The organism is Micromonospora polyrhachis (assembly GCF_014203835.1).
Classification (GTDB): Bacteria; Actinomycetota; Actinomycetes; order Mycobacteriales; family Micromonosporaceae; genus Micromonospora_H; species Micromonospora_H polyrhachis.
In genome coordinates, this window is sequence record NZ_JACHJW010000001.1 from 2,802,501 (window position 1) to 2,917,843 (window position 115,343).

The 115,343-nt window shown below is 69.5% G+C and carries 108 protein-coding genes, 3 tRNA genes and 2 pseudogenes (2 of these 113 cut by a window edge); 57 read left to right on the top strand and 56 right to left on the bottom strand.

The features are described 5' to 3' along the window. On the bottom strand, positions 1 to 792 hold the 5' portion of the coding sequence (locus tag FHR38_RS11980) for a prepilin peptidase (protein WP_246446459.1). Its footprint begins 9 nt before the window's first position; 792 of the gene's 801 nt are visible here — the first part of the coding sequence; it begins with the start codon at positions 790 to 792; its stop codon lies beyond the left edge, outside the window. Between the two features lie 671 nt (positions 793 to 1,463). On the opposite strand from FHR38_RS11980, the gene FHR38_RS11985 reads away from it, so the two are divergent. The 12 genes from FHR38_RS11985 to FHR38_RS12040 all read left to right on the top strand — a co-directional run bounded on the left by FHR38_RS11985 (position 1,464) and on the right by FHR38_RS12040 (position 10,658). Then, complete coding sequence (locus FHR38_RS11985) at positions 1,464 to 2,030, top strand: hypothetical protein (protein WP_184534744.1); 567 nt, start codon at positions 1,464 to 1,466, stop codon at positions 2,028 to 2,030. After that, a complete protein-coding gene (locus FHR38_RS11990) occupies positions 2,024 to 3,031 on the top strand; it encodes a hypothetical protein (protein ID WP_246446461.1) in 1,008 nt (335 codons plus the stop codon). Before FHR38_RS11985 ends, FHR38_RS11990 begins: the two co-directional genes overlap by 7 nt. Before the next feature lie 2 nt (positions 3,032 to 3,033). Beyond that, positions 3,034 to 3,684 carry an SAF domain-containing protein gene (locus FHR38_RS11995; protein ID WP_376771477.1) on the top strand — a complete coding sequence of 217 codons (651 nt, stop codon included), beginning with the start codon at positions 3,034 to 3,036 and terminating at the stop codon, positions 3,682 to 3,684. 2 nt (positions 3,685 to 3,686) lie between these two features. Next, on the top strand, positions 3,687 to 4,487 hold the full coding sequence (locus FHR38_RS12000; RefSeq protein WP_184534746.1) for a CpaE/TadZ family protein: 801 nt from the start codon (positions 3,687 to 3,689) through the stop codon (positions 4,485 to 4,487). After that, a complete protein-coding gene (locus tag FHR38_RS12005; RefSeq protein ID WP_184534747.1) occupies positions 4,477 to 6,030 on the top strand; it encodes a TadA family conjugal transfer-associated ATPase in 1,554 nt (517 codons plus the stop codon). The genes FHR38_RS12000 and FHR38_RS12005 overlap by 11 nt, the downstream gene beginning before the upstream one ends. 40 nt (positions 6,031 to 6,070) lie before the next feature. After that, positions 6,071 to 6,973: a type II secretion system F family protein gene (locus FHR38_RS12010; RefSeq protein WP_184539561.1), complete on the top strand. Its 903-nt coding sequence runs from the start codon at positions 6,071 to 6,073 to the stop codon at positions 6,971 to 6,973. Further along, entirely contained in the window at positions 6,973 to 7,836 is an 864-nt protein-coding gene (locus FHR38_RS12015) for a type II secretion system F family protein (protein ID WP_184539563.1), read from the top strand. The genes FHR38_RS12010 and FHR38_RS12015 overlap by 1 nt, the downstream gene beginning before the upstream one ends. 84 nt (positions 7,837 to 7,920) lie before the next feature. Further along, the gene (locus tag FHR38_RS12020) at positions 7,921 to 8,124 is read left to right on the top strand and encodes a hypothetical protein (RefSeq protein WP_184534748.1); all 204 of its coding nucleotides are present in this window, start codon (positions 7,921 to 7,923) and stop codon (positions 8,122 to 8,124) included. Between the two features lie 157 nt (positions 8,125 to 8,281). Next, on the top strand, positions 8,282 to 8,629 hold the full coding sequence (locus tag FHR38_RS12025; RefSeq protein ID WP_221448997.1) for a TadE family protein: 348 nt from the start codon (positions 8,282 to 8,284) through the stop codon (positions 8,627 to 8,629). Next, positions 8,626 to 9,126, top strand: coding sequence for a TadE family protein (locus tag FHR38_RS12030; RefSeq protein ID WP_184534750.1), 501 nt, complete (start codon positions 8,626 to 8,628; stop codon positions 9,124 to 9,126). Before FHR38_RS12025 ends, FHR38_RS12030 begins: the two co-directional genes overlap by 4 nt. Before the next feature lie 26 nt (positions 9,127 to 9,152). After that, the gene (locus FHR38_RS12035; RefSeq protein ID WP_184539565.1) at positions 9,153 to 9,587 is read left to right on the top strand and encodes a pilus assembly protein TadG-related protein; all 435 of its coding nucleotides are present in this window, start codon (positions 9,153 to 9,155) and stop codon (positions 9,585 to 9,587) included. A 12-nt stretch (positions 9,588 to 9,599) separates the two neighbouring features. Next, positions 9,600 to 10,658 (top strand): LysM peptidoglycan-binding domain-containing protein, encoded by a 1,059-nt coding sequence (locus tag FHR38_RS12040; protein ID WP_184534751.1) that lies wholly within the window; start codon positions 9,600 to 9,602, stop codon positions 10,656 to 10,658. A gap of 37 nt (positions 10,659 to 10,695) precedes the next feature. Here the strand turns inward: FHR38_RS12040 and FHR38_RS12045 are convergent, their stop codons facing one another. Next, on the bottom strand, positions 10,696 to 11,547 hold the full coding sequence (locus FHR38_RS12045; RefSeq protein WP_184539567.1) for a Rieske (2Fe-2S) protein: 852 nt from the start codon (positions 11,545 to 11,547) through the stop codon (positions 10,696 to 10,698). 280 nt (positions 11,548 to 11,827) lie between these two features. Between FHR38_RS12045 and FHR38_RS12050 the strand changes: the two genes are divergently transcribed. Then, on the top strand, positions 11,828 to 12,574 hold the full coding sequence (locus FHR38_RS12050; RefSeq protein WP_184534752.1) for a crotonase/enoyl-CoA hydratase family protein: 747 nt from the start codon (positions 11,828 to 11,830) through the stop codon (positions 12,572 to 12,574). On the opposite strand, the gene FHR38_RS12055 is transcribed toward FHR38_RS12050, so the two are convergent. After that, a complete protein-coding gene (locus tag FHR38_RS12055) occupies positions 12,558 to 13,178 on the bottom strand; it encodes a TetR/AcrR family transcriptional regulator (protein WP_184534753.1) in 621 nt (206 codons plus the stop codon). The two genes, FHR38_RS12050 and FHR38_RS12055, sit on opposite strands and share 17 nt — an antisense overlap. Before the next feature lie 87 nt (positions 13,179 to 13,265). Between FHR38_RS12055 and FHR38_RS12060 the strand changes: the two genes are divergently transcribed. Next, a complete protein-coding gene (locus FHR38_RS12060; protein WP_184534754.1) occupies positions 13,266 to 14,246 on the top strand; it encodes an SDR family NAD(P)-dependent oxidoreductase in 981 nt (326 codons plus the stop codon). 66 nt (positions 14,247 to 14,312) lie between these two features. On the opposite strand, the gene FHR38_RS12065 is transcribed toward FHR38_RS12060, so the two are convergent. Continuing rightward, positions 14,313 to 15,776 carry a dihydrolipoyl dehydrogenase family protein gene (locus FHR38_RS12065; RefSeq protein ID WP_184539569.1) on the bottom strand — a complete coding sequence of 488 codons (1,464 nt, stop codon included), beginning with the start codon at positions 15,774 to 15,776 and terminating at the stop codon, positions 14,313 to 14,315. 118 nt (positions 15,777 to 15,894) lie between these two features. Then, positions 15,895 to 16,773 (bottom strand): phytoene/squalene synthase family protein, encoded by an 879-nt coding sequence (locus tag FHR38_RS12070; RefSeq protein ID WP_184534755.1) that lies wholly within the window; start codon positions 16,771 to 16,773, stop codon positions 15,895 to 15,897. Positions 16,774 to 16,938: 165 nt separating this feature from the next. Here FHR38_RS12070 and crtI point away from each other — a divergent pair, with 165 nt between their 5' ends. The 7 genes from crtI to FHR38_RS12105 all read left to right on the top strand — a co-directional run bounded on the left by crtI (position 16,939) and on the right by FHR38_RS12105 (position 21,482). Next, the gene (crtI, locus tag FHR38_RS12075) at positions 16,939 to 18,498 is read left to right on the top strand and encodes a phytoene desaturase family protein (RefSeq protein ID WP_184534756.1); all 1,560 of its coding nucleotides are present in this window, start codon (positions 16,939 to 16,941) and stop codon (positions 18,496 to 18,498) included. Next, complete coding sequence (gene idi / locus FHR38_RS12080) at positions 18,495 to 19,058, top strand: isopentenyl-diphosphate Delta-isomerase (protein ID WP_184534757.1); 564 nt, start codon at positions 18,495 to 18,497, stop codon at positions 19,056 to 19,058. Before crtI ends, idi begins: the two co-directional genes overlap by 4 nt. Then, positions 19,048 to 19,998, top strand: a complete 951-nt coding sequence (locus FHR38_RS12085) for a MerR family transcriptional regulator (protein WP_184534758.1) — start codon at positions 19,048 to 19,050, stop codon at positions 19,996 to 19,998. Before idi ends, FHR38_RS12085 begins: the two co-directional genes overlap by 11 nt. A 132-nt stretch (positions 19,999 to 20,130) precedes the next feature. Next, positions 20,131 to 20,964: a polysaccharide deacetylase family protein gene (locus tag FHR38_RS12090; protein WP_184534759.1), complete on the top strand. Its 834-nt coding sequence runs from the start codon at positions 20,131 to 20,133 to the stop codon at positions 20,962 to 20,964. Between the two features lie 163 nt (positions 20,965 to 21,127). Beyond that, positions 21,128 to 21,200 (top strand) — tRNA-Glu (locus FHR38_RS12095). 26 nt (positions 21,201 to 21,226) lie between these two features. Continuing rightward, positions 21,227 to 21,303, top strand: a tRNA-Asp gene (locus tag FHR38_RS12100). A 105-nt stretch (positions 21,304 to 21,408) separates the two neighbouring features. Continuing rightward, a tRNA-Phe gene (locus tag FHR38_RS12105) sits at positions 21,409 to 21,482 on the top strand. 377 nt (positions 21,483 to 21,859) lie between these two features. Here FHR38_RS12105 and FHR38_RS32835 read toward each other — a convergent pair. After that, positions 21,860 to 23,734 (bottom strand): S8 family peptidase, encoded by a 1,875-nt coding sequence (locus tag FHR38_RS32835; RefSeq protein ID WP_184534760.1) that lies wholly within the window; start codon positions 23,732 to 23,734, stop codon positions 21,860 to 21,862. A gap of 322 nt (positions 23,735 to 24,056) precedes the next feature. Here FHR38_RS32835 and FHR38_RS12115 point away from each other — a divergent pair, with 322 nt between their 5' ends. Beyond that, positions 24,057 to 24,575 (top strand): SRPBCC family protein, encoded by a 519-nt coding sequence (locus tag FHR38_RS12115; RefSeq protein ID WP_184534761.1) that lies wholly within the window; start codon positions 24,057 to 24,059, stop codon positions 24,573 to 24,575. On the opposite strand, the gene FHR38_RS12120 is transcribed toward FHR38_RS12115, so the two are convergent. Further along, entirely contained in the window at positions 24,572 to 25,276 is a 705-nt protein-coding gene (locus FHR38_RS12120) for a DUF2786 domain-containing protein (RefSeq protein WP_184534762.1), read from the bottom strand. The two genes, FHR38_RS12115 and FHR38_RS12120, sit on opposite strands and share 4 nt — an antisense overlap. A gap of 130 nt (positions 25,277 to 25,406) precedes the next feature. Continuing rightward, positions 25,407 to 25,796 carry a hypothetical protein gene (locus tag FHR38_RS12125; RefSeq protein WP_184534763.1) on the bottom strand — a complete coding sequence of 130 codons (390 nt, stop codon included), beginning with the start codon at positions 25,794 to 25,796 and terminating at the stop codon, positions 25,407 to 25,409. Positions 25,797 to 25,974: 178 nt separating this feature from the next. On the opposite strand from FHR38_RS12125, the gene FHR38_RS32160 reads away from it, so the two are divergent. Then, the gene (locus FHR38_RS32160) at positions 25,975 to 26,535 is read left to right on the top strand and encodes a hypothetical protein (protein WP_184534764.1); all 561 of its coding nucleotides are present in this window, start codon (positions 25,975 to 25,977) and stop codon (positions 26,533 to 26,535) included. A 75-nt stretch (positions 26,536 to 26,610) separates the two neighbouring features. Here FHR38_RS32160 and FHR38_RS12135 read toward each other — a convergent pair whose 3' ends face one another. Further along, complete coding sequence (locus FHR38_RS12135) at positions 26,611 to 27,369, bottom strand: enoyl-CoA hydratase/isomerase family protein (RefSeq protein WP_184539571.1); 759 nt, start codon at positions 27,367 to 27,369, stop codon at positions 26,611 to 26,613. Then, positions 27,345 to 28,202, bottom strand: coding sequence for a 3-hydroxyacyl-CoA dehydrogenase family protein (locus tag FHR38_RS12140; protein WP_184534765.1), 858 nt, complete (start codon positions 28,200 to 28,202; stop codon positions 27,345 to 27,347). Before FHR38_RS12140 ends, FHR38_RS12135 begins: the two co-directional genes overlap by 25 nt. A 145-nt stretch (positions 28,203 to 28,347) precedes the next feature. Here FHR38_RS12140 and FHR38_RS12145 point away from each other — a divergent pair, with 145 nt between their 5' ends. Next, positions 28,348 to 28,602, top strand: a complete 255-nt coding sequence (locus FHR38_RS12145) for a hypothetical protein (RefSeq protein ID WP_184534766.1) — start codon at positions 28,348 to 28,350, stop codon at positions 28,600 to 28,602. An 81-nt stretch (positions 28,603 to 28,683) separates the two neighbouring features. Here the strand turns inward: FHR38_RS12145 and FHR38_RS12150 are convergent, their stop codons facing one another. After that, positions 28,684 to 28,893, bottom strand: a complete 210-nt coding sequence (locus tag FHR38_RS12150) for a BldC family transcriptional regulator (protein ID WP_007073996.1) — start codon at positions 28,891 to 28,893, stop codon at positions 28,684 to 28,686. Positions 28,894 to 29,256: 363 nt separating this feature from the next. Continuing rightward, entirely contained in the window at positions 29,257 to 30,096 is an 840-nt protein-coding gene (locus FHR38_RS12155; protein ID WP_184534767.1) for a DUF8083 family protein, read from the bottom strand. Positions 30,097 to 30,356: 260 nt separating this feature from the next. On the opposite strand from FHR38_RS12155, the gene FHR38_RS12160 reads away from it, so the two are divergent. Together FHR38_RS12160 and FHR38_RS12165 are read left to right on the top strand one after the other, a co-directional pair. Beyond that, positions 30,357 to 31,442, top strand: coding sequence for a Glu/Leu/Phe/Val family dehydrogenase (locus FHR38_RS12160; RefSeq protein WP_184534768.1), 1,086 nt, complete (start codon positions 30,357 to 30,359; stop codon positions 31,440 to 31,442). Between the two features lie 474 nt (positions 31,443 to 31,916). Continuing rightward, positions 31,917 to 32,135, top strand: a complete 219-nt coding sequence (locus FHR38_RS12165) for a DUF3073 domain-containing protein (RefSeq protein WP_184534769.1) — start codon at positions 31,917 to 31,919, stop codon at positions 32,133 to 32,135. A 226-nt stretch (positions 32,136 to 32,361) separates the two neighbouring features. Here the strand turns inward: FHR38_RS12165 and amcA are convergent, their stop codons facing one another. The 5 genes from amcA to FHR38_RS12190 all read right to left on the bottom strand — a co-directional run bounded on the left by amcA (position 32,362) and on the right by FHR38_RS12190 (position 37,225). Then, complete coding sequence (gene amcA / locus FHR38_RS12170) at positions 32,362 to 32,595, bottom strand: multiple cyclophane-containing RiPP AmcA (RefSeq protein ID WP_184534770.1); 234 nt, start codon at positions 32,593 to 32,595, stop codon at positions 32,362 to 32,364. Further along, the gene (gene amcB, locus FHR38_RS12175; protein WP_312882542.1) at positions 32,564 to 33,667 is read right to left on the bottom strand and encodes a cyclophane-forming radical SAM peptide maturase AmcB; all 1,104 of its coding nucleotides are present in this window, start codon (positions 33,665 to 33,667) and stop codon (positions 32,564 to 32,566) included. The genes amcA and amcB overlap by 32 nt, the downstream gene beginning before the upstream one ends. Positions 33,668 to 33,843: 176 nt before the next feature. Then, positions 33,844 to 35,013: a phosphoribosylformylglycinamidine cyclo-ligase gene (gene purM, locus FHR38_RS12180; protein WP_184534772.1), complete on the bottom strand. Its 1,170-nt coding sequence runs from the start codon at positions 35,011 to 35,013 to the stop codon at positions 33,844 to 33,846. 140 nt (positions 35,014 to 35,153) lie between these two features. After that, the gene (purF, locus tag FHR38_RS12185; RefSeq protein ID WP_184534773.1) at positions 35,154 to 36,722 is read right to left on the bottom strand and encodes an amidophosphoribosyltransferase; all 1,569 of its coding nucleotides are present in this window, start codon (positions 36,720 to 36,722) and stop codon (positions 35,154 to 35,156) included. A 122-nt stretch (positions 36,723 to 36,844) separates the two neighbouring features. Then, the gene (locus FHR38_RS12190) at positions 36,845 to 37,225 is read right to left on the bottom strand and encodes a sterol carrier family protein (RefSeq protein ID WP_184534774.1); all 381 of its coding nucleotides are present in this window, start codon (positions 37,223 to 37,225) and stop codon (positions 36,845 to 36,847) included. A 155-nt stretch (positions 37,226 to 37,380) separates the two neighbouring features. On the opposite strand from FHR38_RS12190, the gene FHR38_RS12195 reads away from it, so the two are divergent. Continuing rightward, positions 37,381 to 39,345, top strand: coding sequence for a carboxypeptidase-like regulatory domain-containing protein (locus FHR38_RS12195; RefSeq protein WP_184534775.1), 1,965 nt, complete (start codon positions 37,381 to 37,383; stop codon positions 39,343 to 39,345). Positions 39,346 to 39,519: 174 nt separating this feature from the next. Here the strand turns inward: FHR38_RS12195 and FHR38_RS12200 are convergent, their stop codons facing one another. Genes FHR38_RS12200 through purS form a run of 4 tightly spaced genes read right to left on the bottom strand, consistent with a single transcriptional unit; the run spans position 39,520 to position 43,859 of the window. Next, the gene (locus FHR38_RS12200; protein ID WP_184534776.1) at positions 39,520 to 40,293 is read right to left on the bottom strand and encodes a 2-phosphosulfolactate phosphatase; all 774 of its coding nucleotides are present in this window, start codon (positions 40,291 to 40,293) and stop codon (positions 39,520 to 39,522) included. 4 nt (positions 40,294 to 40,297) lie between these two features. Continuing rightward, positions 40,298 to 42,868, bottom strand: coding sequence for a phosphoribosylformylglycinamidine synthase subunit PurL (purL, locus tag FHR38_RS12205; RefSeq protein WP_184539573.1), 2,571 nt, complete (start codon positions 42,866 to 42,868; stop codon positions 40,298 to 40,300). 47 nt (positions 42,869 to 42,915) lie between these two features. Continuing rightward, positions 42,916 to 43,599, bottom strand: a complete 684-nt coding sequence (gene purQ, locus FHR38_RS12210; RefSeq protein WP_184534777.1) for a phosphoribosylformylglycinamidine synthase subunit PurQ — start codon at positions 43,597 to 43,599, stop codon at positions 42,916 to 42,918. Then, a complete protein-coding gene (gene purS, locus FHR38_RS12215) occupies positions 43,596 to 43,859 on the bottom strand; it encodes a phosphoribosylformylglycinamidine synthase subunit PurS (protein ID WP_184534778.1) in 264 nt (87 codons plus the stop codon). The genes purQ and purS overlap by 4 nt, the downstream gene beginning before the upstream one ends. 526 nt (positions 43,860 to 44,385) lie before the next feature. Here purS and FHR38_RS12220 point away from each other — a divergent pair. Further along, positions 44,386 to 45,060 carry a S1 family peptidase gene (locus tag FHR38_RS12220; RefSeq protein WP_184534779.1) on the top strand — a complete coding sequence of 225 codons (675 nt, stop codon included), beginning with the start codon at positions 44,386 to 44,388 and terminating at the stop codon, positions 45,058 to 45,060. A 129-nt stretch (positions 45,061 to 45,189) separates the two neighbouring features. After that, positions 45,190 to 45,642 (top strand): YbjQ family protein, encoded by a 453-nt coding sequence (locus tag FHR38_RS12225; RefSeq protein ID WP_376771399.1) that lies wholly within the window; start codon positions 45,190 to 45,192, stop codon positions 45,640 to 45,642. Between the two features lie 71 nt (positions 45,643 to 45,713). On the opposite strand, the gene purB is transcribed toward FHR38_RS12225, so the two are convergent. From purB to FHR38_RS12250, 5 genes are all read right to left on the bottom strand, one after another. Next, positions 45,714 to 47,138: an adenylosuccinate lyase gene (purB, locus tag FHR38_RS12230; RefSeq protein ID WP_184534780.1), complete on the bottom strand. Its 1,425-nt coding sequence runs from the start codon at positions 47,136 to 47,138 to the stop codon at positions 45,714 to 45,716. Between the two features lie 75 nt (positions 47,139 to 47,213). Next, positions 47,214 to 48,995 carry a sugar ABC transporter permease gene (locus FHR38_RS12235; RefSeq protein WP_184534781.1) on the bottom strand — a complete coding sequence of 594 codons (1,782 nt, stop codon included), beginning with the start codon at positions 48,993 to 48,995 and terminating at the stop codon, positions 47,214 to 47,216. A gap of 73 nt (positions 48,996 to 49,068) precedes the next feature. Then, positions 49,069 to 50,382 carry an MFS transporter gene (locus FHR38_RS12240; RefSeq protein ID WP_246446466.1) on the bottom strand — a complete coding sequence of 438 codons (1,314 nt, stop codon included), beginning with the start codon at positions 50,380 to 50,382 and terminating at the stop codon, positions 49,069 to 49,071. A gap of 1 nt (position 50,383) precedes the next feature. Then, positions 50,384 to 50,938 (bottom strand): ArsR/SmtB family transcription factor, encoded by a 555-nt coding sequence (locus tag FHR38_RS12245; protein ID WP_184534782.1) that lies wholly within the window; start codon positions 50,936 to 50,938, stop codon positions 50,384 to 50,386. Between the two features lie 649 nt (positions 50,939 to 51,587). Beyond that, entirely contained in the window at positions 51,588 to 52,880 is a 1,293-nt protein-coding gene (locus tag FHR38_RS12250; RefSeq protein ID WP_184534783.1) for an acetyl-CoA C-acetyltransferase, read from the bottom strand. Between the two features lie 56 nt (positions 52,881 to 52,936). Between FHR38_RS12250 and FHR38_RS12255 the strand changes: the two genes are divergently transcribed. The 7 genes from FHR38_RS12255 (at position 52,937) to rph (ending at position 62,638) form a co-directional block, all read left to right on the top strand. Then, positions 52,937 to 54,430, top strand: coding sequence for a 3-oxoacyl-ACP reductase (locus FHR38_RS12255; RefSeq protein ID WP_184534784.1), 1,494 nt, complete (start codon positions 52,937 to 52,939; stop codon positions 54,428 to 54,430). Positions 54,431 to 54,564: 134 nt separating this feature from the next. Further along, positions 54,565 to 55,479, top strand: a complete 915-nt coding sequence (locus FHR38_RS12260) for a MaoC/PaaZ C-terminal domain-containing protein (RefSeq protein ID WP_184539579.1) — start codon at positions 54,565 to 54,567, stop codon at positions 55,477 to 55,479. A 161-nt stretch (positions 55,480 to 55,640) separates the two neighbouring features. Beyond that, positions 55,641 to 56,393 (top strand): NUDIX hydrolase, encoded by a 753-nt coding sequence (locus FHR38_RS12265; protein ID WP_184534785.1) that lies wholly within the window; start codon positions 55,641 to 55,643, stop codon positions 56,391 to 56,393. Next, positions 56,390 to 57,379, top strand: a complete 990-nt coding sequence (locus tag FHR38_RS12270) for a protein kinase family protein (RefSeq protein WP_184534786.1) — start codon at positions 56,390 to 56,392, stop codon at positions 57,377 to 57,379. Before FHR38_RS12265 ends, FHR38_RS12270 begins: the two co-directional genes overlap by 4 nt. A gap of 56 nt (positions 57,380 to 57,435) precedes the next feature. Further along, entirely contained in the window at positions 57,436 to 58,398 is a 963-nt protein-coding gene (locus FHR38_RS12275) for a hypothetical protein (protein WP_184534787.1), read from the top strand. Beyond that, on the top strand, positions 58,395 to 59,654 hold the full coding sequence (locus tag FHR38_RS12280; RefSeq protein ID WP_184534788.1) for an adenylosuccinate synthetase: 1,260 nt from the start codon (positions 58,395 to 58,397) through the stop codon (positions 59,652 to 59,654). Before FHR38_RS12275 ends, FHR38_RS12280 begins: the two co-directional genes overlap by 4 nt. A gap of 389 nt (positions 59,655 to 60,043) precedes the next feature. Next, positions 60,044 to 62,638 (top strand): rifamycin-inactivating phosphotransferase, encoded by a 2,595-nt coding sequence (gene rph, locus FHR38_RS12285; protein ID WP_184534789.1) that lies wholly within the window; start codon positions 60,044 to 60,046, stop codon positions 62,636 to 62,638. A gap of 242 nt (positions 62,639 to 62,880) precedes the next feature. Here rph and FHR38_RS12290 read toward each other — a convergent pair whose 3' ends face one another. Then, a complete protein-coding gene (locus FHR38_RS12290) occupies positions 62,881 to 63,522 on the bottom strand; it encodes a TetR/AcrR family transcriptional regulator (protein WP_184534790.1) in 642 nt (213 codons plus the stop codon). 73 nt (positions 63,523 to 63,595) lie between these two features. Here FHR38_RS12290 and FHR38_RS12295 point away from each other — a divergent pair, with 73 nt between their 5' ends. Next, entirely contained in the window at positions 63,596 to 64,048 is a 453-nt protein-coding gene (locus FHR38_RS12295) for an SCP2 sterol-binding domain-containing protein (protein ID WP_184534791.1), read from the top strand. Position 64,049: 1 nt separating this feature from the next. Then, complete coding sequence (locus FHR38_RS12300; RefSeq protein WP_184534792.1) at positions 64,050 to 65,252, top strand: acyl-CoA dehydrogenase family protein; 1,203 nt, start codon at positions 64,050 to 64,052, stop codon at positions 65,250 to 65,252. Between the two features lie 482 nt (positions 65,253 to 65,734). Here the strand turns inward: FHR38_RS12300 and soxR are convergent, their stop codons facing one another. Beyond that, positions 65,735 to 66,226 (bottom strand): redox-sensitive transcriptional activator SoxR, encoded by a 492-nt coding sequence (gene soxR / locus FHR38_RS12305; RefSeq protein WP_184534793.1) that lies wholly within the window; start codon positions 66,224 to 66,226, stop codon positions 65,735 to 65,737. Positions 66,227 to 66,330: 104 nt separating this feature from the next. On the opposite strand from soxR, the gene FHR38_RS12310 reads away from it, so the two are divergent. The 4 genes from FHR38_RS12310 to FHR38_RS12325 all read left to right on the top strand — a co-directional run bounded on the left by FHR38_RS12310 (position 66,331) and on the right by FHR38_RS12325 (position 70,402). Further along, entirely contained in the window at positions 66,331 to 66,924 is a 594-nt protein-coding gene (locus FHR38_RS12310) for an NADPH-dependent FMN reductase (RefSeq protein WP_184534794.1), read from the top strand. Positions 66,925 to 66,974: 50 nt separating this feature from the next. Further along, the gene (locus tag FHR38_RS12315) at positions 66,975 to 67,637 is read left to right on the top strand and encodes a putative quinol monooxygenase (protein ID WP_184534795.1); all 663 of its coding nucleotides are present in this window, start codon (positions 66,975 to 66,977) and stop codon (positions 67,635 to 67,637) included. Between the two features lie 47 nt (positions 67,638 to 67,684). Beyond that, positions 67,685 to 68,800, top strand: a complete 1,116-nt coding sequence (locus tag FHR38_RS12320) for an NADH:flavin oxidoreductase (RefSeq protein ID WP_184534796.1) — start codon at positions 67,685 to 67,687, stop codon at positions 68,798 to 68,800. A 255-nt stretch (positions 68,801 to 69,055) separates the two neighbouring features. Then, positions 69,056 to 70,402, top strand: coding sequence for an MFS transporter (locus tag FHR38_RS12325; RefSeq protein WP_184534797.1), 1,347 nt, complete (start codon positions 69,056 to 69,058; stop codon positions 70,400 to 70,402). A gap of 101 nt (positions 70,403 to 70,503) precedes the next feature. Here FHR38_RS12325 and FHR38_RS12330 read toward each other — a convergent pair whose 3' ends face one another. Further along, the gene (locus FHR38_RS12330; protein WP_184534798.1) at positions 70,504 to 70,938 is read right to left on the bottom strand and encodes a hypothetical protein; all 435 of its coding nucleotides are present in this window, start codon (positions 70,936 to 70,938) and stop codon (positions 70,504 to 70,506) included. A 312-nt stretch (positions 70,939 to 71,250) separates the two neighbouring features. On the opposite strand from FHR38_RS12330, the gene FHR38_RS12335 reads away from it, so the two are divergent. Then, the gene (locus FHR38_RS12335; protein WP_184534799.1) at positions 71,251 to 71,613 is read left to right on the top strand and encodes a hypothetical protein; all 363 of its coding nucleotides are present in this window, start codon (positions 71,251 to 71,253) and stop codon (positions 71,611 to 71,613) included. Here FHR38_RS12335 and purD read toward each other — a convergent pair. Together purD and FHR38_RS12345 are read right to left on the bottom strand one after the other, a co-directional pair. Beyond that, positions 71,597 to 72,847: a phosphoribosylamine--glycine ligase gene (gene purD / locus FHR38_RS12340; RefSeq protein ID WP_184534800.1), complete on the bottom strand. Its 1,251-nt coding sequence runs from the start codon at positions 72,845 to 72,847 to the stop codon at positions 71,597 to 71,599. The genes FHR38_RS12335 and purD overlap by 17 nt on opposite strands. A 165-nt stretch (positions 72,848 to 73,012) precedes the next feature. After that, positions 73,013 to 74,302 (bottom strand): adenylosuccinate synthase, encoded by a 1,290-nt coding sequence (locus FHR38_RS12345; protein ID WP_184534801.1) that lies wholly within the window; start codon positions 74,300 to 74,302, stop codon positions 73,013 to 73,015. A gap of 126 nt (positions 74,303 to 74,428) precedes the next feature. On the opposite strand from FHR38_RS12345, the gene FHR38_RS12350 reads away from it, so the two are divergent. After that, complete coding sequence (locus FHR38_RS12350) at positions 74,429 to 75,415, top strand: diacylglycerol kinase family protein (protein ID WP_184534802.1); 987 nt, start codon at positions 74,429 to 74,431, stop codon at positions 75,413 to 75,415. 124 nt (positions 75,416 to 75,539) lie between these two features. Here the strand turns inward: FHR38_RS12350 and FHR38_RS32165 are convergent, their stop codons facing one another. Both FHR38_RS32165 and FHR38_RS32170 read right to left on the bottom strand, forming a co-directional pair. Continuing rightward, positions 75,540 to 75,878, bottom strand: coding sequence for a hypothetical protein (locus FHR38_RS32165; RefSeq protein WP_246446468.1), 339 nt, complete (start codon positions 75,876 to 75,878; stop codon positions 75,540 to 75,542). 108 nt (positions 75,879 to 75,986) lie between these two features. Further along, positions 75,987 to 76,280 (bottom strand): hypothetical protein, encoded by a 294-nt coding sequence (locus FHR38_RS32170; protein ID WP_246448073.1) that lies wholly within the window; start codon positions 76,278 to 76,280, stop codon positions 75,987 to 75,989. A gap of 346 nt (positions 76,281 to 76,626) precedes the next feature. On the opposite strand from FHR38_RS32170, the pseudogene FHR38_RS12355 reads away from it, so the two are divergent. Next, positions 76,627 to 78,201 (top strand): annotated as a pseudogene (locus FHR38_RS12355) (MinD/ParA family ATP-binding protein); the annotation flags it as partial. 117 nt (positions 78,202 to 78,318) lie between these two features. On the opposite strand, the gene FHR38_RS12360 reads toward FHR38_RS12355, so the two are convergent. The 3 genes from FHR38_RS12360 to FHR38_RS12370 form a co-directional block, all read right to left on the bottom strand. Then, positions 78,319 to 78,747: a DUF3151 domain-containing protein gene (locus FHR38_RS12360; protein ID WP_184534804.1), complete on the bottom strand. Its 429-nt coding sequence runs from the start codon at positions 78,745 to 78,747 to the stop codon at positions 78,319 to 78,321. Positions 78,748 to 78,894: 147 nt separating this feature from the next. Beyond that, a complete protein-coding gene (gene fbaA / locus FHR38_RS12365) occupies positions 78,895 to 79,920 on the bottom strand; it encodes a class II fructose-bisphosphate aldolase (protein ID WP_184534805.1) in 1,026 nt (341 codons plus the stop codon). Positions 79,921 to 80,048: 128 nt separating this feature from the next. Further along, positions 80,049 to 80,432, bottom strand: a complete 384-nt coding sequence (locus FHR38_RS12370) for a phage holin family protein (RefSeq protein ID WP_184534806.1) — start codon at positions 80,430 to 80,432, stop codon at positions 80,049 to 80,051. A gap of 222 nt (positions 80,433 to 80,654) precedes the next feature. On the opposite strand from FHR38_RS12370, the gene FHR38_RS12375 reads away from it, so the two are divergent. Next, entirely contained in the window at positions 80,655 to 80,864 is a 210-nt protein-coding gene (locus tag FHR38_RS12375) for a hypothetical protein (RefSeq protein ID WP_184534807.1), read from the top strand. Positions 80,865 to 80,894: 30 nt separating this feature from the next. Here FHR38_RS12375 and FHR38_RS12380 read toward each other — a convergent pair whose 3' ends face one another. From FHR38_RS12380 to FHR38_RS12390, 3 genes are all read right to left on the bottom strand, one after another. Then, complete coding sequence (locus tag FHR38_RS12380) at positions 80,895 to 81,974, bottom strand: LCP family protein (protein WP_184534808.1); 1,080 nt, start codon at positions 81,972 to 81,974, stop codon at positions 80,895 to 80,897. Continuing rightward, positions 81,974 to 82,456, bottom strand: a complete 483-nt coding sequence (locus FHR38_RS12385; protein WP_184534809.1) for a SigE family RNA polymerase sigma factor — start codon at positions 82,454 to 82,456, stop codon at positions 81,974 to 81,976. Before FHR38_RS12385 ends, FHR38_RS12380 begins: the two co-directional genes overlap by 1 nt. Positions 82,457 to 82,941: 485 nt before the next feature. Next, positions 82,942 to 83,088 carry a hypothetical protein gene (locus FHR38_RS12390; RefSeq protein WP_184534810.1) on the bottom strand — a complete coding sequence of 49 codons (147 nt, stop codon included), beginning with the start codon at positions 83,086 to 83,088 and terminating at the stop codon, positions 82,942 to 82,944. 109 nt (positions 83,089 to 83,197) lie between these two features. Between FHR38_RS12390 and FHR38_RS12395 the strand changes: the two genes are divergently transcribed. The 4 genes and pseudogenes from FHR38_RS12395 to FHR38_RS31575 form a co-directional block, all read left to right on the top strand. Beyond that, positions 83,198 to 83,917 carry a hypothetical protein gene (locus FHR38_RS12395; protein ID WP_184534811.1) on the top strand — a complete coding sequence of 240 codons (720 nt, stop codon included), beginning with the start codon at positions 83,198 to 83,200 and terminating at the stop codon, positions 83,915 to 83,917. Between the two features lie 151 nt (positions 83,918 to 84,068). Further along, positions 84,069 to 85,640: a 3' terminal RNA ribose 2'-O-methyltransferase Hen1 gene (locus tag FHR38_RS12400; RefSeq protein WP_184534812.1), complete on the top strand. Its 1,572-nt coding sequence runs from the start codon at positions 84,069 to 84,071 to the stop codon at positions 85,638 to 85,640. Further along, positions 85,637 to 88,183 (top strand): polynucleotide kinase-phosphatase, encoded by a 2,547-nt coding sequence (locus FHR38_RS12405; RefSeq protein WP_184534813.1) that lies wholly within the window; start codon positions 85,637 to 85,639, stop codon positions 88,181 to 88,183. The genes FHR38_RS12400 and FHR38_RS12405 overlap by 4 nt, the downstream gene beginning before the upstream one ends. A 146-nt stretch (positions 88,184 to 88,329) precedes the next feature. After that, positions 88,330 to 89,031 (top strand): annotated as a pseudogene (locus FHR38_RS31575) (DedA family protein); the annotation flags it as partial. A gap of 752 nt (positions 89,032 to 89,783) precedes the next feature. On the opposite strand, the gene FHR38_RS12415 reads toward FHR38_RS31575, so the two are convergent. The 13 genes from FHR38_RS12415 to FHR38_RS12475 form a co-directional block, all read right to left on the bottom strand. After that, positions 89,784 to 90,161, bottom strand: coding sequence for an ArsR/SmtB family transcription factor (locus FHR38_RS12415; protein WP_007454255.1), 378 nt, complete (start codon positions 90,159 to 90,161; stop codon positions 89,784 to 89,786). 57 nt (positions 90,162 to 90,218) lie between these two features. Further along, complete coding sequence (gene pyrE, locus FHR38_RS12420; protein ID WP_184534815.1) at positions 90,219 to 90,758, bottom strand: orotate phosphoribosyltransferase; 540 nt, start codon at positions 90,756 to 90,758, stop codon at positions 90,219 to 90,221. A gap of 189 nt (positions 90,759 to 90,947) precedes the next feature. Further along, on the bottom strand, positions 90,948 to 91,799 hold the full coding sequence (locus FHR38_RS12425; RefSeq protein WP_184534816.1) for an SDR family NAD(P)-dependent oxidoreductase: 852 nt from the start codon (positions 91,797 to 91,799) through the stop codon (positions 90,948 to 90,950). A 111-nt stretch (positions 91,800 to 91,910) separates the two neighbouring features. Beyond that, positions 91,911 to 92,696: a hypothetical protein gene (locus FHR38_RS12430; protein WP_312882072.1), complete on the bottom strand. Its 786-nt coding sequence runs from the start codon at positions 92,694 to 92,696 to the stop codon at positions 91,911 to 91,913. A gap of 138 nt (positions 92,697 to 92,834) precedes the next feature. Further along, positions 92,835 to 94,415 (bottom strand): polyamine aminopropyltransferase, encoded by a 1,581-nt coding sequence (locus FHR38_RS12435; protein WP_184534817.1) that lies wholly within the window; start codon positions 94,413 to 94,415, stop codon positions 92,835 to 92,837. Continuing rightward, positions 94,412 to 95,221, bottom strand: a complete 810-nt coding sequence (locus FHR38_RS12440; protein ID WP_184534818.1) for a hypothetical protein — start codon at positions 95,219 to 95,221, stop codon at positions 94,412 to 94,414. Before FHR38_RS12440 ends, FHR38_RS12435 begins: the two co-directional genes overlap by 4 nt. Next, positions 95,221 to 95,643 carry a DUF350 domain-containing protein gene (locus FHR38_RS12445; protein WP_184534819.1) on the bottom strand — a complete coding sequence of 141 codons (423 nt, stop codon included), beginning with the start codon at positions 95,641 to 95,643 and terminating at the stop codon, positions 95,221 to 95,223. The genes FHR38_RS12440 and FHR38_RS12445 overlap by 1 nt, the downstream gene beginning before the upstream one ends. Before the next feature lie 52 nt (positions 95,644 to 95,695). Continuing rightward, complete coding sequence (locus FHR38_RS12450) at positions 95,696 to 96,124, bottom strand: DUF4247 domain-containing protein (protein WP_184534820.1); 429 nt, start codon at positions 96,122 to 96,124, stop codon at positions 95,696 to 95,698. Beyond that, a complete protein-coding gene (locus FHR38_RS12455) occupies positions 96,121 to 96,639 on the bottom strand; it encodes a DUF2617 family protein (RefSeq protein WP_184534821.1) in 519 nt (172 codons plus the stop codon). The genes FHR38_RS12450 and FHR38_RS12455 overlap by 4 nt, the downstream gene beginning before the upstream one ends. A 2-nt stretch (positions 96,640 to 96,641) precedes the next feature. Continuing rightward, on the bottom strand, positions 96,642 to 97,298 hold the full coding sequence (locus FHR38_RS12460) for a DUF4178 domain-containing protein (RefSeq protein ID WP_184534822.1): 657 nt from the start codon (positions 97,296 to 97,298) through the stop codon (positions 96,642 to 96,644). Between the two features lie 81 nt (positions 97,299 to 97,379). After that, a complete protein-coding gene (locus FHR38_RS12465) occupies positions 97,380 to 98,339 on the bottom strand; it encodes a hypothetical protein (RefSeq protein WP_184534823.1) in 960 nt (319 codons plus the stop codon). Between the two features lie 162 nt (positions 98,340 to 98,501). Beyond that, entirely contained in the window at positions 98,502 to 101,093 is a 2,592-nt protein-coding gene (gene clpB, locus FHR38_RS12470; RefSeq protein ID WP_184534824.1) for an ATP-dependent chaperone ClpB, read from the bottom strand. Between the two features lie 83 nt (positions 101,094 to 101,176). Then, positions 101,177 to 102,325, bottom strand: coding sequence for a beta propeller repeat protein (locus FHR38_RS12475; protein WP_184534825.1), 1,149 nt, complete (start codon positions 102,323 to 102,325; stop codon positions 101,177 to 101,179). A 160-nt stretch (positions 102,326 to 102,485) separates the two neighbouring features. Between FHR38_RS12475 and FHR38_RS12480 the strand changes: the two genes are divergently transcribed. The 5 genes from FHR38_RS12480 to FHR38_RS12500 all read left to right on the top strand — a co-directional run bounded on the left by FHR38_RS12480 (position 102,486) and on the right by FHR38_RS12500 (position 106,499). After that, the gene (locus FHR38_RS12480; RefSeq protein WP_184534826.1) at positions 102,486 to 102,806 is read left to right on the top strand and encodes a DUF6176 family protein; all 321 of its coding nucleotides are present in this window, start codon (positions 102,486 to 102,488) and stop codon (positions 102,804 to 102,806) included. Positions 102,807 to 102,916: 110 nt separating this feature from the next. Further along, positions 102,917 to 103,417: a cation:proton antiporter regulatory subunit gene (locus FHR38_RS12485; protein WP_184534827.1), complete on the top strand. Its 501-nt coding sequence runs from the start codon at positions 102,917 to 102,919 to the stop codon at positions 103,415 to 103,417. 4 nt (positions 103,418 to 103,421) lie between these two features. Further along, positions 103,422 to 104,627, top strand: a complete 1,206-nt coding sequence (locus tag FHR38_RS12490) for a cation:proton antiporter (protein ID WP_184534828.1) — start codon at positions 103,422 to 103,424, stop codon at positions 104,625 to 104,627. A gap of 187 nt (positions 104,628 to 104,814) precedes the next feature. Next, the gene (locus FHR38_RS12495; RefSeq protein ID WP_184534829.1) at positions 104,815 to 105,246 is read left to right on the top strand and encodes a hypothetical protein; all 432 of its coding nucleotides are present in this window, start codon (positions 104,815 to 104,817) and stop codon (positions 105,244 to 105,246) included. A gap of 164 nt (positions 105,247 to 105,410) precedes the next feature. Further along, positions 105,411 to 106,499, top strand: a complete 1,089-nt coding sequence (locus tag FHR38_RS12500) for a S66 peptidase family protein (RefSeq protein WP_312882074.1) — start codon at positions 105,411 to 105,413, stop codon at positions 106,497 to 106,499. A 261-nt stretch (positions 106,500 to 106,760) separates the two neighbouring features. On the opposite strand, the gene FHR38_RS12505 is transcribed toward FHR38_RS12500, so the two are convergent. The 4 genes from FHR38_RS12505 to dnaK all read right to left on the bottom strand — a co-directional run bounded on the left by FHR38_RS12505 (position 106,761) and on the right by dnaK (position 111,551). Next, positions 106,761 to 107,150, bottom strand: coding sequence for a heat shock protein transcriptional repressor HspR (locus FHR38_RS12505; protein WP_246447243.1), 390 nt, complete (start codon positions 107,148 to 107,150; stop codon positions 106,761 to 106,763). Between the two features lie 83 nt (positions 107,151 to 107,233). Next, positions 107,234 to 108,421: a molecular chaperone DnaJ gene (gene dnaJ, locus FHR38_RS12510; protein WP_184534831.1), complete on the bottom strand. Its 1,188-nt coding sequence runs from the start codon at positions 108,419 to 108,421 to the stop codon at positions 107,234 to 107,236. Between the two features lie 93 nt (positions 108,422 to 108,514). Beyond that, positions 108,515 to 109,435, bottom strand: a complete 921-nt coding sequence (locus tag FHR38_RS12515; protein WP_446685685.1) for a nucleotide exchange factor GrpE — start codon at positions 109,433 to 109,435, stop codon at positions 108,515 to 108,517. A 217-nt stretch (positions 109,436 to 109,652) separates the two neighbouring features. Next, the gene (gene dnaK / locus FHR38_RS12520; protein ID WP_184534832.1) at positions 109,653 to 111,551 is read right to left on the bottom strand and encodes a molecular chaperone DnaK; all 1,899 of its coding nucleotides are present in this window, start codon (positions 111,549 to 111,551) and stop codon (positions 109,653 to 109,655) included. 304 nt (positions 111,552 to 111,855) lie between these two features. Between dnaK and FHR38_RS12525 the strand changes: the two genes are divergently transcribed. Together FHR38_RS12525 and FHR38_RS12530 are read left to right on the top strand one after the other, a co-directional pair. Continuing rightward, positions 111,856 to 113,730 (top strand): GTPase domain-containing protein, encoded by a 1,875-nt coding sequence (locus tag FHR38_RS12525; RefSeq protein ID WP_184534833.1) that lies wholly within the window; start codon positions 111,856 to 111,858, stop codon positions 113,728 to 113,730. Positions 113,731 to 113,756: 26 nt separating this feature from the next. Continuing rightward, on the top strand, positions 113,757 to 115,343 hold the 5' portion of the coding sequence (locus FHR38_RS12530) for a GTPase (RefSeq protein WP_184539587.1). Its footprint extends 153 nt past the window's final position; 1,587 of the gene's 1,740 nt are visible here — the first part of the coding sequence; its start codon is at positions 113,757 to 113,759; its stop codon lies beyond the right edge, outside the window.

Genomic DNA, 115,343 nt, shown 5'->3' on the forward strand with positions numbered 1-115,343 from the left:
CGGCAACGCGAGCGCGACCCCGGTGCCCAGAACGAGGAACGGCCCGAACGGGAGGTGGTCGGTCCACCGGATCCGGCGGGCCATCAACAGGAGCAGGGCGTACGCCGCCGAGCTCCCGAAGGCGACCATCAGCCCGAACACCACGCTGCCCCAGCCCGACCAGGCAAGGAGAGCACCCCCGCTCAGGGTCAGTTTGGCGTCGCCCAGGCCGAAACCCCGCCGACCGAGCAACAGGGTCGACGCGGCGAACAGCAGGGCCAGCCCGAGCCCACCGCAGACGGCTCGGATCCAGGATCCGCCGTGTCCGTCGACGACAGCGGCGATGCCGAGCGACGCCCAGGTCCCCGCCGCAGCCGGGTAGGTGAGTCGGTCAGGTAACCGGTGTACCGCGATGTCGATGTAGACCAGCGGAACGGCACAGGCCGCCCACCAGGCGATGGCAGCCGACTCGACGATCGGGCGGTCCCCGAGGAGGAGCACCACCCCGACGGCGAGTACGGCGAGTTCCAGGGTGCCCGGGGGCGCACCGACCCGGCTACCACAGCCGGCGCACCGGGCGATCGGAGAGATTGCGCGTAGCGGACCGGTCAGACCGATCGGTATACGGCAGGTGGCGCAGTCCCTCCGAGGTGGGGACCCCGGTGGTACTGACTGCGCCACGACGAGCCACCGGAGCAGGGGCGTGCCGGCTAGTACGGCGAGGGCACGTACCGGCCAGGGTGGGGGTGAGGTCGGCCGACGGACGGGTTCGGTCCGGTCGCCGACGGTGCTCCGTGGTTCGGTCATCGCCATCGGACACTCCCCTCCGTCGCGGCGTCCAGTGGCCGGACGGGTCGAACGAACGACCGACATGTCGACACTCTCGGTAACTTCATGATCACGGTAGCCCTATCGGATGTCGACCATGGCAAGCCGAGCCGCCCGAATCACGACGATGCCGCCACCGGGGCGGCACCGCCGCCCCCCGGGACCGGATCGTCGGAATCGCCGGGGCAGGGAATCGGCCAGATCGCCGCTATCCACCGTATTTCGCGGCACGGCAGGGGCGGGGAACCCGGTATCACCAGCCGCCCTGACCCCCGACTTCCGATCATTACCGGACAACACTCTGCACGATGACACGAGCACCCCTAACCGCGATCAACAAATAAAGATCGTGACGGTACGTATTCCTTTTACATTCCCTCTGTCGCATTGCCAATCATGAGCTTATGCTCGCCCCTTGAGCGCAGAACAGCCGCCAGGAATATCCAACGGCTGACGACAAGAGAGCCGATCAGCACAACGGTAGATCAATTAATTGAATACCCCACGACGGGTAGCTTTCGGTGCCGCCCGAACGCCGTCGCCGGCTGCCCGTCATGCCCAAGGGGCCAGGACCGACACCTCACACCTGGCCGGGAACTGGGCGAAGGTCCACTCACCCCCGGTCCAGCGAGGGTGGTGGAAAGGAGGGCGCAGCGTTGCGAACAAAGCATCCCGGCAGGATTCCGGACGCCTTCATCGCGATCATCGCCCTCGGCTGCCTGGTCGCCTGCTCGAATGGGGAACCGTCAGGAATTCGTCCAGACGCGGGCCGGGCGGCCCGTTCTTCGCCCAGCCCGGATCTTCGTACGGCGACGGCAGTCGAGGCCGCGCTGGCCGCGTACGCGGGCTATCTCACCGCCATCCGGGAAGCCGAACGGTCAGCAAATCCACAACATCCCGAGCTTGAGAAATATCTTGCCGATCCGTTGCTCACCCGGGTCGGGCTTGCCATTCGCGATGCTAAGGAGCACGGTGCGATGCGTACCGGAACGTTGATCTCCGATCCGAGGGTGGCGTCGGTCAGCTTGGATACCGTCCCGGCGACCGTCTCGATCCAGGACTGCCTCGACACGACCAACTACCAGCTGGTCTACATCAAGGACAGATCGGTGGTACCAGGCTCGGCCAGTGGTCGGTACGTCGCCACCGCGACGGCCACCCGGTACGCCGACGGCCGCTGGCTGATCAATGCTGGCACCGCCCATCGGGACCAACCATGCTGACCCGGCTGCTGCCGGTGAAGGCGCCCGGCGTACTGGTTCTGGCCGCCGGTACCACGGCGGCGCTGGTGTTGTCCGCCCTTCCCGCCTCGGCCGCTCTTCCCGCCTCGGCCGCCCTTCCCGCCTCGGTCGGCATCACCACCAAGGCCGGGGTCGCAACCAGCGACCGGATCGTCGCGGTCCAGCGGGCCGCTCCGGGGGCGGAGTGTCCGCCGGGACAGGACGACTGCACCGTGTGGGACGACGAACCGGGCCGGCCGGGTCGACCCGGTAAGCCCGGCGGTGGAGGTGGCGGTGGTAGCCGCACCTGCCAACGCGACGGCACGACGGTGCCCTGCTACGACCCGTTGCTCGGCTGGTTCAACAACTCCGACGGCTGCTACTACAAGCTCGCCCAGCCGCAACCGCCGGGCGGTCCGGCCGGTAAGAAGCTCTACCTGCGCAGCTGTACCGGCGGGCCCGCCTCGCAGGAACCGGTCTGGCTGGACGCACCACCCGACGGTTTCGGCACCCCGCCCGACCCGGCCGAGTTGGCCCGCCGGGCCCTGGCCAGCATCACACTGCGCCAGCCCACCGTCGGTATCGCCCCGAACAAGGGGCCTGGGCTGGTCGGCCTGCCGGTCTGGCTGTGGACCGACCCCGGCCCGCAGACCTGGGGACCACAGCGCGCGTCAGCGCGCGCACCGGGATTGACCGTCCGTATCGAGGCCCGAGTGGTGAAGATCGTCTGGACCATGGGCGACGGCAGCAGACCGATCACCTGCGACAACCCGGGAGTCGCGTACGACCCCGCCCGGCACCGGGACACCCTCCCGAAATGCGGCTATGCCGGTTATCCACGATCCAGCCGGAGCCAGCCGGGCGGGACGTACCAGGTCACCGCCACCACGACCTGGCAGGTCACCTGGACCGGCGGTAGCCGGCGGGGCACCCTCCCGCTGCAGATCCGGACCAGCGACCCCAGAGAGATCCGGATCGACGAACTCCAGGTGGTGACCGAGTGACCGTGGCCACCACCGCCGAGACGTCCGGGCCGATCGACGCACCGATCGCCCCGCCCCGGGTCGTCCGGCAGCGCCGGATGCGCCCCGGCCTGCTCGGTCTCGCGGTCCTGCTGGTCGCGCTCGGCGGCCTCGGCGCGGCGTTCGCCGTCACCTCGGTCCGGGCCACCGGCAGCTATCTCGCCGTCGCTCGGGCCGTACCGGTCGGCACCGTGCTCGCCGCCGACGACCTCTTCGTCGTCCAGGTGGCCGGCGGGCAGGGTCTGGCCCCGATCCCCGCCGACCGGGTCGACGAGGTGATCGGCAAGCGGGCCGCCGTGGCCCTGGCCCCGGGCACCCTGGTGGCCTGGGAACAGCTCACCGACCAGCCGTTGATCGGTCCCGGCCAGCAGCAGCTCTCGCTGGGGCTCAAGGCCAGCGAGGTGCCGGCCCGACAACTCCACCCGGGCGACAAGCTCCTACTGATCGGCCGTCCCGCCCGGGACGCCGAGGGGGGCGGCACGAGCACCCGGTTCGAGGCGACGGTGATCGACACGGCGACCCCGGAGGACGGCGAACTGGTGCTCTATCTGGCGCTGGCCGAGCGGGACGTGCCGGCGGTGGTCGTACTGGCCGGCGAGAGCCGGATCGCCGTCGTCCTGAAGACGGCAGCCTGACCATGGCCATCATCGCCCTGGTCTCCGCCAAGGGCTCCCCGGGAGTCACCACCACTGCCCTGGCCTGCACCCTGTCCTGGCACCACCGGATGGTGCTCGCCGAGTGCGATCCGGCGGGCGGTTCAGTGCTCGCCGGCTACCTGGGCGGCGTACTCGACGGGGCCCGGGGCATCGGGGAGCTGGCCGTCGGCGAACTACGCGACGGAAACCTCGAAGCGGTGTTCTGGTCGCAGCTCGTCGACCTCGACGCGCCACACCGGGAGCGGCTGCTGCTGCCCGGAGTGGTCGATCCGGTGCAGGCGGGCAGCGTCAACCCGCTGTGGCAACGCTTCGCCGACGTCTTCACCGGATTGGATCGGGGCCGCCCCGGCTACGACGTGATCGCCGACTGTGGACGGTTGCAGGCGGTTGGTCCCCCCTGGCCGATCCTGCGCGCCGCTGCGGTCGTACTGGTCGTCACCGCGGCACACCTGCCCGACCTGTCCAGCGCGCGAGCGACGGTCCGGGCCATCCAACGGGACTTCGCCGAGCACCGGGTGCCGGCCGGCTCACTGCGGCTGCTGTTGGTGGGTGCCGGGCACAGCCGCATCGAGGTGAGCCGGGCACTGCAACTGCCGGTGATCGCCCAACTGCCGCACGATGCCCGTACCGCGAAGGTGCTCAGCCACGGTGGCACCGTCCGCGCCGGACGGCCGCTGATGCGCGCGGCCGGCGCGTTGGAGGTGCCGGTCCGGACGTTGCTCGACCGACGTCGGGCCCGGCTCACCTGGTCCGCCCGCAGGGAGGTGCCAGATGCGGTTTGAGCCGGTCCAGCACGATCCCCGGGTACGCACCAACGGCGCCACGTCGACTGTTCCACCGCTGTCGGGGCCGGCGCCACTGCCGGTCGACGGGCACCGTCCGCACCCACCGACCGCTGTCCCGCCGGGCGGTGTCCCCCCGTCCCCGCCACCGCCCCGACCCCGGGTCGACTTCGCGGTGGTCCGGGAGTTGCGCCGTGAACTCAGCGAACGACTCACCCTGTGGCAGCGGGGACGGGAGTTCACCACCGACGAGGAGGACGCCGAGCGGACCCGGCTCGCGGCGGCCGTGGTGGCCGAGTACGCCGACGCGACCCGCCGCGCCGGTACCCCGATGCCTGCCACCGAGGAGCGTGCGCTGCTCGACCAGGTCACCGCCGAGCTGGTCGGGTTGGGCCGGCTGCAGAGCCTGCTGGTCGACGACTCGATCGAGGAGGTGCACATCCTCGGCTGCGACCTGGTCCGCATCACCCGACACGGCGGCGGGGTCGACTGGGGCGAACCAATCGCCGACAGCGACGAGGAGATGGTGGAGATCCTCCAGGCCGCCGCCCGGCGGGCCGGTGCCACCGAACGTAGCCTCTCCACCTCGAAGCCGACACTGGACCTGCAACTGCCCGACGGTAGCCGGCTCGCCGCGGTCTACCTGGTCAGCCGCCGGCCGTACGCGGTGATCCGTAAACACAACACGCTGGACGTGACCCTGGACGACCTCGCGGGTGGCCGACCCGACCTGGACGAGATGGTCGACGTGCTGGTCCGGGACTTCCTCCGGGCGGCGATGGCGGCCGGGCTCAACATCATGGTCGCCGGGCTGGCCGGGGCCGGTAAGACCACGGTCATCCGGGCGCTGATGGACGAGATCCCCGCCGACGAGCCGTACGTGCTGTTGGAGGAGAGCCGGGAACTGCTGCCGACCCGGCAACGACTCCGGCACCGGGCGGTGATGAGCTTCGAGTCCCGGGAGGGCCACGGCGAGCGGGGCCTGGACGGGCGGCCGGCCGGCGAGGTCACCATCGCCGACCTGATCCCGGTGGCGCTGCGGATGGGGGTACTTCGGATCATCGTCGGCGAGGTCCGCTCCCGGGAGATCGTTCCGATGTTGCAGGCGATGACCACCAGCCGGGGTTCGATGTGCACCATCCACGCCCGTACCCCGGGCGGGGTCGGCGAGCGGATCGTCGAGTTGGCGCTGTCACACGGCCGGGAGATGACCGTCGAGCAGGCCCGCCGGATGGCCGGCAACGCGCTCGATCTGATCGTCTACGTGACCGTCGAGGACGAGACCGCGATCGGCGGCCGGAAGTACCGATTCGTGTCGCACGTCGAAGAGGTGATCGGGGCGGGGGACAACAACCGGATCACCACGACCACGGTGTTCGGGCCGGGGGTGGACGGTCGAGCCGTACCCCGGCATCTGCCCGAGCGGATCCGCGAGCAGCTGCTGCGGGTCGGTTACGACCCGCGCGTGCTGTCCCGCTACATCGAGGCCGGTACCGGGGCCTGGCGACGTCCCCGGCACAGCCAACTACGGCGGCGGGCATGAGTACGCCGGGAGTCGGCCGGAGCGGGGTGGAGAGGTGAACCTGCCGGCCGGCATCGAGCTGATCGCCGTCCTGTCCGGGGCGGCCAGCGTCGCCGGGCTGGTCCTCGCGGTGGTGGCGCTGGTCGGCACCAACCGGCCACCAAGGCCACCATCGTCCTCCGGTCAGTTCCTCCACCGGCTCTGGTCCGGGTCGGGCAGCGGCGTCCGGGATCGGCGCCGGCACCGGGCACTGCTGGTCACCGCCCTGCTGGCCGGCGCGCTGGCCTTCCTGCTCAGCGGACTGCCGGTGGTCGGGCTGCTGGTCGCCGTCGCGGTGCCCGGCACGCCGTGGCTGTTCTCGGTCGGGCGGGCCGAGCAACGCGCCATCGCCCGGATCGAGGCGGTGGGTGAGTGGACCCGCCGACTCAAGGACGTATCCGGCACCGGGCAGGGGTTACAGCAGGCCATCATCCACACGGTGGCCACCGCGCCGGAGGAGATCGAAGACGAGGTACGGCTGCTCGCCGCCCGGTTGCAGGCCGGCTGGCTGGGCCGGTCCGCTCTGCTCGCCTTCGCCGACGAGATCGGTGATCCGGTCTGCGACCAGGTGGTGGCGGCGCTGATCCTGCACCTGACCGACCGGGGCGAGCGGCTCGGCGACGTACTCGGGTCGATCGCGGCAGCGGCGGCGGCCGAGGTCGCCACCCGGCGCGAGGTGGAGGCCAAACGTACCCAGCCCCGGTTCGCGGTGCGCTTCCTGACCGGGATGACCCTGCTGATCCTGGCCTACGGGCTGATCAACCCGGCGTACATGCGCCCGTACGGCACCCCCACCGGGCAGATCGTGATGGTGTTCCTCGGCGGGTGCTTCGTCGCGCTGCTGGCCTGGGTACGGGCAATGAGCCTGCCACCCCGACCCGCCCGGTTCCTCACCCCACCCGACCCGGACGAGGTGGTCGCGTGATCCTCAACTGGCAGTTGACGATCGGGATCGTCGGCGGTGCCGTCGTCGGCCTCGGCCTGTTCCTACTGCTCCGGGAGGCGCTGCCGGCCACCCCGGCGCTCGGGCCGGCGCTGCGGCGACTACACCAGCCAGCCGGGACGGTCCGGTCCGCTGCCGGTGGGGGCCTGGACTGGCTCACCGGCCTGACCCGGGCGCTGCGCCCGCCGCATCGGCAACTGGCCCTGATCGGCCGCACCCCGGAGCAGTACGCCCTCTCCCTGCTGCTCTCCGCGATGCTCGGCCTGGCGATGCCGGCCCTGTCCATGGTCCTGCTCTTCCTGCTCGGGGTACGGCCACCGGTCGTCGTTCCCACCGTCGCCGGGCTGGGGATGGCGTTCACCGCGGTCGTACTGGCGCACCGCTCGGTGCTGGTGAAGGCGGAGAAGGCCCGGCGCGAGTTCAGCCAGGCGGTCTGCGCCTATCTCGACCTGGTCGCCCTGCAACTGTCGGCGGCACACGGGCCGGTGCAGGCGTTGGAACGGGCGGCCGGTGTCTGCGACGGCTGGGTCTTCGAACGAATCCGCGAGGCGCTACGGATGGCCCAGCTCCAGATGCACTCGCCCTGGGACGAGCTGCGGGAGCTGGCCGAGAAGATCGGCGTACCGGAGCTGGGTGACGTCGGTTCGATCATGCAGTCGTCCGGCACCGAAGGCGCCCAGGTGCACGAGACGCTGCGCAGCCGCGCCGACTCGCTGCGCGACCAGATCCGTACCGACAACCTGGCCCGGGCCGAGGCGGTCACGAGTCGCCTGGACATCCCGGGTGCCCTGCTCGTCTTCGTCCTCGTCGGCTTCGTCATCTATCCGTTCATGTCCCGCATCTGATCCGCCGCTCCACCTGAAGATCGCAACGCCGCCCCATCGCAACGCCGCCCCATCCCAACGCCACCCTCCGGAAAGGAGCAGGAAATGACCCTCATCGCCTACCTGCACACGTTCCTCGCCGTACGCCTCGCCGAGCTGCGCCGCGACGGCGAACGGGGGGACAGCCCGGTGCCGACCGCAGTGATCATCATGGGGCTGGTGGTCGTGGCCACCGTGGTGACCGCCGGCGCCCTGGCCGCCGCGAAGGGCTGGCTGGACAAGATCCCCGCTCCGGGCGACGTGAAGTAGTCCCGTGTCGTCCAGCACCCGGACGAGTCGACGACGAGGAGTTCGCCGAGGCCGGGACCGGCAGGCTCGCCGAGACCGGAACCGGAACCGGGAGGCTCGCCGAGACCGGAACCGGAACCGGGAGGCTCGCCGGGACCGGGGAGCAAACCCGGTCGAGTTGGCCGTCGTACTCCCCGCCATCCTGGTGCTGCTCTTCGCCTCCGTACAGGCCGCCGCCTGGTTCCTGGCTCGGGCCACGGCGCTCAACGCGGCCCAGGAGGCGGTGAGCGCGCAGCGCGTCTACCGGGCCGCTGACGGTGTCGGCCAGCGGCGGGCCGAGGAGTTCATCCATCGGGCCGGCGACTGGTTGACCGGGTCGAAGGTCACCGTCCAGCCGGGCGGGGATCGGGTTTCCGCGACCGTGACCGGCCAGCCGCTGCGGATCGTGCCGCTGATCCCACTGCCGGCGGTCAGCGAGACCGCCAGCGGCACCGTGGAACGGGTCACCCCGGAGCCGCCGCCATGACGGCCGGAATGCCCCGCACCGGTACGCCTGCCCGACCCGGTACGCGCGGTTCGGTCTCGGTGGAGGTGGCCGTCCTCATCCCGGCCTTCCTGGCGCTGGTCGTGGTCGCCGGGGTGAGTGGCCGGACCGCGCTGGCGTACGAGGCGATCGAGGTGGCCGCGCACGACGGTGCCCGGGCCGCATCGATCTCCCGTACCGCCGGTTCGGCCCGGGAGGCGGCTCGGATCGCGGCCCGCGATCGGCTCGACTGGGAAGGGTTCTCCTGCACGAGCCCGCCCCGGCTCGACTTCGCCGGTACGGTGGCCGGCCGCCCCGCCACCTTCGACGCGGCGTTTCGTAGCCCCGTCGGGCAGGACGCCTCGGTCTCGGTGACAGTCTCCTGCCGGGTGTCCTTCCAGAACCTGCGGATGTCGATCCTGCCGGGAATGCCTACCGAGAAGCTGGTCAGCGCCACCTTTGTGTCCCCGTTGGACCGTTATCGAGGTCGGAGCGCCTGATGTCCGGCCGGCGGCACAGCATCGACATGCTCGGCGAGCACCGTTGGTGGGGCGAGCACCGCGACGCCGGCCGGGTCAGCCTGTTCCTGGCGGTCGCGCTCACCGGCGTACTGGTGATCATCGGGCTCGCCTTCGACGGAACCGGCCAACTCCGGTCCATGCAACGGGCCGACAACCTCGCCGCGGAGGCGGCCAGGACCGGTGGCCAGGCCATCGATCGGGCCTCGGCAATCGCCGGCCGCCCGAAGGTCGTCGACGAGGAGCAGGCCCGCGCCGCGATCCGCAACTATCTGGCCGGGCTGGCGGGGGTACGCGACTGGAGCGTCCGCTTCGACAGCGGGCAGCAACTCACCGTCACCGTCGACGTGGAGTACGACACCTACCTGCTCGACCTCTTCGGTTTCAAGGACAAGATCCTGGTCCGTGGCGAGGCCACCGCCCACCTGCGGACCGACCCATAGGGAGGAAAGCTGATGCCCACCGCACACGTGTCAGCCGTACGACCAACCGTGGCCCGCCGATTCGGACAGATCGTCACCGGGCTCGCCGCACTGGTCGTCCTACTCGGACTCCTGGTGGGAGCACCGGTGGCGCTGGCCGCGCTCGCCGGAAACCCACTCCCCGACCACCTGCCCGGGTTGGACGAAATCACCGCCACGCTGACCAGCCGGGACGACGGGCAACTCTTCCTCCGGGCGCTGGCGATCGTCGGCTGGGCAGGGTGGGCCAGCTTCGCGCTCTCCGTACTGGTGGAACTGCCGGCCCGGATCCGCCGCAGGCCGGCCCCCCGGTTGCCCGGATTGAGTCGGCAGCAGCGAGCGGCGGCGGCGCTGGTCGGGTCAATCGCGCTGATCGCGGTGGCCAGCCCGGCGGCGGCCGCAGCCGCACCGGCCACTGTGGTGGCGACCGCCGCTGTTCCAGCAGGCCCCGCATCGAGGACGGTTCCGGCCGGCGGCGCAGTGCACCGTCTGGCCGTCACGTCTCAGGTGCCGCACTCGGAGCCGGTCTACCGGGTGGAGGAGGACGACTACCTCGGCCACATCTCCGGTCGTTACCTTGGCAACTTCGATCGCTACCGCGAACTCGCCAAACTCAACAAGATCCGCGACCCGAACCGGATCCGGCCGGGTCAACTCCTCCGCCTGCCCACCGACGCGGCCGATCGGGGGGTACGGGCACACGCCACCGGGCTGGTCGCCGTCCCGCCACCACCCGGTACCCGGCCGACCGGGCCGAAGCCGGGAGCACCGGGAGCGCCGGTAGCCGGCCCGGGCGCATCGCCGACTGGTTCCCCCTCGACCGGGGAGACCCCCGGTCGGCAGCGACCGGAAGAGGCCACCCTGGCCATCGGTGCCGCCCGGCCCGGACAGGTCGATCAGCTCAACCGGCCCCTGGCGGTGTCCGCGGTCCTCACGGTGGCCAGCATCGTCGGTGCGCAGATCGGCGCGGTGCTCGGGCTACGCCGTCGCCCAGCTGACCGCCGACCGGCGAACACCCGGGCCGTCTCGACCGGCCGGCACCGGCGGGACTGAGCCACCGGCCCGGCCGTTCGGTCGATCTGCGGATCAGTCAGGGCAGCCGGGTCTGTAGCACCCCGCTGACCACCCGGGTCGGCAACACCTGCTGGTCGGTGCCGGCCGGGCCGCGTACGACCTCGCCGCCGTTGAGCATGAAGGTGCTTCCGTGCCAGGGGCAGACCACGCAGGTACGACCGTCGACCCGGGTGACCCGCCCCTCGCCGAGCGGGCCACTCTGGTGGGCACACCGCTCCAGCATCACCGTGATCTCGTCACCGTCCCGGAAGACCACGACCGGTACGTCATCGACCTGCCGGGTCAGCAATGTGGACTCGGGCAGGGTGGCCACCTCCGCGATCGGATGCCAGCCGTCCTCGATCCGGTGCAGTTCATGCACACCCTGGTTGACTCCGGCCGCCTGCTTGTAGGCCAGATGCCCGCCCAGGTAGGCCCCGCTGCTGGCCGCCGCCAGACCGGAAAACCCGAGCAGTCGACCGACGTTGTGCCGTCCGCTCAGTCGTGCGGCCAGCGATCCGGCGTACAGGGCCATCCCGACGGTGTTGGCCATCGCGTGGACCAGGCCGACCCGGCGCTGTTCGCGGGAGAGTGAAGCCCAGTCGTTGGCCCCGGCCAACGCGGCCGGGACCGCACTGGCGGTTCCCACCGCGACGAGTACTGTCGCGGCCCGGCGTTGGCCCGGCAGCAGGTCCAGGATCGCACCACTGACCCAGGCACCGACCGGCAACTGCACCAGCGCCGGGTGCAGTGGATGGCCGAGCCAGACCCCGTGTAGGAAGTCCCGAACCCGCTGCCCGCGCAGTACGGCGAAGACGCCGCTCTGGATCCGGTCACCGACCCGGTCCAGCCCCGACGCCCGCTCCAGTTTCGTCAACATCGATCGCACCATCATCGTCCGCACGCTGAACGACTTCCCGGTGGCGCCGTCGGCAAACCAGCAAGCTGCCTGCCTGACAGGTGAGAGGTGCGGGACGTCCAGGAGTTGACGAATTTCTTCGAGCAGCGGGTGCCGGCGTCTGGGCGAGTCGCCCCCGCACCGGGCGACGCACTCGGGGCCTCGCTCGGGGCCACCTGATTCGTGGTGATCGCCTGAGCACGACCCCTCGTCCAGGTTCTCGTCCAGGTTGAGGCTGTACGGCTACCCGATCGACGGGCATCCTGTTGCCGTGGGCATTCGGGTGGAGCGCGACGGTCCGGTGACGACGGTGATCCTGGACCGGCCGGAGTCGCGCAACTCGGTCGACGGGGCCACCGCCCGAGCGCTCGCCGACGCGTTCCGGGCCTTCGACGCCGACCAGCGCGCCGCCGTCGCCGTACTGTGGGGTGCTGGTGGCACGTTCTGCTCGGGTGCCGACCTGACGGCCATCGGTGCGCCGCGCGGTAACCGGGTCGAACCCGAGGGTGACGGGCCGATGGGTCCGACCCGGCTGCGGCTGAGCAAGCCGGTGATCGCGGCCATCTCCGGGTACGCCGTCGCGGGTGGCCTGGAGTTGGCGCTCTGGTGCGATCTGCGCGTCGCCGAGTCTGATGCGACGCTGGGCGTGTTCTGTCGCCGCCTCGGGGTGCCGCTGATCGATGGTGGCACGGTACGGCTGCCGAGGCTTATCGGTCAGAGCCGGGCGATGGACCTGATCCTGACGGGGCGGGCGGTGCCGGCCGTCGAGGCGTACGAGATGGGGTTGGTCAACCGCCTCGCCCCGCCGGGCGGCGCGCGGGTGGCGGCCGAGCGGCTGGCGGCGGAGATCGCCCGGCTACCGCAGACCTGCCTGCGTAACGACCGGTTGGCGGTGCTGGCCGGTGCTGGGCGTCCCGAGGCCGAGGCGATGGTGACGGAGTTCGCCTACGGGATGGCGTCGCTGGCCGCGTACCCGACCGAGGGGGTCGACCTGAAGCAGGTCAGGTCGCGGGGTTAGCGACCTCGAAGCCACGTACGGCGAGGTCGGCGGCGCGCCGCATCGCGGCCCGTACGGTCTCGGCCGTGTCCCCCTGCCGGATGCTGGTGAGCGCTGCGGCGTTTACCGCCCCCAGCGCGGCTCCGACCAGGGCGGCGGCATCGACCCGGTCGAGTTGCTCCGGGTACGTCCGGTGCAGGGCATCTGCCATCTCTTCCTGTCCGATGTGCAGGTGGTGCAGTAGTCGCGCCTGTAGCTCCGGCACCGAGGTGAGCAGCCGTGCCCGTAGCGCTGCCAGTCCGCTGGGCAGGTCCGTGTTCCAGCTATTGGTGATCATCTCCTGCATGGCTCGGGCCAGCAGCTCGGTGCCGGTCTCTCCGGCCAGTGGCGCGGAAATGATCCGCAGCGCGAGGTCGAACCGGGTCTGGGCGTTGACCAGGAGCACGTCTTCCTTGGTGGGGAAGTGCAGGAAGAAGGTACGGGTCGACAGGTCGGCGGCCGCAGCGATCTCGGCCACGGTGGTCTCCTCGTACCCCTTGCGCTCGAAGAGCTCGATGGCCGCATCGATCAGCGCTTGACGCGTCCGCTGCTTCTTGCGCTCCCGCCGGCCAGGCTCATCGGTCATGCCGACACTTTACTACACCTCAGGAATATGTATATTGATTGAATCAATTCACTGAGTGCATCTAAGCTGAGGACGGGAGTCGGACCAATGGGGAGCCTTGACGGACGTGTCGCCCTGATCACGGGCGCTGGTCGTGGAATCGGCCGGGAGGAGGCGCTCTTCTTCGCGGCGGAAGGTGCCCAGGTCGTCGTCAACGACCCGGGCGTCGCCGCTGACGGCACCGGCGGCGATGCCGGGGTGGCCGCCGCTGTCGTTGCCGAGATCATCGACGCCGGCGGTCAGGCGGTGGCCAACATCGACAGCGTCAGCAGTTGGGCCGGTGCCGAGCGGATGGTGGAAACGGCTCTGGATGCCTTCGGCGACCTACACATCGTGGTCAACAACGCGACCGTCAAGGGCGACCGGGCGATGGTCAACATGACCGAGCACGAGTTCGACGACGTCATCGCAGTGAAGCTGAAGGGCACCTTCGCCGTCAGCCACTTTGCCGCCCGCTACTGGCGCAGCCGCTTCGCGGCGGGTGGCCGCACCGACCGGGCCATCGTCAACACCGCCTCCGGATCCGGCCTGCTCAATCCGCTGCCCAACCAGACGAACTACGCCGCTGCCAACGCCGGCGTCGCGGCGATGACCGTGGTCAACGCCCTCGAACTCGCCCGGTACGACGTCCGGGTCAACTGCGTCTCGCCGTCCATGGCCCGTACCCGGCTGACCCGTGGCGTGCCGGGGATGGACAGCGTCCCGGAGTCGGACAGGTTCGACCCACTGCACCCCGTCACCAGCGCCCCGGTCGTGGCCTATCTCGCGACCGCCGAATGCCCGCTGACCGGCCAGGTGCTCTCCGTCCGGGGCAGCTCGGTGGTCGTGAACCACGGCTGGTCCCGGGGCGCCCAAGTATCCAAAGAGGACATGCTCTGGACGGTCGGCGAACTCGCGCACGCCCTGACAGACCTGCCCCGCGAAGATCAGTTCGAGAAGCTGTCCGCCGCACTTGGCGGTGCGCTCGGCACAGGTGGTCGAGAGCAGCTACAGCAAATGATCAACGCAATGCTGGACGCGCAAGGCTGACGTGTTAGGCAGGGCCCCTTCCTATACAAAAAGCGATAGGAAGGGGCCCTGCCTAACACCTAACACCTAGCCCAGGTTGCGTAGGGCGTCCTCGATGGCCCGGTGGAAGGTCGGGTACGCGTACATCATGTGCCGCAGGGTCGCCAGCGGCACCCGGCCGTGTACCGCCACCACCAGCGCGCCGAGCACCTCGCCACCGACCGGGCCGGCCGAGGTCGCCCCGACCAGCACGTCCCGTTCAGCGTCGGCGACCAGCTTGATGAACCCCTCGTTGCCCACCTTGTGGATCCAGCCCCGTGCGGAACTGGCCAGTTGCGCCATTCCCACCTGGACGTTCAGGCCCTGGTCCCGGGCCTGTTGCTCGGTCAGCCCGACCGCGCCGATCTCCGGATCGGTGAAGGTCACCCGGGGCAGCGCGCGGTAGTCGGCCCGGGGTCCCGAGCCGGCGGATGGACCGGAAGGAGCCGGCTCGCCGCTGGTGGTAGGCGGACCGGAAGAAGCCGGTGCGCCGCTGGCAGTCGGCTGCCCTGCCTGGGCCAGAACGTCCCGGATCACGATGCCCGCCTGGTACATCGCCACGTGGGTGAACGCCCCCTGCCCGGTCACGTCGCCCACCGCCCACACCCCGGCACCGGCACCGGCACCGGCCCGCATCAGGTCGTCGACGGTCAGGAACCGATCGTTCGGGTCCAGCCCGATGCTCTCCAGTCCGAGTCCGTCGAGTTGCGCCCGCCGGCCGGTGGCCACCAGTAGTCGCTCACCGTCGATCCTGGCACCGTCCGACAGGTGTACGGCGAAGCGGCCGGTCTCGTGGTCCACCCGGTCGACGCGTACCCCGGTGTGGATCTCCACCCCGTCGGCCCGCAACGCCTCGGCGGCGAGTTCCGACGACTCGGGTTCCTCCGTGGCGAGCAGCCGGTCGGCCACCTCCAGTACCCGGACCGGTACCCCGAACCGGGCGAAGACCTGGGCGAGTTCCAGCCCGATCGCCCCGCCGCCGAGCACGATCAGCGATTCGGGCAGTTCCTCGGTCTCGATCGCCTCCCGGTTGGTCCAGTACGGCGTCTTCGTCAGCCCGTCGATGGGTGGGATCGCGGGAATCGTGCCGGTGCCGATCACGACGCCCCGGCTGGCCCGGTAGTGGCGGTCGTCGACGCGCACCTCGCCCGGTCCGGTGATGATCCCCCGGCCACGTACGAACCGGGCGCCCTTGCCGGTGAGCCGCTCGACCGCGCCCCGATCGTTCCAGGAGTCGGTGGCCTCCTCCCGGATCCGCTTGGCGACCGGCGCCCAGTCGGCGGTCACCCGGGCCTGACCGGCGAGTTCGTCCACCCGACGGGCCTCGGCGAGCGCGTTGGCAGCTCTGATCATCATCTTGCTGGGCACGCAACCCCAGTAGGGGCATTCGCCACCGACCAGGTTCTGCTCGATAGCGACGACCGACAGTCCGGCCTCGGCGAGCTTGCCGGCGACCTCCTCGCCGCCCACTCCCAGTCCGAGGACGATGACGTCTACCTGCTCCGGCTCCACCATTCCGTCAGCATCCCCCATCACCGGCCCGCCAGCGACTCGACGCAACACCGCTAGTCGCATCCGGCATCGTCGGCACCGACCTCTCCGGTGCACTCCCGGGGTCAGGCCGTCGGGGTCAGGCCGTCGGGGTCAGGAGGGCCCGGGCAGCGATGGCGAGCCGGCGGCGGCGGGGCACCACGGCCCGCCGGACGAACACGTCGTAGTCCGCGGCGGCGACCTCGTCGAGGATGCGGCGATAAAGGTCGTGGGCGGCCTGGATGCAGGCACGCGAGGCGGGGGCGAGCATGGCCAGTCCGGGCGCGGCGGCGGCGTAGTGCGCCTGGGCACGAGCCACCTCGTACGCGATGAGTTGCCGAATGGCCGGGGTCGCTGCCCGCCGGATGGCGGCGCCGGTGAGGTCGTCACGGGTCAGGCCGAACCGGTCGAGGTCCTCGTCGGGCAGGTAGGTACGGCCCCGGCCCAGGTCTTCGGCGACGTCCCGGATGAAGTTGGTCAGTTGGAAGGCGAAGCCGAGTTGGCGGGCCGGTTCCCGGGCGGCTGCCAGGTCTGGGCTGCCGAGAATCGGCAACATCATCGTGCCGATCACCGCTGCCGAGCCCTCCATGTAGGCAACCAGGTCGTCGTAGCGCGGATACGACGTGACCGTGAGGTCCATCGCCATGCTTCTCAGGAAGAGCGTGAAGTCACGATGGTCGAGGTCGAACACCGCGATGGTGTGCAGTACGGCGGGCAGCAGCGGATCGTCGACTGGTTCCCCCCGGAGGCCGGTGGTGAACCGGTCGGACCATTCGGCGAGCCGGGCGGCCCGCTGGGCGGGGGGTAGCTCCTCGGTGCGGTCCACGATCTCGTCTGCGTAGCGGGTGAATCCGTAGAGGGCGTGAACGTGCCGCCGTTTCCACGTCGGCAGCAGCCGGGTCGCGAGATAGTAACTGCGACCGTGCCGTCGGTGCAGCTCACGACAGTTCTCGTAGGCAGCGGTGAGATCGGTGGCCACCGTCCCCCCTCGACTAATCGACGCACCAATCGATGCAACTCGTAAGCCTAAGGTACGCTCGCCCGGTACGCCAACGACTCGCCCGACGCGGTCCGCCACTTCGGTAACCGGTGACGGATCGTCTCGGCGGCAGGCATGATGTGCGGGTGCTGAGGAGGTGATCGCGTGCGAACCGTGACCGGACGCACCGATCAGGTGGTGATCGTCGGCGCGGGGCTGGGCGGGCTGGCCTGTGCGCTGCATCTGGTTGGCAGCGGGCGGCAGGTCACCGTGCTGGAACGGGAGCCGGTGCCCGGCGGTCGGGCCGGACGGCTCAGCCTTTCCGCTTCCGGTGGCGACATATCCGGCTCCGGCCTGCTCGTACCACCCGGCCTTCCAGACACCGACGCCACCGAGGCCGAACGGTACGAGTTCGACACCGGACCAACCGTCCTGACCATGCCCGACCTGATCGCCGAGGCGTTGGCCGCGGTCGGCGAGGAACTCTCCGACTGGGTGGAGTTGAGCCCGCTCGACCCGGCCTACCGGGCGCACTACCCCGACGGGTCGACCATGGACGTGATCGCCGACAGCACCCGAATGGCCGCCGAGGTCTCCCGGGTCTGCGGTCCACGCGAGGCCGACGGCTACCTGCGGTTCGTCGAATACACCCGGCGACTCTGGCAACTGGAACGCCGGGACTTCATCGAGCGCAACCTGGACGCCCCCACCGACCTGCTCACCGCCAACCTGCTGCGGCTGGTCGCGGCCGGCGCCTTCCGCCGGTTACAGACCAAGGTCGACCAGTTCTTCACCGACCCCCGTACCCGACGGATCTTCTCCTTCCAGGCCATGTACGCGGGCCTGGCACCACACGACGCCCTGGCCATCTATACCGTTATCGCCTACCTCGACTCGGTCGCCGGGGTCTACTTTCCGCGCGGCGGCATGCACGCGGTCTCCCGGGCACTGGCCGGTGCCGCTGAAAAGCACGGGGTACAGATCCGCTACGGCACGACGGTCACCCGGGTGGAGACCTCGGCCGGCCGGGCCACCGCCGTCCTCACCGCCGACGGCGAGCGGATCACCGCCGACGTGGTGGTGCTCAACCCCGATCTGCCGGTGGCGTACCAGCAACTACTGCCGCCGAGCCGCCAGCGCCGGCTGCGATACTCGCCGTCCTGCGTGGTACTGCACGTCGGCTCCCGCCAGGGGTACGAGAAGATCGCCCACCACAACATCCACTTCGGCCGGGCCTGGAAGGGCACCTTCGACGAGGTCATCAAACAGGGCAAACTGATGTCCGACCCGTCGCTGCTGGTCACCAATCCCAGCCGGACCGATCCGTCGGTGGCCCCGGCCGGGCGGCACACCTACTACGTGCTCGCACCGGTGCCCAACCTCGACCGGGCGGACCTCGACTGGCGGGGCGACCTGGCCTGGCGGTACGCCGACGAGCTGATGGACACGCTGGAACGCCGAGGCTACGTCGGGTTCGCCGACGGCGTGGAGGTGGCCCGGATGGTGACCCCGGCCGACTGGGCGGACGCCGGGATGGCCGCCGGTACGCCGTTCGCCGCCGCGCACAACCTCTTCCAGACCGGGCCGTTCCGCCCGAACAACCTGCACCGCACACTGTCCAATGTGGTATTTGTCGGATCGGGTACGCAGCCGGGGGTGGGCGTACCCATGGTGCTGATTTCCGGGAAGCTCGCCGCCGCCCGGGTGACCGGAGGTGCGTGTTGACGTCCCGGGAGAGACACCTTGTGGAGTTGGTCGACGACACCGGCCAGCCGATCGGCGAGACCACCGTGGCCGAGGCGCACCAGGCCCCGGGACGGCTGCATCGCGCCTTCTCCGTACTGCTGGTCGCCCCCGACGGCCGGGTGCTGCTGCAACAGCGAGCACCGGTCAAGACCCGGTTTCCGTTGCGCTGGGCCAACTCCTGCTGCGGACACCCCACCCCCGGCCAGTCCCGCGAGACAGCCGCCAACCACCGGCTCGGGGAGGAACTGGGCATCGATCCGATCCCGCTCACCGAGATCGGCACGTATGTCTACCGCGCCGAGGACCCCACCACCGGCCGGGTCGAACACGAGTACGACCACGTGCTGCGCGGCGACCTGAGCCCCGACGTCGCGCTGCGCCCGGACCCCGCCGAGGTGGCCGACCTACGGTGGGTCGAGCCGACGGAACTCGTCACCGAGCTGGCCACCGAGCCACAGCGCTACTCACCCTGGCTCGGGGGCGTACTCCAGCAGCTACTCCTCGCCGAGGACGTGCCGGGGCGGCCGAGTGGGCGATGACGCCCTGAGCGCGGGCGTGGTCGCCCGCCGGCTGGGGGTGGCCGTCACCACGCTCCGGACCTGGCACCAGCGGTACGGGTTGGGTCCGAGCCGGCACGTCGCCGGCCAGCACCGGCGCTACACCTCCGCCGACCTCGCCCGACTGGAGATCATGCGTCGGCTCACCGCCGACGGCGTGCCCCCCGCCGAGGCGGCCCGGTGGGCGCGACAAACCCCGGACGTACGCGGTCGGCAGCCGGCGGCATCGACACCCCGGGCCGAACCGGTCCTGGTGGAAGCGGTCCGGGCGGGGGGCGGCCGGGCCATTCCGGTGGGGCGGGCCGGACCAGCGGCCCGAGGACTGGCCCGCGCAGCGCTGCGACTGGACGCGGTCGGCCTGCGCGAGAGCATCGTCCGGGCGATCGCCAGCAGAGGAGTGATCGCCACCTGGACCGAGATGATCTGCCCTGTGCTGGTCGGCATCGGTGAGCGACACGCCGCCACCACCGGCCTGATCGAGGTGGAACATCTTGTCTCCCGGTGTGTGTCGGAAGCGCTCGCCGTGGTGGACCGCCCGTCCGCCGGAACGGAACCACCCCGGATCCTGCTGGCCTGCGCCGACGAGGAGCAGCACTCCCTGCCGCTGGAGGCGCTGGCAGCGGCGCTGGCCGAGATCGGTGTCCCCTGTCGGCTGCTCGGTGCCCGGGTGCCGACGCCGGCGCTGGTCGAGGCGGTCAACCGGACCGGACCGGTCGCCGTCGTCATCTGGTCACATGCCCCGGCTACCGCCGATCCCGCCCAGCTCACCGCACTGCTGGCGAGTCCCCGGCGACCGCTGCTCGTGGCGGCCGGCGGGCCGGGCTGGCAGTTGGCCGATCTGCCAACCGAGGTGGCGTACCCCACCAGCCTCGACGACGCGGTGGCGCTGGTACGGGGCGTACCGGACCAGCCGGGGCGGTAGCCCGGGTCGGTCCGGCGGTAGCCAGGTTCGGTCCGGCGGTAGCCAGGTTCGGCCGGACGCGGGAACGCGAAGTTCGTTCGGCTGGACTAGCGTGGGCTGGCCCCTGCCCGATGCCCCCTCGGGAGTCGACCGATGTTCAGACGTGCCGCCCCGGCGGCTCTCTTGACCCTGTCCATCCTGCTCCTCGGCGGCTGCGCCAACGGCGACCGCAGGAGCGCCCAGCCGGCGCCGGATGCAGCTGGGTCGCCCAGTGCCACCGTCCCGGTGCCCGACCCGACCGAACCCACCACACCGGTCCGGCCACCGACCTCCCGTCCGACCACACCGGGCCCGACCAAGTCACCGACCCGGTCGCCAGGCAACGGCGGGAAGAAGACCGGCCCGTTCGACACCCGACGGCTGACCGGTAGCAAGGCGGTGGCGCTCACCTTCGACGACGGACCGCACCCGATCTGGACCCCGAAGGTGCTCGACCAACTCCGCGAGGCCAAGGTCCGGGCCACCTTCTGTCTGGTCGGTACGAAGGTCCGCCAGCACCCTGCCCTCGTCGCCCGGATCGTCCGGGAGGGCCACTCGCTGTGCAACCACAGCTGGCAGCACGACCTCGAACTGGGCAAGAAGTCCGAGGCGGACATCCGGGCGAATCTGGAGCGGACGAACCGCGAGATCGCCCGCGCCGTACCGGGTGCCAAGGTCGGCTACTACCGCCAACCGGGCGGCAAGTGGACATCGGCTGTGACGAAGGTCGCCCAGTCGATGGGCATGGTCGCCCTGCACTGGGACGTGGACCCCCGCGACTGGGACAAACCAGATGCGGCGACTATCCGGCAACGCGTCCTCCACCAAGCCCGAGCCGGGTCGATCGTGCTGCTACACGACGGTGGCGGCGACCGCGCCAACACCGTGGCCGCCTGCCCGCAGATCATCGCCACCCTGCGCAAGCAGTACGGAATCCGCCGACTGTAGTGCCCATAGCGCTTCTGAGCTGCGGTTTTGTCGAGCAGCCCAGCCCCGCCGGATACCGATTTGGTGCCACGTCCCGCGATCACGTATGCTTTCGAAGCCTCCGGCGGGGCCGGATGGGAGCAACAACCGCAGGAAGTTGCCGATGTGCAATGATTGCGGAGCCGCCCTCATCGTCTAGCGGCCTAGGACGCCGCCCTTTCAAGGCGGTAGCACGGGTTCGAATCCCGTTGGGGGCACGTACGGACCGGCCTAGCCGGAGCAAGGTCCTGTGGAGCAGTTGGAGTGCTCGCCGCCCTGTCAAGGCGGAGGTCGCGGGTTCAAGTCCCGTCAGGACCGCCAGCGCCGATCGCCGCGCGTTAACCAACGCGCGGCGTTCTGCGTCAACGGCTCGCACGCCTGACCGGCAGCCCATCCGCCTGGCAGGTAGTATGAGCCGGAGTACCAGGCCAGATAGCTCAGTTGGTACGAGCGTCCGACTGAAAATCGGAAGGTCGGCGGTTCGACCCCGCCTCTGGCCACATAGCCTTTCGCCGGGCTTAGCGAAGCGGTGACCTGCGGAAACACAGGTCGCCGCTTCTGCATTTCCGGGTTCCTCGGGCGCTACAGACGTTGACCCTTGCCCCCGGGATTCCCGCTGATTACCGCCCCTTATTGTACGTGGATCGCACGCCCGTGCTCGTTTCCGCCTGTCGACCCATCCGGGTCAGGTGGGCGGCCACACACCTCGCTGGTCGGCTTCACGAGGGTGCCTCGTTGTGGCACCACGAAGAGCACGTCCTGGTCGACCAGCACCGCGACCGCTCGCCGCACCGTCGCCACGCGCCCGGCCGCGACGGAGCCAGGGCCCCGACGATGATCGGAGCCCCGGGCGCGTGGGTTTGCGCTGTTGTCGCCGCTACGGCTGCAGGTTCAGGGTCCAACTGTCGATGTAGCCGGTGTCACCGCGGGCCCAGTCGAACACTTCCAGCGTCCAGGTGCCGTTGGCCACCCTCTTGGACAGGTTCAGGGTGTACGTCCGCTTGATGTTGTCACCCGATCCGCCCTCGCGGTCGTGCAGTCCGTAGATGGTGCCGTCCGACGCGTGGAGCGCCACGACCAGGTCATCCATGTAGGTGTGCTTGATGTCGACCGTCACGGTCGCGGTCGCGGAGGCATTGCCGGAGCAGCCCGAGATGAACATCGAGCTGTTCGACTCGGTGCCGTCGTAGATGGGCACGTCCGTGCCATTGGTCTGCGAGCAGCCGAGCGGGCCGTTGACCGTCAGCGCGTACGTGGCGCTCTGCGTGGTCACCGTGCCCGTGCCGGTGGCGGACACGTAGTAGATGCCCGGGGTGGCGCTGCCGGCGGTGTTGATGGTCAGGCTGGCGGAGTTGCCGGAGGTGACCGTCGACGGGCTGAGGGTTGCTGTTACGCCGCTGGGCAGGCCGTCGACGCTGAGGGCGACCGTCTGCGCACTGCCGATGGTGGTCGTGCTCACCGTCGCGGTGAGCGACCCACCCGGGTTGACCGCACCGGAGGTCGGGGCCACGGCCATCGAGAAGTCCCGCGTGGGCGGGACGATGTTGCCGACGTAGAGCAGCTTGTTCGGCGAGCCGGCGCCCGGGTTGGTCAGCACGCCGTTGGTGGCGTCGTTGACGAGCTTGTCGCGGACCTGCTGCGGGGTGTACGACGGGCTGGCGACGAGCACCAGCGCCGCAGCGCCGGCCACGTGCGGCGTCGCCATCGACGTACCGCTGATGGTGCGGGTGGCGGTGTCGGCGGAGGACCACGCCGAGGTGATCCCGGTGCCCGGGGCGAAGATGTCCAGGCAGGTGCCGATGTTGGAGTAGTCGGCCTTCGCGTCGGTGGACTCGGCCGCGCCCACCGTGATGGCGTTCGGGGTGCTGGCCGGGGAGTTGCCACAGGCGTCGGCGGAGTAGTCGTTGCCGGCCGCGATGGCGTAGGTGACGCCGTCGGCGATGGAGGCGGTCACCGCGTCGTTGATGGCCTGGCTGAAGCCGCCGCCGAGGCTCATGTTCGCCACCGCGGCCTCACCCGGGTCGTGGTCGCCGGTAACCCAGTCGATACCCGAGATGACCTGGGCGTAGGTGCCGCCACCACCGCAGTCGAGCACCCGGACACCGACCAGCGTCACACCCTTGGCCACACCGTGGGCGGTGCCGCCGACCGTGCCGGCGACGTGGGTGCCGTGGCCGTTGCCGTCGTCGGCGGATCCGCCGTCGATCGCGTCGAAGCCGGTCACCGCGCGTCCGCCGAAGTCACTGTGTGAGAAGCGGATGCCGGTGTCGATGATGTACGCCCGTACACCCGCTCCGGTGTTCGGGTAGGTGTAGGAGTTGTTCAGCGGCAGGTTCCGCTGGTCGATCCGGTCCAGCCCCCAGGAGGGGGTCGGGTTCTGGGTACCGGAGATCTTCACGGTGTGGTTCTGCTGGACGTACTTCACCGACGGCTCGGCCGCCAACCGCCGGGCCTCTTCGGCGGTCATCTTCGTCTCGAACCCGCGCAGCGCGTGCTGGTAGGTCCGGGCCACCGTGCCACCATGCCGGTCCGCTAGCGCCGTGGCGCTGCTGCTGATGTTCCCCCGCGCCACCATGGGGTCCTTCAGCACCACGATGTACGAATCGGCAATGGCGGTAGCACCGCCCGCCTGGAGGATCTGCCCCTCGGCGGGCGCGGCTACGGCGGGTGTGCCGAACGCCGCTACGGCGACCGCGGTGGCCGCCACCGCCCCGACACGCCAACGGCGCCTTGATGATCTCTGCTGTGACATCTTCCCTGTTCCCCTCTGCCGTCTGATCGTGCGCTCGTGACACATCGATCGACGATCGTCGTCCTTGGCTGGGGAGATGCTAGGCACGGGGAGAGGCGATATTGAAGATATATACTTTTCGATGAACGTCTCATATGCTGAGCTGTTCCAGGTCGATCATGCAGTGGGTTCACCGTCGCCCCACCGGCGCAAACACAGCCACCGACTGATCACCACGACGCATTCCCGGACCTTCGCCCCTCATCTTCTGATGGTCGGAATAGCCCAGGATCGAAAATCTCTCCGGCTGCGCGGTGGCTGCACCGGCGGTAGGGTCCCGCCCATGGGGCACGGAACCAACAACCTGGACGGCATCCAGCAGGACGTGTCGACGTACTCCCTGCGCAGCACCCTGCACGTGTCCGCGCCGCCCGAGCGGGCATTCTCCGTGTTCACCGACGGTTTGTCCGACTGGTGGGTGAAGGAGTACACCTGGTCCGGTCCCGACGCACTGGTCGAGATCGGCATCGAACCACGAGACGGCGGCCTGGCGTACGAGATCGGCCCGTACGGCTTCCGCTGCGACTGGGGACGGGTGCTGCTCTGGCAGCCGCCGTCCCGACTGGTTTTCGCCTGGCAGATCGGCCCGGACCGTGCCCCGCTTCCGGACCCGGACCGGGCCAGCGAGGTGGCGATCACGTTCACCCCGGACGAGGACGCCCGGACCTGCGTGGTGGTGGAGCACCGGCACTTCGACCGGCACGGCGAAGCCGCTGAGGGCTACCGGCAGGCACTCACCGCCGGTTGGCGCGAACTGTTGTCCCGCTACACGCTCACGGTCGAGTCCGGCCCGCACAGCTAACGGCGCGAGGTCACCGCATCCGGCGACGCCGAGCCCAGATGGGTCCCCCCGAGGTTGGCCCGGTGACCGGCCGCCGCCCCCTGGGCCAGGCCGCCACCTATCAACCGGCGAGCACCGGCCGTCCGTACCCGGGGATAGGTCTCGGACAGCCGACGATCGACCCGTACCGAGCGGTCGGCGAGCACCAGCGCGGTGGACGATCCGGATTCCCGGGTCACGGCCGACTCGGCTTCCCGGAGTCGGCCACCCACCGCACCCGTGAAGCCGGCCAACCAGGACCGGCGAAACGCGGCAGGATGCTCACCGGGCGGCACCTGGGCAGCGGCCAGCCCGTGGGCGGCCTGCACCAGCAGCGAGGTAAAGAGCAGCTCAACCCGTTCGAGGTCGCTGGTGAAGCCGAAGAGATGCAACACGAAGCCGCCGTCGCCCCGACGGCGTACCGAGCGACACCGCAGCGCGTCGGCGACGGTGGCGAGCAGCCCGGCCTTGTCCAACGCGTACGGTGCGACCACGTCCACGATCCGGTCGCCGACCGGGTCGGTGGCTGGTTCACGGGCAGCGAGCAGGGCTCGATCGACCCCGTACCGGGCGATCAACTCGGCTGCCTTGGCGGTGAACGCCGCCGCCTCCGCCGCAGTACAGGCCGGGTCCTCCGCCTTGGCCAGCAGCTTCCGCACCTTGCTCAGCATCGTGTCGGACATACCACCACAGCTACCACATCTCTCCGGGCGCGGTCGGGCTGGGAAAGATCGTCAGCCGGCTACCGTGGCCGACGGTCGTCAGCCCGCCCCGCAACGCAGGGACGTCAGCTTGCCCGGTGACGCAGGGACGTCAGCTTGCCCGGTGACGCAGGGTCGCGACGGCGGACCCGGCCAGGGTGAGCAGGCAGTCGGGCAGTTGCCCGTCGGCCAGCGCCGCCCCGAACAGGGCTTCCCCGGTGTCGACGTCCCGGTTGGCGTACGCACTGACGAACCGGGCCACCCATCGGGCGTCGTACGCGGCATCGTCGATGTCGGGAAAGTCCAGGGTCCAGGCTCCCACCGGCACCTGGTCACCGACCATCGTGGCTGCCAGGCACCAGGCCACGTCGTAGGCTCCGACCACGCCCGACCGATCGACCACGGCGTCGAACGTGCCGACCACGGCGTCGCTGTCGCCGGCCAACGCCGAATGCAGCACCGCGGTGGCGTCGGCGAGGGTCTCCTGCGGTACGTCCGTCACGTGCGGAAGGGTATGCCGCCAGGTCAAGTTCCGTCCGGGGAACCCGGGAAACCTGAGAGCCGGAAACGGGGGAACCCGGGAAACCGGGCACTCCGGGGGTGGCACGTTTCCGGGATCTCCCGTGCTGCCACAGGTCGTACGGTCGTAGGCAGACAGCCAACCGGGAAGGTGCTTGGACATGAGCGACGAATACTCCGACCCCAGCCTGACCGAGGACGTGGACCCGGCCGACAGCCAGGAAAGCCCCGAGCCGAACCTCGATCCGCACACGATCACCGTCCACAACCTGGACGGGTCGACGGACATGATCGTCGACCGCGACGGCGATGGCCGGGCCGACGAGACGCGGCACGACAAGGACAGCGACGGCATCGCCGACACCGTCTACATCGACAGTGACCACGACGGTCGGATGGACACGATCCTCAAGGACTACGACGACGACGGCCGGGTCGACCGGATGGAGATCGACACCAACGGCGACGGCAAGATCGACACCTACGGGTACGACCACAACAACGACGGTCGGATCGACTCGATCTCCGCCGACACCGATCATGACGGCAAGGCCGACACCTGGATCCGGGACACCAATCACGACGGCAAGCCGGACTACACCCGTATCGACATGGACGAGGACGGGAAGAACGACAAGTTGACCAGGGACACCAACTACGACGGGGTGCCGGACGAGGTCACCTTCTCCGACCCGGACAGCAACCCGTACGCCACGGTCTGATCTGTCGTAACGAGGATGCTGGTGTGCGGTGGTCGGCACAACCGGCCGCCGTACGCCGGCGCCGAACGGGAGGGGTCACGTCTTCTTCCGGTCCAGGAACTCCGTCATCCGCCGCCGCTTCTCCTCGTCCTCGAAGAGAACGGCCTGGCTGACCAGGTCGAGGTGCGGATGTGCCGCCACCGGGGCGTCCACCGCCAGCTTGGTCAACCGCAGGGCCAGTGCGGAGCCCTTCGCGATCTCGTCCAGCAACTGGTGCGCCCCATCCAGCAGTTCGCCCGGCTCGTCGACCACCCGGTTGACCAGGCCGATCCGCAACGCCTCGGCCGCGTCGACCCGCCGACCGGTGAACAGCAGTTCCTTGGCCCGCGCCTCACCGACCAGTGCGGGTAGCCGGTGGGTCGCGCCAGCTCCAGCGATGATGCCCAACCGCACCTCCGGCTGGCCGAAGAACGCCCGCGCCGTACACACCCGCAGATCGCAGGCGTACGACAGCTCGGCACCACCGCCGAGCGCCGGCCCGTCGATCGCGGCCACGGTGGGCATCGGCAACGCTCGGATCCGCCCGAACAGCGCGGAGTTGATCGCGGCGAGCGCGTCGAGCCGACCGCGTTCCCGCAGTTGCCCGATGTCGGCACCGGCCGCGAAGATCCCGTCCGTGCCTCCGGTGAGCAACAACAGCCGGGGTTCCTGCTCCAGTCGGGCGCACACCTCGTGCAGGGCGGCCACCAGGTCGGCGTCAACGGCGTTGCGCTTCTCCGGCCGGTCCAGGGTCACCACCAGCCGGTCGGGCAGCTCCTCGATCCGCAGACTCACTGCTTCACCCCGCCTTCCCAGCGATAGAAGCCGTGGCCCGACTTCTTCCCCAACCGTCCTTCGGCGACCATCGACTCCAGCAGCGGCGGCGGGGCGAACCGGTCGCCGTACGCCTCCTGCAGCGCCCGGGCGATGTCCAGCCGTACGTCGAGTCCCACCAGGTCGGTGAGTTCCAGCGGGCCGATCGGGTGCCGGTAGCCGAGCACCATCGCCTTGTCGATGTCGGCCGGGCTGGCCACCCCGTCGGCGACCATCCGGATCGCCTCCAGCCCGAGCGTCACGCCGAGGCGGGAGGTGGCGAAGCCGGGCATGTCCCGTACGACGATGGGGTCCTTGCCCAGCCGGGCGGCGAGCGCGACCGCCGCTGCGGTGGTCTCCTCGGCGGTGTCCGGGCCGACCACGATCTCCAGTAGCGGCATCGCCCAGACCGGGTTGAAGAAGTGCAGGCCGAGGAAGCGCCGCGGGTGGGCCAGTCCACCGGCCAGGCCGCCGATCGGCAGGCTGGACGTGTTGCTGGCGAGCAGGGCCGGTTGTCGGGCCTCGGCGGCGGCGAGCACCGTCCGCTTGAGATCGGCCCGTTCGGGCACCGCTTCGACGATCACGTCAGGTCCTTCGGCGACCTCGCCCAGGTCCGGGCGGATGGACAGCCGCTGCCGACTCGCCGCCGCGTCCGCTTCGGTCAGCTTGCCGCGTTCGACGGCACGGTCCCAGAGTCGCCCCAGGGTCTCCACCGCCGCGTCGGCCCGTCCGGTGTCGACCTCGACCAGGTCCACGGCGTAGCCCGCGCCGGCTGCCGAGTAGGCGATGCCGAGCCCCATCGTGCCTGCTCCGACGACCACAAACCGCTCGCTCATGGGGGCGACCATATGTGGCCTTGCCGCTGGCTGCTTGCATGGGTCCGCCCGGTGTTGTGTTGGCCCCACGAGAGGGGTTTCCCGTGCCGCCGTGGACGGGTACCGGGCCTACCAGCGAGCTTCGCCCGAGGAAGGGAAGAGTTACGTGAGCGATTCACCGGAGACCGAGATCATCGAGACGCGCGGCGAGGACCGGGTCGAGTTGCTGGCGATGGACGCCAACAACGACGGTCGGACCGACGTGTGGGTGGTCGACACCGATGACGACGGTAAGGCCGACCTCTTCCAGTTCGACACCGACGGTGACGGCAAAGTGGACATCACCATGGTCGACCTGGACGAGGACGGTACCCCGGACGAGGTGGTCGACGGCGACGGCGGCCATCCGCCGACCGCCTAAGCCCAGATACGAGTCAGGGGCGGCGGGGGCACTTTTGCGTACCTCCTCCGCCCCTGGTCAGGCCGGACGTGCGAATACTGGTCAGTCGCCCTGACGCTGCTGGGGGATCTGCCCCTGCAGCAGAGCGCGTACCTCCGACTCGCGGTAGCGGCGATGGCCACCCAACGTCCGGATTGCGCTGAGCTTGCCCGCCTTCGCCCACCGGGTCACGGTTTTCGGGTCGACACGGAACATCGACGCGACCTCGGCCGGTGTGAGTAGCGGCTCTGGTTCGTGCGTTCGCGATGCCATCGGTCACTCCTCCACATGTACCTATAGACATCGGCCGGGGTCCCGCCGGCCGACGCGTCTCCCATGGTCCGGCTAGTCCCCGATGTCCGACATGGGCCGAACGGCCGAACGTCCCTGGATGGACGGATGAACCATGACCGATTTATACGGCTTTTATATGGCAGAAACCGGCTTATTCGGACTCATACTCACGCTTCGTGACTCACTAGCTACGAGCAGACTTCACCTTGGAAACGTTTCCACCACTCGGTCGAAGCCCCTGCCGCAGCCCCGCCTGGGCTCGCTCCCAACGCCCTCCCACCAGCAGCTTCAGCTACGCCTGGGGCGGCCGCTCCGACCGGTACTCACCCGGCAGGAGCATGATCAGTTGGAGCGTTCCAACAACTGCACCGCCCGCCAGCGCGCCACGAGCTTCTCGTACGCCTCGGTGGCCGCCTCCGCGTCCCCTCGGGACAACCCCGCCAGCCCGGCCGCCACCAGACCCGGCGAGTCATCCGCCGCCAGTGACTCGTCCGGCAACAGGTCGACCAACCCGCCGTAGTCGAGTTCCACCACCGATCGGGGATGGAACTCCTCCAACCAGCGAGCCGCCTCCTCGACCGCCTCGGTGATCGGGGCATTCCCCACCGTCTTCCGCAACACCGACAGTCCCCGCGAGGCACGCCGCCGGGCCTTGGAAATCTCGGTGCGGTAGCGCAGCACCCGCCGCTCCGGCCGGGTGGTCAACTCCCGCTCCCCGGCGTCGACGAAGACGAACCAACGCAGGGGTACGCCCCAGGTCGCGATCTGCTCGTGCACCCGGGGCACCCCGTGTTCGAGCACCCGAGCCCCGCTGCGCCAGTCCTCCACCACCGCCTTGGCCTGCCCGGCGAGCACCGGTGGCACGAAGGCGTCGGCCAGCACCGCCGGCACCCCGTCGCGAGCGTTCAGCGCCGCTTCCGCCACCCGGACTCGGAGACTCCACGGGCAGATCAGCACCATGTCGTCGGTTTCCAGGACGTACGCCTCGTCCGGCAGTTCCGGCAGTCGGGTCCAGCCTGCGCCCAGCGCCTCGATCACCGTGGTCCGCTGCCGGCCCGGCCCCTCCGACGGCGCGACCGCCCGCCCCTCCCGGACGTATCGGCGCCAGAAGATCTGCCGGTCGCGGTCGAACGCGGTCAGCGGCTCGTACACCCGCAGGTACGAAGCGAAGAGTGACGGCACGGCGCGATCCTCCCACGAAACGCAAGCTCGCTTCCGCGTACCCGCACTGTCCGATGTCCGCGTACCCGCGCCGTCCGGTGCCCGCTTACCCGCGCCGTCCGGTGCCCGCATACCGCGCCGTCCGGCAGGCGGGACGGGGGCGGTCGAGCGCAGGAACGTCAGCAGCGGCGAGCGATATTAGGCTCACCATCACCGGCGTCACCCCGCCGGCCACCGCAGGTCCGCATCCCAAAAGGGTGCCCCCGCCACCAGGAGCAGCAATGGGCGTATTCGCCAACAGCACCGACGACCGGGAAGCGACCGGACACGAGCAGGTCGTCTTCTGCCAGGACAAGCAGACCGGCCTCAAGGCGATCATCGCGATCTACTCGACGGCGCTGGGTCCCGCCCTCGGCGGCACCCGGTTCTACCCGTACGAGACCGAGGAAGAGGCCCTGCACGACGTACTCGACCTGTCGCGCGGGATGGCGTACAAGAACGCCCTCGCCGGCCTCGACCTCGGCGGCGGCAAGGCGGTCATCTGGGGCGACCCGGACCAGATCAAGGCCGAGCCCCTGCTGCGCGCGTACGGCCGCTTCGTCGAATCGCTCGGCGGGCGCTACTACACCGCCTGCGACGTCGGCACCTACGTCGCCGACATGGACCACATCGCCCGGGAGACCCGCTACGTCACCGGCCGCAGCGTGCAGCACGGCGGCGCGGGGGACTCCTCCATCCTCACCGCCTGGGGTGTGTACCAGGGCATGCGGGCCGCCGCCGAGCACACCTGGGGTACGCCCAGCCTGGCCGGCCGCCGGGTCGGCGTCGCCGGCCTGGGCAAGGTCGGCAAGTACCTGACCGGCCACCTGATCGAGGACGGCGCGTCGGTCGTCGCCACCGACGTCAACGAACAGGCCCTGGACTGGGTCCGGGAGACCTACCCTCAGGTGGACCTGGTCCCGGACACCGACGCCCTGATCACCTCGGACATCGACGTGTACGCCCCGTGCGCGCTCGGCGGCGCACTCAACGACGATACGGTCCCGGTGCTCCGGGCCCGGATCGTCGCGGGCGCGGCCAACAACCAACTCGCCCACCCGGGAATCGAGAAGATGCTGGCCGATCGGGGCATCCTCTACGCGCCGGACTACGTGGTGAACGCCGGCGGCGTGATCCAGGTCGCGGACGAGATCGAGGGGTTCAACTTCGAACGGGCCAAGCTCCGAGCGACCGGTATCTTCCAGACCACGCAGCGCATCCTGCGACTGGCCGACGCCGAGGGTGTGCCGCCGGCGGTGGCCGCCGACCGGCTTGCCGAACTACGGATGGCCGAGGTCGGCCGGCTCCGGACGATCCGCCTGGGCTGATCAGCCGGCTCCGGACGATCCGGCTGGGCTTGATTCTCGGCGACCTGCGCCGGGTCGCCGCCAGCGGACACCCCGTACGGGGCGGTCGAGGACCTGAGCGGTCCCGGCCGCCCCACCGTCCCCATCCCCGGGACCGTTCCACCGGATTGGCGATGGTTGGCCGATTTGGCCCCTAGATCGCTGGTTTGGCCGCCGGATCACTGGGAAGTAACCTCAGCGAGGATCGGCCCTCCGGGTAGGTCGAACAGGTGGCGACAGGAGTCGCTCCGGCCCGTCACGACCAGGCTAGGCACATGGTCCTTACCGGGTAGAATTTGGCGTGGCCGGGTCGCGCGCGACGCGCTGGCAAGGCCGGCGGTAACCCGAGGTGCCGAACCAGGGTCCTCCCATGTACCGTAAGAGCCACGAGAGATGCCTGACGTCATCGGGGCCCGCCTTCGGGCTGCCCCGAATTCTGTGCGAGGGGGTCGAGCCATGGGGCGCGGCCGTGCTAAGGCCAAGCAGACAAAGGTGGCCCGGGAGTTGAAATACCACTCCCCGAACACCGACCTCGCCGCCTTGCAGCGAGAACTCGGCGGCAGCGGCAAGTCGGACCGCGACTTCGACGACGACTACAAAGAGTATGTCGACGACGATGACGAGGACCACGACGCGGACGACCGCCCGGGCAACTGGGCGCCGCCAACCCGCTGACACCGCTCGCAATTGCGCACGCGGATCTTCCGCGTGCGCAGAACTGTGCGGGCGGCACGTCGATGTGACACCGTCGATCAAAGACCTGTCGCAGCGGATCGTCTGATCCGTCCTGCGACAGGTCTTTGATCGAAACCACCGACATCGACACGCTGGTCCGATCCGCCTCTCGGTATTCCTGCGACCCGGAACCGGCCGAGACGGCCACGACCGCACCTTCACCAGATCAGCGTGGGCGGTTGTTCCAGTTGTAGAACGTCGGAATGTTCTCGAAGTGGTTCCAGGCGCACACCGCGCCGTCGGCAGCCGCCGTCGCCTCTGCCCGCTGACGGCGTGCCTTCTCGGCCTCGCCCAGCAGCGAGGTCAGGCCAGGGCGGGCACCCCGCAACCGTTCGGCGATCGTGTCCGGGCCGTACTCCTCGACCTGGTCAGGCCGTTGCTGCTTCCTGGTCTCGGGCATGTTCCAGCACTCCCTCCAATAGGCGGATCTTGCTGTTACGGCAGTGGTTGGTCTCCGTACCGTCGAAGCTCCCGTGTTCGAAGTAGCGATTGGCGGCGTGGCCACCCCCGCAGAACCCGAAGTACGGGCACCGCGCCCGGCACGCCTCGATCCCGGTGAGGAACTCCGCCACCCAGGGCGTGGCGGCGGCCTTGGCCAGAATCTCCACCAGTGGGGTCTCCAGCACATTGCCACTGGTGAAGTCCCCGTACCGCGGATTGGAGAAACCGGCCAACTCCGGAGAGAGCAGCACCACGGAGCCGTCGTGACCGATCGTCGGAATGGGGTCGAGTTGACGGGGTAGGACCCCGTCCGCGGTGTCGTCCAACACCGCTGCGGCGTACCGAAGGGACCACTCGATCTCTCGAAGGTGAATGCGCGGTGTCCGCCGCCAGGCGGCGACCAGCTCTGCCCAGAACGAGGTCACCGCGCGGGCGGGATGGCGGTTGTCCCGGGTGTTGACTCCCTCCAGCTCCTCGATGTTGATGCCCAGGACGTCGCAGCCGAGGTCGAGGAAGTAGTCGTAGAGTTCCGTCGCCAGCCCTGGCTCGGGCCGGGTGACCACGCACAGGGCGGAAAACGCGATCCCGTTGCGGCGAAGCGCCTCGACCCCGGCCATGATCCGCTCGTACGCCGGCCGCCCACCCCGGGTGACCCGATCGGCGTTGCGTCCCCGAGGCCCGTCCACGCTGACGCTCACCCGTACGCGATGGGTGGCGAAGAACTCGCACCAGGCATCATCGATCAGCGTCGCGTTGGTCTGCACATGGTGCTCGACACTGGGATCGAAGGGGGCCAGCAAGGCGGCCAGGTGGTCACGACCGGCGGCGAGCGGCTCGCCGCCATGCCACACCACCGAGAAGCGGCCCGCGTGAGCCCAGCCGTCGACCTGACCAGCCACTGCCGTGGCGACGGAGACGGGCATCCGGCGGTCCCGGGACCGAAATGGCAGATAGCAGTACGCGCAGTCGAGGTTACACAAGGTCGTCGGCTGCATCACCACGTAACTGGGCATCGTGGCGATGCCCCGCATCCCGGAGAACCCTTGCCGTGGGACAGCCATCGGCCTCCTCCCCGTACCTGAGGGTGCTACCGCCCCGGCGACACGTCTTCCGCCCCGCCGGTGCTGGTAGTCGTCCTCAGGCTAGGCCGCGACAGCCACTCGGGTGAAGGCCCGATCAAGTAAGCGGACAATCATCGTACGGCCGTTCAGCCCCGGGTGTGCTGGCCGATCATCTGGACCTGTCCGGTGCCCTCGATGATCTCGCCAGCCTGCCACGCGTCGACGCCACGGCCGGTGAGGGTCGCCAACGCCCGGTCGGCGTCCTCCGCGGACACGATCGCGAACATGCCCACCCCCATGTTGAACGTCGACTCCATCTCCGGGTCCTCGATCCGGCCCTTGGCCTGGATCAGGTCGAAGATCGGCTGCGGCTTCCAACTGGCCCGGTCGACCACCGCGTCGACATTCTCGGGCAGTACCCGGACCAGGTTGCCGGGGATGCCCCCGCCGGTAATGTGGGACAGGGCCCGCGTCTCGGTCTCGGCGATCAGCTTCAGGCAGTCCTGGGCGTAGATCCTGGTCGGCGTGAGCAGCTCCTCGCCGAGGGTGCGCTGCCGGCCGAACTCCTCGACGACCGTCTCCAGCCGCATCCGTCCGGCCCCCAACAGCACGTGCCGGACGAGGGAGTAGCCGTTGGAGTGCAGACCGGAGGAGCGCATCGCGATGACCACGTCACCGACCTCCACCCGCTCCGGGCTGAGGATCTCGTCCTCCTCCACCACGCCGACACCGGTGGCGGAGATGTCGTACTCGTCGGGTCGCAGTACCCCGGGGTGCTCGGCGGTCTCGCCTCCGAGCAGTGCGCAGCCGGCGTACCGGCAGCCGTCAGCGATGCCCGCACCGATCTCGGCGACCTTCTCCGGTACGACCTCACCGGTGGCGATGTAGTCGAGCAGGAACAGCGGCTCCGCGCCGCAGGCGACCAGGTCGTCGACGACCATCGCCACCAGGTCGATGCCGACCGTGTCGTGGATGTCGAGCTGCTGGGCGATCACCAGCTTGGTGCCCACGCCGTCCGTGGACGAGGCCAGGACCGGGCTGCGGTACTTCTTGGTGTCCAGGCGGAACAGGCCGGCGAAGCCCCCCAGGTCGCCCAGCACCTCGGGGCGACGCGTCTGCCGCACCTTCGACTTGAGCAGTTCGACCGCCCGGTCCCCGGCGTGGATCGAGACGCCCGCGTCCGCGTACGACACGCTGCGCTTCCGGCCGGAACGACCGGCACCGGCCGTCCACGGCTGGTGGCCGGCTCCCTCGGTGGAGCTGGGGCCGCCGACGGGCCCGCTTCCTGCGCCACTTCGCTCAGTCACGTGCGTCACGGTTCTCCCCTTTGTGTCTCACGCGGTTGCCGCGTGGGGTGGCGATCGAAAGTCGCTCGACGGTTTGTTGCGATCCCCGACCAACCAACCGGGCGGGGAGCGGTCCGTGGCCCACGGGGCTGGACCGCACCAACTGGACGTTATGGGCGATGTGTGGCATCGACGCCGCCTGCGGTGGCGACGAGGGACTGGGCCTCGGGCGCCTCGACCCCGGTCTCCGGAGCGTGGTCGTCGGCCGCCGAGGCTCCCTGGACCCGACGGCCCACCCCTTCGAGTACGTGCTTGCCGATCAGGTTCCCCGTCGGCAGGTCGATCGGGTACTCCCCGTCGAAACACGCCCGACAGAGCCGCGTCTTCGGCTGCTCGGTCGCCCCCACCAGTCCCGTGAGAGAGACGTATCCCAGCGTGTCGGCCCCGATCGACCGACGGATCCCGTCATTGTCCAACCCACTGGCCAGCAGCTCCGCCCGGGTGGCGAAGTCGATCCCGTAGAAGCACGGCCAGCTGACCGGTGGCGAGGAGATGCGTACGTGCACTTCCAGTGCACCGGCTTCGCGGAGCATCCGGACGATCGCCCGCTGGGTGTTGCCGCGCACGATCGAGTCGTCGACCACGACGATCCGCTTGCCGCGGACGTTCTGCCGTAGCGGGTTGAGCTTCAGACGGATGCCGAGCTGGCGCAGGGTCTGCGACGGCTGGATGAAGGTCCGCCCGACGTAGGGGTTCTTCATCAGGCCGGCACCGTAGGGGATACCGGACTCCTCGGCGTAGCCGATCGCGGCGGGAGTGCCGGACTCGGGCACCGGGATCACCAGGTCCGCCTCGACCGGGTGCTCCTTGGCGAGCTGCCGCCCGATCTGCACCCGGGCCGCGTACACGTTGCGGCCGGCGATGGTCGCGTCGGGTCGGGCGACGTACACGTACTCGAAGAGGCAGCCCTTGGGCTCCGGCGCGGCGAACCGGGCCGAGCGCAGGCCGTCCTCGTCGATCGCGAGCAGCTCGCCGGGCTCCACCTCACGAACCACGCTGGCCCCGACGATGTCGAGAGCGGCGGTCTCGCTCGCCACCACCCAGCCCCGCTCCAGCCGGCCCAGCACCAGCGGGCGTACGCCGTACGGGTCCCGGGCGGCGTAGAGGGTCGTCTCGTCCATGAAGACGAAGCTGAAGGCACCGCGCAGTGTCGGCAGCAACTCCAGCGCGGCGGCCTCCACGGAGAGGTCCGGCCGGCTGGCCAGCAGCGTCGTCACCAGCGAGGTGTCGGAGGTGGAGACGTCCGCCTCCAGCCCGCGTTCGGCGATCTCACGGGAAAGGTCGGCACTGTTGACGAGGTTGCCGTTGTGGGCGAGGGCAATCGTCGTACCGGTCGTCGTGGCCCGGATCGTCGGCTGCGCGTTCTCCCAGGTGGAGCCGCCGGTGGTGGAGTAGCGGGTGTGCCCGATCGCCAGGTGGCCACGCAGACTCGCCAGGGTGGGCTCGTCGAAGACCTGGGCGACGAGACCAAGATCCTTGTAGACCACCACGCTGGAGCCGTCACTCACCGCGATACCGGCGGCCTCCTGCCCCCGATGTTGCAGAGCGTAGAGACCGAAATAGGTGAGATTCGCCACTTCTTCGCCGGGCGCCCAGACTCCGAACACACCGCACGCGTCTTGCGGGCCGGGCCGTTGCGGGTCTAGTTCGTGACTCAACCGGCCGTCGCCTCGAGGCACCTGCCGCTCCCTCATGCTGGTCATTTGGGCTGCAATCCGCACCGTATCGGGGGTCGCCATCGCTTCAACAGTGTACGCGAGCACACCCGCAACACTGAGCGCCACTTAGCAGTTACATAACGTTAAGTCGATGGTTCTTCGGTTACGGTCCGGATTGGCAGGTACGCGGAGAGATCCGCTCGCGTCCCGCTGACCCGGATCCGGCCCTCTTCCACCGCCGCCGACCATTCCAATCGGCCGGTCGCGAGCATGATCCAGGTAGTCGGGTCCAGTTCGACGACGTTCGACGGCGTCCCTCTGGTGTGCCGAGGACCGGTCATGCACTGAACTGCACCGTAAGGTGGGACCCGCACCTCCACCGAACGGCCCGGAACACGTCGGGCCAATTCCGTGAGCAACTCCCGTACGGCCGCACGCAGGACCTCACGCTCCGGCGTACGACCAGCGTCTAGGGCCGCCGTCGCCAGTGGTACCGCCGAGAAGTTTTTGTGCGGATAGGACACAACGGGACGTTACAACTGACAGGTGGGGCATTCCACGCTGCCCCTGGGTCGCGCCGATCCGGTCGGACAAGGCATAGTTGCCGACGGTGTACTCGTACGGTGACGCCTGCCGGCCGCACAGCGTAGCCGGAAGGCCAGCCCGGAAGGCGGTGGACGTGACAACACACCGAAAAGCCTGGACGAAGCGGGCCGGTGTGGTCTTGGCGCTGGCAGCGAGCGCCCTTCTAGCCCTCCCCGCCACACCCGCATCGGCTGCGGAGATCAGTGTGTCCCCGGGTTCGGTCAAGGTGCGCGCCGGCGGGGACGCCACCGTGATGGTCAACATCAGTAGCGGCTCACCGAACGAGGACGTGACGGTCAACGTCACCGGCCTCCCCCCAGGCGTCAGCTGTAGCTCCGGTTGCGGTGAGGTCTCACTCAACATCACGGGCAGCAAGTCCCACGCATTGACGCTCAAGGCCGCCAACAACGCCCCGGCAGCCAACGGTGCCTCCGCCACGGTGCAACTGGTAGCTCGATCCGGTGACAGCACGAAGCCGCTGTCAGTCACCGTCACCGCCGCCGAGCCGGAGGTGGAGACGGTTACGGAGGTCTCCGGGCGGGTCAGCGGGAGCAGCGGCAACGCGATTGCCGGTGCGGACGTCGTCCTCACCGACTCGAAGGGCGGCCGGTTCTCGACCACTTCGAGCAGCAGCGGTCGGTTCTCGTTCACCGGCACCAAGCAGCGCCCGATCGCTCCCGGCGGGCTCACCCTCGGCGCTGCCAAGGACGGCATCACCACCACGAGGAGCCTCTCCGGTACGGCCGGGCAACGGCTCACCGGCCAGTCACTCCGGTTGGAGATCGCCGGTGCGACGCCCACCGCGACCGCCAGCGCTCCGCCCACCGTGGGCCCCGACGAGACTCCGGAAGAGACGGCTGAAGCGACCGAGACCCCGCCCGCCGCCGCCCAGGAACCCACCAGCGACGAGTCCAGCGGCAGCGGGATGTCGTGGCTGCTGATCATCCTCGGCGGTCTGCTCGTCGCGCTCGGGGTGGGTGCCATCGTCCTGCTGTTGATGCGTCGCAAGGAGAACAACTCCGAGGACGACGAGGACGACGGCCCATCCGATCCGCCGTCTGGGCGGCGGGGAGCCGCCTACCGGGACGACCTCGACGAAACCCGGATCACCACCCGGGCCGGGGCCGATCCGACCATGGTCGCCGGAGCGTCACTCGCTGACGCACCGACCATGATGCACAACCGTCCGTTGGTCGACGACGAATTCCCCGACCCGTACGGCGCACCACTGCCGAGCCAGAACCCGCAGTCGCCGAGCTACGGCGGTCAGCAGGGCTGGGCGAACGACGATTACGGCAGCAACGCCCCGACCCAGGTCGGCTATGGCGCCGCCGGGGCGGCGGCGGGCACCTACGGCAGCAACACGCCTTCCTCGGGTAGCGGCTACGGCAACGCCCCCTCCTCCGGAAGCGGCTACGGCAACGCGCCTTCCTCGGGCAGCGGCTACGGCAGCACCCCCTCCTCCGGAAGCGGCTACGACAGCCGCGACCGCGAATACGGTGGTTCGTCCGGCGGCTACGGTCAGTCGGGTGGCTACGGTCAGCGCTACGACGAACCAACCGGACGCTACGAGCCGGGCAACGACGACTACGGCCCAGCGGCCGATCCCTACGCCACCGGCTCCTATGGCCAGTCCGGCGGCCCCGAGCCAACCCGGAGCTACGGCCGGGAGGGTGGCGGCGAACCCGAGCCGACCCAGGGCTACGGGCAGTACGGCCAGTCTGGCGGCTACGACGCGCCCAGCGCCGGTGGTGGCTACGGTCAGCGCGACAGCTACGAGTCCGGGTCGACCGGCTACGGCGGCGACCAGCCCACGACCGGTCGTGGTTACGACGAACGTGGTGGCTACGACGATCGCGGCGGCTACGGCAACCGGGGCGGCTACGAGGATCGGGGCGGCTACGGCCAGGTCCCCGATCAGCGCGGGGACGGATACGACACCCGCGGCTACGACCAGGGTGGCTACGGTGGCACGGCACCGGAGGACCGTACCCGGGTGGACGGGCCTCCGCAGCAGAACCGATCCAGCCGGCGATCATTGGACTGGTTGGACGACTGACGGGGCCAACCGGCGGTCCAAACCGGACCCGGCGGCTGGCGAGCGTACGCAGGTGGCGGATCGAGCCCTCTTCGCCGAGGGCGTCGGTCCGCCACAGTGCTTCTCGGGCTGACCAGTACTTTCCGAACGGCCCGTGCCTTCCACGCTGTCTTCGCCGGGTCTCGGGCGGTCAGGTCAGCCGGCAACGAAGACACCGTGGTGCAACACCGGCACCACCGGGGAGACGTCCCGCTGGACCGCGATCTCCACATCCTCGGCGAAGCCTCGTTCGGCCAGTTCCCGGCCGGAGACACAACCTCGGATGGCGGCTGGCAGGTCGGTGACGCTGGCCAGCGTCGCCAGCGCCATCGCGGCTTCCACCGACAGTCCGGCCGGTACGGTGGCGAGCACGTCGAGGATCGCCGCCGCCCCGAGCTGATCCTCCACACAGGGCCGCAGTGTGCCGTCCGGCCAGCGTTCCCCGGCGGCGATCACTCCGATCGGGGCGTCTGTCGTCCCGTACCCCCGGCTGCGCAGCCATCGTCCGACGGCGGTGGCGTTACGGACGGAGCCGGCGAGCACCAGCCGGCCGGTCGCGGCGGCTGCCGCGCAGATCGCCGAGCCGTTCGGGGAGGGCAACACCAGGTCCGTCACGACCGGGGCGGTAGTCAACGCCGCTGGCGACAGGGACCATGGATGGTCCGGGGTGACCGCAGTCCGTCCGACTGCGGCGACCCCTCCCACCCGCAACGCGTATTCGGTCGCCTGGGCACCCCAGGGGAAGGGATGTACTCGCATTCCCCGGCCCACCGCCACCTGCACCGAGGTGGTGAAGGAAAGCACGTCGACGACCACCAGCGCGGCGCAGACCCGCCCCAACTCGGCAGCCCCGGTAAGGCCCCAGTCGAAGCGTGCGCCCGTACCCGGCTGGGTGTGAGCGGCCTCGGCCCGGGCGGATGCCCTGGCCAAGGCCTCAGTGGCCGGCGGAGGTCGGCACACCGCCCGCCGGGTCCGCCGGTCCGTCCACCGGCTCCGCCTGGCCACCTGGCTCAGCCGGGTTGACCTGCTCAGCCTGGTTGAACTGCCCGGACGCCACGGTCGCCGAGGTCAGCTCCTCGGGATCGGCCACCGAGCCGGACACCGTACCGCCGAAGATGCTCGGCATGGTCGACGTGAAAGCGGTCCGCAGCTCGTCCAGCGTCAACCGGAACTGCCCGCGTACTTCCAGGGCACCACTGGTCGGTTCGGTGACGCCGATCAGGGTCCAGGGCAGTCCGCGCTCCGCGCAGAGCGCGGTGAACGCCTTCTCCTGGCCGTGCGGCACGGTGACCAGGGCCCGACCGGTGGTCTCGCTGTAGAGGTAGACGAACGGCATCGAGCCACCCGCGAACTCCTCCGGCAGCGCGATCTGCGCCCCGACGCCGTATCGCAGGGTCGACTCGACCAGCGCCTGGGCGAGGCCACCGTCGGAGAGGTCGTGCGCGGAACGGACGTGCCCCACCCGGGCCGCCTCCGCGATCGTCTCGGCCAGTACCCGTTCCCGGGCCAGGTCCACCCGGGGCGGAACACCGCCGAGGTGACCATGCGCCACCCAGGCCCACTCGGAGCCGGAGAGTTCCACGTGGGTCTCACCGAGCAGGAAGATCAGATCCTGGTCGGCACCCGCCGACCGAGCGAAGCCCATCGGCACCCGCTGGGCGACGTCGTCGAGTACACCGAGCACCCCGACGACCGGCGTCGGGTGGATCGCCGCCGCACCGGTCTGGTTGTAGAAGCTGACGTTGCCCCCGGTGACCGGGATGCCCAGTTCCGCACACCCGTCGGCGAGGCCGCGTACCGCCTCGGCGAACTGCCACATCACGCCGGGGTCCTCGGGCGAGCCGAAGTTGAGACAGTTGGTGACGGCGATCGGCTGGGCACCGCTGACCGCGACGTTACGGTACGACTCGGCCAACGCCAGCTTCGCGCCGTTGTACGGGTCGAGCCGGGCGTACCGGCCGTTGCCGTCCACGGAGAGCGCGACACCGAGGCCGGTCTCCTCGTCGACGCGGATCACGCCCGCGTCCTCGGGCTGAGCGAGCACGGTGTTGCCGAGGACATAGCGGTCGTACTGCTCGGTGACCCAGGACTTGTCGCACAGGTTGGGCGAGGCGATCATGCGCAGCACGGTCTCGCGCAGCGCCTCCGGGGTGGCCGGTCGGGGCAACGTCTCGGCCCGGTCCGCCTGGAGCAGGATCAGGTCCGCCGGCTCTCGCATCGGCCGGGCGTAGACCGGTCCGTCGTCCACCAGCGAGCCCGGCGGCACGTCGACCACGACGTGGCCCCGCCAGGTGACCAGCAGCCGACCGGGCTCGCCGTCCGGTTGGGCCGGGGTGACCTCACCGATGGCGGTGGCGAGTACGCCCCACTTCTCGGCGGTCTTGAGTACGGCTTCCAGCTTCTCCGGCTCGACGACGAGCAGCATCCGCTCCTGCGACTCGCTCGCCAGGATCTCGTGCGGCTCCATCGACGGCTCGCGCAGTGGCACCCGCTCCAGCCAGACCCGCATCCCGGTGCCGGCAGCGGCGGCGGTCTCGGTCAGCGCGCAGGTCAGCCCGGCACCGCCGAGATCCTGGATACCGACGACGAGTTGGGCGTCGTAGAGCTCCAGACACGCCTCGATCAGCAGCTTCTCGGTGAACGGGTCACCGACCTGCACCGACGGGCGGCGCTGCTCACTGGCCTCCTCGAAGGTGGCACTGGCCAGCACCGAGACGCCCCCGATGCCGTCCCGGCCGGTCTTCGCGCCCATCAGCACGACCACGTTGCCGGGACCGGCAGCGGCCTTGTTCTGTAGCCGGTCGACCGGCAGCACACCGAGGCAGAGCGCGTTGACCAGCGGGTTTCCCTGGTAGCAGGGGTCGAAGACGACCTCGCCGCCGATGTTGGGCAGGCCCAGGCAGTTGCCGTAGCCGCCGACGCCGGCAACCACGCCCGGCAGCACGCGAGCGGTGTCGGGGTGGTCGGCCGCGCCGAAGCGCAGCGGGTCCATCACCGCGACCGGGCGGGCACCCATCGCCAGGATGTCCCGGACGATGCCGCCGACGCCGGTCGCCGCACCCTGGTACGGCTCGACGAAGCTCGGGTGGTTGTGCGACTCGACCTTGAAGGTGACCGCGAGCCGGTCGGAGATCTGGACGACCCCGGCGTTCTCCCCGATCCCGGCGAGGAGTCGGTCGCTGGGGGGTGCCTTCTCACCGAACTGGCGCAGGTGGACCTTGCTCGACTTGTAGGAGCAGTGCTCGCTCCACATGATCGAGTACATGGCCAGCTCGGACTGGGTGGGGCGACGGCCGAGGATCTGCCGGATGCGGTCGTACTCGTCGTCGCGGAGCCCCAGCTCCGGATAGGGCTGCAACTCGTCGGGACTGGCGACCGCCTGGGCGACCGTGTCGGGACCGTCGACCAGGTCGTCGGCGGAGATGGCACGGGACGACGCGGCGGCCAGCGGCGGATCGGCCGAAACCGGGTGCCGTGGCGTGGGGGCGAGTCCGTCGGCCGGCATGGCCACCGTCGCCCCCTCCTCGTTCGCTCCGATGTCGGACTGAGTGGTCATGCCGGCGCCCCCGCCAGGTGCTTGAGGATCGAGGTGAAGAAGCCGAGGCCGTCGAGCGAGGGGCCGGTCAGCGCCTCCACGGCGTGCTCGGGATGCGGCATGATGCCGACCACGTTGCCGGCCTCGTTGGTGATCGCCGCGATGTCACGCTGCGAGCCATTCGGGTTACCGTCCACGTAGCGGGCCACGACCCGCCCGGTCGCCTCCAGCTCGTCCAGGGTGCGCTGGTCGGCGACGTACCGGCCCTCGCCGTTCTTGACCGGGATGAGCACCTCCTGGCCCGCCTGGTAGACGTTGGTCCAGGCCGTACCCGCCGACTCGATGCGCAGCAGCTGGTCCCGGTTACGGAAGTGCAGATGCTCGTTGCGGGTCAGCGCGCCCGGGAGCAGGTGCGACTCGCACAGGATCTGGAAGCCGTTGCAGATGCCGAGCACCGGCAATCCGCCCCGAGCCGCAGTCACGATCGTCCCCATCACCGGGGCGAACCGGGCGATCGCCCCGCAGCGCAGGTAGTCGCCGTAGGAGAAGCCACCGGGTAGCACCACGGCGTCGACACCGTGCAGGTCGGCGTCGCCGTGCCAGAGACGTACCGCCTCGGCTCCGGCGATCCGAACCGCCCGGGCGGCATCCCCGTCATCGAGCGAGCCGGGGAAGGTCACCACACCGATGCGGGCGGTCACGGCCGAGCGCCCTCGGTGTCGTCCATCTCGACCACGCGGAGCGTGAAGTCCTCGATGACCGGGTTGGCGAGCAGCTTGTCGGCTATTTCCCGGGCACGATCGAGGTCCGGCTCACCGGTGAACTCGATCTCGACCCGGCGGCCGATACGTACGGAAGACACATCGCTGACCCCGAGCCGTGGCAGCGCGTTTGCGACAGCCTGGCCCTGGGGATCAAGAATCTCCGGCTTGAGCATGACGTCGACGACGACGCGAGGCACGGGGCACTCCTGACTGTGTACGCAGTTGGGATCCGGCCCATCGAGGGGCGAGCAAGAGCCAGCCTACCTGGCAGGTAGAGCAGGTGACGCACCGGTCAGCCCGGGGCGCGTCCGGTGGTCGGCGCTCCAAGACACTTACCGCATCGATCCGGGCGCATCGTCACGCATCGCCGCGGAAATGCCGGCACTCGCCGCCCCGGTGAGGGGATCTTTCGGGGCGACCACACATCGCGGAACCCGCTCGCGCCGCCGCTCGCACCGCTGATCGCGTCCTGGGGGCGTGGGTCAGCCGGTGGACCTACCCGATTGATCGGATACACGGCCCCAGTCGATTGCCAATTAATAGTCAAACTTCGATTTGACTCTTGTGGATGACAGTCGAACGTCCTAGCGTGTGGCGTCGGAACGGCTGGTTCTCCAAACCAAACGTTCCATGACACCAACCCGTACGGCGGAAACCTCGCCGCCTACGGGGGCTCACCCGACCCGGACCCCGGGTGCCTCCCCCTCGGAAGGAGCCACACGCATGCGTCTCCGCCTCGCCACGGCGATCTTCGCCACCGCCCTCGCCGCGGTGCTCGCCGCCCCATCGGTCGCCTCGGCCGCGCCACAGCCGATCATCGGTGGCGGCACCGTCTCGTCCGCCCCCTGGGCCGCCGCCGTCTTCAGCAACGGCTCGTTCACCTGCTCCGGAACGATCATCTCGTCCCAGTGGGTGCTCACCGCCCGACACTGCGTCAGCGGCACCATGTCGGTCCGGGTCGGCAGCGTCTACCGCGCCTCCGGCGGGGTCACCCGGACCGTCTCCGCCTCGTACTCCCGCTACGACCTGGCGCTGCTCCAGCTGAGCAGCGCGGTCAGCACCTCGTACGTGACCCTGTCCAGCAGCTACCCGCCGGTCGGCTCCACCAACTCGATCTACGGCTGGGGCATGACCTGCTACAGCGGCTGCTCCGCGTCGTCCCAGCTCAAGACCGCCAACGTCCAGGTGACGAGCACCAACGTGACCGACGCGTACGGCGGTCGGGCGATCCGCAGCACCCGGATCAACGGCAACGCGTGGCGTGGTGACTCCGGTGGGCCCCAGTTCTACAACGGTGCCCAGGTTGGGGTTGCTTCGACCGCCGACGGCCAGAGCATCCAGAACTACGGCAGTGTGGCGTACAACCGGGCCTGGATCACCTCGGTGTCCGGCGTATAACCCATTCGTGGTCCCGCGGCGCGGACGTGCCCGATCGGTCGGGCCGTCCGCGCCGCGTCGTTTCGCAGAACGCGGCACGTGAAGCCGGCTCACAATTCCGCCGGTCCGGGCTCTGCCAACATCGACAGGGTGCTGGTCGTGACGATGGACCATTTACCCGGTTACGAGATCCGCCAGATCCTCGGCGAGGTGGTGTCGTCGATGGCCCGGACCCGTAACCCGTACCGCGAGGGGGTCAAGAACCTGCGCGGTGGTGCGTACGACCCGAAGGCACCGGAGAACCTCACCCGGTGGCGTACCGACTCAGTGGCCAAACTCGGTGAGGAAGCCCGCCGACTCGGCGCCAACGCGGTGATCGGGATGCGATTCGACCACCGCGAGGTCGGCGAGATGTGGATGGAACTGTGCGCGTACGGCACCGCCGTGATCGCGTACCCGGTGGCGACGCCCGCGCCCGACCAGCCGCTGGTGGCGGCGGAGACGGCGCAGCCGGCCAGCGGCTCCAGCCTGGGCGCGATCGCCGAGCCGGCCAGCGCTCCCGACCTGGGCAGTGCTGCCGGCACCCCGACCCCCCGCAAATGACCGGCCGGCTCGACGGCCGATGGTGGTCGCCGGTGAGGCGACAGGGTCAGGCGGCAGCGGGCGACCGGCGGTCAGAGGATCGGTGCGGGCTGGTACGCCGCAGCCGCCGGATGGGCCGCGACCACCTCGGCGACCCGGGCCGCCACCGACCGCACCTGGGCCGGAGCGGCACCGACGAAGTCGGCCCGATCGGCCACCAGGGAGTCGATCTCGGCGCGGGTCAGGCCCAGCCGTTCGTCGGCGGCGAGCCGGTCGAACAGGTCGTTCTCGGTCGTCCCCTTCTCCCGCATGGCCAGCGCCACACCGACCGCGTGCTCCTTGATCGCCTCGTGCGTGACCTCCCGGCCGACGCCCCGACGTACCGCCGCGACGAGGATCTTCGTGGTGGCCAGGAAGGGCAGGAAGCGGTCCAACTCGCGGTTGATCACCGCCGGGTACGCGCCGAACTCGTCCAGCACGGTGAGGAACGTCTGGAACAGCCCGTCGGCGGCGAAGAAGGCGTCCGGCAGCGCCACCCGACGGACCACCGAGCAGGAGACGTCGCCCTCGTTCCACTGGTCACCAGCCAGTTCGCCGATCATCGACAGGTAACCCCGGATGATCACCGCGAAGCCGTTGACCCGCTCGCTGGACCGGGTGTTCATCTTGTGCGGCATGGCGCTGGAGCCGACCTGCCCCGGCTTGAAGCCCTCGGTCGCAAGCTCCTGGCCGACCATCAGCCGGATGGTGGTCGCCAGTGACGACGGCGCGGCGGCGGTCTGCGCCAACGCGGACACGACGTCGAAGTCGATCGAACGCGGGTAGACCTGGCCGACGCTCTCCAGCACCCGGGAAAAGCCCAGGTGCTCGGCCACCCGACGCTCCAGTTCGGCGACCTTCTCCGAATCACCGTCGAAGAGGTCGAGCTGGTCGGCGGCGGTGCCGACCGGCCCCTTGATGCCCCGCAACGGGTACCGCTCGATCAGATCGGTCAGCCGTTCGTACGCGATCAGCAGCTCCTCCGCCGCCGACGCGAACCGCTTGCCCAGCGTGGTGGCCTGCGCCGCGACGTTGTGCGACCGGCCGGTCATGACCAGGTCGGAGTGCTCCACCGCCAGCCGGGCCAGCCGGGCCAGGGTGGCGACCACCCGATCCCGGATCAGCTCCAACGAGCGGCGTACCTGTAGTTGCTCGACGTTCTCGGTGAGGTCCCGCGAGGTCATGCCCTTGTGCACGTGCTCGTGCCCGGCCAGCGCGCTGAACTCCTCGATCCGGGCCTTCACGTCATGCCGGGTGACCCGCTCCCGGGCCGCGATCGAGGCCAGGTCGACGTGGTCGAGCACCCGCTCGTACGCCTCGACTACCCCGTCGGGCAGCGTGATGCCGAGATCCCGCTGCGCCCGGAGTACGGCCAGCCAGAGCCGCCGCTCCAGCCGGATCTTCTCCTCGGGCGACCAGAGGGCGGCCAGTTCGGCCGAGGCGTACCGGTTGGCGAGGACGTTCGGGATACTCGTCACGCCCCGAATTCTTCCCCACCCGAGTCGGGCGGCCCGAGCCAGGTCGGGCGGCGCGACGACGACTCGTGCTGGCAGCTACTCGCGACGACCGGCCCGGATGGCAAGCCGGTCCAGGTAGCCAACCTGAAGTACGCCGAACACGACGAGCAGCAGCAACACGACCGGAATCGGTAGGACCAGGCCGAACACCTCGGAGACGCTCCCGCCCGGAAGCAGGCCCATCCGCATCGTGGCGAGCAGTGCCAGCGGGGCCGGCATCACCTCCCCGGTCGAGACGAGGTACGGCCACAGCAGGTCCTGCGCGCCGAGTAGCCAGGTGAGCAGTCCGGCCAACCCGACCATCGGCAGCGCCGGCAGCAGCATGCTCGTAGCGAGTCCCTGGCCAGCCCGCCAGCGTTCGTGCTGTCCCCGGAACAGCAGGGTGAACGCCACCAGCGCCGGAATCGACAGCCAACTCGGCGGGATCAGTCCGACGAAGGTGTTGAGCTGGTCGGCCTCACGGGCCCGCTCGAAGCCGGCGATCGACAACGGGCCGGTACCAACGAAGAACCAGGGGGCGAACGGCAACAGGAGCAGTTCGCTGAACCGACCCAGCGGACGCAGACCGCCGATGGCGAATCCGCCAAGCACGGCGATGCCCACCGCGACCACCGCCGAGATCAGCGGCGGGATCCAGGTGTCGACCAGCAGCGAGCCGGTAGTCAGTTGATCCGGCGTCGGTCTGGTGGGGCCGAAGAACGCCCGCAGCCACGGGAACAGGGTGTAACCGAGGATGGTCAGGAACGCCACCAGCCCGAGAACCAGCAGGACGATCGCGACCGGATGGGGCTGCTGCCGCCCCGCTACGACCGACGGCACGGAGGCCGATCCGGGCAGCGGTGCGGCCGACGGTACGGAGACCGAGGGCCCGGTCGCCGGGGCAGAATCGACCTTGACCGCCGCCGGTGCGGCCGTACGGTCCCGCCAACCCTCGAACTCGATCCGGGTACGGGTGGCGATGAGCAGCCCGACGGCCAGCAGCCCGAGCACCGCAAGGATGCCAAGAAGGATGGTGAGTGCGGCGGCACCGAGGCCGAAGTCGAAGCGGCGCAGGCTGTTCACCAGAGCAACGAAGACCGGCGTTGCCGCCTCGTTCCGAATCCCCGGAATGGTGTTCTGCAGGGTGAACGACTGGAGGCCGGTAGCGACGACGCCGAGCCCGAGCGTGCCGCCGACCGCGACCAGCGCCAGCCCGGTCTTGCCGCCAGCGGTGGCGCGACGCCGTACCACGCTCAGGAACAGGGTGGCCGCGACAGCGACGACCAGCCCGAACGTCATCCCTGCCGCCATGCCCACACTGGTGAGACGCGGGTTCTCCGCCCAGGTGTCCAGGTCGGCACGGTACGTCCACCAGGCGACAGCCAGTGCGGTCGGGGCGTAGCAGGCCAGGGGAAGGACGAGCAGTCCCCGGGTCACCAGGCGGGCCACCCGACCGGCCCGGTCGGCCACGAGGGCGAGTAGCGGAGCGGCGACCAGCGCCAGCAGCAGCGGCACGAGGCTGAGCAGCAGGGCGAATCCGATCGAGCCGAAGAACCCGATCTCGGACAGCCGGCCGTAGTTCGACCCGCCGACGGCCTCCGGCGGCAGGTACATCCTGTCGCGCTGGAAACTCTTCACCACCGTCGTGATGCTCGGGATCACGTACGACCACAGCAGTGCCACGATCGCCGGCACCAGCAGCGCCAGGCCGAGCCCGATGCGTACCCCGAGGCTCGGACCGGAACCCGGAACGCCAGCCGGCGGCTGCCCCGACACGAAGGGCGAGGTGGCCGGAGCGGACGACGGCGGCCCTGGTGCGAAGGGTGGGGTGGCTGTCACCCGGTCGAGGCTAACGGGGTCCCTCCGCCGCCGCAGTACCTCCCGCCGGGATTACGCGCTGATCTGATATCTGCTACCTGACTGTGGCGGGCTCCGGATCGGTCGGCGTATGCGCTGCCGCGCCCGTCGGAGGGTTCGTCAGCCGCCGTACCCCTGGGCTGGCCACCATGCCGAGCACCGCCAGCAGCACCAGACCGGCGGCGGCCAGCAGGGTCGGGCCGGTGCCGATGGCCAACGCCACCGGTCCGACCGCGATCTGTCCGATGGGGATGGCCAGGAAGGAACCCAGCGCGTCGTACGAGTAGACCCGGGCCAGCCGGTCGGCGGGGATGTGCTGCTGCATCGAGGTCTCCCAGGCGACGCCGAACTGTTCCACCGCCAGCCCGGCGAGGAAGCCGGCGACCAGTAGTACGACGAGGTGGGGCGTCCAGGCGAGCGCTACCAGCAGCGGCACCTCGGCCAGCATGCAGACCACCCCCAGCAGGAGCAGCCGGCGTACCCGGATCCGCAGCGCGACCAGCGCGCCGACGACCATCCCGGTGGTCTGCACGGCGAGCACGATCCCCCAGGACCGCCGGCCGATCGTGTCGTCTGCGACCGCCGGGCCGAGCACGTTGACGCCGCTGGTCAACGCCGCGTTGATCAGCATGAAGCCGAGCACCACGCTCCAGAGCCACGATCGGGAACTGAACTCGCTCCACCCCTGCCGCAGTTGGGTCCAGGTGCCGGCCTTCGCGACCAGACGGTCGCGGAGAGCGGTGACGCGTACCCGGGTGAAGGCGAGTGCGGCCAGGCCGAAGGTGGCGGCGTCGACGGCCAGGCCCCAACCTGGCCCGACGGCGGCGACCAGGATGCCGCCCAGTGACGCGCCACCGATCATGGCGGCGTTGATGCCGAGCCGGTTGAGCGCGTTGGCCGACTGCAACAACTCCACCGGCACGGTCTGTGGCACGAGGGCGGCGGCGGCCGGGAAGGCGAACGCGGTCACCATCCCGTTGGCGGCGCTGAGGGCGATCAGCAGCGGAATCGTGGCGGTGTCGGTCAACACCAGTACCGCGACCGCGGCCTGGGTGATCCCGGCCAGCGTGCCGGCGGCCACCAGCACCGCCTGCCGGGGTAGTCGGTCGGCCAGCACCCCACCGAAGAGGAGGAAGAGCACGTTGGTCAGGGACCGGGCCCCGACGACCAACCCCAGATCGCGTACGGAGCCGGTCAGGTCGAGTACGGCGAAGGCGAGCGCGATCGGGGCCACCGAGTTGCCGAGCATGGTGGTGAACCGACCGGCCACCAGGTAGCGGAAGGCACTGTGCCGCAGCGGGGCCCAGGTCGACGGTGTGCTGGCCAGCTCAGTCTTCGCGGCTGCCATCTCAGTCTTCGCGGCTGCCATCTCAGTCCTCCGTCATCTGGAACAACGCGACGGTGGCGCTCACCCGGATGGTTCCCGGCGTACGGAGTGGCTGTGACGCCTGGTGCAGTGTCTCGGCGGCGGTGGCGATCTGGTCCCGTACCGTCTGCCAGGTCTCGGGGTCGATCCAGAACTCGGCGTCGGTAAGGAAGTTGTCCGACGAGCGGCGGGCCTGCTCGCCACGACGGCGTAGCTCGGTGGCGAGTGCGGCGTAGAGCAGCCGGTGGTCCCGGGTCGGTTCGGCGTCCCCCGGCGTCGGTCGGCGGCGATCGAAGTCATGCGTGGCGTCGTACCGGTAGCGTTTCGCGACCCCGCCCCGGATCCGCTCCTCGCCAGCGACCTGGATGACACCGGCGTCGAGCAGGTGGCGCAGGTGGTAACTGGCGTTGGCATGGGTGAGGTCCAACTCCCGGGCCACCTCGGCGGCGGTCATCTCCGTCGCGGTGAGCAGGGACAGGATCCGCAGCCGTACGGGGTGGGCCAGCGCCCGCAACTCGACGGTGGGGTCACGTTCCACCGGCCCATCTCCCAAAGACATGTTGGGGAGTCTAGGTGTCCCGTTCGCCAACCGTCAAACAACTGTTGGATAGTCGGGGGTGAAGATCAGCAGTGCGGAGAACCTCGCCCGCTGCTCATGCTGTCGCCTTTCCTCCCGTCGCTGGCTCCGGATGCCCCGGCACGGCACGGGCCAGCGCGTGCAGCAGGTGACGCGCCGCGGCGGAGGGCGGCCCCGGGGGGAACGGCCAGCGACGTGGTGATCGTGGGCTCGGCTAGCGGGTACAGCTTTACCCGTAGGTCGTCCTCACCAGCCTGCTGTCCGCGCGGCTGCCGGCACCGACGCGGGCTTCCGGCCTGGGACTGTTCAACCTCGCCTGCTTTGTCGGTGGCGCCGCCGTATCGGCCTGGGCCGCTGCCCTGACCACATCAATGGGACGCACCACACCGATGCTGGTGATCGGGCTGTTCCCACTCGCCGCCGCCGTCCTGGTGCTGTCGCGCATGGCACCGAGCCGCCACGACCGGTCGACGACCTCGTCGTCTCGTTGCCCATCCCGCCTCGCCTAGCCGCACCCGGTACGAGCCGTTCGACTGAACCGGGACGACCACAACCCGAGAGTCAGGAGTTCTCATCCTGTCTGGCGGGCAGTCGACCAGGGCCGAATTCCCGCCTGGGAAACCGGCCCTGGTCAGCGTTCCAGGATCGCCACCACGCCTTGGCCACCGGCCGCGCAGATGGAGATCAGCCCGCGGCCCGAGCCCCGCTCGGCGAGCAGCTTGGCCAGGGTGGCGACCAGCCGCCCCCCGGTCGCCGCGAACGGGTGCCCGGCGGCCAGCGACGAGCCGTTGACGTTGAGCCGGCTCCGGTCGATCGGACCCAGCGGGGCGAGCAGACCCAGCCGGGTCTCGCAGAACTCCGCCGACTCCCAAGCGGCGAGGGTGGCCAGCACCTGCGAGGCGAACGCCTCGTGGATCTCGTAGTAGTCGAAGTCGCTCAACGCCAACCCGGCCCGGGCCAACATCCGGGGTACGGCGTACGCCGGGGCCATCAACAGCCCCTCCTCGCCGTGTACGTAGTCGACGGCGGCCACCTCGGAGAAGGTCAGGTACGCCAGCACGGGCAGGTGGTGTTCGGCGGCCCAGGCCTCGGAGGCGAGCAGCACGGTCGAGGCACCATCGGTCAGCGGCGAGGAGTTACCGGCGGTCATGGTGGCCTGTGCGCCGTCCGCCCCTCGGGTGCCGAAGACCGGCTTGAGGGCGGCCAGTCGGTCCATCGCGGTGTCCGGGCGCAGGTTCTGGTCCCGGGTCAGCCCCAGGTACGGCGTCATCAGGTCGTCGAAGAAGCCGCGCTCGTACGCGTTGGCCAGCCGATGGTGTGAGCGCAGCGCCAACTCGTCCTGGGCCTCGCGGCTGATCCGCCACCGCTTCGCGGTGATGGCGGCATGCTCCCCCATGGACAGTCCGGTACGCGGTTCGGCGTTGCGGGGCACCTCGGGCCGGAACGGCTGGGTGGGGCGTAGCCGGGTGGCGGCGCGGAGCCGGCCGCCGAGCGTACGGGCGTGGTTGATGCTGAGCAGGGTGCGCCGGAAGTCGTCGTTGACGGCGAGCGGAGCGTCGGAGGTGGTGTCCACGCCGCCGGCGATGCCGACCTCGATCTGCCCGAGCGCGATCTTGTTGGCGACCAGGATCGCGGCTTCCAGTCCGGTGCCGCAGGCCTGCTGGATGTCGTATGCCGGGGTGTGCGGGTCGAGGCGGGAGCCGAGCACCACCTCGCGGGTCAGGTTGAAGTCACGGGAGTGTTTGAGCACCGCCCCGGCGACCACCTCGCCGACCCGCTGCCCGGCCAGGCCGAACCGGGCGAGCAGCCCGTCCAGCGCCGCGCCGAGCATGTCCTGGTTGGAAGCCTGGGCATAGCGTCCGCTAGAACGGGCAAATGGGATCCGGTTCCCCCCGATGACCGCGACACGACGTACGGTTTCCACGGTTCCGCCTCCCCAACCCGGGTTGCCTATACCCTACTCACGAGTAGGCTACGCCCATGAGCGACAGGTACGCGACCTTTGCCCGCTCCGGACCCGGCCGGGCCCTGGTGAAGCGACTCGGCCTGCCCGATCCGCCCTCACTTCGGCGGCACCAGCCCGGCGATTCCCTGGTCACCGGTCCGGTCCTCCTCGATGCCGCACCCGGCGGCCGGCTACGGGAACCGGTCGCCGCCCTGCTGACCGCCGCCGGGGTCGAGTTGCGTGCCCCGGCGACGCTCGGAGCCGATCACGATCCGACGACGGCCGTCTCCGATCACGATCCGACGACGGCCGTCTCCGATCACGATCCGACGATGGTCGGAGCCGACATCGAACCGACGATGGTCACCGCCGATTCGGCCACCGTAGTACCCGAACCGTCGATGGGGCAGCCGCCCCGCAACGCGGCCCTGATCTTCGACGCTACCGGAATCACTGATTCGACCCGGTTGCGCCCGCTCTATGACTTCTTCCACCCGCACGCCCGCGCCCTGCTCCCCTCCGGCCGGGTGATCGTCCTCGGCACCCCGCCCGAACTGTGCGCCGCCCCCCGGGAGGCCACCGCACAACGAGCCCTGGAGGGCCTGACCCGCAGCATCGGCAAGGAGTTCGGCCGGGGCACCACCGCACAGCTCGTCTACGTGGCCCCCGGCGCGGAGGGTGCGGTCGAGTCGACCCTGCGCTTCCTGCTCTCCGGCCGGTCCGCCTACGTCTCCGGACAGGTGATCCGGATCGGGCAGCCCACCGACCAGCAACAGCCGGTCGACTGGGAGCGCCCGCTCGCCGGAAAGGTCACCCTGGTCACCGGCGCGGCCCAGGGCATCGGCGCGGCCATCGCCCGGGTGCTGGCCCGCGACGGCGCACACGTCGTGGCGCTGGACGTACCCGCCGCCGGCGAAGCGCTGGCCGCGGTCGCCAACGAGATCCGGGGTACGGCACTCCAGCTCGACCTGACCGCCGCCGACGCGCCGACCCGGCTGGCCGAGCACCTTGCCGCCCGACACGGTCGGGTCGACGTGGTCGTGCACAACGCCGGAATCACCCGGGACAAGACGATCGGCCGGATGGACGCGACCCGCTGGGACTCGGTGCTGGACGTCAACCTCTCCAGCCAGGAGCGGATCAACGACGTACTCCTGGCTCGTGACCTGATCACTGCCGGCGGGCGGCTCGTCGGCGTCTCCTCCATCGCCGGCATCGCCGGCAACCGGGGGCAGACCAACTACGCCACCTCCAAGGCCGGGGTGATCGGACTGGTGCAGTCGATGGCACCGGTGCTCGCCGGTCGGGGCATCACCATCAACGCGGTCGCCCCCGGGTTCATCGAGACGAACATGACGGCCCGGATGCCCACCCTGCTGCGCGAGGCCGGGCGGCGAATGAACAGCATGGCGCAGGGCGGCCGACCGGTCGACGTGGCCGAGACCGTCGCCTGGTTCGCCTCACCGGCCTCGGGCGGGGTGACCGGCAACATCGTCCGCGTGTGCGGCCAGAGCCTGTTGGGGGCATGATGTCCACTCCCGAGAATTCCGCCACCGACCCCTACGCCGACCTGCCCACGGCGGCGCTGCCCAACACCGATCCCCCCACCGTCCAGCTGCCCATCATGGCCCCGTCGTACGCCCCGGCCGAGCCGCCCACGGCGATGCTGACCACCATCGAATCACCCACGGCGACGCTGACCGCCGACGGTCCGTCCACTGTCGAGCTTGCCGAGCTGCCGGCGATCGGCCCGCTCTACCGCCGGGCGGCGCTGCGAATGTTCCCCCGACCCGGTCGGCCGGCCCGCGCCACCCAGCTGCCGGCGACCGGGCTGCTGGTCCGGAACGTCACCGTCGACCGCGAACACCTGGCCGCGTACGACCGGGCGTGCGGGTTCCGACTCACCGACGCACTGCCCGCGACGTACCCGCACGTGTTGGCGTTTCCGCTGACGATGCACCTGTTGGCCGCACCGGACTTCCCCGTCGCGCTGGTCGGTCTGGTGCACGTGGCCAACCAGATCACCACCGAGCGGGCGATCGACGCCGGGGAACCCCTCGACCTTTCGGTCCGTGCCGTCGACCTGCGACCGCATCATCGGGGCCGGCAGTTCGACGTACTGGCCACGGCCACGGTCGACGGGGTGGTGGTCTGGCGGAGCGTGTCGACGTACCTGAGCCGGGAGAAGGGTGCGACGACCGGCGGGACGGGGCGCGAGGTGGATGAGCAGTCCGCTCCGCCGGCCGCCACCGGCCGCTGGTCGGTCGACCGGCACACCGGTACGACCTACGGCCGGGTCTCCGGCGACCGTAATCCGATCCACACCTCCCGGTTGGGTGCACGACTGCTCGGCTTCCGCCGCCCGATCGCGCACGGCATGTGGAGCAAGGCCCGTTGCCTGGCGGTGTTCGAGGGTCGGCTGCCCGACGCGTACACGGTCGACGTGGCGTTCAAGACCCCGATCCCGCTGCCCGGCACGGCCGCCTTCCGCAGCACACCCACCCGGGAGTTCACCCTGTACGACGAGCGCTCCGGCAAGCCCCACCTGGTCGGCTCGGTAAAGGCCACGACTCACTGACCGCCGCGACCGGGCACTGTCCACAGTGCCCGTTCGAGGCCGAGGCGGCGCAGGGAGCAGGAACGTCCCGTTGACGCGTCGACGCGGTAAAGGGTGGCGCGCACCCGTACCGCGAGTTATTCTCGGCTTGAGACTTTCTCGGATCGAGGAGAACTGACGCTGTGACCGAAGAGGATTTCCTCGCCACGTACGACCCACGGGCGTTTCCCCCGGTCGCGGTAACCGCCGACGTGGTCGCCCTGACCATCCGCGACGACGCGCTGTACCTGCTGCTGATTCGCCGCGCGGAGCCACCGTATGCGGGATTCTGGGCGCTACCCGGCGGCTTCGCGCGACCTGACGAGGACCTGGCCACCTGCGCACGGCGCGAGTTGGCCGAGGAGACCGGACTCGGCGGCGAGCGGCTGCGCCGCGTACACCTGGAGCAGCTGGCCAGTTACAGCGCACCCGACCGCGATCCGCGGATGCGGGTGGTGTCGGTCGCCCATCTCGCGTTCGCTCCCGACCTGCCCGACCCGGCCGCCGGCACCGATGCCGAGGACGCGGCCTGGCTGCCGGTGGCTGACCTACCTACCCGGCAGCTCGCCTTCGACCACACACGGATCGTCGACGACGGCTTGGAACGAGCCCGGTCCAAGCTGGAATACACTCCGCTGGCCACCCGCTTCCTCGGCAGCGAGTTCACCATCGGTGAGCTGCGCGCGGTCTACGAGACGGTGTGGGGACACGCGCTACACGCCGGAAACTTCCACCGCAAGGTGCTCTCGGTGGCTGGCTTCGTGGAAAGCACCGGCGCGACCACCGAACACGGCGGGGCACGCGGCGGCCCCCGTGCCCGGCTCTACCGGGCCGGTGACGCCCGACTCCTGCATCCAGCGCTGCTGCGCCCAGCGCAGGAGGAGACGATCCGGTGAACCTCGTCGAGGCGCTCCGCCACGTCGCGACGGCCCGCACCGATCAGGAACTCTTCGGCGACATCGAGACGGCCCGGCAGTACCGTCGACTGGTCGCCGCCCTGCACCCGGACCGGCTCGGCGCCGTCACCGCTGCCGAGCGGGCCGCCGCCACCGAGGCGTTCGTCCGAGTCACCACCCGCTGGCGGGCCCGGCACGCGATCATCACAGTCGGGACGTACCGCCTCGGCACCGTCGCACACGCCGGCGACCTGACCGACCTCTACGACGTCGGGCCGGGCCACTGGCTCAAACTCCCCCGCGACCCGACCAACAACGACCTGATGGAACGCGAGGCCATCGCCCTGCGCACGCTGGCCGAGCGGGGCGATCCCCGCTATCTGCCGTACGTGCCCCGGCTGGTCGAGACGTTCCGGCACCGGGACCCCGCGACCGCCGCCCGACGCCTGATCAACGTGGTCGCCACCGCACCCGGCCTGCACAGCCTCGCCGAGGTCCACCGGGCCTACCCGCACGGGCTCGACCCCCGGGACGCGGCCTGGATGTGGCGGCGGCTGCTGGTCGCGCTCGGTCTGGCCCACCGGGCCGGCGTGGTGCACGGTGCGGTGCTGCCCGACCACGTACTCATCGAGCCCACCGAGCACGGCGTGGTGCTCGTCGACTGGTGCTACTCGGTAATCGGCGAGGACACCGTTCCGGCGCTGGTGCCGGCGTACGCCGACTGGTATCCGCCCGAGGTGCCGGCGCGACACAGGCCGGGCCCGGGCACCGACATCGCCATGGCGACGCGCTGCATGACGTACCTGATGGGCGACCGTGCACCGCAGGCGCTGCGGGCCTTCGCCGACGGCTGCACCCCACGGCCGCTGCGCGCCCGCCCCGACGACGCCTGGCGGCTGCTCGGCGAGCTGGACGACGTGATCGAGCGCCTTTACGGCCCACGGACCTTCCGCCCCTTCGCCCTGCCCACCGACTCGTCCCGCTGACTGTCCCACTGACTTGTCCCACTGACTTCGACTTCCCACCCGACCTGGAGGCTGACATGGGTAGTGGAACCTGGTCCACCGACGTATACGACGCCGCCGACCGCTATCGGCGGTCGACCGGCACCAGCGCCTTCGCCTACAGCGACGGCGGGGCTCGCACAGTCCACCCCGACCTCGACCCGTCCGGTGCCGCACGGGAGAGCCGTGACTCGACCGAACACCCCGAGTCGTTGGCGATCGCCGTCCTCTTCGACGTCACCGGCTCGATGCGTCGTGTGCCGCGGGTGCTCCAGACCAAGCTCCCGCAGCTCCTCGGCATGCTGCAACGCAAGGGGTACGCCCGCGATCCGCAGATCATGTTCGGCGCGATCGGCGACGCCACCTGCGACCGGGTACCGCTCCAGGTCGGGCAGTTCGAGTCCGACAACCGCATGGACGACGACCTCGGCCGGATCGTGCTGGAGGGCGGCGGAGGCGGGCAGATGACCGAGTCCTACGAGCTGGCCCTGTACTTCATGGCCCGGCACACCTCGATCGACTGCTTCGAGCGCCGGGGACACCGCGGCTACCTGTTCATCATCGGCGACGAGCTGGCCTACCCGAAGGTCAAGCCGCGCGAGGTGCGCAAGCTGATTGGCGACGAGCTGACCGAGGGCATCCCGTTGGCCAGTCTGATTCGCGAGGTGACCCGCAAGTACGACACCTACTACCTGTTGCCGGCCGGAACCGGGTACGCCGGAGACGCGCGGGTACTGGACTACTGGCGGGACCTGCTCGGTCAGAACGTCCTCGAACTGGACGACCTGAACGCGGTCTGCGAGACGATCGCGCTCACCATCGGCCTTGGCGAGGGCACCGTCGACCTCGACACCGGCCTGCACGATCTCGGCAAGGCGGGATCGAAGACCACTCGGACGGTGTCGAAGGCACTGGCCCGCGTTGGTGCCGACCAACGGGCGACCACAGTGTCGCCCCTGCCGGCGGTTCGGACCAACGGGGATCGGATCACCCGGCTGTGAGCCATGTGATCGTGGTCGACCTCGGGTACGGCGACGCCGGCAAGGGCACCGTCGTGGACTGGCTGTGCGCGACCCGGCCGGTCCACGCGGTGGTCCGCTTCAACGGGGGCGGGCAGGCGGCACACAACGTCGTCCTGCCCGACGGCCGCTGGCACACCTTCGCGCAGTTCGGGGCGGGCACGTTCCAGCCTGGCGTGCGGACCCACCTGTCCCGGTTCATGGTGGTCGACCCGCTGGCGTTGGCCGTCGAGGCCGACCACCTCGCCATGATCGGGGTGCCGGACGCGCTCGACCGGCTCACCGTGGACGCTTGGGCACTGCTGACCACCCCCTACCACCGGGCCGCAAACCGGGCCCGCGAGGTCGCCCGGGGAGCCGGCCGGCACGGCTCCTGCGGAATGGGGGTGGGCGAGACGATCGCGTACGACCTCGCCCACCCTGGCGAGGCACCCCGGGTGGGTGACTGCGCCACGCCGGGGGTGCTACGCGAGCGGCTGGCCGCGCTACGCGACCGACTCACCGCCGAACTCGGCCCGCTGGATGCACCACCGGTGGACGACTGCGTCGCCGCGTTCACCGCCTTCGCGGAACGGGTGTCCATCGTGGACGGCGATTACCTGACGACGCTGCTGCGGTCTGGAACCTGTGTCTTCGAGGGCGCCCAGGGCGTGCTGCTGGACGAGTGGTACGGCTTCCATCCGTACACGACCTGGAGCACGACGACGTTCGCCAACGCCGAGCGGCTACTCGCCGAAGCCGGCATGGCGGGGCACGCGACACGCCTCGGCGTACTGCGTATCGTCACCACCCGGCACGGTCCGGGACCACTGGTCACCGAGGACCCGAACCTGCCGTTCATCGACCCACGCAACCCGACCAACCCATGGCAGGGCCCGTTCCGGTTCGGGCACTTCGACGCGGTGGCCCACCGGTACGCGCTCGACGTGGCCGGTGGGGTCGACGGGTTGGCGCTGACTCACCTGGATCTGGCGAGCCCGCAGCTGAAGATCTGCCGTCGCTACGACTGGACGGAACGGCTCGTACCCGGCCCGGCCGGGGACCTCGACCACCAAGCCACGCTGACCGAGCAGCTGCTGCGCTCCAGGCCCGAGTACGACGAGCCGGTCAGCGACTGGATCACCACGGTCGAGGACGAACTGGCCCGCCCGGTGGTGCTCAGCTCCCACGGCCCGACGGCCAAGGACAAGTCGACAAGAGGGTCACTACTGGCTCCGGTCCCGGCGGCAAGTTCCTGACCATCTCACCAACGGGCATTCCGGTACGACGAACGATCCGGCGAAACCGGAGTAGAGCTCGCTGGTCGCCGGCACCACGTGGATCTGCCATATTCGGCGGACCTAACGCATTCAGTGGGCCTGGCGCATTCAGTGGGCCTGGCGCATTCAGTGGGCCTGCCATATTCGGCGGATCTAGCGCACTCGGCCGTCTGGGGCTGAAAAGGTCGTGCCCCTCCATCCTCAAGGTATATCGGACCATGGGGCTTGTGGCAAGACCCATGGTGTCCCGCACAATCTCCGGGCCGAGGCCAGAACGTCGCCGGACGGGCCGCTTCAGACAGCGCGACTTCTCCGCCGATGGCCTTTTTGTGCCTCGGACGAACCTGCTAACGAGAGGAAGGTGAGCGGTGGCCCGCTACGTCCTGGAACTGGAGACGATCGACCAGCAACAAATCGCACTCGTCGGGGGCAAGTGCGCGCACCTGGGGGACCTTTCGCGGATCGAGGGCATCCGGGTGCCGCCTGGCTTCTGCGTGACGACCGACGCCTTCCAACGGGTCCTGGCGGAGGCTCCCTCGATCAACGACCAGATCGATCGGCTGTCCCGCCTCAAGCCGGACGAGCAGGAGAAAATCTCTGCGCTCGGCGCGGTACTCCGCCGGACGCTCCAGACAGTCACCATTCCGGACGACCTCGCTGCGGCGATCACCCGCCCGCTGGCCCGACTCGGCGAGCAGGCCGCCTACGCCGTTCGATCCAGCGCCACGGCGGAGGACCTGCCGACGGCCTCCTTCGCCGGCCAGCACGACACGTACCTCAACGTCGTGGGGCCGGCGGCGGTCCTTGAGCACGTCCGTCGGTGCTGGGCCTCGCTGTTCGCCACGCGAGCCATCACCTATCGCCTGCGCAACGGCGTCGACCACCGTAAGGTCCACATGGCCGTCGTAGTGCAGCGAATGGTCCTTCCGCAGACGGCCGGAATCATGTTCACCGCCGACCCCGTCACCTCCAACCGGAAGGTCTCCTCCATAGAGGCCAGCTTCGGTCTTGGCGACGCCCTGGTCTCGGGTCTGGTGAACGCGGACATCTACAAGGTGCGCGATGGCGAGATCGTCACCAGGACGGTCGGCACCAAGCGACTCGCCATCCACGCCGTACCGGAAGGCGGGACCCGACAACGGGCGATCGACCCGGAGCACCAGGACCAGCCGGCGCTGACGGACCCGGAGGTCCTACGGCTGGCGCAACTGGGCCGGCAGATCGAAGCCCACTTCGGCCACCCCCAGGACATCGAGTGGTGCCTGAGCGACGACGAGTTCCAGATCGTCCAGAGTCGCCCGATCACCACGTTGTTTCCCATCCCCGCAGCCAACGACCACGAGAACCACGTCTACGTCTCCGTCGGTCACCAGCAGATGATGACCGACGCGATGAAGCCGCTGGGCCTCTCCGTATGGCACCTGACAACCCCGGCCCCCATGTACGAGGCCGGCGGGAGACTCTTCGTCGACGTGGCCCGAGGTCTGGCTTCACCCGCGACTCGTGCCGCCCTGCTGAAGGCCCTGGGAAGGTCGGATCCGCTGATCGGCGACGCGCTACAGGCCATCATCGACCGTGAGGACTTCATCCCGGCGCTGCCGGACGACCATCCGACCGGCGCTCCGATCGGCGGCCCACCAGAGCCGATCGATACCGATCCCGCCATCGTCACCGCCATGATCGAGCGCAGCCAGGAATCGCTCGCCGTCCTGAAGTGCGACATCCAGACGAAGTCCGGCGTAGCGCTGTTGGACTTCATCCAGACGGATATCCGGGAACTGCAACGCATCCTGTTCGATCCAGAAAGCGGCCGAGCGATCATGGCAGCGATGGACGCCACGTGGTGGCTCAACGAGCAACTGCAGGCGTGGCTGGGCGAGAAGAACGCGGCCGACACGCTCACGCAGTCCGTTCCCCACAATGTCACATCGGAGATGGGGCTGGCGCTACTGGACGTCGCGGATGTGATCCGTCCGTACCCGGACGTGGTGGCTTTCCTGCGGCAAGTCGAGGACGACGACTTCCTGGCCGAGCTACCCGCGCAGAAGGGCGGGCAGGAGGCGTACGACGCCATCCAGGCCTACCTCGACAAGTACGGCATGCGCTGCGTCGGTGAAATCGACATCACACAGCCACGGTGGAGCGAACGCCCCAGGACGCTCGTGCCGATGCTCCTCAGCAACATCAAGAACTTCGAGCCCGGTGCCCACGAACGGCTCTTCGAGCAAGGCCGGCAGGAGGCATGGAAGAAGGAGCAGGAGCTGTTGGCGCGCCTGCGGACCGTGCCCGACGGGGAACGGAAAGCCAGTGAGACGAAGCAGATGATCGACCGGGTCCGGACCTTCATCGGATACCGGGAGTACCCGAAATACCACATGGTCAGCCGCTACCTCGTCTACAAGCAGGCATTGTTGAAGGAGGCCAAGCACCTCGTGGAGGTCCACGTGCTCCAGGACAGGGAAGACATCTTCTTCCTCACGTTCCAGGAGCTGCACGACGTCATGCGTACGAAGCAGGTGGATGACCAGCTCATCCGCGAGCGCAAGGACGCGTTCGTGTCGTATCAGGCGCTCACACCGCCCCGGGTGCTCACGTCGGAGGGCGAGGTCGTCACCGGAACGTACCGGCGCACCGACCTGCCGCCCGACGCGCTGGTCGGACTACCCGTCTCCGCCGGGACCGTCGAGGGTCGGGCCCGCGTCGTCCTGGACATGGCCGAGGCCGATCTCGAACCCGGCGACATCCTGGTCACCGCCTTCACCGACCCCAGCTGGACCCCCGTGTTCGTCGCCATCGAGGGGCTGGTGACCGAGGTGGGTGGCCTCATGACCCACGGTGCGGTGGTCGCCCGGGAGTACGGCTTGCCGGCGGTCGTAGGAGTGGAGCAGGCGACCAGGCTGATCCGGGACGGGCAGCGGATCCGCGTGCACGGCACCGACGGATACGTCGAGATCCTGTCCTAGTCGCTCCGGCCCAGCCGGTCACGGGCTCGCAGGCCGGCCTCCCCACCGACGGCGTCGCGGGTCGTGTCAACCGCTCGGAAACTCCGTGTCGTCGACGGGAATGGCGGCAGCGGGCGAGGCTCCGAGGGCTCGCCTGAGCCTCGCTCGCTGCCCTGGCCCGCTACTGGCGAATTTCGTGGTGAGCCGGTGCGTATCGCAGGGCTCGCACCGCTGGGAAGGTCTAGTCCCGATCTAGTCCCGGCCTAGCCCTCGGCAGGGCGATGCCAGACCTCGCCGCTGAGCAGTTGGTCTGCGCCGAGCCAGGCGATGTTGACCATGCGGGTGGCGAGCTGATCCGGGTCGGCGTCGGGTCGGTCGGCGAGCCAGTCGGCCAGCGACTCACTCGCCCCGACCAAGGCGTACGCCTGGATCTCCAGGTCTGTCTCGCGGACCTCGCGCCCTTCCGCGTGCAGTGTCCGCTTCAGCATGCCGGCGACCACCTCGGCCATCCGGGCCCGCATCATGGCCAGTTCTCCGGCGAACGGTGGCTCCCCCCTAGCCTGCCGGTAGAGCACCACCCAGCCGTCCCGGTAGGTCGCGACGAACCCGAAGAACGCCTGCAACCCGTGCCACAGTCGCTGGTCGGGGGGCAGGTCGGGACCGATCGCGCCGGCAATCGTCTCCAGCATCCGGGCGCCTTCGCGATGTAGGCAGGCGATGAACAGCTCCTCCTTGGTGCCCAGGTAGGCGTAGACCATGGGCTTGGAGATGCCCGCGTCCTCGGCGATCTCGTCCATGCTGGCGGCATGGAAGCCGCGTCGGGAGAACACCCGGACCGCCGCGTCGAGCATCTGCTGCTCGCGTACGGCTCGGGGCAGACGCCGGAAGGCGGGAGTGGTCGACACCCTTGCCACCTTACCTACTCGCCCGTAAGGTTACGCAGGAGTAACTAGAGCACCCGTCCGGAAGGTACGCGCCATGACTGAGTTCGATCCGGCCAACTTCTCCTCGGTCGACCCCAAGCAGTTCGCCCAGATCGTCAAGTCCACCCCGGATGCCAAGCTCGCCGAGGTGATGCAGAGCGACCTGCGCGGCAAGATCCTCAGCGAGGTGTTCGACCGGATGCCGACACTGTTCCGGGCCGACCGGGCCGGCTCCACCAACGCGGTCATCCACTGGATCATCACCGGCCGCCCCGACGGCGGCTCGGACACCTACGAGGTCGTCATCTCCAACGGCACCTGCACCGTTCCGGCGACCCCCGAGCAGGAGCCGAAGCTCGCCCTCACCATGGGTCCGGTCGAGTTCCTGAAGATCGTCTCCGGTGGCGCCAACCCGGTCATGATGTTCATGACCGGCAAGCTGAAGGCAAAGGGCGACCTGGGCCTCGCCGCCAACATCGCCAACCTGTTCGACATCCCCAAGGCCTGACATGGCCGAGTTCTCGCTCGACCTGACCGAGGAACAGCGGGATCTACGCGACTGGGTGCACGGCTTCGCCAAAGAAGTCGTGCGCCCAGCCGCAGCCGAATGGGACGACCGCGAGGAAACTCCCTGGCCGGTGATCCAGGAGGCGGCCAAGGTCGGTCTCTACGGCTTCGAGTTCCTGGCCACCTGCTGGGGCGACCCCACCGGGCTCTCCCTGCCGATCGCCAGCGAGGAACTCTTCTGGGGTGACGCCGGCATCGGCCTGAGCATCTTCGGCACCTCGCTGGCCGTGGCCGCCATCTACGGCACCGGCACCCCCGACCAGTTGATCGAATGGGTGCCGCAGTGTTTCGGCACCACCGACGAACCCGCGGTGGCCGCGTTCTGCAGCACCGAACCGGAGGCTGGCTCCGACGTGGCGGCCATGCGCACCCGAGCGGTGTACGACGAGGCCACCGACGAGTGGGTGCTGAGCGGGCAGAAGGCGTACGCCACCAACGGCGGGATCGCCGGAGTGCACGTGGTCACCGCCTCGGTCGACCCGGCGCTCGGCTCCCGGGGCCAGGCCGCCTTCGTGGTGCCCCCCGGCACGGCCGGGCTCAGTTCGACGCGCAAGCTCGCCAAACTCGGCCTACGCGCCTCGCACACCGCCGACATCTTCCTCGACGACGTACGCGTCCCGGGGCGCTGCCTGCTCGGTGACCACGACAAGCTGCGGGAACGGCTCGACCGGGCCCGATCCGGGCAACGCACCAGCGGCCAGGCCGCCATGCGTACCTTCGAACTGTCCCGACCCACGGTCGGCGCGCAGGCGATCGGGGTGGCCCGCGCGGCGTACGAGTACGCCCTGGCGTACGCCAAGGACCGGGTCCAGTTCGGCCGGCCGATCATCGAGAACCAGGCCATCGCCTTCGCACTGGCCGACATGAAGATGGAGATCGACGCCGCCCGGCTGCTGGTCTGGCGAGCCTCCTGGATGGGCCGCAACAACCGGCCGTTCCTGGCCGGCGAAGGCTCAATGTCCAAGCTCAAGGCCGGTGAGGTGGCCGTGGCGGTCACCGAGAAGGCGGTACAGATCCTCGGCGGGGCCGGCTTCCTGCGAGAACACCCGGTCGAACGCTGGTACCGGGACGCCAAGATCTACACCATCTTCGAGGGCACGTCGGAGATCCAGCGTCTGGTGATCTCCCGGGCCATCGCCCGCTAGTCGGACCGGCAGCCAGGCCGCTAGGCTCTGCCTCGCGGGATCTTGGTGGTCGGGAACGGCCCGGTAGCCAGTCGAGGGCCGCACCGAGGTCGAGGGGCGGCTTGGAGATGTGCGCCCCACTTGCCGTAGCTGGTCGTCAGGCCAGGCCAGAACGATCCGGCCTGGGTTATCCAGCAGATCTCGATGATCATGTCCGCCGGAGTAACTGCTCCACTGCTTCGCGATCATCTATTGCTGTGAGATCCGGCAGCAATAGATGATCACAAACCCGGCCATCATGACCGCCAATCAGCTCGACCTGACCGTTTCGCGGATGTAGCCCGCAGATCACGAGGACGCCTCGGACCGAACCAGGCTGATACGCCCGGGCCGGGCTGATACGACCGGGCCAGACGGGCTCGGAGCTGGTCGGCCTGACGAGGTGGCGTGCCCGCCCGTCAGAAAATTCGTGATCCGCAGGGCCCTGCCTAGTCGGACCCGGGTCACGACCTGAGCAACCGGTGCGGGCCGGGGCCCTGCTCCGCAAGCCGGTCCCCCGGGTTGACCAGGGCGCACTCCTCGAACGACAGACAGCCGCAGCCAATGCACCGGGTGAAGCGGTCACGCATGCGATCCAGCCGCTCGATGCGAGCGTTGATCTCCTTACTCCAGCACTCCCCGGCCCGATCCCAGAACTCCCTGGTCGGAGCCACGTCAGCCGGCAACAACGCCAGCACCTCACCGATCACGGCCAGGGGTATGCCCGTGTTCTGCGATGCGCGGATGAACGCGATCCGACGCAGGGTGCTGCGGTGATAACGGCGCTGGTTTCCCGTGGTCCGCTGGCTGTGGATGAGTCCCTGCCGCTCATAGAACCGCAGAGCCGAGTGCGGAACGCCACTACGGTCGGACAGCTCTCCGATGGTCAGAAGCTGGTTGGCGGTCGGCGGATGGGCCGCCAGTAGCGGGGCGGTGTTCGGTGGCACCTGGGGCATGCCGACCAGCCTAACTTGACCTCAACATTTGTTTAGGTTCGATCCTTCTGGGGTGTGGCCGAACGCGTAGCCACGATCGACACCCACCAGATCAGGGGATCACCATGCCTCGTCAGCCTCTGCGACTCGCCGTGATTGTCGGCAGCGTCCGAGAGGGTCGGTTTGGTCCGACCATCGGCAACTGGTTCGTCCGTCAGACCCGCGAGCGTGCCCACCTGACCGTTGACGTCATCGACCTGGCCGACTTCGCACTGCCCGTGACAATGCCGGCGTTCGGTGCCGAAGCGGCACCGGAAGCCGCCCTCGCTCTCCAGGACCTGTCTCCCCGGCTGGCCGCCGCCGACGCGTTCGTCGTGGTCACGCCCGAGTACAACCACAGCTTCCCGGCGTCGTTGAAGAACGCCATCGACTGGCACAACCACCAGTGGTACGCGAAGCCGGTGGCATTCGTCTCCTACGGCGGCATCAGCGGAGGCTTACGGGCGGTCGAGGCACTACGCCTAGTCTTCGCCGAACTGCATGCCGTGACCATCCGGGACACGGTCAGCTTCCACAACGCGTGGCAGCAGTTCAGCGCCGACGGGACGCTCCGGCAACCGGACGAGTTCGGCCGGGCCGCCAAGACCCTCCTCGACCAGCTCACCTGGTGGGGCCACGCGCTGCGCGATGCGAAAGCCATCACCCCGTACCTGGGCTGAGCCCGCGCGTCATCCGTTCCCGTACTGACGACACCTCATTGGAGAGTGCCATGCCCACCGCTGCCCCACCCGGCAATTCGTACGCCGACAACATTGCGGTGACCAGCCGCTGGCAGGTCGACGGCCGCCGTGCCCAACGCTCCGTAGCCGACGCCGCGATGGCCCGGTGGCGGCAGTCGCCCTGGCCCGAGGGCTGCCTCTCGGTCACCTGCCTGCTCAGCACCGACGGTCGACTCGTCCTGTTCTACGGCCAGTGGACTGACGAGCAGAGCTACCAGCGGCACGTCACGAGCCTCGACCAGCCGGCTACGGCCGACCGGGTCGACGGGCTTGAGCCCGGTGTGACCCACCTGGACACCGTCGTCACCCGACCCGCCGGACCACCGGTCAGTCGTACCGCCGACGGGCCCTTCTCGGGCTGCGTGGTCCTGGTGACGATCGCCACCGACGGCCCCGACCAGCAGTTGAAGGCCGCAGAGATGATCACGACCGTGGCGGCGACGCCCGAGCCGGGCGCGATCGGCGGGCAGATCCGGTTCAGCCTCGATGGTGCCCGCTTGGTGCTCTACGCCGAGTGGACCAGCGAGGAGGCACACGGCGAGGCCATCACTGGTTCCACGTTCGGTGGCCCGCAGGGAATCTTCCACGGTACGCCCGGAATCCAGGGCCTCAGCATGCACCGCTACCAGCTGTACCGCTTAGCCACCCGCTGACCGGCCGCCGCCCGAGTTGACCGCCCCTCCGGAAGGTAGTTACCCCAATGTCGGAAGATGCTCACGATCCGAATACCGTCGAGGCGTTGTTCCACCCATTCACGATCGGCGGACTCACTGTACCGAATCGGGTGTTGATGGCCCCGATGACCCGCAATTACTCGCCGGGCGGCGTACCCGGCCCAGACGTCGCCGCGTACTACGCCCGTCGCGCCGCGCACGGCGTCGGGCTGATCATCACCGAGGGAACCGTGATCGACCATCCGGCGTCGGCCAGCAATCCCCGGGTGCCTCGCCTCTTCGGTACCGCACCGCTGGCCGGCTGGGCTGACGTGGTCGAAGCGGTACACGCCGCTGGCGGCCGTATCGTCTCGCAACTGTGGCACGTCGGTACCGACCGTACGGCCGACTCCCTGCCCAACCCGGGTGTCCCACCGATCGGCCCGTCAGGGCTGTCCCTCACCGGTGAACCGGTCGCCGAACCGATGACCGAAGCGGAGATCGAGCAGGTGATCGCAGCGTTCGCCCGGGCTGCCGCCGACGCCCAACGTCTCGGCTTCGACGGCATCGAACTGCACGCCGGACACGGCTACCTGATCGACCAGTTCTTCTGGGAACGGACCAACCGGCGTACCGACCGCTACGGCGGGGACATCGTCGCCCGAACCCGGTTCGCAGTCGACATCGTGACGGCCTGTCGACGCGCGGTGGCACCGGATTTCCCGATCATCCTGCGCTTCTCACAATGGAAGATCAGCGACTACGCGGCCCGGCTGGTCGAAACCCCCGCCGAGTTGGCGGCATTCCTCACCCCGCTGGTCGCAGCCGGCGTCGACGCCTTCCACTGCTCGACCCGCCGGTTCTGGCTGCCGGCGTTCGCCGACTCACCGCTGACCCTGGCCGGGTGGACCCGGAAGCTGTCCGGCCGCCCGACGATCGCCGTCGGCTCAGTGGGGCTCGACGGCACGGAATTCCTGGAGTTCCGGCACGCCGACAACGCCGGCATCCAGGCAGTGGTGGACCTGCTGGAACGCCACGAGGCAGATCTCGTGGCAGCCGGACGTACGCTCCTGGCCGATCCCGCCTGGCTGGAGAAGATCCGCACTGGCCGGACCGCCGAACTCATCCCGTACCGGCCCGAGGCTGTCCAAACGTTGTACTGACCCGGACACGGGGCCGCCGGCCACCCCGCAAACCCGAACTCGGGTTCACCAGAAGCCTGTTCACCGGGGGCCCGTCAGCCCGGCTGACATGAAATGCTTTGCCAATCAGTATCGTCCGGCCTCGTCCCGAGGGTCGGGCCCCACTGACGGCTGCCTCATGCAGTTTGCCCACTGGAGTGCCGCCGATCCGTCGTCCGGCTCCTGGGCACGCCGACTCGGGCGCTCCGGCTGCCCGAAGGAGAGGTGCCTCGCTCGATGGGAAGCCGCCGACAGTCAGCAGGCCCCGCGCCAGCCGGCCGTCGGCGGCTCCCGCTCCTGCTGGTCGAGGCGGCCACCCTGCTCTCCGGCATCGGCAATGGCGTAGCCACGGTCGCCCTGCCCTGGCTTGTCCTGGAACGTACCGGCAGTCCGACCGCCGCCGGTATCGTCGCGGCAGCCACCGCGCTGCCGCTGCTGATCTCAAGCCTGTTCTCCGGGACCGTGGTCGATCTGATCGGTCGGAAACGGACCTCGATCTTCTCGGACGCCTTCTCTGCCCTCTCCGTCGCCGCGATCCCGATCCTGGACGCGACCGTCGGGCTCAACATCGGCGCCATCGTGGCGCTCGCCGTACTCGGTGCGGTCTTCGACCCGGCCGGACTCACCGCCCGGGAAACCCTGCTGCCGGCCGCCGCCCAGGCCGCCGGCTGGCGGATCGAACGGGCCAACAGCATCCACGAGGCGGTCTGGGGCGCTGCCTTCCTCATCGGCCCCGGCGTCGGCGGGGTGCTCATCGCCGCCATCGGTCCGGAGCGCACCCTCTGGGTCACCGCCAGCGGGTTCGTGCTGTCGATAGTGCTGGTCGCCGCCGTACGGCTGCCCGGGGCGGGACGGCCCGAACAGCGACCCGCCGGCATCTGGCGCGGCACCGTGGAGGGCCTGGCCTTCGTCTGGCGGGACCGGCTGCTACGTACCATCGCCCTGCTCACCATGGCACTCGTGGCGCTCTACCTGCCGGCGGAAGGTGTCGTGCTCCCCGCCTACTTCGTCGAGCAGGGAGCACCGTCCCGGCTCGGCACCATCGTGATGGCGATGAGCGCCGGCGGAATCGTGGGCGCACTGCTCTACGGCGGCCTCGGACCCCGGATCCGTCGCCGTACCGCCTTCGTCGTGGCCCTGATCGGCACCGGCATCGCCTTGGTCGGGCTGGCCGCACTGCCGCCGTACCCGGCCATGATCGTCCTCGCGGCGGCCACCGGACTGATGTACGGCCCGATCAACCCGCTGGCCAACTACGCGATGCAGACCCGCACCCCGGAACATCTGCGGGGCCGGGTCGTCGGGGTGATGACGTCGTCGGCGTACGCCGCCGGGCCGGCCGGTTACCTACTCGCCGGACCGCTGGTGGAATGGCTCGGGGTCCGGCCGGCCTTCCTCGTACTCGCCGTGGTCCTGCTGGTGGTGGCGCTGGCCGCCATACCCCTGCCCGCCCTACGGGCCCTGGACGAGCCGCCGGCATACCCGCCGGCCCCCATCGGCGCGGCACCGCTGGACGAGGGACCGGTGCCGCTCGGCGAGCAGTGGATCTCGTCCGCCCGCCGCGACCAACCCGACGACGACTAACCACGGGCGGCTGGCTCGACGACTCGCCTGGGCGAGACCGTCCCGCGACGGTGGCCTGGCCAGGCGTGGCTGACCAGTGCGCTCGCCGACGGCCACCCGGGTCAGGCGTACACCGCCACCGAATTGGAGCAGTTCGAGTAGTCGCCCTTCACCACACACACGTACATGTAGTACTTGTTGCCCTCAGGAAGATTGCCGGTTTTGTAGTGGGTGTACGGAGCACTGTGCCCGCGCGTGGTCGCGATCCGGCCCGTGCTCAGGTGCGCCTCGATGCCATAACCGTCCGCCAGCTGGTCGTCCGCCACCAGCGCGTCTCCCGGATAGGGGCCGTCCGGATCCTGGAGCCACCGGCCGGACCCCGCTGGGAGACCCCTGTCATCGTTGTTGATCCAGATGTTGTACCCGTTGGGCGACGGATAGTAGTGGAAACTGAAGTTGGCGGCCGCGTGCGCGGGGGAACTGCCGACCACCAGTGTTCCGGCGGCGGTAGCCAGTGCGATGGCGCATGCGGCCAGTCGCGTTCTGAGGCGGGCCATGGAGCAGCATCCCTTCGTGCACTGGGTCGACAGCACTCGCTGTGATCCGCGCGAACAAGAATCGGCCATTGTGGTGCAACAACATCCTCGATCAACAGGAAGGTCGCAGATGATTGGCATCGAGTTACTTGAGGAAATCTTGCGCTGTGATCCGTCACAACCGGTGGGACGACCGGTGGGACGACCAGCGGGACGATGGCCGTCGCTGGACTTCACGAGCCGACCACAGCCAGTCAGACTGTCTGCTCGCAGATCCGTTGAGACGCCTCGGCCAGTGTTCTGGGCCGCTACAGCGCCCGTCTCATCCATCCCATGCGACTTGTCAACCACTACGCGGAGTTGAAGGTCAGCCGGCGCGGCGCGGACGTGACCCCCGCACGGTGCCTGTTCGTCTTCCCACAACAGGATCCTGGACGGAAGGTCGATACCCGCCGTGCGCCGACCTTCGATCAACAAGGTGCCGACGTCGGGCTTGTCGAAGAGCACCAGGACCGCTTGCGAAGAGCACCAGGATTGCTTGCCGAAAGCACCAGGACCGTAGGTGGCAGGTCCATCCCCACCTTGGTTGCCGGTGTCCTGTCGTACGCTGCTGCGCGACGAGGTGGCATTCTCGGCATGATCGATACAGGGCGACGTGCCCGCCGCCTCTCGACGATGGTCAACGCGGGACGGTGATCCGTCCGTCGGCTGCGGCGGCGGCGATGTCGGTGCGGTAGTGCGAGCCGGGTAGGTCGACGCCGCGTACCAGTTCGTAGGCGGCCTCGCGCGCGGCAGCCAGGTCGGGGCCGGTGGCCGTACCGCAGAGGACCCGACCCCCGGCGGAGAGCAACGCGCCGTCGGCAGCCCGCCGGGCGGTGCCCGCGTGGATGACACCCGGCCGCTCCGCCCCGCTGATCACGTCACCGTTACGCGGCTTCGCCGGGTAGCCCTCGGCGGCGACCACGACGGTGACGGCTGCCCCGTCGCGCCAGCACAGCGGCGGGTGCGCGGCCAGCGTTCCAGTCGCGGCGGCGTGCAGCAGCCCGGCGAGCGGGGTCTCCAGCAGCGCGAGCACCACCTGCGTCTCCGGGTCGCCGAAGCGGGCGTTGAACTCGATCACCCGGGGGCCGTCGGCGGTGATCGCCAGCCCGACGTAGAGCAGGCCGGCGAATGGGCTACCCCGGCGCGCCATTTCGGCCAGAGTCGGATGGACGACGTCGCGTATTACCTCGTCGACCAGGCCGGGCGGCGCCCAGGCCAGCGGCGCGTACGCCCCCATGCCGCCGGTGTTCGGGCCGGTATCGCCATCCCCGACCCGTTTGAAGTCCTGGGCCGGCAGCAGCGGAGCCGCCGCCTCGCCGTCGGTGACCACGAAGAGGGAGACCTCCGGGCCGGCCAGGTATTCCTCCACGACGACCCGGCCACACTCCTCGGCGTGCCGGAGCGCGGCGGCGCGGTCATCGGTCACCACGACGCCCTTGCCAGCGGCAAGCCCGTCGTTCTTCACCACGTACGGCGCACCGAAGTCGTCCAGCGCGCGCTCCACCTCTTCGGCGGTCACGCAGGTGTGGGCGCGGGCGGTCGGCACCCCGGCGGCCGTCATGATCTCCTTGGCGAACGCCTTCGAGCCCTCCAACTGGGCGGCGGCGGCGGACGGGCCGAAGCAGGCGATGCCCTTGGCACGTACGGCGTCGGCGACGCCGGCCACCAACGGCGCCTCCGGCCCGATCACGACCAGGTCGGCGCTGGTCTCCACGGCGAGCGCGGCGACGCTGGCCGGGTCGACGGCGTCTACCTGGCGCAGCTCGGCGACGGTGGCGATGCCGGGGTTGCCCGGGGCGGCGATGAGCTGCTGGACCGAAGTGTCGGCGGCCAGGCCGAGCGCGAGCGCATGCTCTCGCCCGCCGCTTCCGATGAGAAGTACGCGCACGATGCCCGATCCTACGCGCCCCCACTCCCTCCCCTGTTGATCAAGGCTTCCCCCCACACTCCCCACCCCTCCCCGTTGATCATGAAGTTGTAGCAGCGATATGTCGAAATCCACCGCTACAACTTCATAATCGACGAAAAGAGAGGGGGCGGGGGGTGGAAAAGATCAGGGGAGGAGGGGGTGGCGGACGATGTTCTCGTCCCGGCCGGGGCCGACCCCCACCACGCTGACCCGAGTGCCGCACAGCTCCTCGATGCGGGCGATGTATCGACGGGCGTTCTCCGGCAGCTCAGCCTCGGTACGCGCCTTGGTGATGTCCTCCCACCAGCCGTCCAGCTCCTCGTAGATCGGCTTCGCGTGGTGGAACGCGGTCTGCGTCATCGGCATGTCGGCGAACCGCTCACCGTCGATCTCGTAGCCGACGCAGATCGGCACCTTCTCCAACCCGGTAAGCACGTCCAGCTTGGTGATCACGAGGTCGGTGATCCCGTTGAGCCGACAGGCATACCGGGCCACCACCGCGTCGAACCAGCCACACCGACGCTCCCGGCCGGTGGTCGTGCCGTACTCGGCACCGATCTTGCGCAGGTGCATGCCGTTGTCGTCGAACAGCTCGGTCGGGAACGGACCGGAGCCCACCCGGGTCGTGTACGCCTTGCTCACCCCGATGACCTGGGTGATCGCGGTCGGCGGGATGCCGGCACCCACACATGCCCCGCCGGCGGTCGGGTTGGAGGAGGTGACGAACGGATACGTGCCGTGGTCCATGTCCAGCATGGTGGCCTGGGCACCCTCCAGCAGGACCGTCTCACCCCGGTCCAGCGCATCCCAGAGCATCGCCCGGGTCTCGGCGATGTACGGCCGCAGCCGCTCCGCGTATTCGAGGTATTCCTCGATCACCGCGTCGACGTCGAGCGCCTTACGGTTGTAGATCTTGAACAGGAGCTGGTTCTTCTCCCGCAGCGCCAGTTCGAGCTTCTTGCGCAGGATGCCCGGGTCGAGCAGGTCCTGGAGCCGGATGCCCATCCGGGCGACCTTGTCCCCGTACGCCGGGCCGATGCCCCGACCGGTGGTGCCGATCCGGGACGAGCCGAGGTAACGCTCCACGACCCGGTCCAACGCCCGGTGGTGCGGCATAATCAGGTGCGCGTCGCCGGAGATCCGCAGCCGGGAGACGTCCACGCCCCGCTCGGCGAGCCCGTCGATCTCGGTGAGCAGCACCTTCGGGTCCACCACCACGCCGTTACCGATCACGATCATCGCGGTGGGCGAGAGTGCGCCGGACGGCATCAGGTGCAGTGCGTACTTCTGCCCGTCCGGGGTGATCACGGTGTGTCCGGCATTGTTACCACCGGAGTAGCGGACGACATAGTCGACCCGGCCGCCGAGGAGGTCGGTAACCTTGCCCTTGCCCTCGTCGCCCCACTGCGCTCCGATGAGCACGATCGCTGGCATCTTCTACCCGCCTTCACGGGGCCCGGGTGCCAGGTGGCGACCGCGCGGCGAGCCCGAGGGCCCAGATTAACAAGAAGTGACGACCCGGCCGGCAGAGGCCGTGGGAGAGACAGGAGGCCACCTCCCGTGTACGACGTGGTGCTGCTCACCCTCGGGGCCGCTCCGAACGACCCAGGCGGCTGCGGCAGCGGCGACGGGTGCTGTGGCTCGAAGCGCGAAACGACCGACAGCGAATGCGCGGATACGCCCCGCGTACCCGTTCTGACCTGCGTAGATGCACTCGCCGCGCGAGGTGCCCGGGTGGAAACGATCACCGCCCGCTCCGATGCGGAGATCGACGCGGCGCTGGCCCGGCTCGACAGCCCGGCCCGCCCTGACGGCCTTAGCTGGCCGGACGGAGACAGCAAGACCAGACTCGTCGTGGCTACCGCTAGTGACGGACAGTTACGGGCCGTGATGCGTCGGCTGGTCCGGCGGTACGCCCCACCGCCAAGCCGACGCCCACCCGACCTGGCGGGCAACCGGACGGTGCCGGACCTTCCGCCGATCGGCATCCTTCCACTCGATCCGACGCGCAGCACCGACCACCGGGACCTGGCCGGACAGCTCGGACTGCCTCGTGACCCGGCGGAGGTCGCCGCCGCCGTACTCGACGGTCGGGTCCGCCGCCTCGACCTGTTGCGCAACGACGGTGGCTCGGTGACGCTCGACGGTGCACTGCTCGGCGGTGCCGACGAGGCCGGTAGGCCGCTGCCCTGGCGGGGGCGGGTGGAGGTCGACGACACGGTCCTGTCCGGCGGCGAAGACCCGATCCTGGCCTGCGCGGTGGGCAACGCCAACGGCTACGCCACCCTCGATCCGGTGCCCCTGATCGTCGGGGCCGACCCGGCCGACGGCGTGATCGAGGTGGCGGTGGCCGTTCCGGTGACCACCCGGTCACCGTTGGGTAAGAAGCGGGTACGGATCGAGGTACGCCGGGCCCGTGGGCGTGCTGTCGCCGTCACACCTCGCGACGGCGCACTCCCCTATCTCGACGATGGGGTCGCTGGCGAACTGAACCGCAAACGGTCGTGGTGGATCGAGCCGGGGGCATGGGCGGTATTTGACCGGTGAGCTGCGACGCGGAGCTGCCCCGGGCCCCGTTGCCCGGCTGACGCTGATCGACCGACATATCCTCGGGCAGGAGGGGGAGGTGGACTGTGATGGACAACCATTCGGACCAGGGGCATGGACCAGGTCAGATGCCTGCGGTGCCGCAGCGGGAGGTTGAGCCGTTCTGGCCGCCGGACGAGATCGGGAGCGAACCATGGGACGGGGCGGGCCAGTCGACCGCCAACTCCCGCCCGGGTCCGGGCACCGGTGCGCCCGGGTCAGCCACCCCACCAGCCGGACCGGGCACGCCCCCGGGGCCGACCAGCCATCCGGCAGCACCAGGCATGCCCGGACCGGCCTGGTCCAGCATCCCGCCCGGTACGCCGTGGCCCGGGACCACACCCGGCCCCACCCAGCCGCCCGGTACGCCGAACCCGGCGCTGGCCGATCCTCCGACCCAGGCCTGGCCGGTGATCCGCTGCACGAATCCGTACCCGCCAGGTCCGACCGCACCCCCTCAGCACCAGCCCTACCCTGACAACGCGAACCAAGCTCCGTATCCCGGTGGGTCCCCCGCCCCGGGTACGCCTGGTCAGCCCGAGCCCTCACGGCCCAGCCCATTCGGTCCGATGGCCGGTGCTGCGCCGGTCTCCGGTGGCGGCATCGACCCGCCGGCCGAAACCCCAGATGGCGGGTTCAACGCGTCGGCCGGGAACTTCGGCCAACGGGTGGTACCCCATCCGCGTTCGGAGAGCCCGGGTAGCCAGCCGGAGAACGGCAGCGGCTCGACGCCGAGCGCCGAAGTGGAGACGTCGTCCACCGACCCGTCAGCCGCCAATCGAGCCGCTGGCAGCCCGTCGGTCGACCTCAACCAGCCGTTCAGCATGGACGTACCACTGCGTGGCGAGGACGACCCGACATTCACAGGTCACCCGACATCCACCGGCCACCCACTGACTGGCACTCCCGCAACAGAAGCGGCTCAGTCCGACGAACTGGGTTACCCGTCGGGGAAATCGATCGACACCAGCCCGACCGACACCGACCTGGCTGACGCCGACTCACTCGACCCCGAGCCTGCCGGCATCGACCCACTCGACCCCGGGGTGACGGACCGCCCGGACGAGGGAGTCGGCACCCTGCCGCAGGCGATCCGGTCGCCGTGGGCCCAACCGCCACAGCGACCGCTGACAGAATCGTCGTCAAGCCCGTACCGGGGACGGGCCACGCCCCCGGCCGCGCCCCCGACAAACCCGCCGCCGGGCGGGATGCCGCCGGTACCAGCACCATACGGCGGGGCGGTGCCGCCGGCAGTACCCCAGCCGCCCGGTGGACCCCGTCCGCCGGTTGGACCTTGGCCCCCCGGTGGACCGCAGCCCCCGTACCCGGGTTTCTCGCCCCCAACGCCACCGGCGGGGTACCCGGCTCCCCTACCGACACCGCAGTCCGGCATCCCGGCACCCGCCCCGCAGCCGGCTTTCCCGGGGCAACCCCCGCACCCGAATCAGCCGCCAGGAGCCACTGGAGGTCCGGTTCCGCCCGCCGACCCGCGTTACCCGGCCGCACCCGCCGATCCGCGTTACCCGGCCCCGCCCGCCGATCCGCGCTACCCGGCCACACCGTCCTACCCGACGCCGCCGGCCGCCGCACCGGGTCAGCCTGGTCCGTCAGCCCCATGGCCGCCCCCGGTCGGCACGGCAGGACCGATGCCTCCCGGGCCCACCGGAGAGGGTTCCTACGATCCCCGGGGCGAGGTGTACCCGGGGGTCGCCCCGGTGCCGCAGCATCCGTATCCGGCCGCACCCGGAGTGGTCCACCTGCCGACGCCACCACCACCTGCGGCCTACCCGGAATCGGCCTGGTCACCGGACTCGTCCGCGCCGACAGCGGAGGAGTTCGCCCGCCGTCGGGCCGTCCGCCCAGCCGACCCGGTCGCCTCGATGGGCCTCCGGGCGGCGGTCAACAAGACCACCCTGGGTCTGGTACGACTCTCGCCCGGGCGCCAGGAGCAGGAGATCCGGCACGACATCGAGATGGTGCGCCGCAACTTCGGTGGCCTACGTCAGGTGACGGTGGTCAACCCGAAGGGTGGTGCCGGCAAGACGGTGGCGATCCTGCTGCTGGCGATGACCTTCGGCCAGAAGCGCGGCGGATACGTCCTGGCCTGGGACAACAACGAGACGCAGGGCACCCTCGGCATGCGGGCACAGCAGGACTTCCACGCCCGTACCGTCCGGGACATGCTGCGCGACCTCGGCCAGTTCCAGGGTGCGCACGGACGGGTCGGTGACCTGTCGCAGTACGTCCGCTCACAGGGCGAGGGGATGTTCGACGTACTCGCCTCCGACGAGTCGGCCACCGGCGGTGAGATGCTGACGGCGAGCGCCTTCGCGGAGATCCGCGAAGTGGTCAGCCGGTTCTACAAGCTGATCTTCGTGGACACCGGCAACAACGTACGAGCCCAGAACTGGCAGGCCGCGATCGACGCGACCGACCAGCTCGTGGTGACCATGTCGGCTCGTAACGACTCCGCCGAGACCGCCGCCCGGATGCTGGACCACCTGGAGCAGAGCGGCCGGCAACGGCTGGTCCGGCAGGCGGTGACGGTGGTATCGATGCCGCCGTCCCGCAAGGAGATCGACCTGCCCGCGATCCAGCAGCACTTCGCCGCCCGGACCAGGGCCGTTCTGCTGGCCCCGTACGAGCGCCTGATCGACAGTGGTGAGCCGCTCCGGTACGGGCAGCTCTCGTCGGCGACCCGAGAGGCCTGGTTGAAGATCGCGGCGGCGGTGGCCGAGGGTTTGTAGCGACCCGATCCCACGCCCCCCGACTGTCCCGCACCTGTCCGGACAACCGGGGGGCAACGCTCGTCAGGCGCGCCCGGCACCGCGCCGTGAATCGATGCTGGCGTGGCGAAACGGGTCTCAGGTGCTGGAGAGGGCGTCGCCAGCGGCCGGGTCACAGTCGCGCAGGAACTGGGCGCATCGGGCTGCCTCGTCCGACTCGCCGATCTCGCCGGCCGCCCGGGACAGCAGGTGCAGGCACCGCAGGAAGCCTCGGTTGGGTTCGTGCGCCCACGGCACCGGGCCGTGCCCCTTCCAACCGTTCCGCCGCAGCTGGTCCAACCCGCGGTGATAGCCGGTACGCGCGAAGGCGTACGCCGGGACGACCTGGCCGGACTCGAACGCGCGGGCAGCCAGGATCGACCAGGCCGCGCTGAAGGTCGGGAAGCGCGCCGCGACCGAGGCGTACGCCTCGTCCGTGTCCGTCTCCCGGGCTTCGGCGAGGGCCGCCTCGGCGGCAACGTCCCCGGGTAGGAGCGTGGCGGGCGGTTCAGGCAAAAGGTTCTGCATCGAACCATTCAACCTGGCCCGAAGGCCGGGCAGCGAGTGGGGGTGACCGGGGCGGAACGGGAACGGCCAGCTCCCCGGGCGGGGAGCTGGCCGTCGTGGTCGCTGGCGACGGTCATGTCGATCTTGGTGCCCGTCGAGCGCAGGTGCTCACATTCCGATCTTGGTGCCCGTCGAGCGCAGGTGCTCACATGCCTCCACGACCCGCTGGGCCATGCCGGCCTCGGCGGCCTTGCCCCAGACCCGGGGGTCGTACATCTTCTTGTTGCCGACCTCGCCATCCACCTTCAGCACGCCGTCGTAGTTGCGGAACATGTGGTCCGCGACCGGCCGGGTAAAGCAGTACTGGGTGTCGGTGTCGATGTTCATCTTCACCACGCCGTAGTCCAGCGCCTCGCGGATCTCGGACAGCAGCGAGCCGGATCCGCCGTGGAAGACCAGGCTGAGCGGCTTGTCCTGGCCGTACTTGGCCGCGACCGCGTCCTGGATCTCCTTGAGGATCTCCGGGCGCAGCTTGACGTTGCCGGGCTTGTAGACGCCGTGCACGTTGCCGAAGGTCAGCGCCGCCATGTAACGGCCCTTCTCACCGAGGCCGAGCACCTCGACCATCTGCAAGCCGTCGGAGATGGTGGTGTAGAGCTTGTCGTTGATGGCGTTCTCGACACCGTCCTCCTCACCACCGACCACGCCGACCTCGATCTCCAGGACGATCTTGGCCTGGGCGGCCTCGTCCAGCAGCCCGGCGGCGATCTGCAGGTTCTCGGCGACCGGTACGGCGGAGCCGTCCCACATGTGCGACTGGAACAGCGGCTCCTCGCCGCGAGCCACCCGCTCCTTGGAGATCTGCATCAACGGGCGGACGAACTTGTCCAGCTTGTCCTTGGGGCAGTGGTCGGTGTGCAGGGCGATGTTCACGGGGTAGTTCTTGGCCACCTCGCGGGCGTACGCCGCGAACGCCGCCGCGCCGGTGACCATGTCCTTGATGCCCGGTCCGGAGAGGTATTCAGCACCACCGGTGGAAACCTGGATGATGCCGTCGCTCTCCGCGTCGGCGAACCCCTTTAGGGCGGCGTTGAGGGTCTGCGAGGACGTCACGTTGATCGCGGGATACGCAAACCGGCCGGCCTTGGCCCGGTCGAGCATCTCGGCGTAGACCTCGGGGGAAGCGATGGGCATGACAAACGCTCCTTACTAACCACTCCCGGCCAGGACGGCCGCTGTCTCATGGGTGCGCCGGACCGCGCTGTCCTTCGCGGGAAGTATCCCGTAGAGCGCTGGTGTCGACACAACCGACCCGGATCGGCTCAGTCCCGATCCACCGAGTCGGGGATCACGAGGCTGATCAGCCAGGCGACCACCGCCACCACGATGGCACCCCAGAACGCCGCCCAGAAGCCGTCCACCTTGAAGGGAAGGTCGAACAGGCTGGCGATCCAGTCCGTCAGCAGAAAGAGCAGCGCGTTGACGACCAGCGCGAACAGTCCCAGGGTGACGAGATAGAACACACAACCGACCACCCGGATGACCGGCTTCAGCACGGCGTTGACGATGCCGAAGATGAGCGCCACGGCGAGCAGGGTCAGCGCGTTGATCCCGGCCGACCGGCCGCTCACCGTGATGCCCGGCACCACCAGAGTGGTGATCCACAACGCGATCGCGGTGACCACCAGCCGGATCAGGAACGCCATTGTCCCATCTTGTCATCCCCGCTGGCCTGCGGTAACCCATTCCCACGACTGATCCACGGCAGGGCCGCAGCCCGGTGTTTGCCGGTGACGACAGTTGGGCAGGAGTCTGCGGGTACGGACAGCGGCGAGTTACCCGTACGGTCGCCACGGCAGCCCGTACGGTGAAAAAGGCCCGGTCAGTGGCTTACCCGACGCTGCCCGGCGGACCGGAAGGAGGCGACGATGGCCCAGCCTGGCGAGGAGTTCGCTCCCAGCGACCACCGCTCCCCCGAGGAGCGGGACCCGGAGGCGTCGGCGGACGACGTTGTCGAGCAGGCGACCATCGCCGACCCGGCCGAGGAGGAGCCGGAGATACACCGGGGTCTTGAGGTCACCGAGTGGGACGCCCTGGAGCAGGCCCGGGTGATCGGCCCGGAGGACGACTACCGCTAGGGGGCGAGGCTGCCAGGGCGTCCACCAACGCTAGGACGTGACAAACTCCCGGTTCTTGGCGGCCCAATCCGCGACCGCATCCTGCCGCAGAGCGGTGAACAGGCTCGCCCCTCCCGCCGGATCCAATGTCCCGGCCCTCTTCTCGTCCGACGTCTGGGTCCGGTCAGGCCAACCGATACCCACCGACTTGGCGGCAGGCCCCTGGAACGCGACGAACAGGTCGACGGGCGGTAGGTCGCCGGTGTCGACCACCGCCCCGTCGCCTACCGTCTGGAGGATCGCCAGCAGTTTCGCCGGGTCGTTGCCGATCCCTCCGCTGGCCAGCTTCGCCACCAGTGCCTGAAGGAAAAGGTGGCCGTTGCGGTCCCGGTCGTGCGCCCCCTGACGGAGTGTCACCCGCTGCCGAAGCAGGTCCAACGCGGCAGCGCCGTCGAGTTGCTGGCAGTCAGCCGGGAAGAGCCGCCCGGTGTGGATCGACTTCACCTGTTCGGGCAGGCAGATCTTGACTCCGCCGACCGCGTCGGTGAGTGTGCGCAGGCCGGAGAAGGTCAACACGGCGCTGCCATCAACCCGAAGCCCGGTCAATTCGGCCACCGTCCGGACCGTCAGTTGGAGCCCGCCCGACATATCCGGCTTGGCGCCCGGTCGCAGGCTGCCATAGAGAAAGGCCGCGTTCAGCTTGTTGAATCCGTGACCGGGGATCTCCACGCCCAGGTCCCGGGGCAGCGAGATCAGATACACCCGGCTCCGGTCCCGAGGGATGTGCACGATCGTCATCGAGTCAGCACGGTTGCCGGTGTCCGCGACCAGTTGCCCATCGACCCCGATCAGTAGAAAGTTCAGCGCGGTGTCGGGCAGCACGACGGCAGGCGGAGTCACCACGGACGGGCCACCGACCGGCGCGGACTCCGGTGTCGCCACCAGGTCACGACCCACCACCGGCACCAGTACGGCCAGCAGCACCGCCAACGCCGTACCGGCGGCTCGAACCTTGAGCTGGCGGCGCCGACGGCGTACCACCATGGTGTCGATGGCGGACCGGACCGGGCCGGGATCCGGGGTGAGCGTCTCATGCTGGGCAAAGCTCCGCCGCAGGTCATCCTCGATCATCAGCAAACCTCTACAAGTTCAGCCCGAAGGGTGGCCAGGGCCCGGGAGATGGACGAGCGGACGGTTCCGACGGCGCAGCCGAGCACCTCGGCGATGTCCCCATCCGGTAGGTCCTCGTAGTAACGCAGCACCAGAGCGGCCCGCTGGCGTCGCGGCAGCCGGTCAAGCCACTGCCAGATCTGGTCCCGCTCCGCACCGACCTCGGCATGGTCGACGACGGTGGCTACCTGCTTCTCCGGCTCCGCCCGGAGCAGCACCCGCTTCACCCATGACCCACGCTGCCAGTCGATGTACTGGTTGGTGAGCATCCGGCGCACATAGCGGTCGGGGGCATCAGCCCTGGCCACCCGCCGCCACTTGAGCTGTACCCGCACCATCGTCTCCTGCACCAGGTCCTGGGCCAGATGCGGATCGCCGGTCAGCATCACCGCGTACCGCAGCAGCGCGGTAAGGCGGGAATCGACGAACTCCTCGTACGTCACTGGCACCTCCAGATGTCCACATCGGGTGGACGGGATCACCGCTCGAAAACGTTGCGATTTTGACGGCCGTCTTTCCGTTGGACCCCAGGATGGGACAGCAGTGCGTGTAGATCAGCGCTACGCTCCGCTGACTTCAGCGAATTCCCACCCGGAGGAACCCCTTGATGTGGAACAAAACGGTCCGGCGGCTACTCGCCGGCCTCGGTGTCGCGGGCGCGTTCGTCGCCGCCGCGAGCCCGGTATCAGCGCAAGCCTCGGACGTAGAACTCAGCGTCTACTTCTCCAACACCACCATCGCCGCAGGCAGCACGGGCAAGGTCGACTACCCGATCGTCTTCAGCTCCGCCCCGGTGGTCGTATACGACCTCACAGTGCGATACGACCTCACCGACCTCGTCGGAAAGGTGGCCCATCGCCATCGTCCCCACGGGCAACGCGCAGGTTGGCGACGAGGGCAATCTCGAGGTCAGCTTCAGCGCGGCCGGCTACCCCGCCGTCACCAGCAATGCCACCATCCGGGTCGGCGAGGGGGTCGACCTCGCGGCCGGGCCGGAGACGACCCTGACCGCCGCGCCCGGCGACACCTTCACCAGCCCTCTCGTCGTCCGCAACGTCGGCACGACGACGGCCACCGGCGTGAGCGTGCTTTTCGACAACGACCATGCGATCCAGCCCATCGGGCGATACAGCAACTGCCTCTACCAGGGCGATCGGCTAAAGGCCTGTCACTTCACGACGTCGATGAGTCCGGGCAGTACCTACACCGCGATCCTGCCCTACGCGCTCGGGGTGGACACCTACGCCCCAGGCTACGCATGGGGGAACACCAAGCTGATGACGCGAGCAGAGTTCGACGACTTCGCGGCATACCTGCGGCGCCGCTCGGTTTCGCTCGGTGAGCCCGGCACCGAGGGCGAACTCGCCCTGACCGAGGTTTCTGGTGTCCGCACCCAGGGCGACCAGGCCGACACCGACCCGACCAACGCGTGGAGCCACTTCGAGATCACGGTCACCGGCGTGAACGGTACGGACCTGTACGCGATCGGGGACAGCGTGACCGGCAACGTCGGCGATGTGGTCACCGTGACCGTCGGATTCGGCAACAACGGTCCGGCTTCGCTCGACTACACCCGGACCGGTGCCGTGGTTACCAAGATCGACGTGAACGTACCCACCGGAACGACCGCAGTCAGCGTGCCCAACTCGTGCTTGCCCCGTGACGGCGACCGCATCGATGGCCAGAATCCGGGCAAGCCGGGTATGCCCAGCTACCGGTGCTACCCTGGCTCGTTCTCGCAGGTCGGTAAGCAGCACGTCGTCGAGTTGGGGCTACGTATCGACAGCGTCATCCCCAACGCGGCCGGTAAGGTCACGATCAACGCCAGATGCGGGTGCGAAGGCTTCGTCAACGATCTCGACCCAAGCAACGACATGGTGCAACTGCTGGTCAACGCGAGCTAGCGAGTCGAACGGCGACGCGGACCCGGTTCGTCGCCTGATCGTTCCTGTCGCAGTGCCCCGCCGACCGGCGTCCGGTCGGCGGGGCACTCTAACGTAGGGCCCACATAAATGCGGGCGACCGTTCGAGGTCTCGACTGTCATCATTGCCGGCGTGCTGATCACCGTCTCCACCACGCACCGCCCGGCGACCGACCTTGGCTACCTGCTGGTCAAGCATCCGGACCGAGCGCACTCGTTCGAGGTACCCACCGGTACGGCCCACGTGCTCTATCCGGAGGCGTCCGAGGCCCGCTGCACGGCGGCGTTGTTGCTCGACGTCGACCCGCTGCGGCTGACCGCCGCGCGCGGCAAGGGCAACGGCCGGGGTACGACCCCGGAGGGCTTCACCCTCGGCCAGTACGTCAACGACCGGCCGTACGCGGCGACGAGCCTGCTCGCCTCGGCGCTGGCCAAGGTGTTCCGGTCCGCCCTGCGCGGCGCCTCGAAGGACCGGCCGGAGTTGGCCGCCACCCCGATCCCGTTGGAGATCGGCATCCCGGTGCTGCGCTGCCGGGGCGGCGCGGAACTGGCCGACCGCCTCTTCACCCCGTTGGGCTGGGCGGTGACCGCCGGTGCGGTACCGCTCGACGACCAGCACCCCGAGTGGGGAGACAGCCGATACGTCGACCTCACGCTGACCGGCACCGTACGGCTCGCCGACGCACTCAACCACCTCTACGTCCTGCTGCCTGTACTGGACGACGCCAAGCACTACTGGGTCGCGCCGGACGAGATCGACAAGCTGCTCCGGGCCGGTGACGGGTGGCTCGCCCAGCATCCCGAGCGAAGCCTGATCATCCGGCGCTACCTTGCCCATCGGCGCTCCCTGGCTGGCAAGGCACTTGGCCGGCTCGCCGAACTCCAGTCGGCCGAGATGCGACTCAGTGACGACGCGGTGGAGCCGGACAGCATCGACCCCGCCACCTCACCGGACGCAAACGGCCCGGCAGACTCGTCGGACGCAACCAGCCCGGCCAAGCGACAGTCCCTGGCGGTACAGCGGCGGGCAGCCGTACTGGCGACGCTGGTAAACAGCGGCGCGACCCGGGTGCTCGACCTGGGCTGTGGCCCCGGGGCACTGCTGGCCGACCTGATCCGCGACCGGCGCTACACCGAGATCGTCGGTACCGACGTGTCGTCCGTGACACTGGCGATGGCCGAGCGCCGGCTACGGCTGGACCGGCTGCCGCAGCGGCAACGTGACCGGATCAAGTTGTGGCAGTCGGCCCTGACCTACCGCGACGACCGACTGCGCGGCTTCGACGCCGCAGTGCTGATGGAGGTCGTCGAGCACGTCGACCCACCTCGGCTGCCGGCCCTGGCTGGTGCGGTGTTCGGCCACGCCCAGCCGGCGACGGTGATCGTGACGACCCCGAACGTGGAGTACAACGTGCGTTACGAGGGCCTGGCCCCGGGGGCGATGCGCCACACCGACCACCGCTTCGAATGGACCCGGGAGCAGTTCGCTGCCTGGGCCGACGAGGTCGGTCGGACGTACGGCTACCAGGTGTCGATCAGCGGGGTGGGCGACACCGATGTCGAGGTGGGCTGCCCCACCCAACTCGCCGTGTTCACCCGCAGCACCGGCAGCGCTCCCGCCGGGAACAGCACCGCCGGGAACAGCACCGCCGGGAACAGCACCGCTACGGACAGCACCGACGAGCGCGTAAAGGAAGCACTGTGACCAGCCTCGACATTCCCGAACTGGCCCTGGTCGCCCTGGTCGGCATCTCCGGGTCGGGCAAGTCCACCTTCGCCCACCGGCACTTCGCCGCCACCCAGGTGCTCTCCTCCGACGCGTTCAGGGCGATGGTGGCCGACGACGAGAACGACCAGTCCGCGTCGGCGGAGGCGTTCGACGCGCTGCACTACATCGCCGGCAAGCGGCTGCGGGCTCGCCGACTGACCGTCGTGGACGCCACCAACCTGCAACCGCACGCCCGTGCCGCACTGGTGAAGGTCGCCCGCGAGCACGACGTACTGCCGGTGGCGATCGTGCTCGACGTACCCGAGCCACTGTGCTGGGAGCGTACGCAGGCCCGCCCGGACCGGACCTTCGGCCGCCAGGTGCTCGGCCGGATGCGCCGCGACCTGCAACGCTCGGTCGCCCGGCTGGGGCGGGAGGGCTTCCGCAAGGTGCACGTGCTGCGGGACGTCGACGAGATCGACGCGGTCGAGATCCGCTACGAGAAACTGTTCAACGACCGGAAGGAGCTGACCGGCCCGTTCGACATCGTCGGTGACGTGCACGGCTGCCGGGCCGAGTTGGAGGCGTTGCTGGTCCGGCTGGGCTGGACTCTGCACACCGATGCCGACGGGCGGCCGGTGGACGCTACCCACCCGGAGGGTCGTACCGCCGTCTTCGTCGGTGACCTGGTGGACCGGGGTCCGGACTCGCCGGGCGTACTCCGGTTGGTGATGGGGATGGTCGCGGCCGGCAACGCGCTCTGCGTGCCGGGTAACCACGAGCAGAAGCTGCTGCGCAAGCTGCGTGGTCGTAACGTCACGGTGTCGCACGGCCTGGCCGAGACGCTGGCCCAACTGGAGACCGAGGATCCGACCTTCGTCGCCGAGGCCGCCGCCTTCATCGACGGCCTGGTCAGCCACTACCTGCTGGACGACGGCCGGCTGGTGGTGGCGCACGCCGGGCTCAAGGAGGAGTACCAGGGCCGGGCCTCCGGTCGGGTACGGGCGTTCGCCCTGTTCGGGGAGACCACCGGGGAAACCGACGAGTACGGCCTGCCGGTGCGCTACCCGTGGGCCCGCGACTACCGGGGCTCGGCGATGGTGGTCTACGGGCACACCCCCACCCCGACGCCCGAGTGGGTGAACAACACCATCTGCATCGACACCGGATGCGTCTTCGGCGGTTCGCTGACCGCCCTGCGCTACCCGGAGCGCGATCTCGTCTCGGTCCCGGCCGCGAAGGAGTACTACGCACCGGCCCGACCGCTGGTGCCGGTGACCGCCGACCCGGTACGTCAGGACGGGATGCTCGACCTGGCCGACGTGACCGGACGGCGGCACGTCGACTACGGCTACGGCACGGTGACGATCGCGGCGGAACAGGCGGCAGCGGCGCTGGAGGTGATGAGCCGGTTCTCGGTGGATCCGCGCTGGCTGCCGTGGCTGCCGCCGACGATGGCACCGTGTTCGACCTCGACGGTCGACGGTTTCCTGGAGCACCCGGCCCAGGCGTTCGCCGACTACCGGGCGGCCGGCGTGCAGCGGGTGGTCTGCGAGGAGAAGCACATGGGCTCCCGCGCGGTGGTGCTGGTCTGCCGGGACGACACCGTCGACTTCGGCGGGGGCGGCCCGGTGCCCGGTGGTGGGGTGGTCTACACCCGTACCGGCCGGCCGTTCTTCGGTGACCCGTTGGACGCCGAACTGCTGTCCCGGGTCCGGGCCGCAGTGACCACCGCCGGACTGTGGGCGGAACTGGACACCGACTGGTTGCTGCTCGACTGCGAACTGCTGCCCTGGTCGGCCAAGGCGATGGGGCTGATCCGGGAGCAGTACGCCAGCGTCGGCGCGGCCGGACGGTCCGCTCTGCCCCCGGTGCTCGGCGTACTGGACGGGGCGGTCGACCGTGGCCTGCCGGTGGCGGAGCTACGGGACCGGATGGCCCGACGGTTTGCCGACGTGACCGCTTACTCCGCCGCATACCGGGCATACGTGGCACCGACCAATGGGCTGGCCGGGGTGACGCTGGCACCGTTCGCGGTCCTGGCCAGTGCGGGTGCGTCCCACGCCGGAAAGGACCACGGTTGGCATCTCGCCCTGGCCGACCGGCTGCACGCTGCCGACCCGACGTTGTTCTCTCCGACACAGCGCCGGGTGGTGGATCTCACCGACGAGACGGCGGTAGCGGCGGCAACGGACTGGTGGTGGGAGCTGACCTCGGCCGGCGGCGAGGGCATGGTGGTCAAGCCGTACGCGGGTCTGGCGGCGGTCGACGGGCGGGGACGCCTGCTCCAGCCCGGCGTGAAGTGCCGTGGCCGGGAGTACCTGCGGATCATCTACGGACCGGAGTACACCGAACCGGAGCAGCTCGCGGCGCTGCGCCAGCGGTCGCTGGGGCGGAAACGGGGACTGGCGCTCCGCGAACACGGGCTCGGCCTGGCCGCACTCGACCGACTCGCGGACGGGGCACCGCTGTGGCGTCGACACGAGTTGGTCTTCGCCGTCCTCGCCTGCGAGTCGGAGCCGGTCGATCCACGCCTGTAGAGGGGTGTGACGTCCCGCACCGGGGGTATCGGGAGGCCGCCTAGACTTACCTTTCGTGCCCGTCGCCGGTGGCGGGCAGAGACCATGCCACCGGCACCATGGGGATGAAAGCCGACACCTGACCGAAAGACATCGGAGGTCACCTCGTGCCGACGCCCACCGCCACCCTGGCCCTGGGGCCCGATTTCCTGGATCCGGAGTGGTTGATCTCGACCTTCGGGCTGCTCGGCATCCTGGTCATCATCTTCGCCGAATCCGGCCTGCTGATCGGGTTCTTCCTGCCCGGCGACTCGCTGCTGTTCACCACCGGCCTGCTCACCGCCGACGGGCAGTACATCACCTACCCGCTGTGGCTGGTGTGTCTGCTGATCACGATCGCGGCTATCGCCGGCGACCAGGTGGGTTACCTGTTCGGGCGGCGAGTCGGACCAGCGCTGTTCCGGCGGCCCAACTCACGGCTGTTCAAGCAGGAGAACCTGCTCAAGGCACATGAGTTCTTCGAGAAGTACGGTGCCCGCTCGATCGTCCTGGCCCGTTTCGTGCCCATCGTCCGGACCTTCACGCCGATCGTGGCCGGGGTGAGCCGGATGAACTACAAGACGTTCGTGATCTACAACGTCATCGGTGGCGTCCTCTGGGGCACCGGTGTCACCGTGCTGGGCTACTTCCTCGGCCAGATCCCGTTCGTCAAGGCCAACATCGAGTTCATCCTGGTCGCAATCGTCTTCATCTCGGTCGTGCCGATCATCATCGAACTGCTCCGGGCCCGGATGGGCGCGAAGAAGGGCACCAGCCCCGAGGAGAAGGTCGCCGCCGAGCAGGCTATCCAGGAGACCCAGCAGCACTACGACCAGCAGCGGGCGTACGGCCAGCAGGCGGTCTACGGCTCGCAGCCCGTCTACGGACAGCAGTCCTCGTACGACGCCCAGCCGTCGTACGGCCAGCAGCAGCCCTCATACGGCCAGCAGGGATACGGGCAGGAGCAGCAGCACTCGTACGGGCAGCAGGCGCCATACGGGCAGCAGGGATACGGGCAGGATCAGCAGCCCTCATACGGCCAGCAGGGATACGGGCAGGAGCAGCAGCACTCGTACGGGCAGCAGACGCCGCACGGGCAGTCCTCGTACGATCCGCAGCCGTCGTACGGGCAGCAGCAACACGGCCAGCAGGCACCGTACGGGCAGTCCTCGTACGGACAGCAGGGACACGGGCAGCAGCCCTACGGGCAGTAGAACAGCTTTCGCGAGAGCGAACGGTCGTCATGGCTGAGCCGGCACTGCCGGTTCACGCCGTGGCGGCCGTAGACCGCTGTAGGCGGACAGCTCAATCGCCTTTGGGTGTGACCGGAATGACAATGAGCGGAACAGGGCTCACGCTCGTCAATCCAGACGAGAACACGAAGATGGCGACACCAGCGGTGAATATCAACCCCGCGTAGTGATCCGCGCCGATAGCTGTCACCGCGTCACGAGAACAGGTGCGGTTCACGTTCGTCGATCTCAGCTGTGAAGCATGCACATATACCAGGTGTGCTCGATCACACCTGGTTGAGTGTCTGGTGCCGCCCCGATCAGGACGGCACCAGACGGCACAGCCTGATTCAGCGGGCCTTCTTGGTCGCCCGCTTACGGGGCGGGGTCAGCAGATCGGCGATGGTCGCGATCGCCGACGGCACCAGCCGGTAGTAGGCCCACACACCACGCTTCTCCCGCTCCAGCAGGCCGGCCTCGGTGAGGATCCGGAGGTGGTGACTGACCGTCGGCTGCGAGAGGCCAAGCGGCGCGGTGAGGTCACACACGCACGCTTCACCCTCGGGTGCCGACTGGATCAGACTGAGCAGCCGGAGCCGAGCGGGATCGGCGAGGGCCTTGAGAACCCCCGCGAGTCGCTCGGCATCGGCACGTTCGATTGGCTCGCCGGCAAGCGGCGAGATCTGAGGCATAGTCATTTCAGCCAATGCAGTTCCCACGTATTCCATCCTTCCACCAGCAGCATCGACCCGCCTGCATATCAGCAGATCCGAATCGGCAAATTTTTAGGCCACAAGGCCGAGGTCAGCCAACGTAAAGGCCGCCCGGTATGGCAGTCCGGCCGCTCGCACCGCGTCGCCCGCGCCACGATCAACAATAACCGCAACGCCCACGACTTCGGCCCCGGCCTCTCGTAACGCCTCAACCGCGGTCAGCACACTGCCACCCGTTGTCGAGGTGTCTTCCACCGCAAGCACCCGACGACCGGCCACATTCGGGCCTTCGATCCGACGCTGCAATCCGTGCGTCTTCTCAGTTTTTCGTACTACGAAGGCGTCCAGCCCGCCCTGCGCCGCCGCTGCTGCGTGCAGCATGGACACAGCTATCGGATCGGCGCCCAGGGTCAGCCCACCAACCGCGTCGTACTCCCAGTCCGAGGTGAGGTCGAGGAGCACTCGACCTACCAATGGTGCCGCCGCGTGATGGAGCGTCACTCGACGCAGATCGACGTACCAGTCGGCCTCCCGACCCGAGGACAACACTACCCGTCCATGGACAACGGCAAGGTCAGTGATGAATTTACGCAGGTCGTCGTGGTCCCCCATGGCGGACAAGGGTACTGCTCGTTCCTGATGACCGAACGGTTGACCCGGCTGGATACGTCCGGACGTGATCTCGCGAGCAGCCAAGATGACCTTGAGCAGTTACTCTCCGTATTGGACACGCGATCAAGATCACGTCGGTGCCAACCCCTCGACGCGGTCCCGGCGTCGTCCTTTCGACGCCCCGGTTGCTCAGCCTTCTTCGCGGCCGAGCCGTCCGCGGCCCTTTCGTCCGACCGCCTGCAACAGTGCCCTCGGGGTGTGCCGCAGCCCGACGACGGCAAGCTTGTACTTCCAGTCCGGAACACTGACCACTTTGCCTTTTCGCAGGTCACGGAGGGCGTCCCGGACCACATCGTCGGCCTGCAGCCACATCCACCCCGGCGTCTTGGACATGTTGATGCCGGCCCGGTCGTGGAATTCCGTACGGGTGTAGCCGGGGCAGAGCGCCATCACCCGTACGCCGAACGGACGCACCGAGTGGGCCGTCGATTCGCTGAAGTTGGTGACCCAGGCCTTGCTCGCCGGGTAGGTTGAGCCAGGCATCAGGGCCGCGAAGCCGGCAACGGAAGAGACATTTATCACTGCCCCTCGGCGGCGGTCGGTCATGCCTGGCAGGGCGGCCAGGGTCAGCCGCATGACCGAGTGGATGTTGAGGCGGAGCAACCGTGCCTCGTCGGCCACGGTCGACCGCAGGAACGACCGGTTGAGGCTGATCCCCGCGTTGTTGACCAGCAGGTCGACCGGTTGCCGGAGCCGTTCCTCGACCGCCGCACAGCCCTCGTCAGTGGAGAGATCGGCCGACAACACCTCCACCGGTACGCCATACCGGTCGGTCAGCTCGGCGGCGGATGCGGCGAGACGATGCTCGTCCCGGGCGACCAGGAGCAGGTGGTAGCCCTCGGCGGCGAGTCGCCGGGCGAACGCGGCACCGATCCCGGCGGTGGCACCCGTGACGACGGCTCGTCGTACACCGGCTGCTGGTACGCCATGGGGGCGGGCGGGATCGGGTCCGGTGGGACGAGGATCAGGTGCTGTGGACACGGACACTCCTCAGATCGATGGCGGTGGCACCAAACGAAAGGATCCCCCCGGTCGGCTCCGCAAAGGGAACCTACTCGGGGGGATCCGTACGGGGTACCTACTTCCCCGTGATCAGCTCGCCGGCGGCGCCGGCGGGTACGGCGGGTTACCCGGGCCGGGCGGGCTGCTCGGCGGGTTACCCGGGTAGGGCGGGCTGCTCGGCGGGTAGGACGGATCAACCGGCCCCGACGGACCGCTCGCCGGACCGCTCGCCGGGTACTGCGGGTACGACTGGGGATAGCCGGGGTAGGTCCCGCCCGGCAGCGGCGGCTCCCAGCCGGGCACGTCCGGCTTGCGGAAGAACTCGTTGGCCGCCGGCAGGGCCAGCAGGATCAACGCCACCAGCAGTGCGATCAGCGTGATCACGGTAATCGTCAGCGTGAGCGGGTTGTACCAACCGGGCAGCCCCTCGTCCACCATCCGCTGGATCTCGGCCGGGTCAGGCCCGGTGGTGGTGCCTCCCGTGTTCGTGGTCAGCGCGTCGCTGGCTGCCGTCCCCAGCAGCCCGAATCCGGAACAGCAGGCGAAGATGCCGCCGAGGACCCAGGTCACGATGCGGGACGGGTTCTTACCCTTGCTGTTGAAGATGGCCAGCACCACCAGCCCGATGGCGACCAGCAGGCCGAAGATGGCCCCGCCAATCACGCCGATGGTGGCGGCGGTGGCCCCCACATCCGCCATGTCGGTGCCGGCGTACGCCTCTTCGTAGATATCCGTGAGGGTGCCCAGCACCGCCAACGCCATGATGAGCCCGAGCACCTGCAACCCGGCGACCAGGTACAGCAGGTAGCTAGAGATGGTGACGACGCCCGGACGTTGCCTCGCCGTCGGCGCGGCCGGGTTCATCGATTCCGACACAGTGCTCCCCTCCCACGACCATCCATCGACGGACCGCGTCCACACCATTCGTCTTAAGAGTTTGGTTAATCACCGTACCGGTACCTGGCCAACCTGCTAGGTCAACCAGCTCGGCTGTTGTCGGATCGACACCCTGGGTCAGTAGCTGCGCCACTCGGCTCGGGCGTACTCCAGCACCCGGGGATGCAACAGGGTCGAGGGCGGTACGTCGACTCGGGCTCGGTCCGGCGGGAAATGCCCGGCTAGCCGGAGCGTGCCGGCGTCGAGGTAGCGCAACGGTGGCGCGTCAGCGGGCAGTTCGAGCACCGGAGGGGTCGAACCGGCGGCGGCGAGCAGGAAACCCCAGTCACCGAAGGATGGCACGTCCACGTGGTAGGGCACGGTGGCGAAGCCGGCCTCCCGGATCGACGCGTCGATGCACCAGAACGAGCGGGGAGCGAAGTACGGCGAGCCGGACTGGACCACCATCCGCGCCCCGGGGGCCAGCACCGCCCGGACCAGCGCGTAGAACTCCACCGAGTAGAGCTTGGCGGTGGCCGTCTCGTCCGGGTCCGGCAGGTCCACGATGACAGTGTCGAAACGTTCACGCACCTCCCGCAGCCAGCCGAAGGCGTCGGTGTGCACCAGGCGGACCCGGGGATCGTCGAACGCCCCTCGGTTGAGGTCGCGCAGTTGCGGCTCGCGCCGGGCCAGCGCCACCACCGCCGGATCCAGCTCGACCACGGTCACCGAGGAGACGTCCGGATAGCGCAGCACCTCGCGTACGGCCAGCCCGTCGCCGCCGCCGAGCACCAGCACCGAGCCGCGCGTCCCGCGTAGCGCCGGGTGCACCAGCGCCTCGTGGTAGCGGTATTCGTCGACCGAGCTGAACTGAAGATCGCCGTTGAGGTAAAGCCGCAGGTCGGTGACGCCCTGGGAGACGATCGGCACCGACCTGGTCAGCACGATGTCCTGGTAACGGCTGCGCTCGGCGTGCACCACCGGGTCGCGGTAGAGCTGCTGGCGCGCGGTCACCTCGAAGTCGTCCGCCACCACGTAGGCGTACCCGAGGCAGAGCCCGACCACGACGGAGCCGGCGGCGAGGGCCGCCCGTGCCCGACGGCTCACGTCGCGACGGAAGACGGTGAAGACCAATACGACCCCGGCCAGCGCGTTGACCGCACCGACGACCAGCGCGCCGCGAAGCTGGCCGAAGACCGGCATGAGCAGGAACGGGAAGGCCAGGCCACCGAGGAGCGCGCCCACGTAGTCGGCGGCGAAGAGGTCCGCCACCGCGCTGCCGGCGGACTGCTCACGGATCTTCTGCAACAGCACCATCAGCAGCGGGATCTCCGCGCCGATCAGCAGGCCGAGGATGAACGCGGTCGCCACCAGGGCGGGCGCGTAGAGGTCGAGCCAGGCGAAGGCGGCGTAGAGACCGAGTACGGAGAGCCCGCCGAGCAGCGCGAGGACGAGTTCCACCGCCGCGAACGCGCTGGCCGCCCAGGGCTGCAACGGTTTGGCGGCCAACGCACCGATGCCCATCGCGAAGACCATCACGCCGAGCACGATGGAGGCCTGACCGACGGTGTCGCCGATCAGGTAACTGCCGAGCGCGACCAGGGCCAGTTCGTAGACCAGGCCGCAGGCGGCACAGACGAAGACCGCGAGGAGTACCGAGGCCCGGGCCAGCCGCCAGCGCGGGACGGCCCGGGGTTCGGGGGGAGCGGTGGCGGTCATGACTGCCGCTTGTCCTGGGTACGGGGGCGGGTGCCCCGCTTACCGACGGCACCGACGTACGGGCGGTTTCCGTGCCGGCTGCGCTGGACCAACCCGATGGTGACCAGCAGGGCGCTGACCAGCAGGAAGGCCACCGCGCCGAGCAGGTACGGCCAGCGGTCCCGCAGGAAGTCGCTGCCCGCGTCCGGCAGGGGAGTCGGTGCTGACGACGCACCCGTCCCGTCCGGGGCGGCCGTGGCCAGCGGGACCGGCGGTGCCAGTCCCTGCTCCGCCGCCAGTAGCGGCAGGAAGACCGCGGCGCGGGCGGTCGCCCAGCCCGGGTCGTCGATGAACACGTCGTCGTCGAGGCCGAGCCGCTGCAACCCGGTCGGGAAGCCGCTGATCGAGAGGTCGTCCGAGCCGTCCACCCAGATCGAGGCGTAGTCGTTGGACTCGCTGCTCTCCGAGGTGTAGGTCACGGTCGCCCGGACCCTGATCCACCGGGGGCAGCGGGCCGGGTCCTCGTCGACCGGCACGTTGTCGCCGAGGTTGGAGCCGACACTGATCGCGTCGCTGCTGTAGCCCTCGACGAGCCGCCAGCCGTAGCAGATGTTCTGTGCCTTGCTGGCCCGTTCCAGGATCGCGACCGTGTCGGCGCGTTCGGTGGCGGTCGGCGGGGGCACGTTCAGGTCGTCGTCCCCGCTCTGTGCGACCAGTACGACGACGGCGACAATGACCGCGGTGACGACGAGCCCCCAGGCGACGCCCTTGCCGCTTCCTGTCTTGGCCGGCGGTGCGGGCTTCGCCGGTCGCTTCTTCGCCGCCATCAACTAATTGCCGCGGCGACGACCGCACCGGCGGCGAGGTGGATGACCGCGGAGACCCAGACCGCGGGGTGCGGCTCCGGGTCGACCAGGATCTCGCCGAGCCGGCCGGGGGTGGCCAGGTCGAGCAGGAGGAAGGCGGCGGCCATGATGAGCAGGCCGAGGATGCCGTACGCGGCGCAGCCGATGATCCCGGTGACGAAGTTGTCCTCGCTGCCGACGATGGCGGCGACCACGATGGTGCCGACGCCGAGCAGGTTGGAGGCGAGCAACAAAGCGGCGTTGCGGTTCCGGTCGACCCAGATCAGTTCGTGTAGCCGGCCGGGGGTGGCGACGTCCACCAGGACGTAGCCGATCCCCATCAGTACGATGCCGACCACGCCGTAGGCGAGGGTCACCAGCAGGTCGGTGGCGAGGGTCATCAAGGTGGGCTCCCGAGGGGTGAGGGGTGAGGGCTACCGGGCCGCCGGCCCGGGACTACTTGCCAGCGCCGGGGCCGCCGCCACGGACGGTGTTCCCCCGCCCCCAGGCCCAGGAGTTGCCGACGGTGCTGTGGTAGCGCGGATAGGCGGTGGTCATCTTCTCCAGCAGGATCAGCGAGCCACCAACGGCGACGGGGACGATCACCACCGAGTCGTCGTCGTAGCGCAGGTAGACGCCGCTGCCGTCGACGTACTGGTCGGCCGGTTTCCAGGCCTTGGTGATCTCGTCGGAGACCGCGCTCGGGGACTTCCGCGAGGTGTAGGCAATGGCCTGCCTACCGATGTCCTGGCTGGCCGCCCGGGTGTACTTGTCCTTCACGAAGCCACGCGGCGAGAAGCTGCCGGAGAACACGGCGAAGCCGGCCACCAGCACCCCGATCAGCGTGAACGCCGCTCCCACGATGAACCATCTGCGGTACTTCATCGCATCCTCACCGTCGTTTCGGTCTCGACGAGTTCTCCGGTCTGTGGATAGGCGTGCCAGGTGTGCCAGCCGATGTCGCCCGAGGCATCGGCCCTGGCCCGCAGTGCGGTGATCGAGTCCGGGCCGCCGGGGAAGACCCCGACCAGCGCGTACGGATCATCGGCGAGTTCCTGGCGCAGGGTGGCGGTCCGGCGGACCAGCTCCTCGGGGGCCAGGTGCAGCACCCGGGCGGTGAACCGGTAGCCGCTCTCCTCGTCGGCCACGGCGGCGGGTAGTTCGGGGTGCCGGCCGGGCAGGCAGGCGACCGTCTCGATGAACTCGGCGTCCGCCGCTTCCAGCACCACCTGGTGCGACGCGCCGAGCAACCGCAGCCGCAGTCGTACGCCGTCCGGCTGCGCCGCCGTGGGCAGGTCGAGGTCGAGCACGTACAGGGCGGGCCGCTCGGCCGATTCGAGGGCGAAGCTCAGGTCGGCGGCGGAGGTGTCGGCGTACGGTGCGTCGAGGGTGACGAGCACGGTCAGCCGACCTTGTCCGCTGGCCCGGCCTGCGGATAGATCTGCACCTCGGCCCGGTGCAGCCGCTCGCCTCGGGCCACCTCCCACTTGCCGCTGTCGCCGTACGACTCGAAGGAGAGTCGCGCCGGACCGGCGGCGTAGTCGTGGTAGGCCACCGTGCCGGTCGGGTTGAGGCCGGTGGTGCCGGTGGCGGTGTAGCGGGCCCGACCGGACTCCTTGCTGGTGAAGCGCCGCCCGTCGAAGTCGATGGTCGGCGCACCGGGGGTGACGGTCGCAACCGGTTCGGCGGTCCAGAGCACCAGCTCCAGGTCCGGATCCTCCTCGACGGAGAGCCAGACCTTGTCGCCACTCACGGTGTCCAGCAGGTGCTCGGTCCAGCCCCAGTCGCCCTCGGTGAAGCGCAACGTGCCGCGTACGCCGTACGAGGTGTGCCGGATCTCCACGATGTCACCCGGCTGAAGTCGTCGGGGGTCACCTCGCAACGCGTCGGCGTCGTCGTCCGCGCTGCGGAATGGGTCGGTTCGCGGTGGTGTGCTCGCCTTGGTAGCTGTTTCCGCCTTCTTCCGGGCGGCCCGGACCGCGATCACGGCCACCACCACCCCGGCGACCGCGACCAGACAACTCACCGTGACCAGCAGGTACGCTAGCGTGCCGTTCATCCAGCCCGTCCTCTCCAACCCGATCGGCCGGTGACGGTAACAAACCCATGCACGGCCGCTACCTGCACCGGGTCCGGCTGGTCAACTGCCGGACGCCTCCGGCTGCTCGACCGAGCCCGGCTGACCCGGTTGGCCCGGAAGATCCGGTTGGCCCGGAAGATCCGGCTGGTCTGGTTGGCCCGGAAGATCCGGTTGGCCCGGAAGATCCGGCTGGTCTGGTTGACCCGGTTGACCCGGCTGGTCTGGTTGGCCCTCGAAGCCAGCCGGACCGACGGATTCAGGCGGGCCGGATTCAGGCGGGCCGGCGAGGTGCGTACCCGGTACCACCGGTGGCGGGTACGGATAGAGATAGACATAGCCGTACGGCTGGCCGGGTATCGGCTGCCCCCAGGCGGGCCAAGTCGCTCGGGGCGGGACGAAGAAACGGTTGGCCGGCGATATCGCGAGCAGCACCACAATCGCCACAACCAGGGCGAAAAGCAGAGAGCCGGCGACACTGCCGATGGGGAACAGCAGGTCGAAGCTCTCGTACTCCAGCGTGTCGTAGAACGCGTCCTCCTTCACGAACGGATCGGGCTCATCGGTCGACGATGGGGAAGGACCGCCCGACCAGTCCGCTGCCGGTTTCTCGACCGTCGTCGACGTCAGGAGGAACAGCGGAATGGAGAGCAGGCCACACCCGAACGGGCCGGCACCGAACAGCAACGTCAGTCCGGCCGTGACGAAGGTGCAGATCCGCGCCGCGTTGCTGCCCCGACGCAACGGCACGAGACAGGCCGCCAGAAACACGGCGGCGAGCACGGCGGGCACCACCCCGGGGAGGGTGCCGATGATGTTGCTCTCGCGTTCCATCGACACCAGGTCCGGGTGGGCACCGCTGATCCGGGCCGCCCGGTCGATGGCGGCGTCGTACCGGACCGCTGAGGCCACCGTCGTACCGGCGACGACCAGCAACATCCCGATGGCCGCGAGTTGCAGGTGACCGGCGACGGTGACGACGGCCGGCCGGGGTGGTCGCGGTGCCGTGGAACGAGTGTCCATGGTGGATCACGCTACCGACCGGGTCGGGCCGCAGATATGAGCCGATCCGTGGATACCCATTGACTGACCGGCATGCCCCGGTCCCGAACCGGGACCGGGGCACACCGAGCCCTTCGCCGTTCCGGCCCGTACCGGCATCCTGGCGGTGGAGCCGGGTCTTTCTCAGGCGGCGGTGACGGTCAGACCGTCCTTGCTGTCGGCCAGGTCCACCTGGACGGTGTCACCGTCGCGTACCTCGCCGGCCAGCAGTGCCTTGGCCAACCGGTCCCCGATCGCCGACTGCACCAGTCGACGCAGGGGCCGGGCACCGTAGATCGGGTCGTAGCCGTGCTCGGCCAGCCAGGTCCGGGCCGCGTCCGAGACATCCAGGGTGAGCCGGCGGTCGGCCAACCGTCGCCGCATCCGACCGATTTGGATGTCCACGATGGAGCGCAGCTCCTCGCCGGTCAGCGCCGCGAAGACCACGATGTCGTCGAGCCGGTTGAGGAACTCCGGCTTGAAGTGCGAGCGCACCACCGCCAGCACCGCCTCGCGCCGTTCGATCTCGGAGAGGGTCAGGTCGGCGATCACCGACGAGCCGAGGTTGGCGGTGAGGATCAGGATTGCGTTGCGGAAGTCGACGGTACGACCCTGGCCGTCGGTGAGCCGGCCGTCGTCGAGCACCTGCAACAACACGTCGAAGACGTCCGGGTGGGCCTTCTCCACCTCGTCCAGCAGCACCACCGAGTACGGCCTACGGCGCACCGCCTCGGTGAGCTGGCCGCCCTCCTCGTACCCGACGTAGCCGGGCGGGGCACCGACCAGCCGGGCCACCGAGTGCTTCTCGGCGTACTCGCTCATGTCGATGCGGACCATGGCCCGCTCGTCGTCGAAGAGGAACTCGGCCAGCGCCTTGCCCAGCTCGGTCTTGCCGACGCCGGTCGGGCCGAGGAACAGGAAGCTGCCGGTGGGTCGGTCCGGGTCGGCGACGCCGGTACGGGCACGGCGGACCGCGTCGGAGACCGCACCGACCGCCTCGGCCTGCCCGATCACCCGGGCACCGAGCGAGGACTCCATCCGCAGCAGCTTGGCGGTCTCGCCCTCCATGAGCCGACCGGCCGGGATGCCGGTCCAGGAGGCGACCACGGCGGCGATGTCGTCGGCACCCACCTCCTCCTTGAGCATCGCCCCGTCGGCCTGGATGCCGGCGAGTTCCGCCTCGGCCCGGACGAGTTCGCCCTGCAGGGTGGGGATTCGGCCGTAACGCAGCTCGGCGGCGCGTTCCAACTCGCCGTCGCGTTCGGCCCGTTCGGCCTCGCCGCCGAGCCGTTCCAGCTCCTCCTTGGCGGTGGAGATCCGGGTGATCTGGTCCTTCTCCAGCCTCCACCGGTCGCTGAGCGCGGTGAGCTGCTCGCGCTTGTCCGCCAGTTCCTTGCGCAGCCGGGTCAGCCGCTCGGCGGAGGCGGGGTCCGGCTCCTTGGCCAGCGCCATCTCCTCGATCTCCAGCCGGCGTACCGCCCGCTCGATCTCGTCCACCTCGACCGGCCGCGAGTCAATCTCCATCCGCAGCCGGGAGGCGGACTCGTCCACCAGGTCGATCGCCTTGTCCGGCAGGAACCGGTCGGTGATGTAGCGGTCGGAGAGCGAGGCGGCGGCCACCAGCGCGGCGTCGGTGATGCGTACGCCGTGGTGCACCTCGTAGCGCTCCTTGAGGCCGCGCAGGATGCCGATGGTGTCCTCGATGGTCGGTTCACCGACCAGCACCGGCTGGAACCGGCGTTCCAGGGCCGGGTCCTTCTCGATGTGCTCGCGGTATTCGTCGAGGGTGGTCGCGCCGACCATGCGCAGCTCGCCCCGGGCCAGCATCGGCTTGAGCATGTTGCCGGCGTCCATCGAGCCCTCGCCCTTGCCGGCACCGACCACGGTGTGCAGCTCGTCGAGGAAGGTGATGACCTGGCCGTCGGAGTTTTTGATCTCCTCCAGTACGGACTTGAGCCGCTCCTCGAACTGGCCCCGGTACTGCGCGCCGGCCACCATCGCGCCCAGGTCGAGCGAGACCAGCTTCTTGTCGCGCAGTGACTCGGGTACGTCCCCGGCGACGATGCGCTGGGCCAGCCCCTCCACGATGGCGGTCTTACCGACGCCCGGCTCGCCGATCAGCACCGGGTTGTTCTTGGTACGCCGGGACAGCACCTGGATCACCCGACGGATCTCGGCGTCCCGGCCGATCACCGGGTCGATCTTGCCGTCCCGGGCGCTGGCGGTCAGGTCGACGCCGTACTTCTCCAGGGCCTGGTAGGTCTGCTCGGGGTCGGCGGTGGTGACCCGGCGGTCACCACCCCGGATGGCGGGGAAGGCGGCCACCAGGTTCTCCTCGGTGACCCCGGCCGCCTTGAGGGCTTGGGCGACCACGCCACCGACCTGGGCCAGACCGGCGAGCAGGTGCTCGGTGGAGGTGTATTCGTCGCCCAGCGGGCGGGCGATCTGCTCGGCGGCACCGATGGCGTTGACGAACTCGCGGGACAGGCTCGGCTCGGCGACGCTGGCCCCCCGGGCGGCGGGCAGGTTCTCCACGGCCCGGATGGCGGCGCGCCGGACGTCGGCGGGGTTGGCGCCGACCGCACGCAGCAGACCGGCGGCGGTCGACCCACCGGTGTCCAACAGCGAGAGCAACAGGTGCCACGGCTCGACGGTGGCGTGGCCCCGCTGGTTGGCGATGGCAACGGCACCGGTAATGACTTCGCGGCTCTTGGTGGTGAGGCGTTCGGCGTTCATGGGCTCCCCTGATCGGCGTGTCCACTGATGACGACACAACCAGACTTGAGTCTATTCCGCTCAACTCTGCGATGTGACCCCCATCACTCCTGCTTCTCCAGTACGACCCGGATCCACCGCCGCTCGCCGTAGATCCCGATGCCCAACCACACGCTGCCGTCTGACTTGTGGGCGCTGAAGAGCGTGCCGTCCGACAGCGTCCGCACAAAACCGCCACCCAGCGGCCAGCCGAGGTCGTGGTACTGACCCTCGCCGATCACCCCACTGCCGCCCGGTCCGGTCACCGCCAACATTCCCGCCCCGATGACCGCCACTCCACCGACCTGGGCCGGCTGCCCGGCCACCCGTACCCGCTCCCAGGCGGTGCCACCACTGAGCTGCCAGAGCTGAGGAAACGCCATCCGGTCATCGCCATGACCAATCAACCAGGCCCCGCCATCGAAGGCGGCGACCTCCAACCGCAGCACGGACAGTGGACTGTCGGGCGCCGCCACCGTCATCGACCGCCAGGTCTGCCCCAGGTCGTAGGAGTACGCCGCATACGGCTGACCGTCCCGCAGCCCGCTCACGAAGAGTCGGCCACCAGTGTGCGCCACCATGTTGAGGCCGGGCACCATCGGCTGCGTCGGCACTGGACGAAACCGGTCATCGACCCACTCGCCCACCTGTGGCGTGCCCTCGTCACAGCAGACCTGGAAGCGACCGAACAGTTTCCGGTACACCACCGGCACGCCATCTGCCGTCGCCGGGGCGGCCTTGAACGTTCGGCCACGATCGGTCGAGGTCCACCAGCCGTACGGCTCGGCGAGCAGGACAAGATTGCTTCCCTCCGCGTACAGCTGATGGTTCTTCGCCCTCGGTCGGGGGTGCCGTAGCGGCTGCCAGGACCGCCCACCGTCGGCGGTGACCAGCAGGATCGCCGGACAGTCCGCCTTGGGGCCGTCCGCCGGCCCCGGCGGACAGTTGGTGAAGACCGCGTAGCCGTGCGCCGCGTCGGTGAACTCGATCTGGTGCTGCCCATAGCCAGCCGGTACGGGCACCCGGCTGCGTCGGGTCTCGTCCGGCGGGAGCGGCGGCTTCGGGCTCTGTGCACCCGACACATCCTCCTGTTGGTCGGATGGCGCCGATGGCACCTTGGTCGGTGCGGGACGGCGAATCGGCCCGACCGAGCAGCCGGACACCAGCACCACCAACGCCACAACCGCCGCCAGCCGTGCGGCCCAACCCCGCATCCGCCACCCCCAAGACCCCAATGGCTCAACAATGACGGTCAGGTTATCGATATTCACGCCTTTCACGCGCAAGGAATGATCTTGCGGGGTACGCCCGACGCCCCTCCATGCTCATAGCCACATATAGCAATGTGCGCATATTTATGGCAGGCTGACGCCCATGATTCGTCTCGCGGTTGCCCGGGTCCATCCGGATCAGGTTGATGCCCTACGCGCCTGGTTCCACGAGCTTGAGTCGGGGCGGCGGGCCGAAGCGCTACTCACCCTGGCGGACGAGAGATGTTCACACGAGTTGGCGACGCTGGTGGAGAGCAGCGACGGCCCACTACTCGTGTACGCGATGGAGGTCGAGGACGAGGGGCGGTCCCGAGCCGCGTACGCGGCGTCGTCCCACGCCATCGACAGCGAGCACCGCGCCGTGATGGCGGCCGCGCTGAATGGGCAGCCCACTCATGAGCGGGTTCTCGACCTGCGACCGTAGTAGGCGACCCGACACCGCCGATCCGACGGGCGGAAACAGCGGCGGTACCGCTGTGCCAACGCACCCGGCCGGCTCTGAGCAGCTTGTTCAGACCCGGTAGCGTGGCCGCCGTGCGAGTACGCGTAGAACAGACGGCACTGCCCGGCATCGGTGTACGTCACGACCTGCTGACGACTTCGGGACGCCGGGTGGGCGTGGTCACCCATCGGAACGGCCGACGTGATCTGGTGCTCTACGACGAAGACGATCCCGACGCGTCGGTCGCCGACATACCGCTGACCGACGACGAGGCGGACGCTCTCGCCGACATCCTCGGGGCCTCGCTCATGCTCGGCCAGCTCTCCGGGCTCCGGCAGCAGGCCGCCGGCCTGTTGACCGAGCAGATCTCCATCCCGGCCGGTTCGCCGTACGTGGGTCGCAAGCTGGGTGACACCAAGGCTCGCACCCGTACCAGCGCCTCCATCGTGGCGGTGCTGCGAGAGCGGGAGGTCATCGCCTCCCCGGACCCGACCTTCCGGTTCGAAGCTGGTGACGTGGTGGTCGTGGTCGGCACCCGCACGGGCCTCGACGGTGTCAGCGCCATCCTTGCCGGCAACGACCCGGACGCATGATCGGATGCACGATTTCACCGTTCTGCTGATCGAGGTCGGCGCACTGCTGTTGGGGCTCGGGCTCCTTGGCCGGCTCAGCCGGCGGATCGGCCTCTCCCCGATCCCGCTCTACCTGCTCGCCGGGCTGGCCTTCGGCCATGGTGGGTTGCTGCCGTTGTCGGCGAGTGAGGAGTTCTTCGCGGTCGGCGCGGAGATTGGCGTGATCCTGCTGCTGGTCATGCTGGGCCTCGAATACTCGGCGAGCGAACTCGTCGGCAACCTGCGCTCCGCAGCCCCGGCTGGCCTCATCGACGGTCTGCTCAACGCGCTACCCGGCGCGGCCTTCGCCTTCATGATGGGCTGGGGTTGGGTCTCGGCGGTCGTGCTGGCCGGCGTCACCTGGGTCTCGTCGTCCGGGGTCATCGCCAAGGTCCTGGCCGACCTGGGGCGGCTGGGTAACCGGGAGACCCCGGTCATCCTGTCGGTGCTGGTCATCGAGGACCTCGCGATGGCGCTCTACCTGCCCCTGGTCACCGCGGTGCTGGCCGGCACGAGTCTGATGGGGGGCAGCATCGCCCTCGGGGTCGCGGTCTTCACCGTGGTGCTGGTGCTGGTGGTCGCCATCAAGTACGGCGGTGCCATCTCCGCGATGTTCTCTCCGAAGGACCCGGAGGCGCTGTTACTCGGGGTGCTCGGCCTGACCGTCCTGGTGGCCGGCATCGCGGCCAGCCTGAAGGTGTCCGCGGCAGTGGGGGCCTTCCTGGTCGGCATCGCACTCTCCGGGCAGGTGGCGCACAACGCCACCGAACTACTCTCGCCGCTGCGGGACCTCTTCGCCGCGGTGTTCTTCGTGTTCTTCGGGTTGGCCACCAACCCGGCGGACATGCCACCGGTGCTGCTGCCGGCGCTGGCGCTGGCCGTCGTCACCATGGCGACCAAGGTGCTCACCGGCTACCTGGCCGCCAAGCGGGTCGGCATCGCCGAACCGGGTCGATGGCGGGCCGGACTCGGCTTGATGCCACGTGGTGAGTTCTCCATCGTCATCGCCGGGCTGGCGGTCGGTGCTACCGGCATCGCTCCACAACTGGCTCCGCTGGCGACCGCGTACGTGTTGATCACGGTGGTCACCGGACCGTTGTTGGCCCGGGTCCCGGACACCCCGTGGTTCAAGGCATGGCTGCGGCGCCGGGCTGCGGCCCAGCGCTGCGAACCGCTGCCCGCCACCGACTGAACCATTCGTCCCGGCTCACCGGGCTGACCTTCCAACCGACCCGGGCATCAGGCGAACGGCTTGCCTAATGGCGCTCCGTGACCCTTCCACCGCGCACCGGCGGCACGATAACGTGTCGCCGCAGTTGGTGACGGGTACGCGGGGACGACGCCAGCACCCTGCGACAGTGAACGGAAGGTCAGCCCGGGTGAGCTTGCAGGAGTCGACGTTTCGCGGCTTCGCCAACCCGGTCGACCCGTCGCCGGCCGAGTTGCGCGCCTGGGCCTACCAGCCCGACTCGGTGCCGCTGGAGTCGATGCCACAGGATTGGGACCTGCTCGTCTCCGGGGACCAACTGATCACGACGCTGTTCGACCTTGCCTTGGACCCGTCCTGCCCCGCCCGACGGTTCGCCCTGCACTGTCTCTACATCTACGCCGGTGACGGTATCCGGACCAGGTTCCGTGCCCATTCGAAGCGCAGGCTGAGCAAGCTACTCAAGCAGGCCGAGCAGCACGGCGACGAGCTGATGGCGAGTTGGGCCCACAACTGCCGGGTGCTGATGACCGACCCGGAGCGGTTCGACTATCACGAATGGTGCGAGGGCGGGCTGGTCCGCCAGGCCCGCCGGCTCGGCTGATCCGAGCCCACGCAGGACGACAAGCATTGACGTCGATATGTGCGTTATTCACAATCGACGTACGCTCGGCCACCCGCCGATCCTTCTGCGCACCCAGTGCCAGCGTCACTCGGCATCATCGCAGACATTGAGGAGCGTCGACCGACAACGTCGAGAGGACATCCGTGTCGCACCCACGAGGAAGACCTGATCCTGCCCCGGAGCCGGGCCGAGCCGCGATTTCCCGGCGGAGCATGCTGCGGGCCGGCACGGCGGTCACCGGCAGTGCGCTACTGGCCGGCGCGGTCGCCGAGACACCCGTACATGCGGCACCACGTACCGTCGCGGGGGCGGTACGCCCGCCGGCACTACGCCCAGGGGACCGGGTACGGGTCGTCTCCCCCGGCAGCACGCCCGATCCCGTCAACATGGCCCGAGGCATCGAGATACTGCGCGGTTGGGGCCTACAGGTGGAACTGGCACCCCACGTCTACACGAAGTACGGATATCTGGCCGGCACCGATGCAGAGCGGATCGCGGATCTCAATGCCGCCCTCAACGACCCCGGAGTTCGTGGCGTGTTCGCAGCGCGGGGCGGCTACGGCACCCAACGGATCGTCGACCGGATCGATGCGTCCAAGCTCCGCCGTGACCCTCGTGTCGTCGTGGGATTCAGCGACATCACCAGCATTCACGGCAAGCTGTGGCGCGATGCCGGGCTGGTCACCTTCTATGGGCCGATGGTCAACTGGACCGACAGCCGTACCGGTCCCGAGTCGGCCGAGGCGCTACGCCGGGCGGTGATGACGACCAATCCGATCACCATCACCCGGGATCCGGCGGAAACCACCGCGTCCGTCCTGGTGCCAGGTCGGGCGAGTGGCCGATTGCTGGGCGGCTGCCTGACCCTGATCTCGACTTCGTTGGGCGCCAAGGACAGCCCCGACTTCGATGGCGCCCTGTTGTTCTTCGAGGATACGAACGAGGTGCCCTCCAGCATCGACATGATGCTCACCGAGCTTCGTCGGCTGGGCATCATGTCGAGGGTTGCCGGCGTGGTCGTCGGCCAGATCACCGACAGTGTCGGTGAGCCTGACGAGTGGGACGCGGTGGCCGTGCTCAAGGACCGCCTCTACGACCTGGGCGTACCCGTCTTGGGGGGACTTCCCCTCGGGCACGGCAACGGGCAGCTCACCATCCCACTCGGTACGCACGCGACCATCGACGCGCAGGCGGGGACGTTGACCGTGACCCCGGGAGTCAGACCCCGTTGATCCGAGTGACGTCGCAGCGGGCCGGGAGCCCCCGTGGATCCCGGCCCGCCACGGCATGCGCCACCGCCGGTCCAGACGGCGGTCACGCTGGCGGTTCCGTCCGAATTGCGTAGGTCCGGACCATAAGAGAGGTTAGCCGATCAGCGTAGGCATTTACCGGGCAAACCGGGCAGCCTCCCCGCGCAGTTTCTCGCTTCCCTCCGTCGCCGCCGACAGCGCTCTTCCCAGACTTCTCAGCCCTCGCCGGCCTTCCCAGCCTTCTCAGCCCTCGCCGGCCTTCCGCTTTGGCTGCCAGACCACCAGGGCGGTGGAAACCCGACTCGTCGGTACGAGATCCCGGCGCGGGAACGCGGAGATCGCCTCCAACTCGGCGGCCCGGCGGACCGCAGCCATCAGCTCCACCTCAAGCTGCGCGATCCGCTGTTGCATCTCCCCCAGCAACTGCTCCAAGCTGATGATCCGCTTGATGCCGGCCAGGTTGACCCCGTCGTCCTGGCTGAGCCGCTGCACCTCACGCAGCAACACCACGTCCCGCACGCTGTAGCGACGCCCACCCCCAGCCGCCCGGCCGGCCTGGACCAGCCCCATGCGGTCGTACTGGCGCAGCGTCTGCGGGTGCATGCCCGCCATCCGGGCGGCAACCGAGATCATCAGCACCTTGGCGTCGTATGCCGGGTCGCCTGCGGCCGGGAACTCCTCAGCCACCATGGTTCACCTCCGGATGCGCAACGCGGTCAACTGGAACGACGTACTCGGGCTTCGATTTGTTCCCGTCCCGCGGACGGGGTGTGGTCGGCGAACGTCTCCAGCGCCTTGCGGGCCTCGTCGGAGAGGTCGGTGGGCACCATGATCTCGACGGTGACCAGCAGATCACCCGCCTGACCATCCCGGCGGACCACGCCCTTGCCCCGGGCCCGCAGCGTACGACCGCTCGGCGTTCCCGCCGGCACCCGCAGGGTCACCGCGCCGTCCAGGGTCGGCACCCGCAGATCGGTGCCGAGCGCCGCCTCGGCGAAGGTGATCGGCACGGTCAGGGTCAGGTTGTCCCCACTGCGGCCGAACAGATCATCAGCCCGGACCTTGACCAGGACGAAGAGGTCACCGGCCGGGCCACCCCGGTCACCCGGCTCACCGCGACCGGCGAGCCGGATCCGCTGGCCGTCGGCGACGCCGGCCGGAAACCGGACGTTGAGCGTGCGGGTCTTGGTCACCCCGCCGCTGCCCCGGCACTCCGGGCACTTCTCGTCGACGATCGTGCCGACGCCCTGGCACTCCCGGCACGGCTCGGAGAAGCTGAACGAGCCCTGGTCACGGGTGACCACGCCGGCACCATGACACTGGGGACAGGCCCTCGGCTGGCTTCCCGGCTTCGCGCCGTTGCCGTGACAGGTCTCGCATACTCCCGGCGCGCGCAGCGTCAACGGCAGCGTCACCCCGTGTACGGCGTCACTGAAGTCGAGCACCACCTCGGCCTCGACGTCCCGTCCCCGGGTCGGACCGCGCCGGCCTGCGGCACCGCCACCGCCCGAGAAGATGGATCCGAACAGGTCGGAGAAGCCCGCCCCGCCACCGAACCGGGCACCAGCCCCCGGCTGCTGGCCGCCCATGCCGCCGAACAGGTCGGAAGGGTCGAACGGGAAGCCACCCGGACCACCGGCTCGGGCGTTACGGCGGAACGCGCCGGAGCCGAACAGTGAGCGCATCTCGTCGTACTCGCGGCGTTTGCGATCGTCGGAAAGGACGTCGTACGCCTCGGAGGCGGCCTTGAACCGCTCCTCGGCCTGGGTGTTCCCCGGGTTGCGGTCCGGGTGCGACTCCCGGGCCACCTTCCGGTACGTCTTCTTGATCTCATCGGAGGAGGCGGCCTTGTCCACACCCAGTACGGCGTAGAAGTCCTTCTCCAGCCAGTCCTTGGAACTCAACGGTCGTCCACCCCCTCCCTCGTCGCGTGATCGGGGCGTCCCACATGCCACCGGTCAAGGCACATGCGGGTCGCCCCGATCACGACGTGCGAACTATTCAGGATCAGCAACAGCTACCAGCGCGGCCCGCAGAAGCCGATCACCGAGCAGATAGCCCCGACGCATCACGTCGACGCAGGTCGGCTCGGTGACCTCGGCCGAGGTCAGGTGCGCGACCGCCTCGTGCCGGGTCGGGTCGAACGGGTCGCCCTTCTCGCCGAAGGCGGTCAGCCCGAACTTGGTCAGCGCCGTGGTGAGCTGCTCGGCCACCGAGCCGAACGGCCCGACCAGGTCGCCATGTTCCCGGGCCCGATCCAGATCGTCCAGTACGGGCAGCAGCGTGGCCAGCACCGTACCGGTGGTCTGCTCGGCCGTCAGGGCACGGTCTCGCTCGACCCGCCTGCGGTAGTTGGCGTACTCCGCCGTCACCCGCTGCAGGTCACGGGTCCGTTCGTCGAGGTCGGCGCGGAGCGCCTCCAGCTCGGCACCGAGCGGGCCGGGCCCGTCCGCCGCCTTCGCCGGAGCGTCCACCACCGGCCCGTCGACGCCCTTGGGCTGCTCGATCTTGGGCACCCGGGCCTTGGCGTCCCCCACCTCGGCCTCGACCTCGGCTTCCTCGACCAGTTCGTCGAGGACCGGGCTGGTCGCCGACGTCGAGGACAGTTCGTCGGCTTCGGCCGCCTCGGCCGCGTCCACCGCATCGGCCCGGACCTCGTCGGCGTTCACCGCATCGTCCTCGACCAGCTCTCCCTCGATGGCCTCCGCCTCGGCGTCGGTCACCCCGGCATCGGCTGACGCGGCCGGACCCGCTGGCTTCGTCTTGCTGCCGGCGGACTCCGGGGTGTCGGCAGGTTCCGGGTTGTCGGCAGGTTCCGGGTTGCCGGCAGGTTCCGGGTTGCCGGCGACCGGCTCGGTCTTGCCACCCTCGCTCTTGCCACCGGCCACTGGTTCGCTCTTGCCACCGGTTGGGTCGATCTTGTCAGCGGCGACTGGTTCGCTCTTGCCGCCGGTCGGGTCGATCTTCCGCCGGTCGCGGATCACGATGCGCTGGCCGGCCTCATCCTCGGCGGGATTGGCGGGCACCGAGCCACCCGGCGCCGACCCGGTGTACGCCGGGTCGGCGGCTCGTGGCTTTTCCGTCATTGCGACTACCTCTATCCGGTCGACGAGTTGGTTGGGCAGGAACGGGGAATCACTTCTTGCCGTCCTCGTCGACGATCTCCGCGTCCACCACGTCGTCTGGACCGCCCGCCGTACGGCCACCGGCCGCGCCAGCACCGGCCGCGCCAGCACCGGCTCCGGCGGCACCCGCGTCCGCACCCGGCGCCTGCTCGCCCTGCTGGGCGTAGAGCAGCGAGCCGGCCTGCTGCGAGATCTGGGCCAACTTCTCGTGCGCCGACTTGATCTTCTCCAGGTCGGTGCCGGCGAGAGCACCGCGCAGCTCGCCGAGAGCCTCGTTGATCTGGTCCCGGGACTCGGCGGGCAGCTTGTCGCCGCTCTCGGCCAGGAACTTCTCGGTCTGCCACTGAAGCTGCTCGGCCAGGTTGCGGGTCTCCGCCTCCTCCCGACGACGCTTGTCGTCGTCGGCGTGGTCCTGGGCGTCGCGCATCATCCGCTCGATGTCGTCCTTCGGCAGCGCGGAGCCACCGGTGATCGTCATCGACTGCTCCTTGCCGGTGCCGAGGTCCTTGGCGTTGACGTGCACGATGCCGTTGGCGTCGATGTCGAAGGTGACCTCGATCTGCGGCACGCTACGCGGTGCCGGCGGGAGCCCGGTCAGCTCGAAGGTGCCCAGCTTCTTGTTGTAGGCGGCGATGTCCCGCTCACCCTGGAAGACCTGGATCAGCACCGACGGCTGGTTGTCGTCGGCGGTGGTGAACACCTCGGAGCGCTTGGTGGGGATGGTGGTGTTGCGCTCGATCAGCTTGGTGAAGATGCCGCCCTTGGTCTCGATGCCCAGGCTCAACGGGGTCACGTCGAGCAGCAGGACGTCCTTGACCTCGCCCTTGAGCACACCGGCCTGCAGTGCCGCACCGACCGCGACGACCTCGTCGGGGTTGACGCCCTTGTTGGGCTCCCGGCCGATGAGCTGCTTGACCAGCTCGGAGACGGCCGGCATCCGGGTCGAACCGCCGACCAGAATGACGTGGTCGACGTCCGAGACCTTGACCTGGGCGTCCTTGATGGCCTGCTCGAACGGGCCCTTGCAGCGGTCCAGCAGGTCCTGGGTCATCCGCTGGAACTCGGCCCGCGTCAGGGTCACGTCGAGGTGTAGCGGCGCGGACGGTGCACCGTCGGTGGCCGCCGGGCCAGCCGTGATGTACGGCAGGTTGATGCTGGTGGTGGTCGCCGCCGACAGCTCGATCTTGGCCTTCTCAGCGGCCTCGCGCAGCCGCTGCATCGCCATCTTGTCCTGGGACAGGTCGACGCCGTGCTGCCCACGGAAGGTCTTGACCAGGTGGTCGATGATCCGCTCGTCCCAGTCGTCACCACCGAGGTTGTTGTCACCGCTGGTCGACTTGACCTCGATGACGCCCTCGGCGAGTTCGAGCAGGGAGACGTCGAAGGTGCCACCGCCAAGGTCGAAGACCAGGACGGTCTGTTCCTTGGAACCCTTGTCCAGGCCGTAGGCCAACGCGGCTGCGGTCGGCTCGTTGACGATCCGCAGCACGTTGAAGCCGGCGATCTCACCGGCCTCCTTGGTGGCCTGCCGCTGGGAGTCGTTGAAGTAGGCCGGGACGGTGATCACCGCGTCGGTGATCCGCTCGCCCAGGTACGCCTCGGCGTCCCGCTTCAGCTTCATCAGGGTCCGGGCGGAAATCTCCTGCGGGGTGTACTTCTTGCCGTCGATGTCGACGTTCCAGTTGGAGCCCATCTCCCGCTTGACCGACCGGATGGTCCGGTCCGGGTTGGTCACCGCCTGACGCTTGGCAACCTCGCCGACGAGCACCTCGCCGTTACGGGCGAACGCGACGATCGAAGGGGTCGTACGCGAGCCCTCAGCGTTGGTGATGACGGTGGGCTCACCGCCCTCCAGGACGCTGACGCAGGAGTTCGTCGTGCCGAGGTCGATGCCGACCGCACGTGCCATCTTCGCTTCCTCGCTTCGTTGCTTGAGCAGGTGGCGGGCGCTGCCCCCAGATGCCCGCGGATTAACTTGAGTGGACCGGGCTCAATAGTGCCACGATCATTCCAGACGTCAAGTCGAAGTTGAGCCGATGTGACGCAACCCTTGCTCGGCAGGCTTCCCGACCAGCTCAGGCGAGCCTCTGGCTAGCTCAGGGCGAGCTTCCCGGTCAGGTCCGGCGGGCTGCCCGGGAAGGAGGGGCCCCTTCCAAGGCGGAATGCGACATGCGAGGGGCCCCTCCTAGCGTCAGGGCGACACGGGATGTGGGATGGGGGTGCTTGTTGTCGGTGTTGCTCGGGTCGGGCACGCTTTACCCGTGACCAAGCAGGGCGAGCCGGCTGACGCTGCCGGGACGTCCGCCGCCATAGCGGACAAAAGCACAAAAGATCCCCAGATGGATCTGCGGCAGGCATTGACCGACCTGCGGGCCGCCCTCGTCACCACCGCCTATCCGTTGCTGCTGCCGTCAGCAGACGAGGCCCGGCAGGACGTGACCACGCTCGTCGCCCAACTCGACGACTACCTCCTGCCCCGGCTCACCAGACTGGACGCCCCCCTGCTGGTCGTCGTCGGTGGCTCCACCGGGGCCGGCAAGTCGACCCTGGTCAACAGCATGGTCCGGGCCCCGGTGAGCACGGCCGGCGTACTGCGGCCGACCACCCGGGCACCGGTGCTGGTCTGCAACCCGACCGACACCCCCTGGTTCCGGCACGGGGAGTTGCTGCCCGGGTTGACGCGTACCTCGGCGGCGGGCGACGAGCCCAACACGCTGCAACTGGTCGCCGCACCAGCCCTCACGGCTGGGCTCGCCTTCCTCGACGCACCCGACATCGACTCGGTGGTCGACGCCAACCGGGCGTTGGCCAGTCAACTGCTCGCCGCCGCCGACCTATGGCTGTTCGTGACCACCGCCGCCCGCTATGCCGATGCGGTGCCGTGGGAACTGCTCCGGACCGCCCAGTCCCGGGGCACCGCCATCGCCCTGGTCCTCGATCGGGTGCCCGCCGAGGCCATCGACGAGGTCACCGCCCACCTGAGCGAGATGCTGGCCGAGAACGACCTGGCCACTGCCCCGCTGTTCGTACTGCCGGAGACCACCACCGACGGACAGGGGCTGCTGCCGGAATTGACCATCGCACCGCTGCGGGACTGGTTCAGCCAGCTCGCCGCCGATGCCGACGCTCGCGCCGCCGTGGTCCGGCAGACCCTCGACGGCGCGTTGGCCGCCCTACAGTCGACCACCGAGAGCCTGGCCAGCGCCGCCGACGAGCAGGTGAAGGCGGCGGAGGTCCTCGACGAGCGGGTGCACGCCGCCTACCGGTCCGCTCTCCGCGCTGTCGAGCAGGGGCTCGGCGACGGTCGGTTGCTCCGTGGCGAGGTGCTCACCCGCTGGCAGGAGTTCGTCGGCACCGGAGCCTTCTTCCGCAACCTGGAGGCCCGGATCGGTCAGCTTCGGGACCGGATCCTGGCCCGGATGACCGGCCGCCCCGCCCCCGGTGCCCAACTACAACAGGCCATCGAGTCGCAGCTCGTCACCCTGCTGCGCGGGGTCGCGGCCGAAGCCGCCGAAAACGCGTACGCCGCCTGGCAGACGCACCCCGCCGGGGCGGCGCTGCTGGAACCGGCCCTGGGCCAGCCCACCGACGACCTACCCGAACGCGCCGAACGGCTGATCCGCGACTGGCAGCGGGGCGTACTGGAACTGGTCCGCCGGGAGGGGGCCGGCAAACGGTTCGTGGCGCGTGGCGCGGCGTACGCGGTGAACGCCGCGGGTCTCGCCGTCACCATCGCGGTGTTCGCCTCGACCGCGTTCATCCCCACCGGGCTGGAGGTCGCCACCGGGGCCAGCACGACCGTCGCCGCGCAGGCCGTACTGCAAGCGATCTTCGGCGACCAGGCGGTGCGTAACCTGGCCGCCCAGGCCCGCACGGACCTGCTCGCCCGGGTCGACACCCTCCTCGACGAGGAGGCACAGCGCTACCGGGTACGCATCGAGGCGGCCGGGATCGGTGTCGGACCGGGTGCGCGGCTGCGCCGGGCCGCCCGTACCGTCGAGCAGGCCCGGACCCGGAGCACGCTCGGCCAAGCTGGTCACCCACCCCGGCCCGGTCATCCGCCGCGGCCCGAGGGGGCGTGGTCGTGACCGAAGTGGCAGGTAGACGGGGTACGGTGGCCGGCATCGTGGGCAGGGTGCGCGACGCGGTACGGGGTGAACGGCGGGTCGACGCCTACACCCTGCTACGCCGGCTGACCGCCCTGCGTCAGTTCCTGGCTGCCGTGGACGGCCACCTGCCCGACGGCCGGCTGGTCGCCGCGCACACCCTGATCGAACGGGCCGGTGACCGGCTCGCGTTGTCCCGTGACCACACCGTCGTCGCCCTCGCCGGTGCCACCGGCAGCGGCAAGTCCAGCCTCTTCAACGCGCTCGCCGGTTTCGAGCTCTCCTCGGTCGGGGTACGCCGGCCGACCACCGCCGCCACCCATGCCTGTGTGTGGGGGCCGCTGGCGGGGGCGACGAAGCTGCTCGACTGGGTGGGGGTGCTGCCCCGGCACCGGTTCGTCCGGGAGAGCGCCCTCGACGGCAACGACGAGGCAGCGCTGCATGGGCTGATCCTGCTCGATCTGCCCGACTTCGACTCGGTGCAACGGACCCACCGGCTGGAGGTCGACCGACTGTTGGGCCTGGTCGACCAGGTGATCTGGGTGGTCGACCCGCAGAAGTACGCCGACCGGCTGGTGCACCGCAGCTACCTCCGGGAGTTCCACCGGCACCGGGACGTCACCGTGGTCGTACTCAACCAGACCGATCGGCTGCCGCCGACCGAGGTGCCCACTGTCCTGGCCGACCTGCGCCGGCTGCTCGACAGCGACCAGCTCGACGGGGTCCCACTGCTGGCCACCTCGGCCCTCGACCCGCAGGCGGTGGCTGGCCTGCGCAACGCCCTGGAACAAACCGTCGCCGAGCGGCAGGCGGCGCTCCGCCGGCTCTCCGGTGACGTCGACCAGGTCGCCGAACAACTCACCGAACTGGTGGGCCCGGCCGAGGCCGATGAGGTGCCGGCGGCAGCCGTACGTGGCCTCACCGAGGCACTGGCCGCCTCAGCGGGCGTACCGGCGGTGGCCGACGCGGTGGAGGCGGCGTACCGACACCGGGCCGCCAGTAGCACAGGCTGGCCGCTGGTCCGGGCCTGGCGGCGGCTGCGGCCGGATCCGTTGCGCCGGCTGCATCTGACCGGCGGCGGGACCAGCACCAAGGGCGGGACCAGCACCGGCGGCGGGACCAGCGCCGATGTCGAGGTCAGCGGGGCGACCATCCGGACCCGAACCCCGGTCGGGGCGACCTCCCTGCCCGTCCCGACCGCCGCGCACCGGGCTGCGGTCGGGCTGGCTGTACGGACCGTGGCCGAGCAGGCCGGTGGGGCGCTTCCGGCCCAGTGGCCGGCGGCGGTGACCGCTGCCGCCCGGTCCCGGCTCACCGACCTGCCCGACGCGCTGGACCAGGCGATCGCGACCACCGATCTGGACATGGAGCGCAAACCGGTCTGGTGGCGACTGATCGGCGCGATGCAGTGGCTGGTCACGATCATCGCGCTGGCCGGGCTGGCGTGGCTGGCCGTCGGCTGGGTGGTCCAGGCGCTCGGTCTCCCCGGGCTGGACCACCCGAAGGTCGGTGTGGTGCCGGTGCCGACCTTGATGCTGCTCGGTGGCCTGTTCCTCGGCGTCGCCGTGGCGCTGCTGGTCAGACCGATCGTCGGC

Coding starts and splice junctions, on each gene's coding strand:
- FHR38_RS11990 (WP_246446461.1), top strand. CDS start 2,024: ATGCTGACCCGGCTGCTGCCGGTGAAGGCGCCCGGCGTACTGGTTCTG.
- FHR38_RS12000 (WP_184534746.1), top strand. CDS start 3,687: ATGGCCATCATCGCCCTGGTCTCCGCCAAGGGCTCCCCGGGAGTCACC.
- FHR38_RS12005 (WP_184534747.1), top strand. CDS start 4,477: ATGCGGTTTGAGCCGGTCCAGCACGATCCCCGGGTACGCACCAACGGC.
- FHR38_RS12020 (WP_184534748.1), top strand. CDS start 7,921: ATGACCCTCATCGCCTACCTGCACACGTTCCTCGCCGTACGCCTCGCC.
- FHR38_RS12030 (WP_184534750.1), top strand. CDS start 8,626: ATGACGGCCGGAATGCCCCGCACCGGTACGCCTGCCCGACCCGGTACG.
- FHR38_RS12035 (WP_184539565.1), top strand. CDS start 9,153: ATGCTCGGCGAGCACCGTTGGTGGGGCGAGCACCGCGACGCCGGCCGG.
- FHR38_RS12040 (WP_184534751.1), top strand. CDS start 9,600: ATGCCCACCGCACACGTGTCAGCCGTACGACCAACCGTGGCCCGCCGA.
- FHR38_RS12055 (WP_184534753.1), bottom strand. CDS start 13,178: ATGACCGATGAGCCTGGCCGGCGGGAGCGCAAGAAGCAGCGGACGCGT.
- FHR38_RS12060 (WP_184534754.1), top strand. CDS start 13,266: ATGGGGAGCCTTGACGGACGTGTCGCCCTGATCACGGGCGCTGGTCGT.
- FHR38_RS12090 (WP_184534759.1), top strand. CDS start 20,131: ATGTTCAGACGTGCCGCCCCGGCGGCTCTCTTGACCCTGTCCATCCTG.
- FHR38_RS32835 (WP_184534760.1), bottom strand. CDS start 23,734: ATGTCACAGCAGAGATCATCAAGGCGCCGTTGGCGTGTCGGGGCGGTG.
- FHR38_RS12115 (WP_184534761.1), top strand. CDS start 24,057: ATGGGGCACGGAACCAACAACCTGGACGGCATCCAGCAGGACGTGTCG.
- FHR38_RS12120 (WP_184534762.1), bottom strand. CDS start 25,276: ATGTCCGACACGATGCTGAGCAAGGTGCGGAAGCTGCTGGCCAAGGCG.
- FHR38_RS32160 (WP_184534764.1), top strand. CDS start 25,975: ATGAGCGACGAATACTCCGACCCCAGCCTGACCGAGGACGTGGACCCG.
- FHR38_RS12140 (WP_184534765.1), bottom strand. CDS start 28,202: ATGAGCGAGCGGTTTGTGGTCGTCGGAGCAGGCACGATGGGGCTCGGC.
- FHR38_RS12150 (WP_007073996.1), bottom strand. CDS start 28,893: ATGGCATCGCGAACGCACGAACCAGAGCCGCTACTCACACCGGCCGAG.
- FHR38_RS12160 (WP_184534768.1), top strand. CDS start 30,357: ATGGGCGTATTCGCCAACAGCACCGACGACCGGGAAGCGACCGGACAC.
- FHR38_RS12165 (WP_184534769.1), top strand. CDS start 31,917: ATGGGGCGCGGCCGTGCTAAGGCCAAGCAGACAAAGGTGGCCCGGGAG.
- amcA (WP_184534770.1), bottom strand. CDS start 32,595: ATGCCCGAGACCAGGAAGCAGCAACGGCCTGACCAGGTCGAGGAGTAC.
- amcB (WP_312882542.1), bottom strand. CDS start 33,667: ATGCGGGGCATCGCCACGATGCCCAGTTACGTGGTGATGCAGCCGACG.
- purL (WP_184539573.1), bottom strand. CDS start 42,868: ATGCCGGCCGACGGACTCGCCCCCACGCCACGGCACCCGGTTTCGGCC.
- FHR38_RS12220 (WP_184534779.1), top strand. CDS start 44,386: ATGCGTCTCCGCCTCGCCACGGCGATCTTCGCCACCGCCCTCGCCGCG.
- FHR38_RS12240 (WP_246446466.1), bottom strand. CDS start 50,382: ATGGCAGCCGCGAAGACTGAGATGGCAGCCGCGAAGACTGAGCTGGCC.
- FHR38_RS12245 (WP_184534782.1), bottom strand. CDS start 50,938: ATGTCTTTGGGAGATGGGCCGGTGGAACGTGACCCCACCGTCGAGTTG.
- FHR38_RS12255 (WP_184534784.1), top strand. CDS start 52,937: ATGAGCGACAGGTACGCGACCTTTGCCCGCTCCGGACCCGGCCGGGCC.
- FHR38_RS12260 (WP_184539579.1), top strand. CDS start 54,565: ATGCTGACCACCATCGAATCACCCACGGCGACGCTGACCGCCGACGGT.
- FHR38_RS12275 (WP_184534787.1), top strand. CDS start 57,436: ATGGGTAGTGGAACCTGGTCCACCGACGTATACGACGCCGCCGACCGC.
- FHR38_RS12295 (WP_184534791.1), top strand. CDS start 63,596: ATGACTGAGTTCGATCCGGCCAACTTCTCCTCGGTCGACCCCAAGCAG.
- FHR38_RS12300 (WP_184534792.1), top strand. CDS start 64,050: ATGGCCGAGTTCTCGCTCGACCTGACCGAGGAACAGCGGGATCTACGC.
- soxR (WP_184534793.1), bottom strand. CDS start 66,226: ATGCCCCAGGTGCCACCGAACACCGCCCCGCTACTGGCGGCCCATCCG.
- FHR38_RS12310 (WP_184534794.1), top strand. CDS start 66,331: ATGCCTCGTCAGCCTCTGCGACTCGCCGTGATTGTCGGCAGCGTCCGA.
- FHR38_RS12315 (WP_184534795.1), top strand. CDS start 66,975: ATGCCCACCGCTGCCCCACCCGGCAATTCGTACGCCGACAACATTGCG.
- FHR38_RS12320 (WP_184534796.1), top strand. CDS start 67,685: ATGTCGGAAGATGCTCACGATCCGAATACCGTCGAGGCGTTGTTCCAC.
- FHR38_RS12325 (WP_184534797.1), top strand. CDS start 69,056: ATGGGAAGCCGCCGACAGTCAGCAGGCCCCGCGCCAGCCGGCCGTCGG.
- FHR38_RS12330 (WP_184534798.1), bottom strand. CDS start 70,938: ATGGCCCGCCTCAGAACGCGACTGGCCGCATGCGCCATCGCACTGGCT.
- FHR38_RS12335 (WP_184534799.1), top strand. CDS start 71,251: ATGCGACTTGTCAACCACTACGCGGAGTTGAAGGTCAGCCGGCGCGGC.
- FHR38_RS12345 (WP_184534801.1), bottom strand. CDS start 74,302: ATGCCAGCGATCGTGCTCATCGGAGCGCAGTGGGGCGACGAGGGCAAG.
- FHR38_RS32170 (WP_246448073.1), bottom strand. CDS start 76,280: ATGCTGAACGGCTGGTTGAGGTCGACCGACGGGCTGCCAGCGGCTCGA.
- FHR38_RS12360 (WP_184534804.1), bottom strand. CDS start 78,747: ATGCAGAACCTTTTGCCTGAACCGCCCGCCACGCTCCTACCCGGGGAC.
- fbaA (WP_184534805.1), bottom strand. CDS start 79,920: ATGCCCATCGCTTCCCCCGAGGTCTACGCCGAGATGCTCGACCGGGCC.
- FHR38_RS12370 (WP_184534806.1), bottom strand. CDS start 80,432: ATGGCGTTCCTGATCCGGCTGGTGGTCACCGCGATCGCGTTGTGGATC.
- FHR38_RS12375 (WP_184534807.1), top strand. CDS start 80,655: ATGGCCCAGCCTGGCGAGGAGTTCGCTCCCAGCGACCACCGCTCCCCC.
- FHR38_RS12380 (WP_184534808.1), bottom strand. CDS start 81,974: ATGATCGAGGATGACCTGCGGCGGAGCTTTGCCCAGCATGAGACGCTC.
- FHR38_RS12395 (WP_184534811.1), top strand. CDS start 83,198: ATGAGTCCGGGCAGTACCTACACCGCGATCCTGCCCTACGCGCTCGGG.
- FHR38_RS12415 (WP_007454255.1), bottom strand. CDS start 90,161: ATGGAATACGTGGGAACTGCATTGGCTGAAATGACTATGCCTCAGATC.
- pyrE (WP_184534815.1), bottom strand. CDS start 90,758: ATGGGGGACCACGACGACCTGCGTAAATTCATCACTGACCTTGCCGTT.
- FHR38_RS12435 (WP_184534817.1), bottom strand. CDS start 94,415: ATGACCGCCACCGCTCCCCCCGAACCCCGGGCCGTCCCGCGCTGGCGG.
- FHR38_RS12440 (WP_184534818.1), bottom strand. CDS start 95,221: ATGGCGGCGAAGAAGCGACCGGCGAAGCCCGCACCGCCGGCCAAGACA.
- FHR38_RS12450 (WP_184534820.1), bottom strand. CDS start 96,124: ATGAAGTACCGCAGATGGTTCATCGTGGGAGCGGCGTTCACGCTGATC.
- FHR38_RS12460 (WP_184534822.1), bottom strand. CDS start 97,298: ATGAACGGCACGCTAGCGTACCTGCTGGTCACGGTGAGTTGTCTGGTC.
- FHR38_RS12465 (WP_184534823.1), bottom strand. CDS start 98,339: ATGGACACTCGTTCCACGGCACCGCGACCACCCCGGCCGGCCGTCGTC.
- clpB (WP_184534824.1), bottom strand. CDS start 101,093: ATGAACGCCGAACGCCTCACCACCAAGAGCCGCGAAGTCATTACCGGT.
- FHR38_RS12475 (WP_184534825.1), bottom strand. CDS start 102,325: ATGCGGGGTTGGGCCGCACGGCTGGCGGCGGTTGTGGCGTTGGTGGTG.
- FHR38_RS12480 (WP_184534826.1), top strand. CDS start 102,486: ATGATTCGTCTCGCGGTTGCCCGGGTCCATCCGGATCAGGTTGATGCC.
- FHR38_RS12490 (WP_184534828.1), top strand. CDS start 103,422: ATGCACGATTTCACCGTTCTGCTGATCGAGGTCGGCGCACTGCTGTTG.
- FHR38_RS12505 (WP_246447243.1), bottom strand. CDS start 107,150: ATGATCTCGGTTGCCGCCCGGATGGCGGGCATGCACCCGCAGACGCTG.
- dnaK (WP_184534832.1), bottom strand. CDS start 111,551: ATGGCACGTGCGGTCGGCATCGACCTCGGCACGACGAACTCCTGCGTC.
- FHR38_RS12525 (WP_184534833.1), top strand. CDS start 111,856: ATGGGGGTGCTTGTTGTCGGTGTTGCTCGGGTCGGGCACGCTTTACCC.